The sequence below is a fragment of the Halomonas sp. 111 genome (assembly GCF_052379685.1).
GTDB lineage: Bacteria > Pseudomonadota > Gammaproteobacteria > Pseudomonadales > Halomonadaceae > Vreelandella > Vreelandella citrativorans.
In genome coordinates, this window is sequence record NZ_JBQSYV010000016.1 from 1 (window position 1) to 114,271 (window position 114,271).

Below are 114,271 nucleotides of genomic sequence, written 5' to 3' on the forward strand. Positions count from 1 at the left end.
TTGAAAAACGTCAGCAGCCTCTTTTATAAGGCCGTGAAAGCACTTCGGCGAACCACGTATTGGCGGTTACACTACACCCAGCCACTTCATCTACCCACTTCGCCTTCTACTTCAACATGAGGTCCATGATGAGCCCCCATCTGCTATCCGTTGACTCCTTAAACCGTGACAGCGTTAACCACCTTCTACGCGTTGCGGCCCAAATGGAGCCCATTGCCCAGCGCCGTCAGGTTACCCGTGTTCTTGAAGGCGCCGTTTTGGGCAACTTGTTCTTCGAAGCCAGTACGCGCACCCGGGTAAGTTTTCATACGGCGTTTTGTCGGTTGGGCGGCAGCGTATGTGATACCACAGGCTTTACGTTCTCATCCATGGCCAAAGGCGAGTCGCTTTACGATACCAGTCGGGTAATGAGTGGCTACTGCGATGCGATTGTCATGCGCCACCCGGACCAGGGCTCTGTTGCCGAGTTTGCGGCGGCGACGAATGTACCGGTGATTAACGGCGGCGACGGCCCAGGTGAACACCCAAGCCAAGCCCTGTTGGATATCTATACGATCGATAAGGAGTTTCAGCGATTAGGCAAATCGTTTGGCGGAGCACATATTCTGCTGACCGGCGATCTCAAGTATGGGCGTACGGTGCACTCTCTGATCAAGCTGCTTTCTTTATACGATCCGTTACGTATCACACTGGTATCGCCGCCCGGGCTTGAAATGCCTACTGCACTGATTGACCTGGTCACATCACGCGGGCACCAGGTAGAGGTACGCGATCATTTAGCCACTGACTTCAGTGATCTGGATGTTGTGTACACCACACGAATTCAGAAAGAGCGCTTTACCGAAGAAATGAACGAGAACTTCCAGGGCATCTCGGATGATTTTATAGTCAACAAGGCGTTTCTGGATCAACGCTGCAGTGAGTCGACCATTGTTATGCACCCGCTGCCCCGCGATAGCCGCCCCGGCGCGAATGACTTGAACGTGGATCTTAACGGCGACCCGCGCTTGGCGATCTTTCGTCAGACAGATAACGGCATCGCCATGCGGATGGCTATCTTTGCAACGCTGCTGCACGTCGATTCACTGATTGAGAAAGACCTTCGCCCGGTGCGCTGGTTTGTACCCAGCCAGATCGGGACACTGGATCGCTAACGCTACTTATATACGCTAGAGAGCAGAACGCCCATCGGGAAGACCTTCCTGATGGGCAAACCAGCCTTCCAAAATCAACACCGCCGCAATGCCATCGACGCTCTCTTCACGGTAGTTGCCTCGGTGACCCGCTTCGCGGGCAATTAGCTTGGCTTCGCGGGTAGAGCCACGTTCGTCTACCATCACGCAGGGTTTGCCGTAGCGCCCATGTAAACGGTTGCCAAACTTGCGGGCACGCTTACTCATGTCCGATTCGCTGCCATCCATATTGAGCGGTAAGCCAACGACCAGCAGGTCCGGCTGCCACTCTTTCAGCAGCTGCTCTACTTTATTCCAGTCGGGGATGCCGTCACGTGCAGTAAGTGGGGAAAGCTCGCGGGCGCTTTTTAAAAGCTCATTGCCCACGGCTACCCCAATACGCCGCGTCCCATAATCAAAGGCAAGAATTAAGCGCTGGCCAACCTCTGCCATTACGCGTGCCCTGCATCACGAGTCATCAGGTATAGATCCACTCCTAACAATCCTGCGGCAGCCGTTAAGCGCTCAGCAGGTGGTGTGTTGAACAGTACTTCCGTCTGGCCCTCAACCGTCAGCCAGCTATTGTCCTTTAGCTCATCTTCAAGCTGACCGACTTCCCAGCCCGCGCAGCCCAGACAAATCAGAAAGTGCTCAGGACCTTCACCGTTAGCTAGCGCCTGAAGAATGTCCATAGAGGTCGTCAGCGCCACACCATCCTCTACCTGAACGCTGGAGTCCCACTCCTGGCTATCGCCAAGATGGAGGATAAAGCCGCGATCCTTGTGCGTAGGGCCACCGTAATAGACCGGAGCATTGCGGTGGGGGCTGTCTTCCCCCCCCAGCTCCAACTGATCAAACAGTGCATCCAGCGTCATATCCAACGGGCGGTTGGTGATAACCCCCATGCAGCCATTATGGTCATGATCACAGAGGTAGATCAGGCTGCCCACAAAGTCAGGATCATCCAGATGCGGCATCGCCATTAAAAAATGGTGTTTCAAACTTTGCATGCGTCTCCTACGACCTGCTGACATAGCCAGCAGACCTTTCTTATCATCAAGTGTGAATCAGGCGTATCAAGCAGCGCTCAAGCGACGTTCGATGGCATCCAACAACAGGCCCGCGATATTCGTGCCGCGCTGGTCATCAATTTCACGCACGCAGGTGGGGCTGGTAACGTTAATTTCAGTGATGTAGTCGCCAATCACGTCCAGCCCTACAAACATCAGGCCTTTTTCACGAATCATTGGCTGTACTTGCTCAATCAACCAGTAATCACGCTCAGTGAGATCACGTGCGACACCACGGCCACCGGCTGCCAGGTTGCCGCGCGTTTCACCTGCCGATGGGATGCGCGCCAGCCCAAAGGGTACCGGCTCACCGTCCACCAGCAGGATACGCGTGTCGCCGTCTTTAATGTCAGGCAGGTAGCGCTGAACCATAATCTGGCGCTGACCACGCAGCGTTAGCTGCTCAATGACCGCGCCAATATTGCGGCCATCAGGGCCGATATGGAAAATCCCGGTGCCGCCCATCCCGTCCAGCGGTTTGAAAATCACATCGCCGTGCTCGGCATGAAAGGCCCGCAGCACATCATCGCGGCTGGCCACCATGGTGGGCGTACAGCACTGAGGAAACTGCTGGGCAAACAACTTCTCATTACACTGTAAAAGTGCTGAGGTTGGATTAACAATAAGCACGCCGTCACGCTCAGCAAAACCCAAGAGGTGGACCGCATTGGTGAAGTCAGCATCCACCGGCGGGTCTTTACGCATTAACACCACATCAAGCTCAGCCAGTGGCCGGGCAGCCGCTTCACCCAGGTCGTACCAATGGTTAGGGTCGCGATGCACGGTTAGTGGTCGCATGCGTGCGTAGGCTTGCCCCGCCTGTAAGAAAAGATCTTCCTGCTCCATATAGTGCAGGATATAGCCGCGTTCCTGGGCCGCCCACAGCATGGCTATGGTGGTATCTTTCTTGTAAGCGATGTCGCTGATGGGGTCCATCACGACGCCGAGATGCAGATTTGATTGACTCATCGGGGCACAATCCATACGTAAACAATAGGTAGGCAGTATGCCGTACTGCCTGTCAAGCTCCAACCATTGGCGCCGTTACGGAGCAAGCGCGCCCGGCACCAGCCGTATCGCGTCAGGCTCCAAGGTAATCAGTTGCTGCTTATAAAGCCGCCCAATGGCTTGTTTAAACGCACTTTTGCTCACTCCCAACCGCGCTTTAATCGCGTGGGCGTCACTTTTATCGCCCAGCGGTAGATAGCCGCCGCTTTCACGCAGTGCTTTGAGTATTTTATCGCCGACGACGTCTAGCCGCGCCGCGCCTGGCGGCAACAGAGAAATATCCAACCGGCCATCCTCACGGCACTGCTTGACGTAGCCTTTTAGCGCCTGCCCGCGGCGCAGCGGCTGAGAAATATCATCCTGATAAATGAGCCCCCAATAGCGGTGATCAACCGCTACTTTCATACCGAGGTCGGTGCGGTCAGCGACCACGACGCTCACCTCATTCCCCTTTTCAAGCGCCCAGGCATCATCGGTTAAAAAGCGATCAAGGCGCATGGAGGCCACAGGCCGCCCCTGGTCATCTTCATACAGCATGACCAGCACCCGCTTGCCAGGATCCGGCCGGAAGATTTGCTCACTGTACGGCAAGAGAACGTCCTTGGGCTGTCCCCAACGCAAAAACGCGCCCGTGTTATTAACGGTCACAACAGTTAAATACGCCACTTCGCCTAACTGGGCAGAGGCGTCGCTTGTAGCGCGAGGAGGAGTCGTTGATTCACGGACCATGGGTGCCGTCCTTAAAAAGTGAGTCTATAGTATGGCGCCTGAGGATCACCGAGCAAAGCAGCTGGCCCGCTACATAGTGATGGCCGCTGCTTAACGCAGGCCAGGCTAATGGCTACTCATTCACACTTGTAAAGCCTATAGCGAAGGCTAACGCTAAACAGCAGGCCACTGAGGAAGGGGATCAATGAAGGTGTTAGTAGACGCTTACAAATCACCAAAGTAGTGCTGTAGAAGGGTCAAGGCAACCACCGGGGCTGTTTCCGTACGCAGAACACGTGGCCCTAGCGTTAATGGCGTAAAGCCAGCTGCCTGAGCGGCTGCAATATCCGCCTCCGTTAAGCCACCTTCAGGGCCAATTAAAAGTGCGGCAGCCTCAGGGCGTTCCGGCTGATCAAACGCATTGCCCGTTGCCAAGTGCAGCATCAGGCGAAGCGGCTCCTGGCGGGCACTTAGCCACTCAACAAGGCTTAGCGGCGAGTGAACAACAGGCACGACCGCCCGGCCACTTTGTTCGCAAGCGCTTGCCGCAACAGCCTGCCAATGGGCCAGCTTTTTGGCTTCACGATCCCCCTTTAAACGTACATCACCACGCTCTGTATACAGTGGCGTGATAGTAGCGACACCTAATTCAACCGCCTTCTGGATCGCGTAATCCATCCGGTCGCCTTTGGAAATCGCCTGGCCAAGGTGCACAGCAAAGGGTGACTCCCCCTCACCGACCCAAACGGCGTCGATAACCGCCGTCGTATGCTTACGCCCTACCTCGGCCAAGCGGACGCCCGCTTCATTGCCTTGGCCATCGAACAGCACCAAAGGCGCGCCCTCACCCATGCGTAGCACGCGGGTGACATGGCGCGCCGGGCCTTCCGGCAGCACTACCTCTTGGCCTACTGCAAAAACAGCCGGTACATGGAGGCGCGGCATTTTGCCATGCACGGCATACCAGTCGGCAGCCTGCATGCTTAGTGAGTACTCACTTCGGCCTGGTTTGCCTGTTGCGCTTCGCGCTGCTTACGCTGGGCGTACATGGCTTCAAAGTTCACCGGTGCCAACATCAGTGGCGGGAAGCCACCACGGTTGACCAGGTTATCGACACACTCACGCGCGTAAGGGAACAGCAGGTTGGGGCAGAACGCACCCAGTGTCTGTTCCAACTGAGCGCCTTCGATGCCCGAAATACGGAATAAACCCGCTTGTTCAACCTCTGCAAGAAACGAGGTGGTGCCGGTTTCTGAATCGTTGACCTGAGCGGTGACTTTCACAACCACTTCATACTGGTCGTCATCGATTTTAGTGCTGGTGGTATTAAGATCCAGATTCACCTTCGGCTTAAACGCCTGCTTGAAAACAGACGGTGAGTTAGGTGCTTCAAAGGAGATATCTTTCACGTAAATACGCTGCATAGAGAACTTCAGCTGCGGCTTGTCGCCGGACGCTGCTGCACCAGCCTGCGGGGTGTTGTTATCTTCCGCCATGGGGAAACTCCTCGTTGTTCATTGAATCAATAGTAAAAGGTGAGCACGCTTACTTCTTAACGACGGGAAGGCTATCGGCCTGCCACTGCGCCATGCCACCTTTCAATTTAGTCACACGCTCGAAGCCGGCCTTGGCAAGCTTGGCTTGAACCGCGCCTGCACTTTGCCCATGCTTGCATACGACGATGATCGGCTGGTTTTTCACTTTATCCAGCTCGTTCATACGGTTATCAAGCTTGTTATGGGGAATGTTACGTGCGCCAGCAATATGCCCGGCTTTGAAGTCTTTGCTTTCACGAATGTCCAGCACAACCGCATCTTCTCGGTTGATGAGCTGGGTGGCCTGGGTTGAGGTCACCGCATTGGTTGAAGCACTACGCGTTTCATAAATAAGCCACGCTACTAGCACCAGCAAAAACGCCCCAACGAGCAGGGGGTGGTTCTGTACGAATTCGAACAACTGATCGATCATCGCGAACACAATCTCTTGGTCTATGCAGAAAAAAGCGGCAACGCCGCCGTCAAAACGCGATAAGTATACACGTCACAGGGCACCCCGCGCAGGCCTTGCTCATGACGCCCGGCGGTCGCCTACGTTATGATGCCCCAAGCGTGCATCAGTCGCGACCCTGATCACAAGGAGTTGTTTGAAAATAACGTGAGTTGACTCACCTTTTTAAACCTCTTTACTTTCAAACAGCGCTTTCGTTGCTGATTGCTTTACGCCGCTTGGATTACTCAACCGAACGAGGTTCTTATGGCTACGTCTACTCCGCGTCCCGTCGCGCTGATCATTCTTGACGGTTATGGACACAACCCCGATAGCGCTAATAACGCGGTGGCATCGGCCAACACGCCCGTAATGGATGCGCTTTGGGCGAATCGACCACACGCGTTTGTGCATACTGACGGCCACCACGTAGGCCTGCCCGATGGGCAAATGGGCAACTCAGAAGTGGGCCATATGAATCTGGGTGCCGGACGCATCGTTTATCAGGACTTCACACGGATCACCAAAGCCATTAAAGAGGGCGATCTGGACGTTAACGAAAACCTGACACAGCCGATTGATGATGCCGTGGCCAATGACCGCGCCGTTCATCTGCTGGGCCTGCTCTCGCCTGGCGGCGTACATAGCCATGAAGATCATTTCATCGCGATGGCCGAACTGGCGGCTCGCCGCGGCGCGCAACGTATCTTTATTCATGCATTTTTGGATGGCCGAGACATGCCGCCTCAAAGCGCGCTGGCTTCTATCGAACGCGCTAATGCCCGCCTGGCCGAGCTGGTAGGCGCTGAAAATGGTTTTGTGGCCTCCATTATTGGCCGCTTTTACGCCATGGACCGCGATAACCGCTGGGAGCGGGTAGAAAAAGCCTACCATCTGCTGACCGAAGGCCAGGCTGACATCTATGCTACCAGCGCCGAAACCGCGTTGCGCGACGCCTATGAGCGCGGCGAAACCGACGAATTTGTCCTGCCAAGCTGCGTATTGCTCAACGACAAGTGCGTTACCTTGCAAGACGGTGACGCCGCCCTGTTTCTTAACTTCCGCTCTGACCGCGCGCGCGAACTTACCCGTGCATTTGTAGAGCCTGACTTCAGCGGCTTTTCGCGCAGGGCCTGCCCATCGCTGGCGGGCAAGGGCTTGGTCATGTTGACCCAGTACGCAGCGGACATTCCTGCGCCGGCCGCGTTTCCGCCATTTGATCTCAACGATACCCTGGGCGAAGTCGTCGCCAAGCGCGGCTTAACGCAGCTACGTATCGCCGAAACAGAGAAGTACCCCCACGTTACCTTTTTCTTCTCGGGTGGCAACGAAGCCGAGTATGAGGGCGAAGAGCGCATTCTGGTGCCCTCCCCTCGGGACGTGAAGACCTACGACGAAAAACCCGAGATGAGCGCTTACGAGATCACCGACAACCTCGTTGAGGCTATCGACAGCGGCCGCTTTGACTTCATCGTATGTAACTATGCCAACGGCGATATGGTGGGCCATACCGGCGACTTCAACGCGGCGGTAAAAGCCATTGAAACGGTCGATATCTGCGTTGGCCGCGTTATTGACGCGATTGAGCGCGCTGGCGGTGCTTGCCTGGTAACCGCCGACCACGGCAATGCCGAACAAATGGTGCATCCGGTCACAGGCGCCCCCCAAACAGCCCACACCACCTTTGTGGTACCGCTGGTTTACGTGGGTGAGCGAGCCGGCACGTTAAGCGATGGCCGCCTGTGCGACCTGGCCCCCACACTCTTGACCATGATGAATCAACCCGTTCCCGAGGCCATGACCGGGAACCCGCTGATTGATTTCACTTGATCATACCGTTGCGACGTCCTGTGCGAACCGCGTTAGTACTGGGTGCGCTACTGGTCATTGTGTACTCACCGGCGGGTTTGGCCCAGTCGGATGAGCAGGCAACGCGCCAGCAGCTGGATGCGCTTGGCCAGGAAATTGAGTCGCTTACGCAGCGGCTGAGTACAACAGGAGAAGCACGGGACAGCGCCGAACGTGAACTACGCGAGGTTGAAACGGAGCTGGCCGACACTCACCAGCGGCTGGATGCCTTACAGGCCGAGCGGCGCCAGTTGGACGATGAAATGACCCAGCTGCGCCAGCATCGCGACCGCCTGGAGGACGAGCAAGCCAGCCAGTACGCCGCTCTTAGCCAACAACTCGCGGCGCTTTACCGGCTAGGGCCGACGCCACAGCTCAAGCTACTGCTGAACCAGGGCGACCCGGCCGAGCTTGACCGTATGCAGGCTTACCTGAACCGCTTTACTCAAGCACGCAACGAACGTCTTGCCGAGATTGCCCGGCTGAATACCGCGCTTGCCGATACGGAGCAGGCCCTTAACGAGCGCCAAACGCGCCTGGCAAGTGTCGCCGCCGAGCTGGATGCGCAGCGGGTGCGGCTTGCCGAGCGCACCACCGACCGGCGCAACGTCGTGGCCACGCTGGATGATCGCTATGGTAGCGAAGCCGATCGCCTGGCGGATCTTAACGATAACCGGGAGCAGGCCGAGCGTAAGCTGCGTGAAATTCAAGAGGAACTAGCCCGCCTGGATGCCCCCACGCCCAGCACTCAGATTACCCGTACTCAAGGGGATTTGCCGTGGCCCGTGCAAGGTGCCATCACCACAACATTTAATCGTCGTGATGGCGTTCACTATAACGGCATTGTCATCCAGGCAAGCGCCGGCACGCAGGTAAACGCCGTGCACACCGGGCGGGTAGTATTTGCCGACTGGATGCGCGGCTTCGGCAACCTGCTGATTATTGACCATGGCGACCAGATCATGACGCTCTATGCTCACTTACAGCAGTTTAGCGTACGCCCTGGTCAGCAGGTCAGTCGTGGCGACGAAATTGGCCGCGTAGGCGACAGTGGTGGACAATCGAGTAATGCGCTCTACTTTGAAGTACGTCAGAGTGGCAAACCAATTAACCCACAGCGTTGGATTGCGCGCCGCTGACGGGATAAGCTGAACCGTATTAGGTTCTGTCTGAAACGTTGCCGAACGCAGACACTTTTCAGACAGAACGGTAATGTCAACCTGGGGCAGCTTTAAACACTGCCTAACGCCTTGCGGAGTCTGCATGACGCTATTTGTTAACGAAGTACCGGCCTCTGCCAAGCGCCTTCTGGTGACTCTGCTTCCTGTTGCGCTATTGTCGGCACCGCTACCGCTGTTTGCCCAGCCCGCCAACCAAGCGGCAGCTGATGAATTACCCCTTGAAGAGATCCAGACCTTTGCCGAGGTGTTCGAGCGCATCAAGCGTGGCTATGTTGAAGAGGTCGATGACCGCACGCTGCTGCGTAACGCCATGCGCGGTATGCTCAGCGAACTCGACCCTCACTCCGCCTATCTTGATGCGGAAGAGTATCAAAGCCTGAGAGAAACCACTCAAGGAGAGTTTGGCGGCATTGGTATAGAAGTTGGCATGGAAAACGGCCAACTCCTGGTGATCACCCCGATTGATGATACGCCCGCCTCACGGGCTGGCCTGCTTCCTCGGGATGTTATCGTTGCCATTGACGGTACGCCGACTGAAAGCATGTCGCTTCAAGAAGCCGTTACGCTAATGCGCGGCGAACCAGGCAGCCAGTTGCGCATGATGATTCTACGCACGGGAGAGGACACCCCGCGTGAGTTCAACCTTACCCGTGAGGCCATCCGCAGCGAAAGCGTTAAGCATGAGCTTCTTGAGCCCGGCTATGGCTACCTGCGAATTAGTCAGTTTCAGTCGCGTACGCCAGAACAGGCACGCCAGGCAATAGAGCGCATGACGCGCGAACAGCCGCTGGAAGGGTTGATTCTTGACCTCCGCAATAATCCCGGCGGTGTACTCCAAGCGGCGGCCGGTGTGGCAGACCTGTTTCTGGATAACGGCCTGATTGTGTATACCGAAGGCCGGCTTTCCGATACCGCCATGTCATTTTCAGCCTCATCCGCCACGCCCGCCAGTGATATTCCGCTGGTCGTGCTGATTAACAGCGGCAGCGCTTCGGCCGCAGAAATTGTGGCGGGTGCGCTTCAAGACCAACGCCGCGGCGTCATTATGGGCACAGACAGTTTCGGAAAGGGTTCCGTTCAGCAGGTCATGCCGCTGGGTAATGGTGAAGGTTTGAAACTCACCACCGCGCTTTACTACACGCCAAACGGACGCTCCATTCAGGCGCAGGGCATCGTGCCCGATGTAGAAGTAGTGCGGGGCCGCCTGGAAGTCGCCGAAAACCGCCAGGAGCTTCGCGAGGCGGACCTGGGCGGCCACCTGGATGCACAACAGCCCGCCACTCAGACACGTTCGTCCGCGACCGAGCGGCTACGTGATGACTACCAAATGAGCGAAGCGCTCAATCTTCTCAAAGCGCTTAATGTGGTCGACCGCCGCCGTTAGCGGCAGCTATGCGGCAAGCGCCCCCGTTCTCCGGTGGCCTGCCGCATGACGCTGCGTTTAACAGGACTTAACTGATTCATACCGCTCATGCCGAGATTACGGGCCAGTGTAAAGAGCGGCATTTGGGTACCAAACAGCTCCCTGAACCCTTTCATCAGCCCTAACATGGCACTGTTATCCAAGCGCCGCCTGCGCTCATAGCGTTTCAATGTGGTTAACTCACCCCACGGGGCGCCGCGCCTCCAGGCGCTAACCACTTCTTCAGCCAATACCGCGGCATCCATCAAACCGAGGTTAACGCCCTGCCCTGCCAGCGGATGAATGCTGTGCGCCGCGTCGCCGGTCAGCGCGAAGTGCGGCAATACATACTGCCTTGCATGACGCTGTACCAGCGGGAAACGATACACACGATCACACACCTCCACCTCGCCCATGCGATAACCAAACGCCTCGCCCAGCGCTTTCCCTAACTCATCAGGCGTAAAATGGCTGAGCGTCAGCGCGTGCTCGGGCGTGGTCGACCAAACAATCGAGCAGTAGCGTGCATCCTCCTCTAGCGTGATCGGCAAGAAGGCCAGCGGGCCGCTCTGGGTAAACGCTTGCCGCGCGGTGCTGCCGTGTACATGAGCACACTTGACGGTAGTGACCACAGCCTCTTGGCCCATATCGTCGCTGGTGATCTCTATGTCGGCCAGCTCCCGCAGGGTTGAGCGCGCACCATCCGCCGCTACCAGCAGCGGTGCATGCAGCTTGCGCGCATCGTCCAGCACTAACCTACGGCCTGTCGCTGAGGTTTGTAGCGCCTGAACCCGGCAACCAAAAAAACACTCTACTCTGGGATGATCCAGTACCGCATCATTGAGCGCCGCCTGAGTAATCGCATTCTCTACTATATGCCCAAGTACGGGCACCCCGGCTTCATCGGCCGAAAATTTGATTTCACCACTACCTTCCGCATCCCATACCTGCATATAGCGATACGGCGTTACGCGACATTCGGCCATGGCAGGCCAAACGTCCAGATGGGTTAACAGGCGCTGAGATACAGGCGTTAATGCACTGACCCGTGGCGTGGGAAGCGTCTTGTTAACGGCCTCCCAGCGCTGGGGTTCATGGCGCGCCTCCACCAGTGCCACATGCATACCTGCTTGTGCCAGCAAGGCTGTTAGCGCTGTCCCCACCATGCCTGCGCCCACGACAATAACGTCAAAATTTTCTGTCGGTGCAGTGTCTGTCGCGTGCGTATCCATAACGCTCCTATCCGAGCCCAGCTCTTAGAGCTTTGTTCCTGTTGAGCCAAATAGCCGGCTAAGCGTTTGGCATCTTTAATCTTAAACAGCGGGGCATACCTAACGCTCCAGCCCCATCGCGCGGCGCGCCAGGCTGCGTCGCAACGGCCCTACAAGGTTAAGGCCGATAAGCCCGGCTGCCCGAGCGTGGGGCAGAAGCGGTAACGAGTGTCCGAACAGGCGCACCAACCCGTCGCTAAAGCGAATGACATTGCGGCGATCACGCGCACGCTTCTGCTCAAAGGCCTGCAGCGTCGTCATATCACCCAGTGGCAGCCCGGTCTGTTCGCCCTGCTCAAGCGCTTCAACGAGGTCCATAATACCGCGTAACGCCAGGTTAAAGCCTTGACCGGCAACAGGGTGCAGCGCATGAGCTGCATTTCCCAGGACCGCCAGCCCCGGACGAACCGGCTCTTCTGCCGTTACCAACGAAAGCGGGTAGCTGTAGCGTTTTCCTACGCGAGTGAAACGTCCCACCCGGTCACCAAAGGCGCTCTGCAGTTGGGCAAGAAACTCACGGTCCGGGAGTGCCATTCGAGCATGTTCCTGACCGCTGGGGTGTGTCCATATCAGCTCCATTGCCTGGCCTGGCAAAGGCAACAAGGCAACCGGCCCCTCCTGAGTGAAGCGCTCATAGGCAATACCCTCGTGTGGCTGGCTGATGCCCACATGGGTAATGAGTGCTGTCTGCTCATAGGAATTATGGCGACTGTTGATACCCAACTGCTCTTTAAGCCCCGAACGTCCCCCATCGGCCAGCACGGTTAAGGCGGCGCGCAGCTCGCTGCCGTCAGAAAGGCGCAGATAGTGCCCGCCACCTTCTGGGGCAAGCTTTTCTACCTTGGCCGGGCAGTACCAATCGACCGGCAGCGTTTTAAGATGGTGGTGAAGGACACGGCCCATCCAGGCATTGGGGATAACATGGCCTAGCGCATCGACGCCTAACTCCTGAGCACTGAGCCGCGTCGCTCCCAAGCGGCCACGCTCACTGATATGAATATACCGAATAGGCGTTGCTTCGCCCTGCATCGCATCCCAAATGCCCAACTGTTGAAAACGCTGCGCTGAGCCTTCAGCAATGGCGCTTGCACGCGCATCAAAGCTCGGCTGCCAACTCTCTTCAAGCGGCGCTTCATTAATCGGCGTCGCTTCGATAATGGCAACTTTCCAGCCATAACGCTTGATAAGCGGGGCCAGTGCACAGCCCAGGCTGGCGCCCACTAATCCGCCCCCCACAATCACGATATCGTGTGTGGTCGTCTTTACTGGCGTATCCGTCGACGACGGCATTAGCATCTCCTGTCACCTGGCGCACCGCCATATCGTAATGGCGTAACGTAAATTACATAATAGATATTCAGGCAATCAATATACGCTTATTATTTAACCATTAGCGCTTCAATGTCAGCCATGCCTTTAGGTACTCCCGCCGTCAGGTTTTCATACCCTTCGTCGGTCACTACGACGTTATCCTCAATCCTGATACCGATTCCACGATACGCAGGTGGGATATCCTCTGCGTCGGGAATGTAGAGTCCTGGCTCAATGGTTAACACCATACCCGCAACTAAAGGTCGTGGCGTTTTTTCATCCAGCCGGTAGCTACCAACATCGTGGACATCCAGCCCCAGCCAGTGGGACGTAGAGTGCAGGTAAAAGCGCCGGTAGCTTTCATCATCAATCCGGGCTTGAACATCGCCTTCAAGTAACCCCAACGCAATCAACCCAGCCGTTAAATCCTTAACGACGTTCTGGTGAACATCAACGAGCGTTGCCCCGGGTTTTATCGCGGCGACTGCGCGCTCCTGGGCGCTCAGTACGACTTGATAAAGGGCCCGCTGAGCCTCGCTAAACCGGCCATTTACCGGAAAGGTACGGGTAATATCGCCAGCGTAGAGTTCAAACTCGGCCCCGGCATCAATTAACACCAGGCTATCGTTGGTTAGCGCTGCACGATTCTCGATATAGTGTAATACGCATGCGTTCACACCGCCGCCCACTATCGTACTGTAAGCAGGCCCGCTGCCGCCCTGCCAAACAAACTCATGTTCAAGCTCGGCCTGCAGCTGATACTCGTAAAGCCCGGGGCGCGATGCCTGCATGGCACGCACATGGGCCTGCGCTGAAATCGCCGCGGCATGGCGCAGCAGGGCAATCTCGGCCTCACTTTTTATTAGCCGCATCGCATGAATCAGCGCGCTGACATCCAGCCAGCCTTTGAGCGGGGCCCGCCCACGGCGCAGCCCCACTTGGGCGAAGGAGAAAGCCTCTTCGGCAATACCCAGCGCGTCGGGATTATCCAGGGGCACGTAAAGCAGTTCGCGGCCCTCCAGCAGCGCTGGCAGCTGTGCCTCGCGGTCAGCATTTTCAAACGCCTGGTCGATGCCATGCTCCGCTTCAACGCCCCGGGCGCCCAAACGGCGGCCTGTCCAGGCCTCCATCGTTGGGTCGCGGTCCTGGCAAAACACAATGCTCTGCCCGGCGTCATGACCGGGAAGCAGCACCAGTAGCGCATCAGGCTCAGTGATTCCGGTCAGATAGTAAAAATCACTGTTTTGACGAAACGTGTACTCACTGTCGTGTGAACGGGTAACCAGTGAAGCACCAGGCAGCACGACAGCGGCGTTTGCGGGCAACTGCGCAATCATGGCGTCACGGCGAGCGCGATACTCTTCGTTGCCAATCGCAGGCGGCCGGGGAAGTAACTCAGGCAACATACAACCTCCGAAGAATTAGTGAACGGGCGCGTCGGCTTGCTCAACCTGGGGCTTGCCCGGGTGCTGCTCGGTATACAGCAGCATGGCAGCCATCCGCACGTGCTCTGTCAGGGCAAACAGGTCATTCTCATTTTCAGGGCTGTCGTCAATATCTGTTTCGATGTGGCCAATGCCTGCCAAATCGTCAATCGCCTCACTCAGCGTTTGTGACCAGCGCTCGCGAAGCTCGCCATCCACCACTTCCTCGACGACTTCCATAAAGCCCAGCGTCCACTCTTTTAGCCCCTGGGCTTGCTCGCCCAGCGAGAACAGCTCATCGGGGAGTAGCGGCGCATAGTTCAGGTCGCTGGCGCTAAGCGCCTCCAGCGTTTGGCGCCGCCAACCCAGCAGGCGTTCTGCACTGGGCTGGTCACGCGGTTGCTCAACGCCCAGGCTTATGCAGACCTCTTCAAGCCATGCCTCGGCACTTACATCGCGCAGCGCTAAAAGGGCGCTTAAACGTCCGTCTAAAAAGGCCGGTGACTGCATACTTCCATGCAGCAAAAAAACATCGGCTACGTCAGAAAAATCCTGGCGCTCATCAATCAATGACATAGTAATAACTCGCTGTGTAATAATGATTCATACGTTAATGCGCCCTGGACACTTGCGCGTTGACCCCGTACAAGCGCCTCTCTTATAGTGAGCGACGACTGTTTTCCTATGCCATGATGTTAACGCATTGGGCCCCTCGCTGGCCCGCGCTGGAGCTTTAAATGAGTAACGCCAAGCGGCCAACGAAAGAAATTACCCTTCTCGGGCGCAGCTATGTGATTGCCTGCGATACCGGGGAAGAAGCCAAGCTTGATCGTGCCGCTCGCTATCTGGACCGCGCCATGAACGGTATCCAAGCGCAAAGCGGCACCTTGGGCAGTGAGCGTGTCACGTTGATCGCGGCGCTTAATATCACTCATGAACTGCTTGAAGCGCTGGATGAGCACCGGGCAAGCGAAGCCAACTTGAACAAGCTAAATGACCGTCTTGAGCGGGCGTTAGAAAAAACCCGCCAGCCTTAGGCAACCTTTCACTCAATACTTTGGCATGGCCGCTGGCTCTGTTAGAATAGCGGGGTTCTCTGGGGTGTACGCCAGTCGTTATAGTCCCTCGAGCCTATGCGCAGTACCCAGGGGGCCAATTGCTAGCCAGACCCGTGTGCATGTCCGTGCGTCGGAAAGCCTGACGGTTTGGCTGCGGCCACCCACTCTGAACCAGTAGGTTCAGGGCCAGAATGACAGCGGCACTCTGGGGAACTCTTATTTATGGAAAGCCTGCATCATCCTGAGGCCAAGCGCACCCTGCGCCTTGCGTTACGCCGACGACGCCTCGCCCTTTCAAAACATGAGCAGCGCCAAGCCGCTCTACGCCTTTGCCAACAGCTCAAACGGTTGCCTGAAATTCAGCGCGCCAAGCGCATCAGCCTCTATTTACCGGTTAACGGCGAAATCGACCCTACGCTTTTACTACCCTGGCTCCGCCAGCGTAATGTCGACGTTTATCTCCCGGTTCTGCGCCCGCTAAGCGATAACTCACTGTGGTTCGTTAACTACCACGCGACGACGCCCATGGTAAAAAACCGCTTTGGGATTCTTGAACCGGATACCCGGTTTGGCGCTCACCGCCACAATCGGTTGCCCGCTTGGGCGCTGGATACGCTCATTGTGCCGCTGGTAGGGTTTGATGACGAGGCGAACCGCCTGGGGATGGGGGGCGGCTTCTACGACCGCAGTCTTGCGTTTATGCGCAGGCAAGGCCCGGCGCCTGCCTTAATTGGCGTTGCCCACGCCTGTCAGCGTGTCGAATCGCTCCCAGTTGAACCCTGGGATGTGCCGCTAACCGCCGTGGTTAGCGACGAAAGTATCGTGCGTGCTGGCAAAAAAAAGAGCTGACTCTCTTAAAGTCAGCTCACACTACCTTTTGGCAAATGGCTGCGATGCCTTAAGCGTTACGTTTAACTTCCCGATAACGCCTGTGCATAGCCAGTGGCGAGTACGCCTAACAAGAACACTACTGTTAATGCCATTACCATATCAGGCTTTTTCCGCCGCATGCCGATTCTCCAACACCTTTCGCCAATGCATTAATGCATCACCCACCTGCGTTTTAGAAAGGGCGACGCACCACATAAATATCGTTGACGACTATAGGGCCATAAGGGCATCAATGACAACGACAAAACAGGCTGTTTTTTTGCTTATTTAGACGTTTTGATAACTCATGAGCCCTTATTGGCCCTGAATTTTGCAGTTAGCGAGCACTTACCCACCTATCAAAACACCCTAGGCCATGAACAGCTGGTAAGCCGGGTTGTCGCTTTCTCGCCAGTAACGATAGCCAATCGCATCCAGATAATCTGCCACATGAGTTTGGTCACTGCCGGGAACCTGCATACCCACCAGGACGCGACCATAAGCCGCACCGTGATTACGATAATGGAACAGTGAAATATTCCAATCATGGGGCAGTTGAGTCAGGAAATTCATCAGTGCACCCGGGCGTTCAGGGAACTCGAAACGGTACACTTCTTCTTCAAAGCGCTCGCTGGGCCGGCCACCGCTTAGATGGCGAATATGCAGCTTGGCCAGTTCGTTATCGGTTAAATCTTCCACCTGATAACCACCATCGCGCAGCTTGGCGATCACGGCCTGACGATCTTCGCCGCCCGGCTTTACTTGAATCCCTACAAAAATATGCGCGTCGCTTTCGTCCGCATAGCGGTAGCTGAACTCGGTCACCATGCGCTTACCCAGCGCCCGGCAAAACTTTTTAAAGCTGCCGGGTTTTTCATCAATGGTCACCGCTAAAATAGCTTCGCGCTGTTCGCCAAGCTCGGTACGCTCGGCAATATGCTGTAGTCGATCGAAGTTGGTATTAGCGCCGGAGTTAATACATAACAGCGTTTCTCCCTCAGCGCCGGTTTGCTGTACATATTTTTTCAAGCCGGCAAGCGACAGCGCTCCGGAAGTTTCAGCAACGGCACGGGTATCGTCAAAGATGTCCTTGACGGCGGCACACATCTCATCGGTATTCACCGTAATGACATCATCAACCAGGTCCTTCACCAGCGAGAACGGTGCCTCGCCAATTTGAGCAACCGCGACACCTTCGGCAAATACACCAACCTGGTCGAGCACGACGCGCTCACCCGCCGCCAAAGCGGCTTTTAGACAGGCGCTGTCTTCCGCCTCTACACCGATAATCTTGATATCAGGGCGCAAGTACTTTACGTACGCCGCCACGCCTGCAATCAATCCGCCGCCCCCAACAGGCACAAAAATAGCGTCCAGACGCCCGCTGTGCTGGCGCAGAATCTCGACACCTATCGTGCCCTGGCCTGCAATCACATCAATGTCATCAAACGGCGGAATATAGGTGTAGCCGTGCTCTTTGATCAACTCTTGAGCATGCTCGGCAGCAGCGGCAAACGCATCGCCTTTCAGCACGACTTTTGCCCCTCGAGCACGTACCGCCTGCACCTTGATTTCCGGCGTAATACGCGGCATCACAATCACCGCTTTCACGCCCATCAGTTTTGCCGCCATGGCAAGACCTTGTGCATGATTACCCGCAGACGCCGCAATGACGCCTTTTTCCTTTTGCGCCTCGGTGAGCTGAGCCATTTTGTTATAGGCGCCACGAATCTTGAACGAGAACACCGGCTGTAGGTCCTCACGCTTAATCAAAATCTGGTTGTTAAAGCGACGCGACAAAAAGGGAGCGGGGGAGATCGGGGTCTCACAAGCGGCTTCGTAAACGTTGGCCTGGAGAATCTTTTTGACGGTAGCTTCAAGCATGCAGGTATCCAATGGAAAATCGTGAGTGAGAGTACGCGTTACGGCGAGGGGTTAAAACACTAACAAAGCCTGTATTGGTAGCAGATTACGCCTACCGACGTCTACTGTGTTTCCATCGGCAGCCAGCGCTTTGGTCGGTATACTAACGCAATAACCCTCCTCCTCTGACCTGGAAAAACACATGACTCAAGATGAACTCAAAGCCGCCGTCGCAGATGCGGCAATTAAAGAGATTGAATCAGGATTGGAAAAGGACACCGTGCTGGGCATTGGCACTGGCTCAACGGCTAATTTGTTTATTGATCGATTAGGGCCGTTTCGTGACCGTTTTAAAGGCGCGGTGGCAAGCTCAGAAGCCAGTGCCAAGCGTTTGGAAGGTTTAGGCATTGAAGTGTTTGAACTCAACAGCGTAGGCACCGTCCCCTTCTACATCGACGGCGCCGACGAAGTAAATGCTCACTTACACATGATTAAAGGAGGCGGTGCCGCACTTACTCGCGAGAAAATCGTGGCGGCCTGTGCCGAGCGTTTTATCTGCATCGCCGATGGTTCAAAGTACGTGGCAACGCTGGGCGATTTCCCTTTGCCGGTGGAAGTCATTCCCATGGCACGCTCTTACGTGGCCCGTGAGCTGGTGAAACTGGGTGTCGACCCGGTCTACCGTCAGGGCGTCGTCACGGATAACGGCAATCATATTATCGACTGTTTTGATTTTATGATTGAAGACCCGGTTGCCATGGAAGCACGCATTAACGCCATTGTCGGCGTTGTGACCAATGGCTTGTTTGCCGCGCGCGGGGCCGATGTATTGCTGCTGGGTAAAGCAGGTGGTGTTGAGCGTATCGTGCGTTAAGGGCTTATCGTTCAGCGCTTGAAAGCGCCTCAAGGCCCTCCAGGGTGCGTGCAAGCGCACCCTGCTGCGCTTTGATAGCTGATTGGCCAGCCAGGCCTTCTTGAAGGCAACGCTTGGGGTCGACGAAGCGGCATTGCAAGGCATCGACCAGCGCATCAACATCCGCCACCAGAGTAAGCGCGCCAGCCGCTTCCAGCGGCTCGACCACATCGGCAAAGTTTTCGATAAAAGGACCGCTGAGCACGGGTTTACCCAGCGCGGCGGGCTCGAGCACGTTGTGTCCGCCTAGCGGCACCAGGCTGCCGCCAACAAATGCCACCTGGCCTGCACCATAGAGAACAGCCAGCTCACCCAGCGTATCGCCTAGATACACTTGGGTAGCCGGGGTAACAGGCTCGCCCTGGCTGCGCCGACTTGTCTCCCATTTCTTTGCCTCACACAGTGCTGCGACCTCATCAAAGCGTTGAGGGTGGCGCGGTACAAGCACCAGCAGGGCGTCAGGAAATTGATGTAGCAATTGCCGGTGTGCTTCCAGCAGTAGCGCTTCTTCGCCATCACGGGTAGAACCGGCGACCCAGACAGGTCGCCCCTCCCACTCTAAAAGTAAGCGCTCACTTTCAACCAAACCCATTGGTGGCAGACCTACTTCAAACTTTAACGACCCTACCACAGCCGTTTTATCGGGCGCAGCGCCTAGCGCTTCAAACCGCTTGGCATCGTCAGCAGACTTGGCTGCCAGCCAATCGACATTGGCCAGTGTGCGGGCCATTAGCGGGGCAATTTTCTGATAGCGCTTGAACGCTCGAGGCGAGAGCCGTCCATTGACCACCGCAACCGGCGTGCCATGTTGCTGACAAGCGTGAAGCAGATTAGGCCAAAGCTCGGTTTCAAACATGATGGCAAGCTCAGGCGCTACGCGGTGCACAAACCGTTTGGCCGCACCGGGAAAATCCAGGGGTAGAAAGCAGTGCGCGAGTCGGGGGCGGTGATCAAGCTGCTGTTCAATCAATGCCTGCGCCTGCTGTGCGCCCGTAGCGGTCATGGTGGTTAACAGCAGGCTATGGCGAGGGTAGCGAACGAGCAGGCCCTCTATCAGCGGGCGGGCGGCACGGACCTCACCTACCGAGGCACAGTGCAACCAAATACGCGGCGGCGTAGGCAGCTTGCCAAGGCGCCTGCCCAGCCGCTGCCAACGTGAGTAAGTAGGTACTTGCTCACGCCAGATGCACCAGCCAATCAGTGGTGAAAGCGCATAGAGCGCCGCAGAATAGCCAAGACGCGGCCAGTTAATTCGCCCCATTATCCCTCGCGGTCCAAAATGGAGCTAATCATCGCCGAGGTGGATACGCCGTCCTCAAACCCGAGCACTTTAACGTCTCCTCCATTGGCTCGAACGGCGTCTCCACCGGCAATATCGTCTGGGTGGTAGTCACCGCCTTTTACCAGGATATCAGGCAGAACGGTTTCAATCAGCGCTTGCGGCGTATCGTTACTAAACGGCACAACCCAATCGACCGCGCCCAGGCCAGCCAGCACCTGCATGCGTCGATTAAGCGGATTGATCGGCCGCTTGGGCCCTTTAAGACGGCCAATGGAGGCATCGTCATTTACCGCCACAATCAGGCGATCACCGAGGCGTTTTGCCTGCTCCAGATAGGCCACATGCCCTGCATGCAGAATATCAAAGCAGCCATTGGTCATGACAACCCGTTCACCGCGTAGCTGTGCCGCACGCACAGCCTCAACGAGAGGCGCCGGCTCGATAACCCCAAACTCGGCGAGCCTATCGCCGTGTAACGCCGTATAAAGCTCAGCTATTGAGAGTGTCGCGGTACCTGGCTTGGCAACCACCAGACCCGCCCCCAGATTCGCCAGCATCATGGCTTCGGGCAAGGCATGGCCCGCGGCTAACGCGAGGCCCATTAAGCCAATGACCGTGTCACCAGCCCCGGTGACATCAAACACTTCCTGAGCGCGCGTAGGTAAATGAATAGGCGGCTGGCCTTCGCAGATCAACGTCATGCCTTTTTCGCTGCGGGTGACCAGCAGGGCTTCCAGCTCAAGCTCGGCGCGCAGCGCTTCGCCCCGCTTGGCAAGCTCAGCATCGCTTGCGCAGTGGCCTACCACGGCTTCAAATTCTGCAAGGTTAGGCGTGATCAAGCTCGCGCCGCGATACTTACTGAAGTCTTGCCCTTTGGGATCAATCAGAACGCGCTTGCCATGCGCACGCGCTTGGGCAATCAGCCGCTCCACCTGGTTGAGCGTGCCTTTACCGTAGTCTGAAAGGATCACAACATCGCAGTCCGGCAACGCCTGTTCCACCTGGGCCAATAAACCGCCGGTGTCGATGTTATCCAGGCGTTGCTCAAAATCCAGCCGCAGCAGCTGCTGGTTACGACTCATCACACGCAGCTTGGTAATCGTGGGCACGTCGGGGCTGCGCTGAAAGTGAGTATTTACATTGGCTGTATGCAGCCGGGTTTCCAATAACACCGCGTTGTCGTCATCCCCGACAACGCCTGCCAGGGCTGCATGGCCGCCTAAAGAGGCCACATTCAGCGCCACGTTGGCCGCACCACCGGGGCGGTCGTCGGCCTCTTCAACACGCACGACCGGTACGGGGGCTTCGGGAGAAATGCGCGACGTGCCACCATGCCAGTAACGGTCGAGCATGACATCGCCGACGACCAGTATATGGGCATGTTCTAACGCGGTTAAATCAACTTTCATGAGTAGATCCTGCAACTGTGTCTGACGCTGTATGCGCAAGGAGCGTATCCAGCTGGGCAATAACGGTCTCGGTTTTAATGAGCTGCATCGCATCCTGATGGCGCACCCGCTGCCCCCAGGCGACCTCGCCCACCGACTTATGTAGGTAGGCATGCACGGCATCCGGATACGCATTGACGGCGAAATCACGCCAGCAATAAGGCGCCGCCCGCTGCGGATTCGTGGTGGCGTACAGCCCCAAAGTGGGCGTTCCCATCGCATTGGCCATGTGGGCGGGGCCGGTATCCGGCGCGATCACCGCACGCGCCTGGCCAATCAGGGCCAACACGCCTTTCAATGACGTGCCGCCTATCGCATTAATCACGCTACCCGGCTGGCACAAGGCTTCAATCTGCTCGCCTATTTCGCGCTCAAGCGTACTGCTTCCCCCGGTCAGCACGCTTTTTAGACCATGGTGTCGCCAAGCGTGTTCGATAACGCTGGCGTAACCTTCCACCGACCAATTGCGAAAATTGCGCAAGCGGGCATTACTGCACGGGTTGATGACAAGATAAGGCGATTCACCACTGATGACCCGCGCCTCTTCATAGGCCATCGCGGGTACCGGCATGTTCCACTCCAGGTGGTCGTCCTTCACGCCCAGAAGGCGAGCAAAATCCATAAAGGATTCCAGCACATGCGCCTTAGGATGCGGCGCCAGTTGATGCTGGGTAAACCAGTGCTGGGCATCCTTGGCGCGAGCCTTGTCATACCCTACGCGTACATTGGCTTTTAGGCCTAGGGAGAGCACACTGGCGCGAATCGCCTGCTGCATATGCAGCAGTACATCAAAGCGTGTATCGGCAAGCTCGCGCCACAAGCGGCGCATTCCAGCAAGGCCGGTCGACTTGTCATACACGACAAACTCGACCCCGGAAAGCCCCGCCAGTAGACTATGCTCCCCCTTACCGATAATCCAGGTAATACGCGCTCGTGGCCACTGGCGCTGCAATGCGCGTACCGTCGGCACGAGATTGCACACATCTCCCAAGGCGGAGAGGCGCAAAATGGCAATGTGGTTGGGTTCAGCAGGCAACGAGGGCTTCATGCGCTTAACGGCACTCCGGCAAAAAAATAGTCTGATGTTACATGATGCAGACAGTTTAAGTGACGCACCGGGATCACACCAACTATCACACCCGATTGGGCCTGAGCTGTTCAGCGCGAATTACTGGCGCGGCAAGGACCTTGTGGTAGGTGAAGCGCCCGGCCGGGGCAGCAGCCTTTTCCTACAGGCAACGCCGACCCAGCAGTGGGTGCTACGGCCCTATCGACGCGGCGGCATGGTTGCCAGGTTGAGTGAAAAGCGCTACCTATGGACAGGTGCCGAGCATACCCGCGCCTTTCGAGAACTGCGCTTAACCGCCACGCTGTTTGAACAGGGCCTGCCCGTTCCAGCCCCGGTTGCCTGCTGCGTCACCCGCTATGGCATCACTTATGAAGCGGCGCTATTAACGGTAAGGGTCCCCGGCGCTCAGGCGTTAGCCTCGCTGCTTACTGAAAACAGCGCCGATAATGCGCTGCTTGCAAGGGTAGGCGCGATGATCAAACGCTTTCATGATACAGGGCTTGATCATGTCGACCTTAACGCACGCAATATACTGGTCGATCCGGCAGGAGAACCGTGGTTGATTGATCTGGACCGCTGCCGCCTACGCCCTCCAGGCAAATGGCAAGCTGCTAATCTGGCGCGCCTTTCCCGCTCAGTGATGAAGTTTAACGCACCTCACGCCATAACCCCTATCCGACAAGGCTATGCTGAAAGGGCACTCACTGGCAGGGAAAGCTAAATATATCCGCCAAGCCTAATGACCTAAAGTATCTTCCTTACTAACGCCTTATTCTTATAAAATACTGATTATCGAATTATAATGAGCGCGCGTAAGGAAAATAATCGAATGCCAAGATGGAATAAGGCGCTTGGGCGCAGGCTGCTTGAACGCTGGTACGACTACACTCCCGACAGCTGGCAACCCGACACAGTCCGCAAGGCAGTCATTCTCTGCCCAAAATCGGTTGGCGACGGAATGGCTATTTACCCCATCATCAGGGCCTTACAGGCGCGCCATGTTGATTGGCTCTGTGTCGTAGCATCGCACAGAAACGCCCCGGTCTTCGAAACACTGAAAAGTGAGGGAGTTGAAGTTCAAACTGTACCCAGAGACAGGGACTATAAAGCGGTCAAAACGCTCGCGAGGAGCCTTCGAAAGCGCCATGGAAGTATTGATCTTTGCGTAGACGCAACGGGACACGCCACCTCTCCCGGCATCTATTTTGTGGGCAAACTGAAAGCCCGTATGAACCTCACTTATAGCGCTTACAACATGCAGGCATTCGCTGACTTTGATCAGCCAATCACGTATGACACATCGCTACCCACTCGCTGGTCCAAGCTGATTGAGAAAGTCGGGTTAGGTAGTGTCGAAGGGCGCTTTGAGCTGCCGATCCCTGCCAATATCGATCAGGAAGTCCATCAGTGGGCGAGCGAGCTTGGCCCCTATGTACTGTTTAATCTTGATGGCGGCGCTGACTATCGCTGTATTTCCATGGCTAAAGCCACGGCGCTTATGGATACTGTTCATAGAACTACAGGGTTACCGCTGGTTATTCCCTATGCCCCCAGTGGTGAACAAAAAGCCGTGCAGTTAGCCAAACAGTTTCCATTTGTTCACACGTTTTCTGGCCCGTGCTCACTGTTGGTGTCAGCCGCTCTCGTCAAATATGCCGCCGTCGTTTTCTCACCCGACACCTCTATTGTGCATATCGCCAGCGCCTATAATCGCCCCACGGTGGGCGTGTATACGGTTATCGACAGCGCATGGCAACCCCAGGCAACGCCCCATGAAATCATCCACTCAACGGATCATGTTGAGCAGGGGCTGACACCCGAGCGGCTGGCTGACGCATTCAAGCGGGTCTACCCTTCATCTGCCGAGATTTTGTAATACTCAATCAAGCGCTTTACATGCCGCTGGTTACTAAAATGCTGCTCAACGCGCGTGCGGGCTGCCTTGCCCATAGCATGACGCGTTGTTTCATCACGCACCATGGCCTCCATCGCCGTGGCCCACGCGTTAATATCGTGCGGGCCCACGAGCACGCCAGAGGCTTCATCGACCAGTTCGGGTAGCGACCCCGTGTTGGAGCCAATAATCGGCAATGCGCACGCCATCGACTCAATAATGGTCAAACCAAACGCTTCATTTTCCGAGGGGATACATACCAAATCCAGCGCGGGCAAGATCTCGGGTAGGTCACTGCGGTGGCCGAGAAAGCTGATTCTTTTCTCAAGCGGCGTGCCCGCAATCATCGCTTGTAGCTCGCTATAGAAACTTTCTTCCCCCCCGGACGCATAGTCAGTACCGCCTATCGATACGGCGTAAAAGGGCAACGCGGGATCAAGTTCCAGTAGTGCTTTAACCCAGACATCCTGGCCTTTACCAGGCGTCACGCGCCCAGGCAATCCGATAATAACGGCCTCTTCAGGCAGTCCTAACTCTGCACGTTTGGTGCGAATAAAACGCTCATCATTGCAAGGGCGATACGTATTGATATCGACACCGTGAGGCAAGCAGACAACCCTTTCGCTGGGCAACGGGAGATTGCGAATATTACGAAGGTGAGTCGCCTGGCTAATCGACAGGACGCGCTCTACATTGGCATAAGCGAAGCGGTGGTAGAGGCTTTTTTTGGGACGCTGCCCGCCCATGTGGTCGGTGTAGAACACTCGAATACTCGGCATAACCAGTTTTAAAAGTGCGGTTAAACGCAGGTCACTCGACTTATGGCAGTGGATAACGCGAACGTTCTCTTCAATCAACCATCGGCGGATGCGTAATACGTGCTTTAGCGCTTGAGTACTGCTTTTGAATGCCAAGTAAGGTATCTGATGACGCTGCATATAAGTATTAATCCGCGTGCCCTCAAGGCAGATGCCGATGACGTCAATCTGGGCCGCTTTTAAATCCTCGGTTATACGGTCAACATAAAACTCCATCCCGCCGTTACCCTTCGACAGACAAAGTTGCACCACCTTATTTACCATCGCATCCCTCACTTCGCCACGCACTGTTAAACAAGCTCTTCATTCTCTTGTAGTATACAGGCTGCAATTAACGGGGCACCCAAAATGGCGCAGAAAGTGCTGGTCGTACGTAATGATAAAATTGGTGATTTCATGCTGGCCTGGCCAGCGCTGGCCTGCCTAAAAAGCGCATCACCTACGCCGCATATTACGGTGCTGGTACCGGCTTACACTGCACCGCTAGCCAACGCGTGCCCTTGGGTGGATGAGGTCATTACCGACCCTGGTAGCCATGCTGACAAACACGCCCAGAAAGCGCTGCTTAAGCGCGTAAAATCCGCCCAGTTTGATGCGCTACTGACCCTGTTTTCAACGCCACGCATTGGCTGGCTAGGCTGGCGGGCAGGTATACCGCTTCGTGTTGCTCCTGCGACCAAGTGGGCTCAACTGTTTTACAACGTGCGCATTCGCCAGCGCCGCTCTCAATCGGCAAAGCCTGAATATCAGTACAACGTGGACCTGGCGTGCGAGCTGTTAGCCAAACTTTCGCTTAAGCTGCCTGCACTGCCCGAACCGCCCTTTTGGCCACTGCCCAGAACACAAATGCAGGGCCAAACGCCGACAGAGGAGATGACAGCCGAAGTATCTATCGTTGTGCATCCAGGCAGCGGTGGCTCGGCGGTTAATCTTTCAATTGATCAGTACGCGGGGCTTATTGCTCAAATAGACCAGCAGGTGAAAGAAGTGCCGCCTATTAATTGGTTGATCAGCGCCGGCCCCGGAGAAGAGGCACCTGCCCAAGCGTTAATCGACCGGCTTGCCAGCGCTGGCATCACGGCCAGGCATCTACCCGAGAGCAGCAACGTTGCTGAGTTTGCCCACCGGCTTGCCGAGGCCGATATGCTGATTGCGGGCTCAACTGGCCCGCTGCATATTGCTGGATGCCTGGACATCGCCACCGCAGGATTCTACCCGGCTAAACGCTCGGCCACCCCACTGCGCTGGCAAACGTGCAACAGCGCTGAAAAGCGGCTGGCCTTTAGCCCTCCGGCCACTGCTGACCAGCAGGACATGTCGGCGATTGATATTGACGCTGCCGCTCAGCAAATTTCAACGTTTCTCCTTTCAGCGTTTATGCGGGGGTGATGTTCGGGTGCGGATCCATAAGTCAGCGTACTTATTAAACGTAGAGTGCGCTGACAAAAGCGCTAGCAAGAACCCCTGCTTGCCATCCTTAAAGCCCGCTTTTAGCAGATACATCTTCACAAAGCAGGCAAGCCCATGAGTGAAACCACTCGCCAGCGTGGCCGTTTTACCCTGAGCGGCCCGTTGCTCCGACCACGCCTGCGCATAGTGGGCAGATTTTTCCAGATAATGGCGCAAATCACGGTAGGTGTAGTGCAGCAAATCACCTGATAGGCGTTTGACCGCTAGACCATCGGGCACCACCAGTTTTTCATGTACCAGCGCTGCATTATAGGATGCTTGCCCTTTGGGATAGAGACGCGCGACCCAGTCCGGATACCAGCCGGAATGACGAATAAACCGCCCGAAACACCAGGAAAGCCGCCCGAGACTAAAAACGGCTGGCCCCCCCTGCACAGCCTCCTGAATGCTTTTTTGCAGCGCTGGCGTAATGCGCTCATCGGCATCCACCATCAATATCCACTCGTGGCTGGCCAGCGCCTCGGCGCGCTGGCGCTGTACGCCAAAGCCCTGCCAATCCGTATTAACGCTTACGTTATCCGTATACTCGCGCGCAATCGCGCAGGTTTCATCCTGGCTCCCCGCATCCAGTACGACGATTTCGTCGGCCCAGGTGAGCGTATCAAGACATTCGCGCAGATGGTGCGCTTCATTTTTAACAATCAACACAGCAGAAATTGACAAGAGGATTTCTCAGCTTAAGAGTTTTTCAAGGTAACAGCATCATAGCTTTCACAAATCGCATGTGAAAATTAGCATCTTTTTAATTAGCATCTTGCTGTTTTCTAAACGACCTCTTCGTGGTGCTTCTTTATTTTTTGAGAGTATCTCAAGCTGTTTTTTTGCGGAAATCCACTTAGCATAGACAGGAACATTCTGACGCCCATTTTCTTCTTAAACATTCTAAAAAACAGCTTAAAGAATAATGCTATTTTAAGTAGAATCCGACCGGTGCGATTGTAGTGTTTATTTAGCAAGTGGTAATAGGAGATATAAAATTCTTGTTGCATCAGAAACCCTTGCTCTGTGCTACCACCCGCTTCATGAAATATCTGTGCTTCAGGAATAAAAAAAACTTTCCTATCAGATTCCCAAATTCTTTTAGCAATATCCTCTTCTTCACAGTAAAGAAAAAAGGCAGTATCAAAACCACCAATATCGCAAAAAGCATCTGCATTAAAAAACATGCAAGAGCCACTAACAACTTCAACCTGCGTGGGTTTATCTAGCTTCACACGATTGCTTGGAAATTTAACCTTTGAAAACTTTCTTTGCACGCTGTTACCAAACAGCTGCTTTAAAAGATGGGGAAACTGTTTATGCGAAGATGAATAATTGTTGTTGGCATCGACTATTTGAGCAGTTGCCAACGCCACCTCTGCGTTTGAATCCAGATATTTCTTTAATACACCTGCCGTATTATTTAAAAGCTTGCAATCATTGTTAACAAAAAAGTAATACTGTCCACTCGCATGATTTACCCCTAGCATATTGCCACTTGAGAACCCGCTGTTTATGGAGTTCCTAATTAATTTCACGTCATTTTTATCTTTCAAAAACTCTTTCAGACTTAAAAAATCTTTATCTTCAGAGGCATTATCAACAACGATAATTTCGTAAGATATGCTATCAGTATTCGATAAAATGCTATTAATTAACTCAGCTGTATGTTGTGAAGAATTATAATTTATCGTAATAAATGACACTTCTATTTTTTTCATAAGGAACCACTGTGGTTGAGTTCAATTTAAAGAATGCTTCATTACAATAAATGACGAATACTCCTGATAGCGGTTGCAGATAGATGTATATAGTCAACCATTTAAATTCTACCGTAAGCCGCCATACTATTAAACATCGCTGCCAACCCGCCCTGGATCGATAAAGACCAACAGCTCACTCAGATAGCCACAGTAGGCTGCCTCAATGTGCTGCTATACAGCAAGCCAAACTTTCCCCCTGCCGACCAAGGGCATAAGACGGCAGATGGTTTTTCGGCGGCGCTTTAGCGTAACATTGCACTAGCACCAACAACGTTATTTTACCAAAATTGCAATAGCATTAGGATATGGCATGCCCTCTTCAAGGATACTGAAACTTACTCCCTGGCTGCCACTAGCGACCATTGGCCTTAGCCTGGGCTATGCCGCAACCGTGTTAACTCGCCTGCCCTGGTGGGCTCTCTTTCTCATCGCAGCTGGTTGGGTCGGTACGGGGTTGAAGCTGAGCTGGGGTCGCCCAGCAAATGCTCGCTACCGCAAAGTATGGCCTTGGTCATTAGTGCCGCTAAGCTTGATGGGCGTGTACGTTTATTTAGCTGACAGCTTCGGCAATGTCGATTTAGGCGCTGTGTTTTTTCATTTACAGGCCGGTATCGCGGAGCACGGCGGCGCCAGCAAAATGGTGGTCGCGGTACTTTATACGCTGACTATGCTGGGCATTTTATGCTCCATTACGTGGCTTTCGCGCCATGACCAGCGCTGGCGACTAGCCGAGCGCTATTTTGCGATTATTTTGCTGGCGACCAACCCGTTACTTTATGGCTTGGGGCAACGCAGCGTTGCCGTCGTGGCTGATGATAGAGAGTGGTTAAATCGACGTTATATGCCGCCCATGACCGGCGAGCAGTCACACACGCCTAATCTGCTAATCATGTACCTGGAGAGCCTTGAGCGGACCTATAGCAACGAGGTTTTTGATGACGCTTATGCCGACTTGAACACGCTGGGCGAACAGGGTCTGGTTTTCGAAGGCATCCGACAAATGGAAAACACCGGCTGGACCATGGCGGGAATGATCGCCAGTCAGTGTGGTGTTCCGCTAATGCCTGCCGGGCTTTTACACGATACACAGTTTGAGCCATTGCAAAAGGTGGTGCCTGGCGTTGACTGCCTGGGTGATATTTTATCGGCTCAAGGATATCAATTAAGCTACCTGGGGGGCGCTAGTACACAGTTCGCGGGTAAAGGCCTTTTCTATCGCGGTCATCAGTTTAATAGCGTAAAGGGTAAAGAAGAGTTTTTACCCGACATGGAAGATCCAGAGTATTTAAATAGCTGGGGACTCCATGACGACACGCTTTATGATTTTACCGCTGATGAAATACGCCGGTTAAATGAAGAGGATAGCGGCCCCTGGGCAGTGGTGAATCTTAACCTGGCAGGCCATGCGCCGAGCGGGTTTCCGTCCCAAACCTGCCAGGACCGCCAGGGCACATTTGATGGCCAGGATATTCTGTATTCTGTGGAGTGCTCGGCTCATGAAGCACGGGTATTTATTGAGCAGTTACAGCGCGAAGGGCTTTTGGATAATACGTTGGTAGTTGTACTCAGCGATCACCTCACCATGCGAGTCTCCGTATGGGACCAACTGACAGCTCTGGACCGCGATAATACGCTGATTATGCTCGGCGACTATATTGAGCCCCAGCGTATTCGCCGCGATGCTACGATGCTGGATGTGTTTCCAACGATATTAGAAGCGCTCGGCTTTACCTTGAACGATCACCGAGCAGGGCTGGGTGCTTCACTACTCAGTGAAAAACCCACGCTGGTTGAGGTGCATGGTATCGAAACACTCAACGAGCGCTTGCGTGAGGAAACCGCCCTGCAGCACCGCTTATGGGAAGGACTAACGCCCCAACGCCGTGAAGCAGAAGATACCTCGACAGATCAAGTGACAGAAACGCCAGCGGATCAGGCCGACGAAGTAAACATCACCCATTAATGATCAAGCCGCTGGCACGCTGCTGGTCGGCTCGCATCGCCTGATAGACCTGCTCTACCGCTAACTGATTAAGGCAGTTGGTATGCCCCAACGGGCAAACACGCTTAAAGCAGGGCGAGCAGTAGAGCCCCAAATAATGAGCGACAGCGTTGTTGGTCAAGGGCGGCGTATAGGCCGGTGACGAAGAGCCGTAAAGCGCATGAATGCGCACGCCGACGGCAGCGGCCACATGCATGAGACCTGAGTCGTTGGTTACCACTTGCCGACAGTCGGCCAACAGGTCTACCGCATCGGCTAACTGCGTTTTGCCGCATAAATTATGCGCATGGGGCAGCCCTTTCACGATGCTCTCGCCTGCCGAATGATCTTTTGGCCCACCCAGTACCCGAATTTCAAAACCGTCGCTGATAAGTTGCGCGGCCAGGTTGTGAAAATAGGCCAGCGGCCACTGCTTGGCAGGCCCATATTCTGCGCCGGGCATCATGCCAATGGCAGGCCGCGATGACAGCGCATGAGCCAAGCGCAAATTAACCAGGTTATCCCGGTCGATCATTAAACGCGGCCTGGGGATCGGAAAATCCCCGTTTAGCGCTTCATCACGAGGCAAACCCAGCGATACAAACCGCTTTACGGTCTGGTCCAGAACCTGCTTATCTAGCTTGCGGCGCTCTTTTAAAAGCCCATAGCGATGCTCGCCCAAAAAGCCTACCCGCTCGGGAATGCGGGCCATGAAGGGAACGAGGGCGGCTTTCCAGGAGCGTGGCAGCACAATAGCACGGTCAAAGCGCCCTTTTAGCTGGCCGGCGAGTTCACGGCGATTAGCCAAACCAAACTCGCCGTGACCAACAGCCAAGGGGAGCACTTCGTCTACCTCCGGCATACGCTCTAAAATGGGCTGTGACCACGCGGGCGCAACCACCCCAATGGTCGCATCAGGCTGACGCGCTTTAAGCGTCATAAAGAGGCTTTGCGCCATGACCATATCGCCCACCCATGACGGGCCAACCACCAGCAGACGCTTGGCGGAATTAGCCATTTAGCCACTCCAGGTAAGCGCCAACCCCTTGGGCCACGGTTTTGAACTCAACATCGCAGCCGGCTTCACGCAAATGACTGATGTCAGCACGCGTGTAGCTTTGATAACGGCCTTTCAACTCCTCAGGAAAATCGATGTAATTGATCTCGCCTTTGCCATAGAAGTCGATGACTGCTTCGCCAATCGCTTTAAAGGGCTCTGCTCGGCCAGTTCCCAAGTTAAAAATGCCAGACGCTTGAGGGTTATCCAAAAACCATAGATTGACGTCGACGACATCGCCCACGTACACAAAATCCCGGCTCTGCATACCAGCCTCATAACCACCATAGCCGCCAAACAGTTTCAGGGTTTCGCCGTTACGGATTTGAAGATGGTTATGGTAGGCGACACTTGCCATCTTGCCTTTATGCTGTTCACGAGGGCCGTAGACGTTGAAATAACGGAAACCAACGACCTGGGTAGTCAGCGACTCCCAGCGTGAGCGCACATGTTGATCAAACAGCAGCTTGGAGTAACCGTAGACATTAAGCGGTTTTTCGTACTCGGGCGCCTCTTTAAAGACGTCACTGCCGCCATAGGTCGCTGCGGATGATGCGTAGAGGAAAGGGATACCGAATTTCTCACAATAATTCAGCAGTACCTTCGAGTACTCGAAGTTATTTTTCATCATGTACTGGCCGTCCCACTCAGTGGTATCGGAACACGCCCCTTCATGAAAAATCGCCTCGATGTTTGGCAAGTCGGTGATCTCACCGCGCAACGCGGCCTCTATCTTGGCAAGAAAGTCATCTTTATCCAGGTAATCGGCCAGCGTACAGTCGGCTAAATTGACAAATTTAGTGCCGTCGCGCAGGTCATCCACCACCATGACATCATTACGGCCGCGCGCATTCAGTGCTTTCACGATGTTTGCGCCAATAAAACCGGCACCGCCTGTTACAACGATCATTTTGCTCTCCTTAACCAAAAGCGGTTCTGTTGGCTTATGTGCCTATAACCCATCTGCCTAGGATTGTATACTTGACGGCTTATGAATTCATGGCCAACGGTGCTTTCTGCGATGAGTGTCTCGACAAACCAATCGACACCTGATGTGTCGACCTTCCAAGGCTTGATCCTTGCTCTGCAACAGTACTGGGCAGAACAGGGCTGCGTCATTCTCCAACCTCTTGATATGGAAGTTGGCGCGGGCACCTTTCATCCCGCTACTTTCCTGCGCTCAATCGGCCCGGAAAGCTGGAACGCGGCCTACGTTCAGCCTTCTCGCCGCCCAACCGATGGCCGCTATGGCGAAAACCCCAATCGCCTGCAGCACTACTACCAGTTTCAGGTCGTCATGAAGCCATCGCCAAGTAATCTGCAGGACCTTTATCTTGGCTCACTAAAGCGTTTAGGCCTGGACCCACTGATCCACGATGTGCGCTTTGTTGAGGATAACTGGGAATCGCCAACGCTGGGCGCTTGGGGCCTGGGTTGGGAAGTATGGCTCAATGGGATGGAAGTTACCCAGTTCACCTATTTCCAGCAAGCGGGCGGTATTGAGTGTTACCCCGTTACCGGTGAGCTGACCTATGGTCTTGAGCGGATTGCCATGTATCTGCAAAACGTTGACAGCGTTTACGACCTGGTATGGGCGATTGCCCCGGACGGTAGCCAAGTCACCTATGGCGATGTGTATCTGCAGAACGAGTGTGAGCAATCGACGTATAACTTCGAGCATGCCGACGTCGACCAGCTGTTTGCCTCCTTCGATCACCAGGAGCGTGAGTGCGCCAAGCTGCTGACCGCCAACCTGCCCTTACCTGCTTATGAGCAGGTACTCAAGGCATCACACACCTTTAACCTTCTGGATGCCCGTCACGCTATTTCGGTAACCGAGCGTCAGCGCTTTATTCTGCGCGTGCGCACCATGGCGCGGGATGTTGCCCATACCTACTTTGAGTCGCGTAAAGCAGCAGGTTTCCCCATGGCTCCAGAAGCGCTTCGCCGCGAACTACTTGCCGATCAGGGAGATGCATAATGGCTGTTGATACGCTTTTATTAGAACTGGGCGCCGAAGAGCTGCCACCCGCGGCGCTAGATGCACTCTCTGACGCATTTGCCGCGGGGATTGAAAAAGGCCTGCAAGAGGCCGAGATTCCTTTCCAGCACGTGACCGCTTACGCCACGCCTCGCCGTTTAGCCGTCAAGGTCAGCGAGCTTGCCGATAAACAGCCCGACCGCGAGGTAGAGCGTCGTGGTCCGGCGCTAGCCGCCGCCTTTAAAGACGGTGTTGCAAGCAAAGCAGCCGAAGGCTTCGCTCGTTCCTGTGGTGTTAGCGTCGATGAGCTAATTCACCTGGAAACAGACAAAGGCACCTGGCTTGGCTACCGCGAACAGCAGCAGGGTGAGAGCCTTCAAGCGCTTCTGCCCGAGATTCTGCGTAAAGCCATTCAGGGCCTGCCTGTACCTAAAAATATGCGCTGGGGGGCATCACGTATTGAGTTCTCCCGCCCGGTGCACTGGTTGGTCGCACTTTACGGCAGCGATGTCATTGCCGCAGAAGTGCTGGGATTACAGGCTAGCCGCACCACCTATGGCCACCGCTTCCACGCCCCCAATGCGATTCAGCTTGAGCACGCCGATGAGTATCTGGCCACGCTCGAAAACGCCTACGTATTGGCGGACCGTGAGCTGCGTCGCGAACGCATTCGCGAGCAAGTACTAGCCGAAGCGGAAGTACAGGACGCCAATGCCGTTATCGACGAAACCCTGCTCGTTGAGGTCAGTGGTTTGGTGGAGTGGCCGGTCGCGCTTACCGGCAGTTTCGATGAGCGCTTTTTGGAGGTCCCGGCGGAGTGTTTGATCTCCTCCATGAAGGCCAATCAAAAGTACTTCCACCTGCTGGATGACCAGGGCAAGCTCAAACCGCTGTTTATCACTATCTCCAATATCGATAGCGCGGACCCACAACAGGTAATTTCGGGTAACGAAAAAGTCATTCGTCCGCGCCTGGCGGATGCCGCCTTCTTCTACGATACCGACCGTAAGCAGAGCCTGGCTTCGCGCATTCCGCAACTTGAAAGCGTAGTGTTTCAGCAGCAGTTGGGAACACTGGCCGACAAAGCACGTCGTACCACCGCTATTGCCACCTTCATTGCTGAGAAGATCAACGGTGATATTGCCAATACACAGCGTGCTGTGGCACTTGCCAAGTGTGACCTGGTCACCGAAATGGTGCTCGAGTTCCCTGAGTTACAGGGCATTATGGGTCGCTACTACGCCGAGCAGGACGGCGAGCCTGCGGATGTTGCTCAAGCGATTGAAGAGCAGTACCTGCCACGCTTTGCCAGCGATGCTATTCCGCAAAGCCTGACCGGGCAAACGCTGGCCTTGGCGGATCGCCTGGACACCCTGGTAGGTATCTTTGGTATTGGTCAGCGTCCAACCGGCGCAAAAGATCCCTTCGCCCTGCGCCGCGCCTCAATTGGCGTGTTGAATATCCTGATCAAGGGCGAGCTGAATCTTGATCTGCGCGAGCTTTTAGATGCCGCCGCTCAGCAGCATCAGGGGCTGCCCAAGGCTGAGGGTCTGGTAGAGGACGTGCTGACCTATATGCTGGATCGCTTCCGCGCCTGGGGTCAGGAAGAAGGCATTAGCGCCGAGATGTACCTGGCGGTGCGTGCACGTCCGGTCACCAACCCGCTCGATTTCGCTCGCCGGCTGCGCGCGGTGAAAGCCTTTGCTCAACGTGAAGAGGCAGCTGCGTTAGCCGCCGCTAACAAGCGCGTGACCAATATTCTGAGCAAGCAGGATCACAACGGCAACCTTCAGGTTGACCCGAGCCTGCTGCAAGAGGAAGCCGAGCAGGTACTATTCAAGGCCGTTACCAGCCGCCAGGAGCAGGTAGCCCCGCTGTTTGGTACCGGTGATTATCAGCAAGCGCTGGATGTACTGGCGACGCTTCGTGAACCCGTCGATGCATTTTTTGATCAGGTGATGGTCATGGCGGATGATGAAGCCGTGCGCAATAATCGTCTTGCTCTTTTGGCGAGCCTTCAGGCACTGTTCCTGGAAGTTGCTGATATTTCGCTGCTCCCCCAATAACGCTCTCTCGACCGTCTGCCGGTGGCTTTTATGCCACCGGCAGCACGCTTATCACTCCCTCCCCTACCTGCCTTTTAGCGCGCTCATTTCTGGCTGTGACGTATAATCGTGACACTCCTCTTTGAAGGTCTCTTCACGCGCCGCTGGTTTGTTTCACGTGAAACACCGTGAAAAAATAATCGATTTTTACTAAAATAAAGTTTTCCTGATGCGTTAATTCCCCTTTATAGACGTAATGCGTGTTATTGCTTGGGTGCATAAGCACTCTGGAGTTGCCCTGTGTACGATCTCTTTCTACTGGACTCATTCCCCCAGCAACAGGCTAGCATGGCTTCCCATACGCTGAATGGCCAAAAGGTGTGGTTAAAACGTGCCGCCAAACGGAACTCGCAGCTTGCCTATGCGCCGCTCAAGTTATTGGCTGCATGGTTTAATATTGAAGCGTTAAAGCCGGTCCCCAACCTGGGCGGCGAGCAAAGTATTTTCACCGAGGCCCAACGGATTAGAGCCTTAAGTGAGGCAGGTATCTCAGTGCCCGTCATCCTGGCCGAAAATCCTCAAGCCCTTCTTTTAGCGGATGCAGGGTCGCCTGAACAACCCGCGGAGACACTGCTGGAAAAGCTCAAAAAGGCGAGCAGTGTTGAGGAAGTGGATAAAGCGCTTAGTCAAAGCATTCAGGCACTCAACGCGGTTCATGAGCGCAATTGCTACCTGAGCGAAGCGTTCGCACGCAATATCCTTATCACCCACGACCAAACTGTCTTTATCGATTTTGAAACGGATCCAGGTAAAGTACATACCCCAATCAACTGCATGGTGCGCGATTGGTACTGCTTTATCTTTTCACTCTATGGCAAACTCTCTAAATCACCGATGCAAATCGAACGTTTAACCCCTGCGCTGATTGATGGATTGCACAGCGCCCGGCAGGAAGTTCGAGAGCAGTTTAAAAAAACGCTGCCCAAACTACTCCGCTTGCAAAAAATCCCATTTAAATATCTGGGTAGTGATGGCCGCAAAATTAGCGTCACGTTGCAGGCGTTGGCGATGCTTAATCAGCGTCTTTAATGGAACGCGCAATGCCTATCTCCCCCGAGCAGCTGGTTATTCTTGATCGTGACGGCGTCATTAATCAGGATTCTGACGCCTATATAAAGTCACTCGAAGAGTGGCTGCCCTACCCTTCTTCCATCCATGCTATCGCTAAATTATCCCAAGCCGGTTACACCGTTGCGATAGCCACGAATCAGTCGGGCATTGGTCGCGGTTATTACGATGCAGGCGTTCTCGGTCAAATGCATGACCGTCTAAATGCGTTGGTCAATGCCGCAGGAGGAACCATTGCGCATATCGCTTATTGCCCGCATGGACCCGCCGATGATTGCGAGTGCCGCAAACCCTTACCGGGCTTGCTGCATGATATTCAGCGTGCGCTAAGTTTATCGAGCTTATCCGGCAGTTGGATGGTAGGTGATAGCCTACGCGACCTGCAAGCGGGCGAAGCATGTGGCTGTCAGTCGGTATTAGTAAAAACTGGCAAAGGCGAGAAAACACTGACCAAGGGCGTGGGCCTGGAAAATGCCCACGTTTATACAGATTTAGCCGAGTTTGTCGATTGGCTGTTATCCCGTTCATCCGGCTAAATTTTATAGCTCAAAAAAATGCCGCTGGCTTTATAAGCCAGCGGCATTTTTCATTTCAAACAATGTTTCACGTGAAACATGTTATGCAAGCTTTCGCTCGGTGCCTTATACGTCCAGATTAGCGACCAAGGCATTGCTTTCGATAAAGTTACGCCGTGGCTCTACATCATCACCCATCAAGGTGTTAAACATCATATCAGCGGCGACGGCGTCTTCAACCGTAACACGCAGCATACGGCGGCTATCCGGGTCCATGGTGGTTTCCCAAAGCTGGTCTGGGTTCATTTCACCCAGCCCTTTATAGCGCTGTACCGAAAGGCCTCGCTGGCCTTCCTGCATTAGCCACTGCAGCACCTCAGAGAAGTGACCCACAGGCTTCTGACGCTCGCCACGGGAAATAAAGGCGCCCTCTTCAAGCAGCCCATTAAGGGTATCACCCAGCGCTGAAATAGCCCGATAATCCGCACTTTCAAAGAAGTCCAAGCCCCAGTCGTACTCGGTAGTCACGCCATGCGCAATAAGCGACACGGTAGGCAGTAACAAGCCACGCTCCTCATCTTCTTTCAGATAGAAGGTGTAACGCGGCCCGCCTTCATAGGCCACCATGTCATCCATGACTTTTTGCAGTTCAGCAATCCAGTTTTCCATGGTGACACGATCTTTAAGACTCGCCTCGCCCTGCAATCCTGTGACATGGATGATCTGCTTCAATACTTCAATCGGGTAAACGCGCGCCAGGCGATCGATACGCTTCATCACGTTACGATACTGGTTTACCAGGGCTTCCAGCTGCGAACCGGAGATACCCGGCGCGTCCGCATTCACGTATAGACCTGCGCCATCCAGCGCTGTCGTGGTCAAGTAATCGACCATGGCCTGCTCATCTTTAAGGTAGAGCTCTTGCTTGCCTCGCTTGATTTTATAGAGCGGCGGCTGGGCAATAAAAATATGGCCGCGCTCAATCAGCTCCGGCATTTGGCGGAAGAAGAAGGTCAGTAGCAAGGTACGAATATGTGAACCGTCGACATCCGCATCGGTCATGATGATGATGGAGTGATAGCGGAGTTTATCGGGGTTAAACTCTTCGCGACCGATACCACAGCCCAGCGCGGTGATGAGCGTACCCACTTCAGCTGACGAAAGCATTTTGTCAAAACGTGCTTTTTCGACGTTCAGGATTTTACCTTTAAGCGGCAAAATGGCCTGCGTGCGGCGGTCACGCCCCTGCTTGGCACTGCCACCGGCCGAGTCGCCCTCCACCAGGTAGAGTTCTGACTGGCTGGGGTCTTTCTCCTGGCAATCAGCAAGTTTGCCCGGCAGACCTGCAATATCCAGCGCGCCTTTACGCCGCGTCATGTCCCGGGCCTTACGTGCCGCTTCACGCGCACGCGCCGCATCCAGCATTTTATTAACGATTGCTTTGGCTTCGTTAGGCTTTTCAATCAGGTAGTCAGAAAACAGGCGGCCCATTTCCTGCTCAACGGCTGTTTTCACTTCACTGGACACCAGCTTGTCCTTGGTTTGTGAAGAGAATTTCGGGTCAGGCACTTTGACAGAAACAATCGCCGTTAAGCCTTCACGAGCATCATCACCCGCCGTACTTACCTTGGCTTTTTTGAGCAGGCCTTCCGCTTCGATGTAGTTATTCATCGTGCGCGTCAGTGCTGCCCGGAAGCCGGCCAAGTGAGTGCCGCCATCACGCTGAGGGATATTATTGGTATAGCAGAAGATGCTTTCCGTAAAGACGTCGCTCCACTGCATTGCCACTTCGACTTCAACACCGTCCTCCCGCGAGGCGGTAAAGTGGAAAACAGGGTTCAGAACCGTTTTATTGGAGTTGAGGTGATCAACAAAGGCTTTCAAGCCGCCTTCGTAATGAAACAGCTCTTCCTTACCGCTGCGATCATCCATTAGCCGAATGGCAACGCCAGAGTTCAGAAACGACAGCTCACGCAGGCGTTTGGCCAAAATATCGTAATGGAATTCAATATTAGCAAAGGTGTTCTGGGAAGGGCGGAAATGAACACGTGATCCGGTTTTTTCCGTTTTACCCACCACGCTAAGCGGTGCCTGAGGCACGCCATGGTGATAAATCTGCTCAAACACTTCGCCCTGGCGCCAGATGGTTAAGCGTAGCTCTTCAGAAAGCGCATTAACCACGGAAACACCCACACCGTGAAGACCGCCAGATACTTTATAAGAGTTATCGTCAAACTTACCGCCCGCGTGCAACACGGTCATGATGACTTCTGCGGCAGAGACGCCCTCCTCTTCGTGCAGCTCGGTAGGAATACCGCGACCATTATCGCTAACGGTTACCGACTCATCGGCATGAATAACCACGCGAATTTCACTACAATGGCCCGCCAAAGCCTCATCGATGGAGTTATCCACCAACTCGAAGACCATGTGGTGCAACCCGGTGCCGTCGTCGGTATCACCGATGTACATACCAGGACGTTTGCGTACTGCATCCAGTCCTTTGAGCACCTTGATGCTTGATGAATCGTAAGCCTGTTCGCTCATTGACCACTCCGTCGTGAAGTCTGTCTTGTCCCGTATCGTCTACCCATCTTGTACCAACTGGCCAAGCCCTTGCGGGTCATGTTTCACGTGAAACATGCTAACCAGGGTTTTAGATTGCCACATAGGTTGTAATGCGGCGGGGTCGACGCTGGTAATAAATGCCTGACACTGCATCTCTTCAAGCAACTGACAGAAACGCTGTTGGTGTTGCACATCCAGCTCTGCTGGCAAATCATCAATTAAATAAATGCAGTGACGCTGTGCCGTTCTTTCCAGAAACCGCCCCTGGGCAAGCTTGAGTGCGCTTACCACTAGCTTTTGCTGGCCTCTGGAAAGTACTTCAACAGCAGGCTGTTTATTAAGCCTGATACGCAAATCGGCACGCTGAGGGCCTTGTTGGGTAAACCCCATTTGCTGATCGGTGACTCGGTTATCCTGAAGCACATCAGCAAGCGTTTTCTGTTTGTCCCATCCTCGAGCGTAGTTAAGTTTTAAGCCAGGTAACGGAAGAAGTACATTCAGAGTTTCTTCAAAGACAGGGAGAAACTCACTAAACCATTCAAACCGCAACCTATCGACTACCTCGCCCCATAGCGCCAATTCTTGCTCCCAGGCCGCCATTTCCTGTGGGTCTATTCTACCACGCCTGAGTAATGCGTTCCGATGTTTCACTGCTCGGCGTGTACGCTTCCATGCTTCCAGAAAGTGATGTTTCACGTGAAACACTCCCCAGTCAAGAAACTCGCGCCGTCCGGCTGGGGACCCTTCAAGAAGCCTAAAAGCGTCAGGATTGATTAGTTGCAAAGGCATCGCCTCGACCAGCTCGGCCAAGCGTACCCCCTTATCCCCACGCAAACGCAGCTCTAGTTCACGCTGAGCCCGTAACCGGCGCACCCCTATGGAAATCTCTGGTTCCCCTTCCAGGCGCCCGTAGAGCGTCATATGTGCCACATCAGATTGGATGGCATGCTTTAGCTGACGGGTACGAAACGAGCGCCCCATCCCCAAAACATGAATGCCTTCCAGCAGGCTGGTTTTGCCACTTCCGTTCAGCCCAGTGATGATATTGATCCCCCGAGAAGGATGCATATCCAGCGGCGCTAAATTCCGTAACCCTTGGAAGTTAAGCTGACTCAAGCTCATGTAAACACTCGGGTAAAAGGCGTAACCAACCCTCAAGAGAAAGCGGCGCCCCTGCTACCAGAAGCGCCGCCCCGTTTGGCATTTATGAAACGCTATATTACAACCGCATGGGCATAACAACATACAGCGCATCGCCACCACCCGGCTCTTCAAGCAGCGCACTGCTATTAGGGTCGGCCAGCGTTATTTGCACTCTGTCTTCATTTAGTACGCTAAGCACGTCAACCAAATAGCCCACGTTGAAGCCGACTTCCATCGCAGAGCCGTTATATTCGACGGCCACGTTCTCTTCGGCTTCTTCCTGTTCAGGGTTATTCGCCATGACCTTAAGGTTGCCCTCTTCCAGGTATAAGCGCACACCTCGATACTTCTCATTGGAGAGAATCGCCGTACGTGACAGCACCTGACGCAACTCGGCGCGTTCAGCAATGAGCACCTTATCGCCATTGCGTGGTACGACGCGCTCATAGTCAGGGAACTTCCCGTCAATCAGCTTGGACGTAAAGGTGAAGTCACCGGTATGAGCACGCACATGGGTTGAACCCAACGTCAGGCTTACCGGCTCATCGCTATCATCCAACAGGCGCGAAAGCTCAAGAATACCCTTACGAGGTACAATCAGCTTCTGCGGCTGGCTAACCGCGACATCAACAGGACGTGAACACATCGCCAAGCGGTGGCCGTCTGTCGCCACCGTGCGTAGCAAGTTACTTTGAATTTCCAACAGCATGCCATTGAGATAGTAGCGAACATCCTGCTGCGCCATGGCAAATGATGTGGTTTCAATAAGATGCTTTAACGTGCCCCGTGGAACGCTTAACTCCTGACTGCTATCGGCATCTTCAATATTGGGGAATTCAGCCACCGGTAATGTCGAGAGCGTAAAGCGTGAACGACCGCTGCGCAGCACCGCTCGGCCATCTTCAACGGTCAGTTGGATATCGGACTGATCAGGCAGCGATTTACAAATATCCATCAGCTTACGAGCAGGCACGGTTGCCGCCCCTGGCTGGTCAACCTGGCTTGCGACAGTACGCCCGATGAGTTCAACCTCAAGGTCCGTACCGGTTAGTGCGACCTGGTCACCTTCGACCTGAATCAGCACATTAGACAGTACAGGTAGCGTTTGGCGCCGTTCTACCACGCCTGCCACCAGAGTCAGCGGACGCAGCAATGCCTCTCGGGAAATGGAAAATTTCATCAACACTCCGGTTTATATCCTGAAAACCTGCAGACGGCAGGCCAATCCCATGGATGATTTAGCTGGTTAAAAGGCGCAACAGATTTTTGTAATCTTCGCGAATATCTGCGCTCTCCTCTTGCAAGGCTTTCACCTTGCGGCAAGCGTGAAGTACCGTTGTATGATCACGGCCACCAAACGCATCGCCAATTTCCGGCAAACTATGATTGGTCAATTCCTTGGCTAGCGCCATGGCCACCTGCCGGGGGCGAGCGACTGAGCGCGAGCGTCGCTTGGATAATAAATCTGCCACCTTGATTTTGTAATACTCGGCGACTGTGCGCTGGATATTATCTACACCCACCTGCTTATCTTGTAGCGCGAGTAAATCTTTTAGCGACTCACGAATAAAGTCCTGGGTAATCGGCTTACCCATAAAGTGTGAGTCAGCAATCACTTTTTTCAGTGCCCCTTCCAATTCACGTACGTTCGAGCGAATTTTTTGAGCAATAAAGAAGGCCGCATCATGAGGTAAATCAACTTTGGCCTGGTCGGCTTTTTTCATCAAGATGGCTACGCGGGTTTCAAGTTCGGGCGGCTCAATAGCCACCGTCAAGCCCCATCCAAAGCGCGATTTCAGGCGCTCCTCAACACCACTGATCTCCTTTGGATAACGATCAGAGGTGAGAATCATTTGCTGGCCGCCTTCCAAAAGCGCATTAAAGGTATGGAAAAACTCCTCTTGGGAGCGCTCCTTGCCAGCAAAAAATTGAATATCATCAATGAGTAACGCATCAACACTGCGATAAAAGCGTTTGAAGTCGTTGATCGCATTAAGCTGAAGTGCCTTGACCATATCGGCAACAAAACGCTCAGAATGCAGATACACCACCCGGGCATTTTCCCGGCGGCCAGCCAGCGCATTGCCTACGGCGTGCATCAAGTGCGTTTTACCCAGACCTACCCCACCGTATAGAAATAGTGGGTTATAGGCACCACCCGGATTTTCTGAAACCTGCCGAGACGCCGCACGCGCCAGTTGGTTGGATTTACCTTCCACGAAGGTATCAAACGTAAAATTGGGGTTCAGCCCACTGCCGTGCTTAAGACTACCTTCGACCTGGACCTGACGCTCGTTAGTCCGCCGGCGCGGCGTTTCTTCACGCTCACGCAGCTGATCAATTTCACGCTCATCGGCAATATCACCGCGCGGGGGCGTATGCACTGAAGGCGCCGAGGTTGAAGCGGAAACAGGATTACCCAAATCACGCGGCTGGGGGACTGCCGCTACTGGACGACGGCTACCTACGGTCAGGCTTACTTTGGGTGGTTTAGACGGCGCAAGCTCGCGGATCAGCTCACTGATTCGCTTGGCATACTTGTCACTCACCCAATCGCGCACAAAGCGATTAGGCGCCAGTAAGCGCAACTCATTGGACTCTCCTTCTTCTGCCTGCAAGGGACGTATCCAGGTATTGAATTGCTGAGAATTCAATTCGTCCTGCAGGTAGTCCAGGCACTGTTGCCAAAGCGCGAGTGACACTCATCTCACCATCAGTTGAAAACGGCCGACCATTGTAGCGCTCTAAAGCTTGGTTATCCACACGGGTTTGGCTAACAATTATGCCTGTGGACAACTTATCGTAAGCACGTGGGACAACCCGCTGATGGAGTGGGGACAGATCCGTTTTTAGCGTTTTCCCACATCTCTACACACATCAAAACAACAGTTTATAGACCGCTTATACGACACTTATGCACATTGTTTTTATGATTTTATCATATTGATTAACCTATTTATTATTCACTTATCCACAAATAGTATCCCCACTATTAATAACAACAAGATTTAAAAACCTTATTAGTAATAATAGCTGTTTTGATTTTCGCGTAAAAAAGCCGGCAGGCCCCATGCCCACTGCCTTTTTGTTGGTTTTTATGCAAGGAAAAATTGCACCCGGCGCGGGAAGCCTCTACAATTTCCGGTCTTGAATTGAAACTCCCCGGCTAGTTTCCTCACTGGGCCGGGTCTTTTGGATTCACATCCGTCCTAAACCACGTGGGAATTACGAGTTATGAAACGCACTTTTCAACCCAGCGTTCTCAAACGCAAGCGCATGCATGGCTTCCGTGCTCGCATGGCAACCAAAAACGGCCGTGCCGTTATCTCTCGCCGCCGTGCGAAAGGCCGCAAGCGTCTGAGCGCCTGATCTCGGATTGCGTGTGCCGCCTCAAGGCTTTCCCCGGCGTTTGCGTCTTTTAAACGCTGGGGATTTTAGTCACGTGTTTGAACAAGCTGACCTTAAAGTTCATGGCAAAGGTATGATGGCGTTAGCGCGCATGACTACCCGAGGGCATCCTCGCATTGGACTAATTGTCAGCAAGAAAAATGCAAAGCGCGCTGTAGATCGCAACCGCTTTAAGCGTCTAGTCCGAGAGTCCGCCAGGCTTCGCCAGGATCACCTTCCCTCCATGGATATTGTGATATTAGCCAAGCGCGGTGTGCAGGATATCGACAATGAAACGCTTAGTCGGCAGTTGCATGGTATGTGGAAACGCCTTCAGCGTGACGCGCAAACGCTATCAATTGCACCACCGCTTGATGGCGTAACACGTGACACTTGACGACACACCTCGCCGCTCGACCTCGGCCTGCCGCTTGGCAGGCTTTCGTGTGTCATGGGTCGAGTAAATGACACTGCGCCATTAGCATGTTCATCACCCAGCGGGCAGAACCCTCATGGACGTAAAACGACTTCTCTTACTGATTCCAATGGCAGTACTTGCCTATCTACTGGTGATCCAGTGGAATCAGGATTATGGGCCGACAGATTACGACTCGACGCCTGAAATTACGCAAAGCAGTAGTGACGCCCCCTCAGCCAATGCTGAAAGCAGTAACGACCTGACGGTTCCGTCAACGTCGGCACCCAACAGTGCGGTAGACGACGGGCTGGCAAGCAATACTGAAAGCGAAACATCTAGCCGTGACTTTATTGCAGTGGCTACCGATGTTCTCGACGTGCGCATTGACCCGCACGGCGGCGACATTATTTATGCTGCGTTACCTCAGCATAAAATGACGCTGGATACTGAACGCAACTATGTGTTGCTCTCGGATAATTCAACGCGTAGCTATGTTGCACGTTCCGGCCTACAGCTGGATGGGCAAGCAAGTCGTATTGAATTTACCCCGGAAAGCAATGCCTATCGTCTGGCAGATGATGATGACCAGCTGGTCGTTGATTTACGGGCAGACGTTAACGGCGTTGATATTATCAAGCGTCTTACATTCGAACGTGGAAATTACGCGGTCAATGTTGATTACTATATTGCCAATAATACCGATGCGCCGGTAAGTGCTCGTTTTATTGGCCAATTAGCGCGTGATAACAGCCCTGACCCGTCAAGCGGCGTTGCCATGGGTATGAACTCCTATATTGGGGCAGCGTACTCAACGCCAGACGAACGTTATGAAAAGATCGATTTTGAAGACATTCAAAACCGTAACTTTGAAAATCGTGAAGCCCAGGGCGGCTGGATTGCGCTTATCCAGCACTACTTTGTTTCTGCCTGGGCACCGCCCCAAGACCAACAAAACCTTTACTACGTCACCACTGACTCAAGTGACCGTAACGTGGTGGCGTTTGCAGGCCCCACCAGCAACATTGCGGCGGAAGGTGAAGCGACACTGGGCGCCACGCTCTACATGGGTCCCAAGGTTCAGGATCACCTTGAGCAAGTGGCACCCAACCTGCGCCTGACCGTTGACTATGGCTGGTTATGGTTTATTGCCAACCCGCTGTTCTGGTTGCTGGATAAGATCCACGACATCGTGGGCAACTGGGGCTGGTCAATTGTTCTGCTGACGGTTGTGGTTAAGCTGGTGCTCTTCCCGCTGTCTGCCAAGGCTTATAAGTCAATGGCACGCATGCGGAAACTGGGCCCGGAAATGCAGCGTCTTAAAGAGACCTATGGCGATGATCGTCAGAAAATGTCTCAAGAGATGATGAAATTCTACCAAAAGGAGAAGATCAATCCTTTAGGTGGCTGCTTACCCATCGTCATACAGATGCCGGTGTTTATCGCGCTTTACTGGATGTTGCTGGAGTCGGTAGAGCTGCGCCATGCGCCGTTTATCTTCTGGATTCACGATCTATCGGTGAAGGATCCTTACTTCATCCTGCCAATACTGATGGGTATATCCATGTATGTTCAGCAGCTGCTGAACCCAACACCTCCGGACCCCATGCAGGCGAAGATCATGAAGATGCTGCCGATTATCTTCACCTTCTTCTTCCTGTGGTTCCCGGCGGGTCTGGTCATCTACTGGGTAACCAACAACATCATTTCGGTCGCGCAACAGTACTTTATTACGCGTAGTATCGAAAAAGACCCCAGTGTGGGTAAAGGAATGCGAACCAAGTAATCCTTGTTAACCACGCTCCCAGACCCCCGCCCTCGTGCGGGGGTCTGGCGTTTTAGAGACGACAAATTCACAATGTACGCATCCATTAATGAGGCGCGCCATGGCTGAACGACTTTATACCCAGGATACGATTACTGCTCTGGCGACACCGCCTGGGCGTGGCGGCGTAGGGATTATTCGCGTCTCAGGGCCTGCCTGTCGCGATATTGCAGCGTCCATACTCGGCCACTGCCCGGCGCCTCGGCATGCCTATCACGGCCCCTTTAAGGGCGCTGATAGCATTATTGACGAAGGCATCGCCCTGCTGTTCAACGGCCCTCACTCCTTTACTGGCGAAGATGTGCTGGAGCTACAGGGGCACGGTGGCCCCATTATCATGGACATGCTGCTTGAGCGTTGTGTGGCCTTGGGCGCGCGGTTGGCGCGGCCTGGTGAGTTCTCCGAGCGGGCCTTTCTCAATGACAAGCTCGACCTTGCCCAAGCCGAAGCGATTGCCGACTTGATTGATGCCACCTCGCGTTCAGCGGCGGAAAATGCCGTGCGCTCACTGCAGGGCGAGTTTTCTACCCGCGTCTCCCATCTGGTTGAGCGGCTTATCGAGCTGCGTGTCTATGTAGAAGCCGCCATCGACTTCCCTGAAGAGGAGATCGACTTCCTGGCGGATGGTCATGTCGCCCAGCGTTTGGAAAGTGTTCAGCAAGCACTCAGCGACGTGCGCAAAGCCGCCGGCCAAGGGGCGCTGTTACGCGAAGGCATGAACGTGGTCATTGCCGGTCGCCCCAATGCGGGTAAGTCCAGCCTGCTTAACGCGTTGACCGAACAAGAGACCGCCATTGTGACCGATATTGCAGGCACCACGCGGGACGTGCTGCGTGAGCACATCCATATTGATGGCATGCCGCTGCACATTATTGATACAGCGGGCTTGCGTGATACCCCGGACGCCGTTGAAAAAATCGGTGTCGCCCGCGCCTGGGCCGAGATTGAGAAAGCCGACCGGGTACTGCTGTTGGTGGACGCCTCTACCACCGAGGCGACCGACCCCATGATGATCTGGCCCGAGTTTGTTGCCCGCCTTCCCGATCAAAGCCGTTTAACGTTGGTACGTAACAAAATCGATACCAGCGCTGAGCAGGCTGGAATTGATTTATCCACAGCCACGCCCACGCTTCGCCTTTCGGCCAAAACCGGTGCGGGTGTGGATAACCTAAAAAACCATTTGAAAACCGTGATGGGCTTTGCGGCGACCACCGAAGGACGCTTCTCCGCACGTCGGCGTCACCTGGATGCCCTCGACCGGGCAATGGCAGCGCTTGATACCGGCCGTGCCCAATTGGATGGCTACGGCGCTGGAGAACTGCTGGCCGAAGACCTGCGCGACGCGCAGCAAGCGCTGAGTGAAATTACCGGCGAGTTTAGCGCCGATGACTTGCTGGGCGAGATTTTTGGCAGTTTCTGCATCGGCAAGTAATACGCTCACTTTTTGGATCGGCGGGGGCGGCGCTGCAACCCCCGCACACCTTCCAACACAAGTACCAAAACGGCCAACCAGATGGCGATATACGTTGGCCACTCTTCAACGCTGATTGACTCACCGAGCAGTAACGAGACGCCCAGTAGCAGCACGGGTTCAACGTAAACCAGCAAGCCAAACAAGCTCAAATTGAGCAGCGGGGCAGAGAGTGCCTGAAACCCCAAGGCAAGGGTGCTAAGCGCCCCCAACCCCATGACGAGTCCGATCGTATCGGCATTGAGCGCTTCCAGCATGTGGCCGCCATCAAGAATAAAGTAAAGGCTGACCGGCAAGCTGAGCAGCATATCGAACCAGAGCCCGCCAATATGGTTAGTATCCGTTTTACGCCGCAGCCAGAAATAAGCCGGATAGCCCAGGCACACCGCCAGGGTCGGCCAGGCCAGCGTTTGCGCGATCGCCAGCTGATTGACGATACCCGCTATTGCAAACAGGCAAGCCATCTTCTGAAGGCGCGACAGGCGATCTCTGAAAGCGATTTGACCAATAATCACCATGGTCATCGGCATGATAAAATAGCCCAGAGAGACCGCTAACCCATGGCCGTTGCCTGGCGCCCACATAAAAAGCCACAGCTGAAAGCCCAACAAAAATGCCGATACTAGTCGTGAAGCCCAGAAGCAAGGTTCCGCCAGTAGTCGATGCCCGATGGCCACTAATTGCACCCCGTAACCTCGCCACAGCACAAACACGCTCAGACAAGGAAACGTCAGCAAGACTCGCCAACCGTAAATTTCCTCTCCTCCCATGGCCGAAAGCAAGGACGTATAGGCAAACAGTAACGCAAACAGCGCCGAGGCAATCACATTCAACGTGACGCCCAGTGTGGTGTGGTGATCCGTGCGCATAAATGACTTCTAGTCAGAAAATGTAGCGTTATTTTATTGCGGTATGCTTGATAAAGGCGCTTGTATTACCTACCGTCAGCGATAAATTTTCTCACTTGGCAGCGTAAATGATACTGGATAAATTTGATCAAACCCTGCTTGAGCTTCTGCAGAAAGATTGCCAGACGCCGCTTCGCGAGCTGGCTGAAACCGTCCACCTGTCAACGGCTTCTGTACAGCGGCGCATACAGAAGTTGAAAAGCAATGGGTTTATCCAAGCAAACGTAGCCGTGCTTGACCCAGACAAGCTGGGCCAGGTCATTACTCTTTTGGTGGAAGTACAAGCAGATAAAACCCACACCGCAGATCTAGAGCTCCTCAAGGCCCAATTTTCCGGGCCTGAAATTCAGCAGTGTTACTACGTGACCGGCGAGGCAGACTTCATGTTGGTACTACTGGTGCCCAGCATGCGTCGGTTTCAAGAGCTAAGCGACACGCTGTTTCACCATAACCCCAACGTTAAATGGTTCAGAACAATGGTGGTGCTGGAGCGTGTCAAAACGTCTCTAGAGGTGATCTAGCGGCAGCTACTCCTCAATCCACCACTGCGCCTCAAAGCGGCTTTCACTTCCAAGGCAACGGGTTACCTCTGCCATTGCGGTCTTCAGGCGCTCATCAAGCCCCCAGGGCGGGTTAACGACCAACATACCGCTACCGTACATACCGTGCGTTTGCTCACCTGGCGCGCGCAGCAAAAGCTCGCTGCGCCATATTTTGCGAATACCGCTTGCCTCTAACCCGTCCAATAACGCGTGATGATGCCCAGCGGGTAGCAGGGGATACCACATCAGTAGTATGGCGTGGCGCGCCTTTTCAAGCGTGTATATCGCCGTATCAACCACTTCCTGGTACTCCGCTTTACGCTCAAAACTAGGGTCAATCAATACGCAAAGCCGCGGGGTAGGCACCGGCAGCATGGCTGTTAAACCCGCTAAACCGTCGCCATAAATACGTTTTGCCTGAGGAGGAAGAGACTGCGTGTTCAAGTGCTCATGCTCACCCGGATGAAGCTCAAAAAGGCGCAGCTTATCGTGCTCGCGCAATGATTGGCTTAGCCACCATGGGGAGCCGGGATAGTGCGTTAACGCACTGGTACTGGGCTGAACGCTGGTGACAGCATTTAACCAATCACAGAGTAATGGGTCGGTGAGTACCTCGCGTTCGTGCCATAGCGGCCAAATACCCTCACGATACTCCTGAAGCCGCTGCGTCTCTTTGGTGGCGAGTGGGTAAAGCCCTCTTCCCGCATGCGTATCTATATATGTAATGGGTGTTTTTTTACGTAATAAATAATCAACGACGGCGTAAAGCGTCAAGTGTTTGTGTACATCGGCAAAATTACCGGCGTGATAGGCGTGTTGATAAGACAGCATGGTAACTCGCAGATAAGTGAACGAAAAAAGCCCGCTATGGGATCATAGCGGGCTTTAAACGGTAATGCGCGGGGGAGTTATGTCTTACTTAGCCCTGGCCGTTACCGATTGGCGTCAGGGTGATTTCAACCCGACGGTTTTGTGCCCGGCCCTGCTCGGTATCGTTGCTGGCAACCGGCTGGTTAGCGCCGTATCCCATGGTGTTAAGACGCGAGGAGGACACCCCGTTTTGACTTAAGTAGTTGCCCACTGACTGAGCTCGGCGCTCAGAGAGACGCTGGTTGTAGCTGGCATCCCCGGTGCTGTCGGTGAAGCCGGCAATATTAACCCGCGTATCGGTATACTGCTTGAGCACGTTAGCCACTTCATTAAGCGCACTGCGCGCATCGCCGGTTAGATCAGAAGAGTCAAAACCGAACGTCACGCTGCTGGGCATATTCAGCACGATATCGTCGCCGCGACGGTCGATTTCAATGCGCGAGCCCTCCAGGTTCTGGCGAAGCTGCTGTTCCTGACGGTCCATATAAGCGCCAATACCGGCACCCGCAGCAGCGCCCACGGCAGCACCAATCAAGGCACGATCACGACGGCTGGTACTTCCGCTACCCGAAAGTGCACCCGCAGCAGCGCCTACCGCCGCGCCAATCCCTGTTCCCATGCCGGTCGATGAACGTTGCGTCTGGCCACCATAAGGGTCAGAGGTGGCACAGCCCGCCACTAAGATCGCAGCAGCCAACGGGGTCAGTAGTCGAGAAATACGCATCACTCACTCCTTGTATATTTTTGCGCTTGAATTATTCGTCGCTGATAAAGGCCAGCAACTCATTCAAGAATAATAGACCTTGAGGCGATGCACGCAGCTTTTCGGGCATTTCCATCAAAAGTCCTTTTTTGGCGGCGGTGTGTAAACGTGCCAGCAGTGCTTCCTGCGGCTGGCCGGTATGCGCCGACCAGGCATGCATGGCAACCCCTTCGGTTAAGCGAAGCGCATTCATGGAAAATTCAAGCGGCAGCTCGTCCGCCGCGATAGGCTGCTTGCCCGCCACGAAACCGCGTGGGTCATTATCACGCCGTAAGTAAGCATCCGGCTGGCGCGTTTTCCAGCGCCGCTCACTATGCCACTGCCCTTGCGGGTCAATCGTCGTCAGCTTACCGTGTGCCCCGGCGCCAATGCCCAGATAGTCGCCAAACTGCCAATAGTTGAGGTTGTGCTGGCTCTGCTTGCCAGGTTTTGCGTAGGCTGAAATTTCGTAGCGCTCAAAGCCTGCCTGCTCCAATCGCTGATGGCCAAGCTCCTGAATATCCCAAAGCGACTCCTCTTCCGGCAGAACAGGTGGCTGTGAATGAAACGCGGTATTGGGCTCAAGGGTTAGTTGATACCAGGAGAGATGGTCCGGTGACAGCGCAAGCGCCTGGTCAATATCATCAAGCGCCAGGGAGGGCGTCTGGCCAGGCAAGCCATGCATCAGGTCGATATTAATATTATCAAACCCCGCCGCACGCGCCTGGCCTACCGCAGTAATAGCCTCTTCACCGCCGTGAATACGCCCCAAGGCCTTCAACTGAGCGGGCTGAAAGCTTTGAATACCCAACGAGAGACGATTGATGCCCGCCTCACGGTAGCCCGTAAAGCGTGCCTGCTCGGTGGTACCAGGATTCGCCTCCATGGTGATTTCTATATTGGGCGCGAAGGGTAAGCGTCGGCGTATTCCATTAAACAGCCGTTCAAAGAACGCGGGTGACATCAGGCTTGGCGTACCGCCACCAATAAAGATGGTCTGAATCTGACGCTCAGCAGCTAACGCCAGATCGCCATCCAGATCATGAAGTAGTGCCTTTAAATAAGCTGCTTCGGGTAAATCACCGTTAGGTTCATGAGAGTTGAAGTCACAATAAGGGCACTTGCGTACGCACCAGGGCGTATGAATATAGAGCGATAACGGAGGTAATGGCTTAGCCATGTGCCACCTTAAGTATATCAACCAACCCTTGAAGCGCCCGGCCACGGTGGCTTAGCCGATTTTTTAAGTCACTGGGTAATTCCGCCACGCTCATTCCCTGGTCGGGTAGCCAGAACAGCGAGTCATAGCCAAAGCCACCCTCTCCGCGTGGATGAGCAAGTAACTCCCCTTCCCAGCTGTGCTGAACAATAACCGGTACCGGATCAGCAGGATGGCGCAAATACACCAGCACGCACCAGTAGCGCCCGGTGCGCTGACCTTCTGCACAGTCACTAAGCGCTGCCAATAGTTTTTCATTGTTACGTTGATCGCTTTTCGGCTCACCAGCGTAGCGTGCGGAGTAAATCCCCGGCGCCCCTGAAAGCGCATCGACCTCAAGGCCGGAGTCATCAGCAAGCGCCGGTAAGCCGCTAACCCGGCTCGCCTCACGCGCTTTTAAAAGGGCATTTTCAACAAAGGTTAACCCCGTTTCTTCGACATCATGGACGCCAAAATCTGCCTGTGGGCGAACATCCAACCCCAATGGGGCCAGCAGTTGATTGAACTCTTTAAGTTTTCCCGCATTGCCGCTTGCTAGAACAAGGGTATTTACCGTGGCCATCACATTTTCTCCAAACGTCAGTCTGTAAGTGTACGCCTAACAAAATCATACTATGGCTAGCAAAATGTTACCAAATGCATATAAGGACTTGGTTAAAAAATAACGTCTGTTTATTTATTAGATCATTAAAAACATATATTTATATTAAATTCACCGTTTTACATCTTAAAGGTAGCGAATTGTTTTAAAAAATACTAGTAACAAAACTTTACGAAACTACACTTATAGACAACACTTGTTTCGTCGTCAGCTCACTCCTCCTTACCAAAGGCCTTAACATGAAAAGGGAACCGTCCTCCGACTTGGTGTATATCCTGACCGAGCAGAGTCCTCAATCTCAGCTTTTTGCTGAATACTTAAATAAACGCACCGGCTATCAGGTGAGCATTTACTCGCGTCATTCGGCCCTGTCTGCAGATACATCAGGAAAGCTGCTGCTTCTCATCGATAGCGATCACATCACTAGTGATGCACTGCCTGAATGGCAGGACCAGTTACCTGAAGCGCTATCAAAAGCAACGCTTGCCGCGTTCAATATTCGCAACATGAACCATGCGTTAGAGGCACTTTCCTGTGCTCATTTAAAAGGCGTTTTTTATCGTGAACAGAGCCTGGAGATTATTTGCAAAGGCGTTCACGCCTTGCTCGATGGTGAGTTATGGATGTCGCGTGAATTAATGGCTCGGCTGATTCTTTTTTATCGTAAATCACAGAACAATGCGTTTAGACCTACTTGCGGACTAACAAACCGAGAAATTGAAATTATTTCGTTACTAAAAGCAGGCTCTTCCAATCAACAAATTGCTGATCGACTATTTGTTAGCGAGCATACGGTTAAGTCACATCTTTATAACATCTTTCGCAAGATAAATGTGCATAACCGTATACAGGCTTTGAACTGGATTCATCAAAATCTGGGCCCTATTCTTCCGGCTATTGATAAACCCCGTGGGCTAAAAAACTAATAGTACAACTAGTTTGAGGTTATATCATGATGTCATTTCGTCGTTGTTTAACATCACTCTGCGTACTTCTACTGTTTTCTTTATCGCCACTAATGGCCAGTGAAACACTCTCCCAGGAAGAGGTTGAGCGATTAAACGAACAAAAAGAAATTGATTCTATTAATCAATTATCGAGTCCCGATGGTCCTGAAATAGAAAGTGTTAAAAGCGCCAGCAGCGAGCTGACCGGGGTGATGGTAGACCGCACGATTACCATGGCTGGGAAGACATTTTACCGAGCCTTTAGCCAGCGCGCTATGGACAACCTGATTATTGGCAATGCCACCATCACAATCCAGGAACGACCTGATGCTCGCTGGGGCAGCCAAATATGGGTGATGGATGGAAATCGCATGTATTTTCGCACACAGCTTTCTCCAAGGATCAATGAAGCGGATCGCGCCGCAGGAGAAGCCGTACAAATCGTCGAAGAAGCGCTGCTACGCCAACAAATAGCGTCAGCGTTAACCTCCGACAAAGACCTGGGAAGAGAGGAGATACGTTAATGAACACTATAAAAACCACCCAACACACGTTGCTAGCCATAGTGCTGGGCACGCTGATAGCGTCAGCGGCCTCTGCCGGTGAATTGATTTATCGCCCCCTGAACCCCTCTTTTGGTGGTGACCCCTTTATGGGCAGTTATCTATTGAGTAAAGCTCAATCGCAAGATACCAATAAAGACCCGGATTCAAGAAGCATAGAACCCATTTCCTCCACCGAACGGCTTATTCAAAACTTGGAGAGCCGTTTGATTTCTCAACTTATTTCAGATGTTGGTTCCGGCGATGTCGGTGAAGGGTCTTTTGACAGCGGTGAATTTAGTGTGGTTGTGCGCGATGAAGGCGGGCAATTGATTGTACGTGTGATTGATAAAGTGACCGGTGATGTGACGAATATCAGCGTTGGTGGCTTGTTTAACCCTTAACCATTGAGCCTGCCCCCGTCACGAAACTTAATAACCAAAAACCAATAAGGCCTTAAAAGCCTCTCCCATATCCTAGATGCTGTCAGGGGAACATCATGAAATTCATTGCTTCACTTATAATGCTTGCGCTGCTCAGCGGATGTGCGGGCATGGTCGCAAACTCTGAAAATTTAGAAGGCGCTGAGGCTACGCTTACGCCCCGAGGGGTAACCTATCAGGATCTCATTTCCTTACCACCACCTGCCGGCAAAATTTTTGTATCGGTGTATGATTTTAGAGATCAAACCGGGCAATATCGGCCTGCCCCAGCCAGCACGTTTTCAACAGCGGTTACCCAAGGTGCAGCGGCAATGCTAACCGGTGCGCTGGCCGACTCGGGCTGGTTTATTCCCCTTGAGCGGGTGGGGTTACAAAACCTGCTCACTGAGCGGCGCATCATTCGTGCAGAATTTGAGCGCTTTGGCCAACCCGATTCGCTTCCTTCACTACGCGCGGCCTCGGTAATGCTGGAAGGCGGCATTATTGCGTATGAATCCAACGTGCGAACAGGGGGAGCTGGCGCAGAGTACTTTGGTATTGGCGCCTCAGGACAGTATCAGGTTGACCAGGTAACGGTTAACTTGCGAGCCGTCGAGATATCGACAGGTGAAGTACTCGCTAACGTCACTACAACAAAAACCATCTACTCCAAAGAGTTAAGAGCGGGTATCTATCGATTTATTGATTTCCGACGCTTATTAGAAGCTGAAGCAGGCATTACCACGAATGAACCTGTTCAATTAGCGGTCATGTCAGCCATTGAATCTGCCGTTATTCATTTAGTAGCTCGTGGCGTTGAGAATAACCTTTGGAACCTCTCAAATGGCGTAAACTTTCGGGAAACTATTTTATCTGACTACTTAACAGCACCAACTCCCATGCTATAAAAACGTTCTCCATAAAGACTATCCCCGTAAAAACTGTCTCCTATGACTGGAAGGTTCATCGCAATCGGCTTAGCTTACGCTAAGCCGATTTCTTTATAGCTAAAACAACCTGCTATTTAAGCGTATGAGAAAGATCATCAATAATGCATAGAAAAGCACTAACAAACACATCGCTTAAATAACAAAAAGATGGATGGCAGAAAATTTAAAAAAGCCCAAACTCAATGTACCAGGATAAAATCATACCAACATTGAGAGCTTAAAAAAATGATCCGCACACTAACTAGCATTCATTACCTCTCAGCGTTACTTCAAAAAGTAAACGTTAATACTGTTTTGTTAATGACGGTACTTTTATTCGTTACAGGGCATGCTAGTGCGGAAACAAACCGTATTGAGCAATATTTTAATCAGGCTGACCCACACGCCTACCAAGGTAACTACAGCATTATTTCTCAGATAGGTAATAACAACAGGGCAACGGTTAAACAATCTTACTCTGCTGCTTACCAGGCCGGTAACTTCTCGCATATCAGCCAATACGGTAATAAGAACACGGCCTCAATCACTCAAATTGGTGCTAGAAATTACGGCGTTATTCTTCAAGACGGTAATTATCACAACACCCAAATAAGCCAGTCCGGGAGCCAGCAAGAACAGGCAACGTATGTTTCCCAGACAGGATTAAGAAGCGACATACACGTTTCACAATCGGGGAGTGGCTATCGCAGCATAGGCATAGAACAGCAAGCATTCTCTGGCTATACACGACCAGTCACCGTCGAAACCTACTGAGCAATACTTCTGTTGTCTCAGTAACAACCAAAGCAAGCATAACAGGATGGGGAAACATCATGAAAATCCAAATCACAACGATCGCTGCCGCCGTTGCCTTTGCTATGAGCACGGCTGCTTTCGCACAGTTTGCAGGCAGTGACTCAACTATTTACCAGGATGGTGATCGCAATACCAACGCTATCACCCAGTGGGGCACGCAAACCTCACGTGTGTATCAAGAAGGTCGTGGTAACGCCACTACCGTTTCACAAGATGATATTTCAGGAGTGGCAACAACGCTGCCTGGCCAGAACAACTCGGATATTGACCAGGTTGGTGGCGGAAACTCGGCAGGCGTTACTCAATTAGGTGCGAGGAACAGCTCAACCGTATACCAGGAGGGCATTAGTAACGATGCAGCCGTTGACCAGGACGGTTCTAAAAACGTTTCTGTGACAACGCAAACTGGTATTTCCAATAACGTCAGTGCGACTCAGAATGGCCGTCTTAACGATAGCTATGCTTACCAGCAAGGTTCCAACAATGAAGCGACCGTTGATCAGGAAGGTTTTGCAAATATTTCTGTGACAACGCAAACTGGCCTTTCCAATGACGTCAGTGTGGCTCAGGATGGCCTATTTAACGATAGCTATGCCTACCAGCAGGGGTACGGCAATGAAGCGACCATTACTCAGGAAGGTTTTGAGAACAAGTCCGTCGTTGAAGAAATCGGCAGCTTCAATGAAGCAACCATTACTCAGATTGGCAACGATAACGATAGCTACGCTCACCTAAACGGTCATCATAATGTGGCCAACGTTAGCCAGAATGGTAACTCACTTGAAAGCACCATTTTAGCCAGTGGCAACCATAATACTCATGACGTCATGCAGTCTGGCCGTGGACATGACTCCTATATCAATACCCAAGGCAACGGTAACGTGCATAACGTTACCCAAAGCGGTGCTTTCTGGGGCGGTGCTCATACCTCCAGCATCGTGACTTATGGCCATGGCAACCTTAATACAGTAAGCCAAGGCCATTAAGCATAGGGCGTACGCATCCAAACCGTCCCACCCGGGGCGGTTTTTTAATGTTTACAGAAAATACCTTAAAAACGGGTTAACGAACCCCGACCGTTACCGTTGACCCTAGCCCTTGGGTAGATGAGCGCGAGCGGTTGCCGCCTTTCTGAATATCCACATCCAGGCGCTGGCTATCACTTAATAATGTCACCGTACCCTCAAGCGACGACCCGATAAACGTATACTCTTTGGGCACCGTAGCGTGCTCTTCAATATGCTCGATAGTTTGACCATCGTGAGTGATGCGCCAATGTGCGGAGAACTCAGCACCAGGCGTTCCTCCCATCGCAATATGGATCTGGCTCATGCTCTGCTCCTCAGAGGCAAAGGTACTAACGGAGAGTCCCATAGCAAACACCGCTATAAAAACCTTTGGAAGAGTCGATAATTGTTGTTGCATGATAGCGACCTCACTAACGATAAAGCCGCTCGGCATGAGCGGCTTTATAGTTTAGCAGAGCAACGTCTTTCCGTTACATTGAGTTACATAATACTAAAGGCTTTTTCTGCAGCATCCAACGTAAATTGGATATCCTCGGGCGTATGAGCGCTCGACATAAAGCCTGCTTCAAACGCCGAAGGGGCCAGATAAACGCCGTGATCCAGCATCGCGCCAAAGAAGCGGCGGAACGCCTCGGGGTCACACGCGGTTGCCTGGGCAAAGTTATCCACACGGCGTTGAGAGGTGAAAAACAGCCCAAACATGCCCCCCGCTGACTGTGTCATCATGGAGACACCGGCTGCATTAGCACGCTCTTTCAGGCCACTGCAAAGTGTTTCAACCCGCTGAGAAAGCGCGTCATGAAAGCCGGGGACCTGGAGCTTGGTTAATAACGCAATACCTGCCGCCATCGCCAAGGGGTTACCCGACAGCGTACCTGCCTGGTAAATCGGCCCCATGGGGGAGATGTTTTGCATAATCTCGCGCTTGCCACCAAACGCGCCTACTGGCATACCGCCACCAACAATCTTACCCAGGCACGTTAAATCGGGGATAATGCCGTAATGCGCCTGAGCACCACCCAGCGCAACGCGGAACCCGGTCATGACTTCATCGAAAATCAGAATGCTTTCATGCTCGTTACACACCCGGCGCAGTGTTTCCAAAAAGCCCGGCTGGGGAGGAATACAGTTCATGTTACCTGCAACAGGTTCAACAATAATGCAGGCAATCTGGTCGCCGATTTCAGCAAAGCATTCTTCAACACCTTCAATATCGTTATAGGAGAGCGTAATGGTGTGCTCGGCAAGAGACGCGGGAACACCTGGCGAGCTGGGTTCGCCATGGGTGAGCGCGCCAGAGCCCGCTTTTACCAGCAACGAATCTGAATGGCCGTGATAGTTACCTTCAAACTTAACGATCTTATCGCGCCCGGTGGTGCCGCGTGCCAAGCGGATCGCCGACATGGTGGCTTCCGTACCAGAACTGGTCATGCGCACCATTTCCATGGTGGGGATCATTTCGCAGATCAGGTCTGCCATGGTGGTTTCCACCGCGGTCGGGGTACCAAACGAGAGACCGTTGTCCAAACGAGCACGTACCGCTGCCAACACATCCTGGTCCGCATGACCGGTAATCATCGGGCCCCAGGAACCTACATAGTCCACGTAGCGGTTGCCTTCCACATCAAACAGATAAGCGCCCTGGGCGCGCTCCATAAATACCGGCGGACGGTGCAGGCCTTTAAACGCACGTACCGGCGAATTTACGCCACCTGGAATATGGCGGCTAGCAAGCTCAAACAGTTCAGCAGATGTGGTCATGGCGTCCTCAATATCAATGGCGTAGCGCGAATAAAATCAAAAGCGAACCGGCCGTGGCAAGCGATTAGGTAAACACTGCCCGCTAGGCGGCTGATATCCATGAGACAAACTCTCCCAGGTAAAGTGCTGGGCCTGTTCACAGGCCGTCGACAAACGCTCACCGGCGGCCAGGCGTGCAGCAATGGCAGATGCCAAGGTGCAGCCTGAGCCGTGAAACCGTTCCGGCAGGCGTGGCCACTGCCATTGGCGCGTGGTATCCGGCGAGTGCAGTGTATTAACAACCTGCTGCTCGTTACCTGGAACAGGCTCATCAGTCGCGGTTACTAAAATAGCCTGGCAACCCTGGGATAAAAGCGCGACGGCGCGCGCCGTATCATCCAGGGGGCCGTCAATCTCTGGGGTGAGCTGCTTAAGCTCATAGCGGTTGGGAGTTAAGATATCCACAAGCGGTAGCAGGCGGGTCGCATAGAGGCGTTGCAATTGGGGTGTGGATAACTCAGTACCGCCACCGGCTTTAAGTACCGGGTCGGCCACAACCGGGATGCCTGGAAAACGGCGAATAATCTGCTCGGCTGCTCTTAGCGTTGCCTCATCTGCCAACAGGCCCAGCTTGATCGCAGCAACCTGCATCCCGCTAAGCGCCTCTGCCATTTGGCGCATCAACGCGGGGTCTGCCGGAACGACATGGCTCACGTTATGGCAGTTTTGCACCGTTAACGCGGTGGGAATCGTCACTGCCCAACCGCCGCAGGCGGCAATGGCTTCGCTATCTGCCACTAAACCCGCTCCGCCCGTCGGGTCATGGCCCGCCAGTACTAAAACAACCGGTGAAAGAGGTTGGCGCATCAAAAAGGTTTCACAACGGCAAGTAGAATAATCGCCACTAGCGCAATCACCGGCGCTTCATTGAACCAGCGAAAGAACGTGTGGCTTTTCGTGCAGCGATCCTGGGCAAACTGTTTTAAGTAAATCAGACAGACGTGATGATAGGCGATCAGCAGTACCACAAAGGTGAGTTTAACGTGCATCCAGCCTTGGCTGAACCAGCCGGGCACCAGATACAGCATCGCCCCGCCAAAGATAAGCACCAGTATCATGGAAGGCGTCATGATGCCGCGATAAAGCTTACGCTCCATGGTTTTGAAATAGGCGATAGCTTTATCGTCGCCTTTATCTCGTGCCATGGCGTGATACACATACAGCCGCGGCAAATAAAACAGGGCGGCAAACCAGGTCACCATGGTCATTAAATGCAGGGCCTTCAACCATAGATACATTGTCTCTCCTTATACGGGCGAATCATTCGCTTTCGGGTCAGTACGGGTATTTGGGTCAGCGTCAGTATTGGGGTCAGAATAGTAATAATAACGCTCAATGGCACCACGGGTGATGATACCTGAAATTCGCTGCCGCTTTGGCCGATAACCGTGCACTACATAAAGCGCGCCTAAGGCATCGTCTTGAAGCTTTACAAACGCCTCTGACAGGGTGGCCTGTAGGCCAATCGGCGCAAGTTCCAGGCGCTGGCCCGGAATTTCCAGTAAATCGACGGATTCATTATCGGGAGGAGCATCGCCATCAAGCGCTTCATCGTGCTCCAAAAGCCACCGCGCCAGCGCCGACGCTTTTAACGCCAGTACCGATTTTTCTTCATTTGAACGCTCAATAATCAGCCAGACAGGATTGGTTTCCAGTAGTTTACGTGCCTGCTCAAACGTCACCTTGCGCTCAGTACGTACCAGGCTTCGCTCCATCACCGCAGGCACCGACACGCGGGAAAGCGCCTGCATTAACGGCTGTTGAAGCGGGTGCAGCCCATAACGTACGGAACTAATAAAAAATCCTTCGCAGCCGGTAAGCTGGCGAGACGTCAGGCAGGCAACCACCACCACCAACATACCCGGCAACATGACATGCGGCGTATGAGTAAGCTCCAACAGCGCCATTAACGCCGCAAGCGGCGCTTGCAGCACCGCCCCCATCATGGCCGCCATGCCTAACATGGCGTAAATGCCTGGGTCTGACGCTTTATCAGGCCATAGCCAGCCACCCAAAATACCGCCCAGCGCGCCTGTCGCAGCACCAATCACCAGCGTGGGGCCAATAATCCCGATGGGTACGCTACCTGATACGGTCAGGGCGGTAATCAAAAGCTTGGCAATCATCAGCGCCAGCAACACGTTAATGTCCAATTGATTATTAAGCGCCGCCGCCACACTATCGTAGCCAATTCCCTGAACCTGCGGAAACCACCATGCCACCACCCCGGTCGCCACCCCCACACAAGCCAAACGAAGCCACAACGGCCATGCCTGCATACGTTTGTTACGTGAAATATGAATAAATAGCCCCGCCAATAGCCCGACCACAAAGCCGAGTACGATGACCCACGGTAAATTCATGAGCGAGCCCAGCACGACCTCGGGGATACGAAAAGCCGGCTCATTGCCATACACCATCTGCGCAATGAGCGCCGCCATCGTAGAGGCTAAAATCACCGGCATAAAGCTCATCAGGGTATACTCCATCATGACGACTTCCATGGCGAAGATAACCCCGGCAACCGGTGTATTGAACGACGCAGAAATCCCCGCCGCCGTCCCACAGGCAACCAAAACGCGCAGGCTGTTATTGGGTAACCGAAGCTTGACTCCCAACCCGCTTGACGCGGCAGCGCCTAAATGAATAGCCGGGCCTTCCCGTCCAGCAGAGAGCCCACCAAGAACCGACACCACCCCCACCCACCATTGATTCAGCCAGTTTCGCATTGGGAAGCGGCCCTGGTGATAAGAGAGGCGCTCAATAACGTGCCCTACTCCCATCTTTTGGGCAGCGGCTTTTTGCCGATAAAGCAGCAGCCCCAGCACGCTAACGGCAATAATAGGCAGCAGTGAGCGCAGCCACGGAGGCAGTCCTTCAAATCCTTCCGGGTTTCCATCCGGCATATAAAACACCGCCCCCGCTTCGAGCAGTAGCCGGAAGGCGACCATCGCCGCCCCCGTAATGATCCCCGACACTAACCCCAATACGCACAGCTGAGGCAGCGCATCAACATGGGCCAACTGGCGTCGAAACCCCTCGAGGGTGAAATCTGATCGGGAAAAACGCGCCACGACGACCTTCCTTTACGCATGTAGTGTAGTTCTCTTGTGTATCATAGCCCGATACGCTTCGACAGCCTGCGCCAATCTGTTTAGGCTGTTAATTATTACCCTGTCTCGAATGTGCAACGTGTAAGGAGTCGTTTGTGATTAAGGTCGGCATTGTCGGCGGTACCGGTTATACCGGCGTTGAGCTACTGCGGTTACTCGCCCAGCATCCCCATGTCAGCGTTGAAGCCATTACCTCGCGCTCGGAAGCCGGCGTAAAGGTATGCGATATGTATCCCAATCTGCGCGGCCACTACGACACATTGACGTTCAGTGAGCCCGATGCAAAGCAGTTGGGCGATATGGATGCGGTATTTTTCGCCACTCCCCACGGTGTTGCCCACGCCTTGGCAGGTGAGCTTTTGGACAAAGGCACACGCATTATCGACCTGTCGGCTGACTTCCGCCTGCGTGATGCCAAGGTATGGAGCGAGTGGTACGGCCAACCTCACGGTGCGCCTTCGCTGCTTGAAGAAGCGGTCTATGGCCTGCCCGAGATGCACCGCGAAAAAATCAAAACGGCGCGCCTAGTGGCCGTGCCTGGCTGCTACCCAACCGCTGTACAGCTAGGCTACCTGCCGCTACTGGAAGCCGGACTGATTGATCCTCAACAGCTGATTGCCGACTGTAAATCGGGCGTGACGGGGGCAGGCCGAGGGGCCAAGGTGCCTTCACTACTGGCGGAAGCCAGTGAGTCCTTCAAAGCTTACGGCGCCTCAGGGCATCGTCATTTGCCCGAAATCCGCCAGGGCCTTGGCGATATGCAGGCGCACCCGGTGGGGCTGACCTTCGTTCCTCATTTAACGCCGATGATTCGGGGCATTCACGCCACGCTCTATAGTCAGCTCACCACCTCGGTGGACGACCTTCAGGCGCTGTTTGAAAATCGTTATGCAAGCGAGCCCTTTGTTGATGTGATGCCTGCGGGCAGCCATCCTGAAACGCGCAGCGTTAAAGGCATCAACACCTGCCGCCTGGCCGTACATCGCCCGGAGAACAGCAACACGGTCGTGGTGTTATCGGTCATTGATAACCTGGTGAAAGGCGCCTCGGGCCAAGCCATCCAAAACCTCAACCTAATGTTTGGATTCGAGGAGAACATGGGCCTCACCGCCCCTGCCTTGATGCCATAAGCCACGTACAAAATCCCGGCAATAGTTGACCCTTTTGCTGGGAATTATCCATAATCATCTTCCAATGCTGATTATTCGTTCTTAAAGCTCGCGGGAGGTACCCATGAGCGGTGCAGAAGCCTTTGTTCCAACCCCATTAATGATGTCCGATAGCGCACGTAAACGTATCCGTGCCCTAATGGATGAAGAAAATAACCCTGCGCTAAAACTGCGCGTCTACGTCACCGGCGGTGGCTGTTCAGGTTTTCAGTACGGCTTCGATTTTGCCGATACGGTCGCCGAAGACGATACGCTCATTGAATTTGGCACGGCGACCCTGGTGGTCGACCCTCTCTCCTACCAGTATCTGGTTGGATCGACGGTGGATTACGAAGAGGGCCTCGCTGGCGCACGCTTTCGCATTCAAAACCCCAATGCCACCACCACCTGCGGCTGCGGCGCCTCTTTTATGGTGTAGGCGCGTTATAACGCTAGCAAAGCGTTGGTACCCATGACTTGACGCCTTGGTGGTTTCTCGCCAAGGTTAAAAGGTCAACAATTGCTCTAACGCGGTGTGAAGAGAACGTCGTCTCTTCTTTTCACCGCTTCAGGGCTATAAAACATGGGGAAACCAATGAAAACCATACTAACGACAACTGCTATCGCTTCCTCCATCGCTCTGGGTTTAAGCGGCGCCTCTGTCGCCATGGCCCAAATGCCATCTGTTAATGTCGCAACCGACCCAAGCTTTGTTCCTTTTGAAATGATGGATCCAGAAACCGGCGAGATGATCGGTTTCGATATGGATATCATTAACGAAGTTGCCGAGCGGGTAGGCTTTAACGTTAACCTCACTACCATGGAATTTGCGGGCATTATTCCTGCCGTACAAACCGGTAGCCAAGAGATCGCCATCGCCGGAACGACGATTACCGAAGAGCGCGCTCAAGTTGTCGACTTCTCCGACCCCTATTACGATTCCGGCCTGCAAATTATCGTTCGTGCTGATAACGATGAAGTTGAATCTATTGAAGACCTCGCCGGGCTCTCTATTGCCACGCGTATTGGCTCAACCAGCTACGATTTTCTACAGCAAGAGTTAGGTGATGATGCGGACATCACCCCCTACCCAGCCATGAGCGATATGTACATGGCATTACTAGGCCGCAATGTTGATGCCGTTTTCTATGACGCTCCTAATGTGGCTTACTTCTCCCAAACCCGCGGCGAAGGGCGTACCAAAGTGGTGGGGCCGCTTTATGAAGGTCAGCAGTATGGCATCGTGTTCCATAAGGGCAGCGAATGGGTAGAACCCACCAATGAAGCCTTGGCCGCCATGCGTGAAGACGGCACTTACGACGAAATCTACGAAAAATGGTTCGGTGAAGCCTCCGGCGAATAATCAGGCAGCGAAATATCTACCCAAGCATTTCGTCACAGGGTCGGGCGGCCACTCTCCCGGCCCTTTGACGTTATACGTCGCGTGTTTTTTTGGAGATAAGGCGTGGATTTCGACTTTCATTTTGACTGGGCAGCCGCGTTTGCGTCGATCCCATACCTGCTGCCGGGTATTCCCTGGACGCTGCTGATTTCATTTGGCGGTCTGGCGATCGGCTTTTTCATCGGTATTTTCTTTGGCCTGCTGCGTATTAGCCCGATCCGCTGGCTACGCTGGGTGGCCCTTTGCTACATAGAAGTGTTTCGTGGTACGCCTATCCTCGTGCAGGTACTGTTTATTTTCTACGGCCTGCCCCAGCTACTGGGCAGTCCTATCAATGCGCTGGTCGCAGGCATTGCCGCTATTGCGGTTAACTCGGGTGCGTATATTTCTGAAATTGTGCGAGGCGGCGTGCAGTCCATTGAGCGCGGCCAGCGTGAAGCATCCCTCTCGTTAGGGCTTTCGCGCGCTCAGGCCTTTCGCTATGTGATTTGGCCCCAAGCGCTGCGTCGTATGATTCCTCCGCTTGGCAATCAGGCCATTATCAGCATTAAAGATACCTCACTATTTTCAGTCATTGGGGTCAGCGAGCTGGTACGCCAGGGACAAATCTATATCGCGACGACCTTCACCGCCCTGGAGGTCTACTTTATGGTTGCGGTGATGTATTTAGCGATTACCTGGACCCTCTCTATTCTTCTGCGCCTGCTGGAGCGTAGAGGCATCGCAGGCTGATAAGGAAACGTACAATGACCGATACCGTGTCACCCACAACGCCCTCCATTGTGCGTATGCAAAAGCTGAATAAACATTTTGGCAACCTGCACGTACTCAATGATATCAATCTTGAAATTATCCCCGGTGAAGTCGTCGTCATTATTGGCGCAAGCGGGTCAGGTAAATCCACGCTGATTCGCTGCATCAATGGGCTGGAAGAGTTTCAGTCGGGCATGCTGGAAGTAGATGGCAATACGCTAACGCCTAACGGCAAGAGCAGTAAGGCACTACAAACCATCCGTACGGAAGTCGGTATGGTGTTTCAGCAGTTCAATCTATTTCCCCACCTTAGCGTGATCGATAACATCACCCTGGCACCCATGAAGGTGCGTGGCTGGAACCGCGACGATGCAGTGACAACCGCAAAACGCCTGCTGGATAGGGTCGGTATTGCCGACCAGGCCGATAAGTACCCCAGCCAGCTCTCAGGAGGTCAGCAGCAGCGTGTTGCCCTCGCCCGTGCCTTGGCCATGGAGCCTCGGCTTATGCTGTTTGATGAGCCTACCTCAGCGCTTGATCCCGAAATGATTGGTGAAGTGCTGGATGCCATGCGTGAGCTGGCGAAAGAGGGCATGACCATGGTGATTGTCACTCATGAAATGGGATTTGCCCGTGAAGTAGCCGACCGCGTGATTTTTATCCATAAAGGGGTTATTGCTGAGCAAGGAGCGCCACAACAGCTCTTCGATTCGCCTCAGCATGAACGCACTCAATCGTTTCTTGCCCGGGTGCTTAAACACTAATCTTTAGCACTCACCTTAAGCACGAATACCGGCAAAAAATACCCGCTTTAACGCATTTTTTATGGCCTGTCCTTGCGACAGGCCATTTTTTTTCCCTGTGGATAGTTTTTTTATTTTAAAACGCTACAACATGCCACAGCGCCCATGAGGAGCGCCTTTAAGGTGGACATGCAATGCTTTTTAGATGTGTTCACAGCTGCGGTAACAACGTCGGTATGAGTAGGTGGATAAGCCGTGTTTTTATGGCGCTGTGGGTAAGTAGCGGTTCCATCCACAGGGCCTACACCGTTTCTACGCAGCTAATACGCTGCTTAACCACGTAAAGGTCAACATTTTAAGCATTTGAATTTTATAAACTTAATAGAGTTATACACAAAAACTGTCCACACTAATAATTACAGCATTAACAGAACTTCTCTTATTTTATTTATATATTGTTATTAATAGAGAGTAACTGAGCAGACGAGGTGTGGAAAAACCTGACGGTTACCCACAGGGGGTTTATACTGGCGGGCTTGTTTAACTACGCCGACACGTCTGAAACTGACGAAACGGCCACATCATTCGTGCCAACTGGCGCAAGACGAGGTGTCTCTTGAATTACCCCGACCGCTTTGACGTGATTGTCATCGGCGGTGGCCATGCGGGAACTGAAGCCGCACTGGCCTCTGCTCGTATGGGCTGTCAGACCCTACTGCTCACACACAACATCGAGACCTTGGGTCAGATGTCGTGTAACCCTGCCATTGGCGGCATTGGCAAAAGCCATCTGGTGAAAGAGATCGATGCGCTAGGCGGGGCGATGGGGCTTGCCACGGATTTAGGCGGCATTCAGTTCCGGGTGTTAAACGCTCGAAAAGGGCCGGCAGTACGTGCCACACGTGCTCAAGCAGACCGCGTTCGCTACAAAGCAGCGATCCGCGGCATGCTGGAAAACCAGCCAAATTTAACGATTTTCCAGCAGGCAGCTGGTGATCTGATTGTGGATAACGATACAGTTCGTGGCGTCGTAACGGAGACCGGTATTCGTTTTTATGCCGAGTCCGTTGTGCTGTCGACGGGTACGTTTTTAGGTGGTGTTATTCACATCGGCCTGGACCAAAGTCGCGGCGGTCGAGCTGGTGATCCACCCTCGAATGCCTTGGCTGAGCGTCTGCGTGCCTTGCCGTTTCGGGTTGACCGGCTCAAAACCGGCACGCCACCGCGCATTGATGCCAAAAGCGTGGATTTCTCCCAGCTTGAAGAACAGCCTGGCGATACGCCAACACCGGTCATGTCCTACCTTGGTTCGCGGGATATGCACCCTCAGCAAGTCAGCTGTCATATTGCGCACACCAATGAGCGCACGCATGAGCTGATTTTGGCGAATCTTGATCGCTCACCGATGTACTCCGGCGTGATCGAAGGCGTGGGTCCGCGCTACTGCCCATCAATTGAAGACAAGGTTCATCGCTTTGCCGATAAATCGAGCCATCAGGTCTTTATTGAACCTGAAGGCCTGGATACCCATGAGCTATATCCCAACGGTATCTCGACCTCGCTGCCCTTTGATGTGCAACTGCAGGTAGTGCGCTCGATTAAAGGGCTGGAGAACGCGCATATCACACGGCCAGGCTATGCCATTGAGTATGATTTCTTCGATCCGCGGGATTTAAAACACTCACTGGAAACCAAATTTATCCACAACCTGTTTTTTGCCGGGCAGATCAATGGCACAACAGGCTATGAGGAAGCCGGGGCTCAAGGTCTGCTGGCTGGGCTCAACGCCGCGCGGCGTGCCATGCAGCAGGATGTCTGGTACCCACGTCGTGATGAGGCCTATCTTGGCGTGCTGGTGGACGACCTGATCACGATGGGTACCAAAGAGCCTTACCGTATGTTTACCTCCCGGGCGGAATACCGGTTATTGCTGCGTGAAGATAACGCCGACTTGCGACTGACTGAAAAAGGCCGCGAGTTAGGCTTGGTGAATGACCAGCGCTGGGAAGCATTTAGTAAAAAACGCGAAGCCATTACGTTGGAGACCGCACGCTTAGCCAGTATCTGGATTCAGCCAAGTAGCCCGGCTGCGGCAAAAATTGCTGAAAAAACCGGCAAACCACTCGCCCGCGAGTATCGGTTGAGCGATCTGCTCAAGCGCCCGGAACTAAATTATGCGGACCTTGCTGAACTGCCGGGGCTGGAAAGCGGCGTTATCAATGACGAAGCCGTTGCCGAACAGGTACAGATCCAGTCGAAGTACCAAGGCTATATCGAACGCCAGCAGGATGAAATTGATAAGCTTAAGCGCCATGAAGCAATGCCACTTCCCGCTGATCTGGATTACCAGCGAGTGGAAGGGCTCTCCAATGAGATCCGCCAGAAGCTGACCAACGTACGGCCTGAAACACTGGCCCAAGCGGCGCGTATTTCAGGCGTAACGCCGGCCGCAGTGTCTATTTTGCTGGTGCATCTTAAAAAGCGTCGTCTGATCGCCTCGCCCGAGGTGGCTAACGGATGAGCGGATTAACAGCGTTGGTAAGTAGCTTGCCTGCGAGCGTCGCTGCTCGACTGGATAATGGATTAGCGCAGCTCGGTTTAACGGTAACGGCAAGCCAGCGTGAACAGCTGCTTGGGTTTGTTGCCCTATTGCACAAGTGGAACAAGGCTTATAACCTCACGGCTGTTCGCGATATTGATGATATGGTGGCACGTCACATACTGGATAGTGCGGCTGTCGCGCCTTATGTGCATGGCCCCAGATTGCTGGATGTGGGTGCGGGGCCAGGTCTGCCGGGTATCGTGCTGGCCATCCTTGATCCGGCGCTGTCCGTTACGCTTTTGGATAGTAATGGTAAAAAAGTCCGTTTTCAGCGCCAGGCTATCATGGAGCTTGGGCTAAAAAACGTGACTGCAAGCCAGGCGCGGGTGGAAACGTTTAGTGACCAGCCGTTTGATCAGGTAATTTCACGCGCGTTCGCAAGCCTGGTGGACTTTGTCACCCTAACGCGTGAACTACCCACGGAGAACGGACAGTGGTTGGCCATGAAAGGCCCTGGCGCTGACGATGAGTTGCGTGAACTGCCCAGCGGCATTCGACTGCAAACACGTCACCTGCTAAACGTGCCCTTCGATACGGCCGAGCGACAGCTATTGATTCTGAACGTTGATTCTGAACCCCAGGAAGGAGTTGAGTAAGTGAGCCAGATCATTGCCCTGACCAATCAAAAAGGCGGCGTGGGCAAGACCACCTCAGCCGTTAACCTGGCGGCTAGCCTTGCTGCTCTTGATCGTCGAGTGCTGTTGGTGGACCTTGATCCTCAAGGGCACGCCAGCATGGGCAGTGGTATTGATAAACACGAACTCGATAAAAGCGTCCTGGATGTACTGCTCGGCGATGCTACGGCCGCCGATACCATCGTGCGCGACCTGCCGGTCAACTATGATGTTCTCCCGGGTAACGGTGACTTGACCGCTGCGGAAGTCGAATTGCTGGATCTTGATAAGCGCGAAAGCTGCCTGACTACGGCGCTTGGCTCGGTTGCGGAGAAGTACGATGTGGTGCTGATTGACTGCCCACCTTCGCTCAATATGCTGACCGTTAATGCGCTGACCGCAGCGGATAGCGTGCTTATTCCGCTGCAGTGCGAGTTTTACGCGCTGGAAGGACTGTCGGCGCTGTTGGATACTGTTGAACAGATCAAGCAAAGCGTTAATCCTGATTTGGCGATTGCGGGTATTCTGCGCACCATGTACGACAAGCGCACCAGCCTAACGCGGGAAGTGGACAAGCAATTGCGAGACTTCTTTGGCGATGCGCTGATCAAGACGACGATCCCGCGCAACGTCAAAGTGGCTGAAGCGCCAAGCCACGGAATACCCGTGACGCAATATGCCCGCTTCTCACGCGGCAGCCAGGCGTACCGCGTACTGGCAAAAGAGATGATTCGTCGGTTATCGCTATAACGTATTGATTAGTACGAGGGAAAGCGAATGACGCGTAAACGCGCGCTAGGACGTGGCCTGGATGCCCTAATTGGTGCGGGCGCTCGTCGCCGTGACAGCCTGGAACTTACTGGTAGCTCTCCATTGGAAGCTCATGATGAGGCGTCATCCGTGATGGTGACCTCGGATGCGGCTTCTGAGCGTTTGGAGCGCCTTCCGCTTGGTCAGTTAACCCGTGGCAAGTATCAGCCGCGGCGTGATATTCAGCCAGAAGCGCTTGAAGAGCTTGCCGATTCTATCCGTGCCCAAGGCGTAATGCAGCCTATTGTGGTACGTCCTATTGGCGAAGATCGCTATGAAATTATTGCTGGTGAGCGGCGCTGGCGTGCAGCGCAGTTGGCCGAGCTCGACGTTATCCCCGCGGTTATTCGTGAGGTAAGTGACGAAGTTGCCTTGGCACTGGCGCTGATTGAAAATATTCAGCGTGAAAACCTCAACGCCATCGAAGAAGCGATAGCGCTTAAACGGTTGGGTGATGAGTTTGAATTAACCCAGCAGCAGATTGCTGACGCGGTCGGTAAATCCCGCACACAGGTCGCCAACTTACTGCGCTTGCTGGCACTGGACCCTGAAGTCCAAACGCTGCTAGAGCGAGGTGACCTGGATATGGGCCATGCGCGTGCGTTGCTATCACTTAACAGCGTTCAGCAGCGCCAAGTGGCTCATGAAGTGGTGAATAACGATCTCACCGTGCGGTCCACCGAAGCGTTGGTCAAAAAGGTACAGGCCAGCCAAAGCGTTGAAAAAACGCCGAGCCAGCCAAGTAAAACAGCGGATGTCTCGCGTCTGGAGACGCAGCTAGGCGAACTGCTTGGTGCCCCCGTTTCAATTGACCATGGCAACCGGGGGAAAGGCAAAGTGACCATCCGCTATACAAGCCTTGATGAACTCGACGGAATACTGGCGCATATTAAATAGGCTGCTTATTAATTAAATAGCAGGCTTATTAAGAAAACGTTAAAAAGTAGCTAATTTTCACCCTTTGGTCGCAAGTTGTCTCCTAAACACGTTAAATACGAGCAACTTTGGTTGAAGGTGTGATAGCGCTTCCCTATAATCCGGCGGTGCTTGTTAAAAGGTTAGGTGGGAAGGGTGGTATTAAGCAATAACGCTCGTATGGACAATGGCGGTATGGAGTAGTGAAAAAAGATGCAAACCGTATCCACTGCTCAGCGCCGTTCATTAGATTTTAAAAGGCTATTTGAAGCTCAACTTGCTGCAACGATTATTATCATGATGCTTGCTGGTGGTGTGTCAGGTATCTATGCAGCACTATCAGCATTCATGGGTGGGCTAGCAAGTGTTTTACCCGCTTTTTATTTTGTTTGGCGCGGCACTCGACGCAGCGCCAAACACTCCCAACGTAACGTACTTAACTTATATCAAGCAGCAATGGGTAAGTTTGGTTTGACGGTGGCATTATTTGCGCTGATTTTTGCGCTAGTACCTCCCTCAAACCCAGCTTTTTTCTTTATCGCCTACGTGGCGGCCCAACTCATGTACTGGCTAGCACCTTGGCTTGTACGTGAGAGGTCGACCCCCTAAACCTGAGGAAGCAGTATGGCAGCGGATAATGACGTATCGGCCATCTATTACATACAGCACCACCTCCAGAACCTTACGTTTGGTAAGCACCCAGTCAATGGCTGGTCAATTGCTTCCAATTCGGCTGAAGCAGTCGATATGGGGTTTTGGGCTATTCATTTGGACACCATGGGCTGGTCAATTGCTATGGGACTTCTGTTTATTTGGGTGTTCCGTAAGGCAGGCAAAATGGCGACAACCGGCGTACCCGGTGGTTTGCAGAACGCAGTCGAAATGGTTGTTGAGTTTATTGAGAACCTGACGCGTTCCACCTTCCATGGCCGCAACCCGCATATCGCCCCGCTGGCGCTAACGTTGTTTATCTGGATTCTGCTGATGAACAGCCTCAAGATCATTCCTGTTGACTACTTTCCGGTGCTCTTTAGCAAGCTTGGTGTGGAGTACATGAAAATCGTACCGACCACCGATGTGAATGCAACGCTAGGTATGGCGCTGGGTGTTTTCCTGATGATTCTCTACTACAGCGTCAAGGTGAAAGGCGTTGGTGGCTTTGCCAAAGAGCTATCGCTTACCCCGTTTAACCACTGGCTACTGATCCCATTCAATCTCATTCTTGAAATCGTTGGCCTCATTGTAAAACCGATCAGCCTTGCCCTGCGTCTATTCGGTAACATGTTTGCCGGTGAAGTTATCTTTATCCTGATTGCCCTGCTTCCCTTCTGGGCTATCTGGTTGTTGGATGTGCCGTGGGCCATCTTCCATATTTTGGTGGTTTCGTTACAGGCCTTCATTTTCACGACACTGTCGATCGTGTATTTGAGTGCCGCACATGAACATCACTAATCAAGAGCAAATTTTTGCACTATACCCTTAACCTAACCCCCTTGAAATTAACGCACTATCAGGAGCTTTATTATGGAAACTATCTACATCGCTGCCGCCATCATTATCAGTGTTAGTGCCTTGGCTACCGGTATTGGCTTCGCTATCCTGGGCGGCAAACTGCTTGAGTCTACTGCACGTCAGCCCGAGCTGGGTGACCAGCTGCAGACCAAAACCTTCATCATGGCAGGTCTGTTGGACGCTGTGCCGATGATCGGTGTTGGTATTGCGATGTACCTGATCTTCGTTGTTGCCGGTTAATGATTGCTTTACCGGGCGGTTAACCGCTCGGTTTTGTTTCACTCCGGTCGCCACGAACTTGTCAGAGGTACATCCCTGTGAATATCAACATGACGCTTATCGGGCAGACGATCGCCTTCGCGATCTTTGTCTGGTTTTGCATAAAGTACGTGTGGCCTCCGATCAGCAACGCGCTTAACGAGCGTCAGAAAAAAATTGCTGATGGCTTGGATGCAGCCAGCCGTGCTACTCGTGATCTTGAGCTAGCTCAAGAGCGGGCAGAACAGACGCTGCGTGAGAGCAAGGAACAAGCTTCACAGATCCTTGAGCAAGCTAATAAGCGCTCTGCTCAGATGATCGAAGAAGCTCGCGAGCAGGCCCGCGCAGAAGGTGAACGTCTCATGACGGGCGCACGCTCTGAAATCGAGCTTGAAGTAAATCGCGCGAAAGAAGAGTTACGTGCCCAGGTGTCTCATCTGGCCATCATCGGCGCTGAGCGTGTATTGGAAGCTTCTGTCGATGAAAATGCGCATCGCGAGCTGCTTGATAAGCTGGCTGCCGAACTGTAAGGAGGTGAATTATGGCGGAATTACTTACCGTCGCTCGTCCTTACGCAAAGGCGGCGTTTGAACACGCGCGTGATAATGATGTGCTTGATAGCTGGTCACAGGCGCTGGGTTTTTTAGGCACTGTTGTGGCCGATAGCGACGCTCGACGTCTGCTGGATAGCCCCAAAATCGAGAATGCAAAGAAAGTTGCCCTTCTGGTTGAAATGCTTCCAGAAACGCTGGGTGATGCACTGTCTCGCTTTTTGGAGGCTGTGGCTGACCATGACCGTTTAATGGTGCTGCCTTTTATCGCTGAACAGTTTGAGCGCCTGCGCGCTGAACACGAGCAGCGTATAGAGGTAATGGTAACGTCAGCGTATAAGCTGACAGCCGCACAAAAGACCAAGCTATCCAACGCGCTCAAGAAACGTCTGAATCGCGAAATCTCCATTACTACTCAGGTAGATAAGTCGCTCATCGGTGGTGTCATCCTGCGTGCTGGCGATACCGTCATTGACGGGTCGGTACGTGGTCGACTGAACCGCCTTTCCGAAGCGCTAACCGCTTGAGTCTGAGGGACATGGCATGCAGCAATTGAATCCTTCCGAGATCAGCGACATCATCAAGCAGCGAATTGAGAAGCTTGACGTCGCATCTGAAGCTCGTAATCAGGGCACCATCGTAGGTGTTTCCGACGGTATCGTGAAAATTCACGGCCTCGAAGACGCCATGTTTGGTGAAATGATTGAATTTCCTAACAGCGTTTTTGGCATGGTACTTAACCTGGAGCGCGACTCCGTAGGTGCCGTTGTCCTGGGCGACTACCTGCTGCTTGAAGAAGGCATGACCGCGAAATGCACCGGTCGTATTCTTGAAGTACCGGTAGGCCCTGAGCTGATTGGCCGTGTTGTTGATGCGTTGGGTAACCCCATCGACGGCAAAGGCGATATCAACGCTAAAATGACCGACGCGGTAGAAAAAGTAGCGCCTGGCGTTATTACCCGTCAGTCGGTTGATGAGCCGATTCAAACCGGCTTGAAATCCATTGATGCCATGGTACCGATCGGTCGTGGTCAGCGTGAGCTGATTATCGGCGACCGTCAGATCGGTAAATCTGCCATTGCCATTGATGCGATCATCAACCAGAAAGGCAAAGGCGTTACCTGTGTCTACGTTGCCATTGGTCAGAAACAGTCGACCATCGCCAACGTTGTGCGCAAACTCGAAGAGCATGGCGCGATGGAACATACCATCGTCGTCGCTGCGGGCGCTGCCGATCCGGCTCCGATGCAGTTCCTCTCCGCGTATTCCGGTTGCACCATGGGTGAGTACTTCCGTGACCGTGGCGAAGACGCGATGATCGTTTATGACGATCTTTCCAAGCAGGCAGTGGCGTACCGTCAAGTATCCCTGCTGCTGCGTCGTCCGCCAGGCCGTGAAGCCTACCCCGGTGACGTGTTCTATCTCCACTCGCGTCTGCTTGAGCGTGCGGCACGTGTCAACGTCGACTACGTTGAGAAGTTCACCAACGGTGAAGTGAAGGGCAAAACCGGTTCCTTAACCGCGCTGCCGATCATCGAAACCCAGGGTGGCGACGTTTCTGCGTTCGTTCCGACCAACGTGATCTCGATCACCGACGGTCAGATCTTCCTGGAAACCAACCTGTTTAACTCCGGTATTCGTCCGTCGATTAACGCAGGTTTGTCCGTATCGCGCGTGGGCGGTGCTGCCCAGACCAAGATCATCAAAAAGTTAGGTGGTGGTGTTCGTCTGGCCTTGGCTCAGTACCGTGAACTGGCTGCGTTCTCGCAGTTCGCTTCTGACCTTGACGAAGCGACCCGCAAGCAGCTTGAGCACGGTCAGCGCGTTACCGAACTGATGAAGCAGAAACAGTATTCGCCGATGTCGGTTGCAGAAATGGCGCTGTCTCTCTACGCCGCTAACGAAGGTCACATGGATGATGTGAGCGTCGATAAAGTGTTGGACTTCGAACGTGCGCTGCACGATTACATGAAGTCTGAGCACGGCGACCTGCTCGACAAAATCAACCAGACCGGCGACTACAACGGCGAGATTCAAGACGGCTTGAAGTCGGGTCTCGAGAAGTTCAAGGCGACTCAGAGCTGGTAATGTCCGGCCCGCCTGCGGGCGGGCTTGCCTACTTTCTGAGAGTCACGAACGAAAGGTAGATCGCTATGGCAGCTGCAAAAGAGATACGCACCCAGATCGGGAGCATCAAAAATACGCAGAAGATCACCAGTGCCATGGAAATGGTAGCTGCGTCGAAAATGCGTAAAGCACAAGATCTGATGAAGGCTGGCCAGCCGTATGCCAAGCAGATTCGCAACGTCGTAGGCCACATTGCTGACGCTAACCCCGAATATCGCCACGATTACATGATCGAGCGTAACGAGGTGAATCGCGTAGGCTACATTGTGGTGTCTACCGACCGCGGTTTGTGCGGCGGCTTAAACGTCAACCTGTTCAAGGCCGTGGTGAAAGATGCCCGCGTCTGGAGCCAGGAAGGCGCTGAGCTGGACTTCTGTGCCCTTGGCGCGAAAGGCAGTGCTTTCTTCCGTAACTATGGCGGCAACTTGATTGCCGCCAAGAGCGGATTAGGCGAAGCACCCACGGTCGAGGGTCTGATCGGTAGTATCAAGGTCATGCTCGAAGCGTACGATGAAGGACGGCTTGACCGCCTGTACGTGGTGTATAACGAATTCGTTAACACCATGACGCAACGGCCGGTTGTGCGTCAGCTTCTTCCTCTGTCGCCTGATATGGGCGAAGACGCTAAGCATGACGAAGAAAACGCCCGTCCCGAAAGCTGGGACTACCTGTATGAACCGGATGCCAAGGCGTTGCTAGACAGCCTGTTGGTTCGATTCATCGAATCGCAGGTGTATCAGGCGGTAGTCGAAAACGGTGCGTGCGAACAGGCCGCCCGAATGATCGCTATGAAGAGTGCCACTGATAACGCGGGCAACCTGATCGACGATCTGGAGATGGTTTACAACAAGGCCCGTCAGGCCGCCATCACCCAGGAAATTTCTGAGATCGTCGGCGGCGCTTCAGCCGTATAACGCCTAGGGAGCTGCTCAATAAAGCGGCTCCCGGCAGACAGGTTTCATTTGCAGGTTTTTGAGAGGAACCAAGATGAGCGGACGTATCGTACAAATCATCGGCGCGGTGATTGACGTAGAGTTTCCGCGGGACTCTGTGCCCAAGGTCTACGACGCGCTGAAGGTCTCTGGACAAGAGACTGTCCTCGAAGTCCAGCAGCAGCTGGGCGACGGCGTGGTACGCACCATTGCCATGGGCTCCACTGAGGGCTTAAAGCGTGGCTTGGACGTAGCCAACACAGGTGCCGCGATTTCCGTACCGGTAGGTAAGGAAACGCTGGGTCGTATCATGAACGTACTCGGCGAACCGATTGATGAAGCGGGTGAGATCGGTGAGCAAGAGCGTATGCCGATCCACCGTAAAGCACCCAGCTATGCCGACCAGGCAGCCTCTAACGAGCTGCTGGAAACCGGTATCAAGGTTATCGATCTGGTCTGCCCGTTTGCCAAGGGTGGTAAGGTTGGCTTGTTCGGCGGTGCGGGTGTTGGTAAAACCGTTAACATGATGGAGCTTATCCGCAACATCGCCACCGAGCACAGCGGCTACTCTGTATTCGCTGGTGTGGGTGAGCGTACGCGTGAGGGTAACGACTTCTATCACGAAATGACCGAATCCAACGTTATCGATAAGGTATCGCTGGTTTACGGCCAGATGAACGAGCCGCCCGGTAACCGTTTGCGCGTCGCGCTGACCGGTCTGACCATCGCTGAAAAATTCCGTGATGAAGGCCGCGACGTTCTACTGTTCGTCGATAACATTTACCGTTACACCCTGGCCGGTACAGAAGTATCTGCACTGCTTGGCCGTATGCCGTCTGCGGTAGGTTATCAGCCGACGCTAGCCGAAGAGATGGGCGTTCTGCAGGAACGTATCACCTCGACGAAATCGGGCTCAATCACCTCCGTACAAGCGGTATACGTACCGGCGGATGACTTGACCGATCCGTCTCCGGCAACCACCTTCTCACACTTGGACGCGACCGTTGTACTGGCCCGCTCCATTGCTGAGCTAGGTATCTACCCGGCCATTGATCCGTTGGACTCTACGTCGCGTCAGTTGGATCCGCTGGTGGTAGGTGATGAGCATTATGCGGTTGCTCGTGGCGTGCAGAACGTTCTGCAGCGTTACAAGGAACTGAAGGATATTATCGCCATTCTGGGTATGGATGAGCTGTCTGATGAAGACAAGCTGGCCGTTTCTCGGGCGCGTAAAATTCAGCGTTTCTTGTCGCAGCCGTTCTTCGTTGCTGAGGTATTCACTGGCTCACCCGGTAAGTATGTTTCTCTGAAAGATACTATCCGTGGCTTCCAGGGCATCCTCGATGGCGAGTATGACGATATGCCGGAACAGGCCTTCTACATGGTTGGCTCCATCGACGAAGCGGTCGAAAAAGCTAACCAGATGAAGAAGTAATCCCGTCCATTAGGGGGATTCGCTATGGCGAATAGCTTCATTTGCAATATCGTCAGCGCAGAAGCATCTATCTTCTCAGGCAGTGTTGAGCAGGTAGTCGCTTCCGGGATGATGGGTGACCTGGGTATTTTGCCAGGTCACGCCCCGTTACTGACAGAGCTTCAGCCGGGCCCGATTCGTGTCATTCACGACAATGGCAAGGAAGAGAACTTCTTTGTCTCGGGTGGCTTTATGGAAGTTCAGCCGGATGTCGTTACGATTCTGGCAGACGCCGCAGCACGTGCCAGCGACCTCAATGAGGCCGCTGCCGAAGAAGCGCGTCAGGAAGCGCTGAAAGCCTTTAATGAGAAGTCATCGGAGCTGGATTATACCCGTGCCTCCGCTGAACTTGCCGAAGCCGTTGCACAGCTGCGTACGATCCAGCAGCTGCGCAAAAAGGCGGGTAAAGGCTAACACTACGCGGTAAGCGTGAATAAAACGCCCCTTGAACCCGTTAGGGTTTAAGGGGCGTTTTTTTTGTCTGGTACACTTGTCATAAGCATTTAGTAGCATAATGCTTGTCAGCACTGACTCGTCTGCAGAGAAGGAGAACGCGATGTCATTGAACGATGAAATCTTGCAGGAATTAAAAACCGAGCTGCTGGACGAGCTGGTCAAAGAGGAACCGAAAAAAGAGCTATTATCCGAACGCTTGGCCGAAATTCGTTCGGCAGATATTGGTGAGGTGCTTGAAGAGCTTATCGAGGAGGACGAAGAGCTGTCTGCAGCGCTTTCAGTGCTCGATATACTTTCTACAGAACGCGCCGCTAATGTGCTTGGCTACCTGCCAGGTGAAAGCCAGCTGGAAGTCGTGGGTGAGCTAAAGGACACCCAGGTACTTAAGCTGTTGGAAGAGATGGGCTCTGACGAGCGGGTGGACCTGTTCAATCTTCTGGATGAAGATCGCCGAGAAGCGCTGTTACGGCGCATGGCACATCAGGAGCGGGAAGATCTCAAGCGGCTGGCAGGCTACGAAGAAGGTACTGCAGGCGCCATTATGACCTCTGACTATGTAGCGATAGCCAGTGGCATGACGGTGTCTCAGGCAATGATGCGCGTACGCCAGACCGCTCCAGATGCCGAGACGGTCTATCAGCTCTATATCCTGGACAACGATGGCAGGCTGATTGGTACGATGTCCCTGCGTCAGTTGATGATTGCCAGGCCCGGCGCGCTGGTTGATGACATCATGATCAAGGATGTGATCAGCACCGCTGTGGACGAAGCGCAGGAAGAAGTGGCTCGTATCGTGGCTCGTTATGATCTTCTGGCACTGCCGGTGATTGATGCCGACAATCGTATGGTGGGTATCGTTACTCACGATGATGCGATGGACGTGGCGGAGTCGGAAGCCACTGAAGATATCCACAAGGGGATGTCGATTGGCCAGTTGGAAGATGGCGTTAGCCGCGTATCGCTATGGAGCCTGTACCGTAAACGGGTGACGTGGCTAGTAGTACTGGTCTTTGCCAACCTGTTTTCCGGCGCGGGCATTGCTCACTTTGAAGGTATTATTGCCGCCCAAGTGGCGTTGGTATTCTTTCTGCCCTTGTTGATTGGTAGTGGCGGTAACGCAGGCGCTCAGGCGGCAACGCTGATGGTTCGCGGTATGGCAACCGGTGATGTAGGCGTTAAGGACTGGAGTAAAATGCTCGGCCGTGAGCTGTTGGTAGCTGGCTCCCTGGGGCTTACCATGGCCATCGCCGTCGCCCCTATCGGGATACTGCGTGCAGGCAACGAAGTCGCTATTATCGTCTCCCTCAGTATGGTCACTATCGTACTGTTTGGCAGTCTGTTGGGCATGTGCCTGCCGTTTGTACTGGAGCGCTTCAAGGTCGACCCGGCAGCTGCCTCTGCGCCGCTGGTCACCACCTTGATTGATGCCACCGGGGTATTGATTTACTTCTCTATTGCAACAGCAATTCTTACTAGCTTATAGAGAACAGCCGGTTAGCGCTTCACCCAGCCACGGCGGATAAGCGGCGCGAACAGCCAGTGATAAAGGCGCTTGGCGACGTGCTCATAAACCGGTAGCACTAGCCAGGCGCGGTTGAAACCCACCAGCACAGCCATAACGGCTGACAAAAGGGCAGCGCCTGCCATGTCCTGGGGAAAGTGGACGCCCAAAAAAATCCTTGCCCAGCCGACGGGAATAGCCAAGAGCAGAAGAAGGCCGCCGATACGTCGGGTGTAGCGGTGCAGCATCAAGCTAAAGGCCATGGTCAGAATGATCGTTAGATGATTACTGGGGAAGGCTGGGGTTGGCGCATGGGCCATCAACGTGGTGCCTGCCGGTACCGCAAAGGGCCGGGGCATCGGCCATAGCATCCCGATGATGCCACTTATCGCTAAGGCCAGCAGCGTCGCTATCAGCGCCTCCAGCAGTGGCTGCTTGAGCTGTTCACCGCCGCGCAGCCAACCGACTACCAGCAGCGCAGGTAGTAGCCACATCAATTCAACGGCGCACCCATGAGCAAACATGACCAGCCACTCAGGGGTGCCAGCGGCGGCGTTGAGCCTTTCAAACAAGGTAAGGTTAAGCGTATTCATTACGTACTGAAACCATAAGACCCGTCAGGTAGTTGAGTATTTGGCGTTTATCGAACGGCTAGCGCATCGCGCTACTGGCCGCTCGGGTGATAAACATGACTTCCACATGACCGAGCCACTCGATATCACTGGCGAGCGCTTTGAGCTGGCTAGCCAAACATTGCGGGGGCTGATGTACCGCATCGCCGATAATTAAAGATACGGATACCTTGTCATCCAGATAGTGCAGTTGAAGCTCGTTTAACGTGCGCCACACCGGATGCGCGTACCAGCGTTGATCAAGCGCGGCCTCAACCTCCGGACGTAGTGGCAGGCCGGGCATTCGGCTGGGGTCTCCTTCTCCAGCGTCATCTTCAGGGTCAACATGGAAAATAACGTCGGTGAGTAGCGGAAACTCATGACGTAAACGGCGGCTGACCTCATTACCTATCTCATGGGCTTCTGAAACGGTGATTTTAGGCCCGACCACGACATGCAAATCCACCATTACCCAACCTGCTGATTGGCGAGTGCGAAGGTCATGCACGCTATCCACGCCTGGTACGCTACAAGCTACGTCGTGCATTTGGCGTTGGGTGTCTTCAGGCAGTGCGGTATCGACTAATTCCCGCGCAGATTCCCACAGTAAATCCCAGCCAACCTTGCCTACGAGCAGGCCAACCACAATGGCAGCGACGGCATCCAGCCAACCCAAGCCAAATTGAGCACCAATCAGTGCGACCAGCACCACCGCGGTAGAAAGGGCATCGCTACGAGAGTGCCAGGCATTAGCCTCCAACAGCTTGGATTTTACCCGCTTGGCGACGCGCATGGTGTAGCGAAAAATCCACTCTTTACTGATCAGCGCAATAAACGTAATCACAATCGCCACGATGCCAGGCGCGGTGACTTCTGTGCCGCTAAACAAGCGCTCCAGGCTTGACCAGGCAATACCGCCTGCCACAAAGATCAGTACGCTACCCAACAGCAGCGTGGTGAGTGTTTCGATGCGCCCGTGACCATAGTGATGGTCGTTGTCGGGCTCCTGACGCCCGTAATGAATGGCGGCCAGTACAAAACCATCGGTGATTAAGTCGGAGAGCGAGTGGATGCCATCGGCAATCAGTGCGGCAGAACCCACCCAAAAACCGACCACCACTTTGACAATACTAAGCACACCATCCAACCAGGCACCGATATAGGTGACGCGCTTGGCTTCCTGATTATCTAGCTCGTGGTTGGGAACCACTGGCGTTTCAACGGTCTGAGTCATGGAATACCTGACAAGGGAGCGCTTTCAATAAAGCATTATTGTAGCGCACTGCAATATGATCTCTTAAGCCCTTTGTTCTAAGCAGGCTAATACGCAATACAAAACGATGGCAGCCATGGCGGACAATCCCCTAATGGAGGTGTATCCTTATGCGCCATTGTCATTCAACCACCCTTTTGATGTATAGGATGACCCATGGAGTGGCTCCAAATAGTGGTACTTGCTGCTGTGCAAGGGATAACGGAATTCTTGCCTGTCTCAAGCTCGGCGCACTTGATTTTAGTACCCGTATTAACCTCTTGGGAGGACCAAGGGCTTGCTTTTGATGTCGCGCTCCACTTGGGCAGTTTAAGCGCGGTAGTGGTCTATTTCCGGCATGAAATTTGGCAAATGATAGCGAGCAGCCTGGCAGCGCTGCGTGGCCGGGGGATCAATAAAGATGCCAGGCTCGCGATCTGGGTCACGCTTGCCACGCTGCCTGTGTGTATCATCGGTTTTCTGCTTCGTGATGTTATCTCGGTGTATATGCGCTCCACGGTTATCATCGCGCTCAGCCTGATTGGCTTTGGCCTGTTACTGGGGTACGCCGACTGGAAAAAACGCGGTACCCGCAGTGAATACCAAATGCAGCTAAAAGATGTGCTGATCATTGGCGGCGCCCAAGCGTTGGCGCTCATTCCGGGCACATCACGTTCAGGGATTACCATCACCGCCGCCCTTCTGGTAGGTATGAGTCGTGAAGGGGCTGCGCGGTTCTCCTTTTTACTTTCCATCCCGGTAATCGTATTAGCCGGTGGGTTAGAAGCCGTTGAACTTTTACATCAGCCCCAGTCAGTCGATTGGCTATCCATGGCGGCCGGAACGCTATTGTCCGGTGTTATTGCGTACCTGTGTATTCACTATTTCCTCGTTATTATTAAAAAAATGGGGATGCAGCCTTTTGTTGTTTATCGCGTACTGTTTGGTGCGTGGCTCCTCTGGTTTTTTTACATGTAGAGTAAGCTCATGACCCTATTTATGCCTGAATCAACACGGTTAACAGTAAAAGCGGTATGCATTATGTCGCTGTTACTGTTGGTTGGCTGTTCGGAAAAAGATCGTCCTTTGGAGTCGCCTGTCCGTTTAGAGGGCGGCATCTTTGGCACGTTTTATCAGGTAACCATTAGTGACCCGCTAACCCAGGAGCAAGCCAGCGATCTGGAAGCCGGTTTTTTGGAAGAGCTTGAACGTGTCGATGTGTCCATGTCGACGTATAAAGATGACTCTGAACTAAGCCTGTTTAACCAGGCGCCGCTTAATGAGTGGCAGCCACTTTCCAACGAGCTAATTGAAGTACTGGCGATAAGCCGCTCGGTGTCTGAACAAAGTAACGGCGCGTTTGATATGACCGTTGGTGGTCTGGTCAATTTATGGAGTTTTGGTCCTGAGGCTCGCCCGCAAGAAGCCCCTTCGGAGCACCAGTTGGCCGAGCGCTTGGCCGAAGTGGGCTTTGATGCTGTAGCGATCGATACTCAGGCCATGCAGGCGCGCCGTGAGCGTGATGTTTATGTGGATCTTTCCGGTGTCGCCAAGGGGCATGCAACCGACCGCGTGGCAGCGTACCTAAATCAGCAAGGGATAGAGGGTTATTTAATTAACCTGGGGGGAGATATGCTGGCGCACGGCTATCGTGATGACCAAAAGACGCCTTGGCGCGTAGGCATTGAAACGCCGCAAAGCGGCGCGCCACAAGCACAGCATATTGTGCCTCTTCACGATATGTCGGTAGCGACCTCTGGGGATTATCGCAATTACTTTGAGGCTGATGGGCAGCGCTTTTCACATACCATTGATCCACGTACCGGGCGGCCTGTCTCGCATAATCTTGCATCGGTATCGGTTTTCCATCCATCCAACGCCTGGGCCGACGCCTGGGCCACCGCGCTATTGGTAGAAGACAGCGATACCGGTATGGAAGTGGCCGTTGCGCAGAATCTGAGTGTATTAATGCTGATCCGCGATGGCGACCAGTGGCAGAGTATTGCAAGCCCTGCTTTTGTTGATGAGTTTGGCGAAGAACTCATCAATGAAAGCGGTATTGGTCAGTGGGCGTCTCCTAACGTGCGTCACGCAGAAGAAGGGTAATGAGAATGCAAAAAGCGCTAGATGTAGTGATTCTCGCAGCGGGTAAAGGCACGCGGATGCGCTCACACATGCCGAAGGTGCTTCACTCCTTGGCGGGAAAACCCATGGTGTCGCACGTGCTGGAAACCGCGGCGAGCCTAAGCCCTGCACGCACGCAGGTCGTCATTGGTCACGGCGCTGAGCAGCTGCGTCACGCATTGGCGGATGAAAACGTCACGTTTGCCGTGCAAGAAGAGCAGAAAGGCACGGGGCACGCCGCTGCTCAAGCATTGAATGAACTGGGTGACGGCATTGTTTTGATACTGTATGGCGATGTACCGCTCATTCAAAGTGAAACGCTGACAGCGCTGTTGGCCCATGTGAACGAACAACAGATGGGGCTGCTGACGGTTACGCTGGACGATCCAACGGGGTACGGCCGTATTGTGCGCAATGCGGCGGGCGATGCGGTGGCGATTGTAGAGCAAAAAGATGCCAACGACGCCGAGCGTGCTATCACCGAATGCAACACCGGCATCATGGCGATGACCAGTGCCCAACTGGCGCGTTGGTTGCCTAAGCTTTCCGCTGACAATGCTCAGGGTGAATACTACCTGACCGATGTGATCGAAATGGCGGCTAAAGAGGGGGTTAAAGTTTGCACCGAGCAGCCAGCTCACGCCGTTGAAGTAGAAGGGGTTAATAATCGTGCCCAAATGGCGCGGTTAGAACGCGTTTACCAAGCGCGCCAAGCGGACCTGTTAATGGAGCAGGGCGTGGCACTGGCTGATCCTGCAAGGATCGACGTGCGCGGAAGCCTCACCTGTGGTCACGACGTGTTTATTGACGTGGGCTGCATTTTTGAAGGTGACGTGACGCTGGGTGATAGCGTTAGTGTAGGACCTTACTGCGTGATCAAAAACAGTGCCATCGGTGCTGAAAGTAGCATTGATAGCCACAGTGTTATTGACCAAACGAAGATGGCTGGCCATAACCAGGTGGGGCCTTATGCGCGTCTGCGCCCCGGTACGCGCCTAGCGGTTAATGCCAAGGTGGGCAATTTTGTAGAAACCAAAAACGCCGAGGTAGGCGAGGGTAGCAAAATTAACCACTTAAGCTATGTTGGCGATGCCCGCTTGGGGCGTGACGTTAATATTGGTGCGGGCACGATTACGTGCAACTATGACGGCGTTAACAAGCATCACACTGAGATCGGCGATCATGCCTTTATTGGCTCTAACAGCGCACTGGTAGCCCCGGTTAGAGTGGGGGCAGGCGCAACCATAGGCGCTGGATCCACCATAGCAAAAGATGTCCGTGAGCGGGCCTTAGCGGTGACGCGAGGCAAGCAGCTGGAAAAGGCCGATTGGGTGCGTCCTACTAAAGCTGACAAGTAAACGCGTGGTACATCGCTACTTTAATTTATTCTGGGAGAACGGTTTATGTGTGGCATCGTCGCTGCTGTAGCGCAACGTAACGTGCAAGACATACTGTTGGAAGGGCTTAAGCGCCTGGAGTATCGCGGTTACGACTCAGCGGGCATGACTGTGTTGAACGATCATAACCAGCTTACTCGTCATCGCGCAGTGGGTAAGGTCGCAGCCCTTGAGAACGAGCTGAATAGTGCACCGCTGCCGGGAGCATCAGGGATTGCTCACACGCGCTGGGCAACTCACGGAAAGCCTTCAAAAGCCAATGCCCACCCGCACCATAGCGGTGACTACGTCAGCGTGGTGCATAACGGCATTATTGAAAACTACGAATATATAAAAGAGACGCTGCAGGCAAGTGGCTATACGTTTAGCTCGGAAACCGACACCGAAGTCATTACGCATTTGCTAGCGGACAAGTTGCAGAGTGGTCTCAGTTTGTTTGAGGCAACCCAGCAAATTGTGAATGGTCTGGGCGGGGCGTATGCGCTGGGCGTTATGAGTGTCAAGGAGCCGGGCATAGTAGTAGGTGCACGTCAGGGAAGCCCGCTGGTGGTAGGTGTGGGTATGGGGGAAGCGTTTTTAGCCTCAGACCCGCTTGCCTTGCTACAAGTAACGGATCGCTTTATTTATCTGGAAGAAGGCGATGTGGTCGAGTTAAGCGAAAAGGGTGCTATCCGGATCGTCGATAAAGATGGCAGCTCAGTAACACGGTCGGTACATGTTTTTGAGCATGGTGATGGTGTTGCCAGCAAAGGTAATTATCGCCACTACATGCTTAAAGAAATTTTCGAGCAGCCAGCGGTGATCGAGGCGGCCCTGGAAGGGCGTTTGAGCGCGGACAGTGTGTTGGTCGAGAGCTTTGGCCCCGATGCTCAAGCGCTTTTCCAGAAAACCCGCCAGGTCCATATCATTGCCTGTGGCACCAGTTATCACGCAGCGATGGTGGCCCGCTACTGGCTTGAACGTTATGCAGGCGTGCCGGTACAGGTTGAGGTGGCCTCCGAGTATCGTTACCGCCACCCGGTCGTACCTTCCGATACGCTATTCGTAACGCTCTCCCAGTCGGGTGAAACCGCTGACACGCTGGCGGCACTACGTTTTGCCAAGACCTTGAACTATGTCGGTTCGCTAGCTATTTGCAACGTACCGGGAAGCTCTCTGGTGCGTGAATCAGATATGACCCTGATGACCCGTGCAGGCCCGGAAATTGGCGTTGCCTCCACAAAAGCATTTACCACTCAGTTGGTGGCACTATTGCTTCTGACGCTTGCGATGAGCAAAGCGAAGGGGCAGGAAGAGCATGCAGGTATTGTGAAGGCGCTGCATTCGCTTGCTGATATTTGCCAACAAGTACTGGCCCTGGACAGCCAGATTGAGCAGCTCTCCCAGGCGTTTGCTGAAAAGCACCATGCGCTGTTCCTGGGCCGTGGTGCGCACTACCCAATTGCACTGGAAGGCGCGCTTAAGCTTAAGGAAATCTCCTATATTCACGCAGAAGCGTACCCAGCCGGTGAGCTTAAGCACGGCCCGCTGGCGCTGGTAGATAGCGAGATGCCGGTGATATCCGTCGCACCCAATGACGACCTGTTGGAAAAGCTAAAATCCAACCTGCAGGAAGTCCGTGCCAGGGGCGGCCAGCTGTTTGTATTTGCCGATGAGAACGTGGGTATCAAGCCGCATGACAATATCCGAGTCATTGAGCTGCCGCATATTCACGAAGCCTTGGCACCGCTTTTATATACGCTTCCTCTCCAGCTTTTGAGCTACCACGTCGCAGTGCTTAAAGGTACCGATGTCGATCAGCCGCGTAACCTGGCGAAAAGCGTGACGGTCGAGTAAACCACTGCCGGCTGGTATCAAACGGTTCGTTGAATGCTCTTACGGCAATACCCTAAAGGTTGGATGAAGTGTCCAACCTTTAGGGGCGAGAATGGTTTGCTGGTTAGCATGATGTTCAGTGTTACCCGCCTATTGCTCTACGTTTTCGTTCGCTTCGAGCCTCGCAAGTGGCGAGAGTACCGTGTGCCACACTTTTTCTTCCAAATGCGGCAACTGGCTTTTCTCCAGCTCAGTTAGGCCGTACTCATCCGGGTTTTTCAAAACGTCATGGAATTTGACGATACGGCAGTCGTAGCGATCACTTCATCTTCATTCCCCTCCAGATAATCCTTAAGTTTTTGCAAGATGTCATGGATATTGTCTAAATATGCATCCATCAGCGGGCTCCTTTTTTGTTTGATGGTCTTTTACAGGAGGGTATTTGCTCTTTGTGTACATGGGGGGACTTATCCAGCGTGCTATCGCGTTAGTGAGAGCGTGTTTATTAACGATGCTAACGATTGATACAACAAGAAATAAAAATACGATGGCGTTACGCACACTGGCATCTTGTTTTAAGTAATACCCGCGTTGTTATAGCGGCTGAACGACGATCTGATTTTTTAACAGCCATTATTCCTGTGATCTGCTGTCCTGAAAAAAAGAAGCTCATGGCCCATTGAATGAGCAAACGTAATAAGTTGTTCGGACACTATAAAACAGCGTTACAAGGTGCGACAATTAGGCGCACCTTGCGAGTCAGCGCTGCGTTGCAGCAGTTTATTAGCGTGCTTATCATGGTGGCACGCTCTCTCCCCACATCTGTCAGGATCACGCTGTCATGAAACCACAAAACGTCCTTGCACCTCGGCTCTCAGCTCGCCGGGTCGCTTGGTTGTTGATTGCTCTCTGTGCTGTTGTCTTTCCTTCCCTCTCTTATGCCGCTGCTGGCCCACTGAATTTAACGCTCTCTCTTGCCGGTATTACGTGTGTGGGTATCTTTGTACTTGCCTATGCTCTGGTAATGTCTGAAGAGCTTCTCCACATGCGTAAATCCAAGCCTGTTCTGGTAGCGGCGGGGCTTATTTGGGCCATTGTGGCATGGGTGTATGTGCAGGCCGGTATGCCTGAAGAGGCAGAAATCGCCTTTCGGGAAACGTTGCTCGAATACACCGAACTATTGCTGTTTTTGCTGGTGGCGATGACCTATATCAACGCCATGGAAGAGCGGCGTATATTTGACGCATTACGTGCCTGGTTGGTGCGTAAAGGGTTTAGCTACCGCAGCCTTTTTTGGATTACCGGTTTTCTCGCATTTGGTATTTCTGCGATAGCCAATAACATGACCACGGCTATGCTGATGTGCGCGGTAATCCTGAAAGTGGCTGAAGGTGATAACAAGTTTATTAGCCTGTGCTGCGTTAACGTGGTGGTGGCCTCCAATGCTGGCGGCGCATTTAGCCCATTTGGGGATATCACTACGCTGATGGTTTGGCAGGCAGGACAAGTGCCGTTTAGCGGCTTCTTTGTACTGTTATTACCCGCTATCGTTAACTTTATGGTGCCTGCGGTCATCATGAACTTCTTTATTGTTAACCGCCAACCGGCAGCGCTTACTGAAAACGTCTGGCTCAAGCGGGGCGCACGCCGGATCATTGCGCTGTTTTTGCTGACCGTTGCCATCTCCGTACTCTGCCACTCGGTTCTACACCTGCCGCCTGCAATGGGCATGATGTTTGGTTTAGGACTACTGCAGTTTTTTGGATACTACCTGCGGCGCAGCCTGCCGCGCTCGTTAGAGCGTAAACGGGTACGTTATTCACGCCGCGGCGACTGGAAGAAGCTGGAGCAGTTAGGCAGCGTGGTGCCGTTTGATATCTTTAGCCGTATCGCACGTTCTGAGTGGGATACGCTGCTGTTCTTCTACGGCGTCGTACTGTGTGTGGGCGGGCTTGGCTTTATGGGGTATTTAAGCCTGCTGTCTGAAACGCTCTACGGCAGTTGGAATCCCATCTGGGCTAACGTTGTGTTAGGGCTGATTTCAGCCGTGGTGGATAACATTCCGGTAATGTTTGCCGTGCTTTCCATGGCGCCCGATATGTCTGAAGGCAACTGGCTACTGATTACGCTTACCGCTGGTGTTGGGGGAAGCCTGCTTGCCATGGGGTCAGCGGCTGGTGTTGCCTTGATGGGCCAGGCACGGGGTATTTATACCTTTATGGTTCACTTGCGCTGGGTGCCGGCTATTTTGCTGGGTTATGCCGCGAGTGTAGCGACACACTTATTTATCAACGCCTCCATGTTCTAGCGGTTGGGTGTTAATCTTTAGGGATTAACACGGTATTGATAGAACACTAAAAAACGCCCCTTACCATTTTTGGTAAGGGGCGTTTTAGATGATAAATACGTTTAACAACAGCTAACGGATACTTTTAAACTTACAGGTCGTGACCGGTAATCACTTGGCAAATATCGGCAAAGCTGCTCGCGACGGGAACCACCGTACTAACTTGCTTACCCACGGTGTTTTGAATATCGGTGGCTGATATTAAGCCACGAATGGTCAGTGCGTTATGGTCGTCGTACTGAGTGATCAACAGGTGCTGTTCAGTTACGTCTTCCATGACCAAGACAAGGTCTTCAATCGTCAGCGCCGAGAGCTGTTCCAGCGTCATCGCACTGAGTTTATCCCAAGAGGTCATGATCATATCCGCGGTTATTTCGTCGCGGTCAAGATTGCGCTGCTGCATGGCCAGGTTAATACGGCGTGTGCCGATCAACTCTTTGGCGGTAAGAATACCGATGCAGTGCTCATTTTTGTCGGTTACAAACAGAAGCCGCACACCGCTATAACGCATTTTGAGATGCGCCTCGTCAACAGGCGTATCAGCGGCGACCGAATGAGGTTTCAGCGTTTGAAAGTCGGTAAGTACATCCAGCGCTGAACTTTCAGTCGTTAACTGCTTGGCACTCGGCGACTTAAGGCGGGGAGCGGCGCTGAATTTAATTAACGTTTTAGGTGCAAAAGCCACTTGATTCATCAGGGAACCTCCATTTTATTTGGCCAACTGCTTACTGCCAATCAGCCTGGTACCCTCAGAGTCACAGTTAATTCTTATCGGAACCTTAAGGCTTGAAAACTAGCCTTGGCCGCTGTGGCGATTAAGCGTGACCTGTACGCGCAAACCGCCCCCTGGCGCATCATCAAATACCAGGCTGCCCGCATGCTGCGCCACTATCCGTTCCACAATGGATAATCCCAACCCTGACCCAGCGCCGGGGCCTGCGCGGTGAAAGCGCTCTGTAACGGCCTTGCGAGCTGATAAAGGAATCCCCGGGCCCTGGTCATCCACTACTAAAATAATGGCGCTCAATTCCGCCTTAAGCTGCACGTGGATAGTTCCTTGAGGGGGAGAGTGCTGAATGGCGTTGCCCACCAGGTTTTGTACGAGTGCTCCCAAGGTGCCAGGGACTTCGTTTAACGCCCACTGGCCTTGTTCATCGGCCTCTAGCTGCAGCGTTTGCTGCTGTTGCTGGGCGAGGGGAAGTAGCTTGGCCAGCGCGTCACGTACCTCAAACAGCGCATCAACAGGGCGTAATGGCAGGCTTGTTTCATCCGGGTCAAGCCTTGCCAGCGTTAACAGCTGGCTGACCAAATGTGTCGAACGGGCAACGCCTTGGCGCAAATAATGAAGCGACTCCTCACGGTCCTGTGGGCTTTCTGCGGCCAAGGCGTTTTGGGCATGAAGGTCGAGTACGGCAAGCGGCGTACGCAGTTCATGGGCGGCATCGGCGATAAAACGTTTTTCGCGCTCGCGTAAACGCTGGATGCGCATCAACAGGCGATTGAGTGCACCGGAAATAGTCGCCAGCTCGTACGGCAGAGGCGCAAGCTTAAGGGGTTGAAGATTATGTGGGTCTCGGTTGCGGATTTGCTCTGCCATTCTCGACAGCGGTGAAAGCCCCCAACCGATGCTCCACCACAATAAAGACGTTAAGACGATTAACCCCATAAATTCGGGCAGCAGCGTACGCAGCGCTACCCGCCTGACCAAACGTAAGCGGATATCGTCACGCTCACCCACAATGACCCTGCGCCCCTCAGCAAGCGAAAGCGTATAGGTTTGCCACGTTTGCCCCTGGTACTGTTGCCGGGTGTAGCCACTTTGCGATACGGCAAGCGGCGCTAATGGTGCATCGGTTGAGCGCAGCAGTAGTTCATCGCCTTCCCACAGTTGAAAGACGAGCGCCTCAGGATTGCGCTGCTTGGTTTGCAGCGTATTTTCTACGCTTTGCAGAAGTGCCTGCTGATACGCGGGCGGAATAGGCGCTTGCATGAGCTCACCCAAAAGGTGAGCGTGACGGGCAAGGCTTGCATCGTGCAACTGCTGAATTTCGTGCGTGGCGTAACGGTAGCTAACCACGCTAATAACCATAATACTGAGCAGAAATAGCAGCAGTGTGAGCCCTAAGGTTCGCCGGCGGATAGAGTTCACTGTTCGCCTCCCGGCGGCGCTTTATCCATCACATAGCCAATGCCGCGTACGGTGCGAATCACCTCAGGAAACAGCTTGCGTCGTAAATGGTGAATATGAACTTCAATGGCGTTGCTTTCGACATCCTCATCCCAGCCATAAATCAGGCTGGTCAGTGTATCGCGGGTAAAGACCCGCCCCGGGTGGCCCATAAATTCCTGTAACAGGGTAAATTCGCGCCGTGAAAGGGTAATGACTTTACCCTGATAGCTGACGCTTAGGGTAAGCGGTTCCAAGCGGATGCCGCGACACTCCAGGTAATTATCCAATTGCCCCTGGCTGCGCCTTAGCAGTGCCCGTAAGCGGGCCTTGAGCTCTTCCACTTCAAAAGGCTTGACCAGGTAATCATCGGCCCCAGCATCCAGCCCCGCTATGCGGTCATTGATACCGTCGCGGGCGGTGAGTACCAATATCGGAATTTGGCTGCCTTGGCGGCGTACCGCCTTGATAATGTGGAGGCCATCCAAACCCGGCAAGCCCAAATCGAGAATGACAGCATCAAACGGCTCAGCCTCTTTTAGTGCCATAAGGGCACTATTGCCGTTATCCAGGTGATCAACCGTATAGTGTTCCGGCTTGAGCGCCAGGCGAATGCCCGAAGACAAGCTGGCGTCGTCCTCAACCAGCAGTATGCGCATGGTGTTAGTCACTCCTGTAGCAACGGCCCGGTAAGAAGTAACAAAAGGTAGCATCGTTAGGGGGAGTCAGTCAGGATTAACATCAACGAAAGCAGCACAGTGGCGCCCAGATTACTAATGAAGCCGACGGTCGATAGTGCATTTGTGAGTATTTGCCCTTCAACGCAGCGTAGGGAAGCCCTGCTTCACTTAGCGGCGGTGCATGAACCGTCCTTGCAATCGGCGCTGCACACCGCTCTAACGTCAGCCCCGCAGGCAGCCTGGGACGGGCTATGGGTCTATCAGCAGCACGGCCGTATTAGCGGTGCGCTGTGGGTGCAGCCGCTCGCTCACGCCACCGCACAGCTATGGCTTCCTTGCCAGGATGATCCAACAAGCCAAGCCTTACTAAGCGCTGCTCATGATTGGGTAACCACGCAGGGAATAACGCTTTGCCACGTGGTCTTGCCGCCCAGCCACTATGCGTGGGAGGCAACGCTGCTTGCGCATAATATGGTGCGCTTGGCCAAACTACACTATTTGTCCATTACGCTGGCGGCCACGGAGGCGGTACCTTCAACGGATTCGCCAATTTGGCTAGCACCTTTTAGTGAGCTAAGCACCGCCGTGCAAACCGACCTGATCGACTCCATTAGCCAAGGCTCGCTGGACTGCCCAGCACTGCGAGAATCGCTTTCCAGCGAAGCGCTGCTGGCCGGTTTTTATGATCAGGCACCTACGGCGCCGAACCATTGGTACAGCGTTAACCTGGGCGATGAGCGGGTGGGCGTGTTGCTGTTAGCGCCACGGTCGGCTCACTGCTGGGAGCTTTTATTAATGGGCGTCACGGCGCAATGGCGCGGTAAGGGCATCGGTCGAAACGTGTTAACCGAGGCTTTTAACCTGGCAATTAACCAAGGGGCAAACGAGATGATATTGACCGTCGATACTCGCAATACGCCCGCTTGGCGCCTTTATCAACAGGCGGGGTTCATCGGTTATGCCGAGCAGCGCCTGCTTGCCTGGAAAAATGCCTAGCTTACCGCTTCAAGCCCATAATGAAGCACGAGAATTTCTCTATTCAAAAGGTAATATTAAGCCTGCTTTTTAATTTTTCTTCTATACTGTGAGCGCGGTATTGAGGAATGCTTCTTTTATTCATGGAGGAAACGTTATGAAAATTTTGCTGTGGATTATTATCTTTATTTTTGCCGTAGGCCTTCTTACCCTTACGGGCGTCTTTAAGCTGATCTTCTAAACGTAGGCCTTTAAATCACTGTTTAGACCCTTTTGTTATTATGTCACTCGATAGGTGGCTCTCACCTATCGCCCTCTGGCTATCTGTGAAAAAAAGATATTATCTCCCGGTATATTTTCCTGGAACACGGTTATCGATACAGGATTAAACGCCGCTATTATGGCGATAAACGCCAAGGGGGCAGGGTGAATTTCAAATGTATGCTGGGCGGGATAGTTGCGTTAGGAGTGCTATCGAGCGCCGCACTTGCTGATGCAGAGGCCGAGGATGCAGCGCTTGCCGAGCGCCTTGCGCCAGTTGGCAAGCTCTGCCTGCAAGGACAAACATGCCAACGTGCGGTGGCCCAGCCTGAACCTGATGCTTCCTTGCCAGAGGAGCCTGAACCGGAAGATATCGCCGCCCAATATGATGGTGAAGCGCTGTATGCCAGGGCAGGCTGTGGCGCCTGCCATGCGGCAGGCATTGCGGGCGCTCCGGCAACGGGCGATAACGCCGCCTGGACTGCACGGCTTGCTCAAGGCACTGACACGCTTTACGTCAACGCCATTAAGGGGATTGGTGCGATGCCGCCCAAGGGCGGTCGGTTTAATTTCAGCGATGATGAGATCAAGGCAGCGGTCGACTACATGATCGAAGAGGTCGAATAGCCTATCCACAAGCGGTTCCGGTGTTCCACCTGTGGATAGTTTGGTCTGGTCGTTACCCCAACAGAGAGCGCAGCCCGGCAATTGCATCCTTGCCGCGCGCCTGCTTCTTGTCCGGGTCCTCTTTATCCGCTCGACCTTCCCACTCCAGGTCTTCCCCGGGCAGTTCATCCAGAAAACGGCTGGGCTGGCAATCCATCAGCTCACCGTAGGCTTTGCGCTGGCGGGCAAGCGTGAGCGTGAGCGTGCGCCGCGCCCGGGTAATACCCACGTAGGCCAGGCGGCGCTCCTCTTCCACCGTGTCCATTTCAATAGCATTGCGGTGGGGCAGCAGGTCCTCTTCAAGGCCCAGCAGGTAGACATGCGGGAACTCAAGCCCTTTTGAAGCGTGCATGGTGAGCAGCTGTACGCGGTCCGAGTCATCCTCTTCGGCCTGCTGTTCCAGGATATCGCGCAGCACCAGCCGAGAAATTGCCGCCTCCACGCTATCGGTTTCAGTCGCCTCTGAGGCGGTATCCTCTTCCGGGTCACGGTTAAGTGACTTTTCCAACTGGTCGATCAGTATCCACACGTTGGCCATACGCCGTTCAGCAATAGTGGGCGCACTGGCGTTCTGATAAAGCCACGCCTCGTAATCCATATCACGCAACATGTCGCGGATAGCGGCAATTGCATCGCCCTGATCCATGCGTTTGCGCACACCGTCGATAAAGTGGGTGAACCGGCTTAACCGCTCGACAGCGCGGGTGGGTAGCGTCTGTTCCAGGCCCATTTCATGACACGCTGCAAACAGGGAAATCGTCCGTTCGGTGGCATAGTTAGCCAGTTTCTCAAGCGTGCCTGGCCCAATCTCACGGCGCGGTACGTTTACTATCCGCAAAAAAGCGTTATCGTCGGCAGGATTGATGAGTAGGCGCAGATAGGCCATGGCGTCCTTGATCTCATTACGCGAGAAAAACGACGTGCCGCCGGACAGCTTGTAGGGAATTTGGTAATGCTGAAGCTTGAGCTCTAAAAGCCGTGCCTGAAAGTTGCCGCGATAAAGGACGGCAAAGTCGCGCCATTCAGCCTTTTCCTTGATACGCCGAGTCAGCATTTCGCTAGCCACCCGCTCAGACTCCGCCTCTTCATGGCGATTCACGATCACTCGAATCGGGGCGCCGTCGCCCATATCCGACCACAAGGTTTTATCGTAGACGTGCGGGTTATTGGCAATCAGCGTGTTGGCCGCGCGTAGAATTGTCCCGGTTGAGCGGTAGTTCTGCTCCAGCTTGATCACCTTCAGGCGCGGGAAGTCCTCGCCCAGCGTGATCAGGTTCTCGGGGCGCGCACCACGCCAGGCGTAGATTGACTGATCGTCGTCGCCCACCACGGTAAAGGTCGAGCGCTCGGCCATTAAAAGCTTCACCAGCAAATACTGGGACACGTTGGTGTCCTGGTACTCATCCACCAGCATGTAGTGAATCTTGCGCCGCCAACGCGCCAGTGCCTCAGCGTCGTTTTTCAAGAGCACGACGGGCAGCAGGATCAGGTCATCAAAATCTACCGCGTTGTAGGCTTTTAGATGACGGTTATAGGCTTCATAGACCCGAGCGGCAAAGTGGTCATCGTCATCGGCGGCAAAGGAAAGTGCGTCGCTGGGCAGCACCAGGTCGTTTTTCCAGGTGGATATTTTGCTCTGCACGGCATTGATCTGCTCGGCGTCGACCTGGGCGTCCTTGTTCATCAGGTCACGCAGCAGCGCCTTGGCATCTTCCGGGTCGAACAGCGAAAACCCCGGCTTGTACCCCAGCGTCTTCAGCTCGCCACGAATAATATTAAGCCCCAGGGTGTGAAAGGTGGAGACGGTAAGGCCATGACCCTCCTTGCCTTTCAACATTTGCCCTACGCGCTCTTTCATCTCGCGGGCGGCTTTGTTGGTGAACGTGACCGCCGCAATCCGGCGCGCACTCATTCCGCATTCCTGAACCAGATACGCAATCTTGGTGGTGATAACGCTGGTTTTGCCGGAACCCGCGCCCGCTAAGACCAGGCAGGGGCCATCAATGTAGCGCACGGCTTCCTGCTGGCGCGGGTTAAGGCCTTTAATGCGGCTAAGAATGGATTGCGGGGGCGAGGGCGTCATTAGGCACGTTATCCTTGGCGGTTTTTCATCTACAATCAGGCGTTTCTACGCGCATAACATGGATAGGCAGGTGGTGATGTTTGAAGTAGCGCTGTTTGAGCCGCGTATGGCACCCAATACGGGTAATATCATGCGCCTGGTAGCCAACAATGGCTGTCGTTTACATTTAATCGAGCCGCTGGGCTTTGATCTTGAAGAAAAAAAGCTGCGCCGTGCTGGGCTTGATTACCGCGACCTGGCTAATGTGACGCGTCATGCTGATTTTGCTGCGTTTCAAAACGCCATGCCGGGGCGACGTATCTGGGCGATTACCACCAAGGGTACACGGCCCCACAGCGAGGCAGATTTTGCGGCTGGCGATGTACTGCTGTTTGGCTCTGAAACGGCTGGTCTCTCTGCCGAGGTGCATCAGGCGCTGCCAGACGCCCAAAAGCTACGCATTCCCATGCAGCCCAATAATCGCAGCCTAAACCTTTCCAACGCGGTGGCTATTGTGAGCTATGAAGCGTGGCGCCAGCAAGGTTTTGCTGGCGCACTTGCTACTTAGCTAGGCGGCAATACCATAGCGGTCACGATAAGCACGCACGGCTTCTGCATAGGCGAGCATTTCGCTACCAGCATGCTCTTCAAGGTAAGTAAGTACTTGCTCAAGCGTAACGATGCTCACCACCGGCATGCCATACTCGGCCTGGACTTCCTGGATGGCGCTCTGCTCGCCCTGGCCGCGCTCCTGGCGATCCAGGGCAATGATTACGCCGCCTGCCCGGGAACCGCTTTGCTCAATCAGGCTCATGACTTCGCGGATGGCCGTACCGGCGGTAATCACATCATCAATGATCAGGATATCGCCCGCCAGTGGCGCACCCACAATGTTGCCGCCTTCGCCGTGGGTTTTGGCTTCCTTACGATTAAACGCGTAGGGCATGTCCTGGTCGTGATGATCCGCCAGTGCCGCAGCGGTCACTGCCGCCAGCGGAATGCCTTTGTACGCTGGGCCAAACAGCACATCGGCTTTCAAGTCGCTGTCGACAATGGCCTGGGCATAAAAACGGCCTAACTTGGCCAGCGCGCGGCCGGTCTGGAATAGCCCAGCGTTAAAGAAGTAAGGGCTTACTCGCCCAGATTTAAGCGTAAACTCACCAAACTTGAGAACGCCCTGCTCAATGGCAAAGGCGATGAATTCGCGCTGATAGGGTTGTAGAGTGGTAGCCACGGCGTTCCTCATTAGGCGGTGGGTGCATGTCAGCCTGAAGGCAACAATAAAACGCAGGTAAATAGCAAGAAATGGTTGGTCTCTTTACCCAAACGTCTAAACGTCGGGTATCATACAGCAGCGACGCAAAAGGGACGATTTATGAAAATTGCCAGCATCAATGTTAATGGTATACGTGATGCCGTCGACCGTGGCTTCCTGGACTGGCTGGCTCAGCAGGACGCCGATGTGGTCTGCGTGCAGAACATCAAGGCAAAAAGTTTTGAATTAGGTGACCATATTCTTTATCCGGAAGGCTATGAAGGCTATTTCCTGGATGCAGAAGAAGATGGGTTCTCCGGTGTTGGGCTTTACTGCCGCAAAATCCCCAAGGCGATCATGTATGGCCTGGGTTTTCCGCAGTGCGATCATGAAGGGCGCTTTCTGCAGGCGGATTATGACCGCTTCAGCATTGCTACCTTTTTGATGCCCGATGGCAGCGACCAGAAAGCCAAACAGGCGTTTATGGAACAGTATCAGGAGTACTTGACGAAGATGTCGCGCAAACGTCGCGAATACATCATCTGTGGTACCTGGAACGTGGCCCATAAAACGGTCGATTTGGCCAATTGGTCGGATAACCAGCTCACCTCTGGCTTCCGCCCTGAGGAGCGCGCCTGGATGGATCAGGTGCTTGGCCCAACAGGGTTTATCGACACCTTCCGCGAAATCAATCGCGATGCTGGCGAATACACCTGGTGGCCGAAGCTTGACCAGGAAGTGCCACGCAGCCGTCAGGAAGGGTGGCGGATCGACTATCAGTTAGTCGGCCCCAACTTCCGTCGTCACGTGGTCGACGCATGGATCGATAAAGAGGCAACTTTCTCCGAGTACGCCCCGCTAATTGTCGAGTACGATCTCGCCCTTTAAGCATCTTTCCCGCGTCGTCGTTAACCAATGAGCCGGCCATGGACCATGGTCGGCTCATTGCGTTGGCGATTAAACGGCCTAACCGCGAATACCCAGCGCCTCACGCTGATGCTCAAGTAGCTCAGAGCCCGCCTTTTCGGCCAAGTCCAGCATGGCGTTTAGCTCCGTGCGGTTAAACGCGCCTGCCTCGGCCGTGCCCTGTACTTCAATCAGCTCGCCGCTTTCGGTCATCACCACGTTCAAATCGGTATCGGCCTTGCTGTCCTCGGGGTAGTCAAGGTCCAGCACCGGCGTGCCTTTATAGATACCCACTGAAATCGCGCTGACCAACTGTTTAAAAGGATCGCTTTTAATCTTCTTCTCACGCTGCAGATAACGAATGGCATCCACTAGCGCGACACAGCCACCCGTAATTGACGCCGTACGCGTGCCGCCGTCTGCCTGAATGACATCGCAGTCCACGGTGATCGTGAATTCGCCCATCTTTTTCAGGTCGACCGCTGCCCGCAGGCTCCGGCCAATCAAGCGCTGAATTTCCAGCGTGCGGCCACCCTGTTTGCCACGTGTCGCCTCACGCCCACTGCGTGAGTGGGTCGCACGGGGCAGCATGCCATATTCCGCGGTGATCCAGCCCTGGTTTTTGCCGCGCAGCCAGCGCGGTACGCCCATTTCTACGCTGGCATTACACAGCACTTTGGTATCGCCAAACTCAACCAGTACAGAGCCTTCCGCATGACGGGTATAGTCGCGGGTCAGGCGGATCTCACGCAACTGGTTGGCCTCGCGACCACTGGGGCGAACAACTTCAGGACGCATAGCACCTCACAAAAAGCACTTCACAATAAGCGCGTAACTAGGAAAAGCCTCCTATTGTACACGTCTTCACGTTTAAGCCTGCCCTTATCGGGTAGACTGAGGAAAACGCGTTCTCAAAGGATAATCACCATGGCCACTTTACGTCGCGTACACAGCATGACCGCCTTTGCCCGTATTGAGGAGGCTGCTTCCTGGGGCACGCTGCACGTCGAAATTCGCTCGGTGAACCAGCGTTACCTGGAACCGCATTTTCGCCTACACGAAAGCCTGCGCGATCTCGAACCGCTACTCCGAGAAACCCTGCGAACCCGCCTGGTACGAGGCAAAGTAGAGTGCAGCATACGCTTTGAAAGCTCAGAAACCGTACAGGCCCCTACGGTAAATACCGCACGCCTGGCCGCGATTTCTGATGCGCTTACGACGATCCAGCAGCACGTGCCCAGCGCCGTACCGCCCACCACGCTTGAGCTTTTAAACCAGCCTGGTGTGATGGAAACCCAACACCTGGATCAGTCCGCCATCAAAGCCGCTGCCAAAACGTTGTTTGAGAAAGCGCTGGAAGAACTCATCGATGCCCGTGCCCGTGAAGGCGACAAACTCGCCGAAATGATCAGCACACGCCTTACCGCGGTAAGCGAACAGGTCGCAACCGTCAAAGGCCTGTTACCCCAGCTATTAGAGCGCCAACGTGCCCAACTGCTGGAGCGTCTGGAGATAGCCAAAACGGAACTCGACCCCCAGCGCCTGGAGGCCGAGCTGGTACTGGTGGCCCAAAAAGCAGATGTAGACGAAGAGCTCGACCGCCTCACGGCCCATGTTGAAGAAGTCAGCCGCCAGCTTACTCAAACAGGCCCTAAAGGCCGCCGCCTTGATTTTCTGATGCAGGAGCTAAATCGCGAAGCCAACACGCTTTCATCCAAATCCATCGTGGCCGAAAGCACTCGCTGCGCGGTAGAACTTAAAGTGCTGATTGAGCAGATGCGTGAGCAGATTCAGAATATTGAGTAAGGCCCAAGGTTGTTCGCTGAAATATACAAGATATTATTTTAATTGAATTTTTATTTAGGCGTTGTCTACGCTTGTCTACTGAGTTCCAGCTTAAGCCGCTGACAAGTGGGTAGTAAAGTGGGTAGTAAAATGTCATGCTTATCCATCAAGGAAGCACTGTTTGTGGAAGTACTACCCACTTTGAACGCAGCTGCTCTACGCCCGCCGTGAAACACGGCAAAAATCTTGAAGCGTTAGCGGAGGGGAGGGATGGGAAGCTTTACTGCCAAGAAGGCCCAGTCACTGATCAGGGAAGCCAAGCCGGGGCGCTATGGTGATGGCAACGGCTTGTACTTGATGATTCCTAAGGCAGGTACTGCCTACTGGATGTGCCGCTATACGTTCGCGGGCAAGCGTCGTGGCATGACACTGGGTAAATGTTCTCACCTGTCCCTCGCTGAAGCTCGTGAACAAGTGGTTGAAACCCAGAAGGCGGTTCGTAGCGGCACCGACCCTCTTACAGAGCGCAAACGTGAAGAAAAGATAACGATCAGCACGGTTCAGGATCTGTTTGACGATTGGTATCAGGAGCTAGAGAAGCGCCTTAAACACCCTAATATCCCAAAACGCGTATTTGAAAGAGATATTGCTCCCGCCATTGGCGCGATGACATTGGCTAGTGTTACCCCGATGGATATCCGAACCATCGTCAGAAAAGTGACAAGTAGCGGCCGGCCAACCATTGCAAACGATGCGTTGATGTATTTGAAACAGCTCTTTAATCACGGCATCAAGCTGGGTCTTCTTACCTATAACCCGGCTTCTGCTTTCAATGTCAATGATGCGGGTGGGGTCGAAAAAAGCCGCGATAGAGCACTGAGCATAGATGAACTCAGCTTTGCCTTTGCTGTGTTCAGGGAGAATCGCATTAGCTTTACGCGTGATAACTATCTCGCTTGCGCGTTGCTTGTTGTATTAGGAGTACGCAAAACAGAGCTTACAGAAGCTAAATGGTCTGAATTTGACCTGACCAATGCGAAATGGATTTTACCCGGAGAGCGTAGTAAATCAGGAGTTGGGATTGCGATTCCTCTTCCTCTACAGGCTATCGCCTGGCTAGATGAGCTTCAGGTTCGTGCTTGTGGTTCGCCGTATGTGTTTCCCAGTCGTCGCATCAGCAAGCAGCCTCATATGGGTAAGGACACACTGAACCGAGCCATTGCCAAGCTATTTGGTAAGGAGCCTGGAAAGAAGCAACAGTCCGAGAACAAAATGGGCGAGCTTACCGAATTTACCGTGCATGACTTAAGACGTACCTGCCGCAGCCTGTTGGCCGCTGCAGGTGTACCGGGCCACGTTGCCGAGCGCTGCTTGAATCACAAGCTTAAGGGTGTCGAAGGTATTTATGACCGGTATGACTATTACGAAGAACGGAAACAGGCACTGATCAAGGTTGCAGGGCTGGTTGAGCCATCTATCAACGATAAAGAAAATCTAATAAGCCCACTTGGTTTTAGCTAAAGGCCTAAGCTTATAACAATCCTTGATATCGCATTACATATTCTTATAACTTACACCGCCTATTGGTGCTTGAGCTATCCAGGTGCCTGAAGCGGGTATACATCGTGTGGTTGAGTTAGCTGAACGCAACCTGAATAAGGGTCAGTAAATTAACTGACCCATATTTTGCCTTGGTGTATGAATGGGGGTCTTATCCCATCAACATCCTTAGCGGCATCCACACCCCCATGGCGATCATTACCAGATTCTCGGTTAACGACACAAAGCCCAGCGGAACGTTGCTGTTACCGCCCACGCAGGCGCATTTAAGCTCACGCTTGTCGATATACACGGCTTTAAACACGGAGGCCGCCCCTACCGTACCGACAAATAGCGCCAGTGGTGCTGCAAGCCAAATTAACGCACCAGCCAGCATTAAAATGCCTGCAAGCGTCTCGGCGTAGGGGTAAAAATAGCTGTAGGGAACGTAGCGCTGTGCCAGCAGGTCGTAATTCAAAAACATACTGCTGAAACTTTCTACATCCTGCAGTTTCTGCAAGCCCAGCAGCACCATCGCTGAAGCAACTGCGAGCTCCGGCATTCGCACCGTAAATAGTGTGCCCTCGGTGACCCAGCTAATCGCCAAGCCGATCAGCAGTGCGGTGGTGAAAATAGCAATAACCGGCCGGTAAGTAGTTTCTTTTGCGTTGGGCAGGCCCATTCCAAGATGCTCACGCAGCTCTTCGTAGCCGCCGATGCGCTGGTCACCAATGTACACCTGGGGCGTCGTGGCGACGTTTTCCTGCTCCTTGAATGCGTCAATCTCGTCGCGGGACGTTAAGGTGTGGTCTTCGACCTTAAAGCCTTTGCGCTTAAGTAAATCCACGGTCTTCAAACCGAACGGGCACATATGCTCGGCGGTTTTCATCCGGTATACCCGCGCGCTTTGCTGTGATGATGCCATGGCAATCTCCCTCTTTTTGCCTTATCAAAGCTATAAATGTAGTGCCTGGGGTTGCCTATAGGTCAAGCATTGCTGTAAGGCTGTGTTTCCTCGTGTTATGTGTGCAACGAATCAAACTGTTGTTGAATACGCTACTTGTAGATACGGACAATTCGAGTGTATGGGCGACCAGTGAGACAATGACCAGGGATGTTGGGGCCAAACGAACTTATAGAAGGCTTGCCCCTTCGCAGGCTGCAAAAGGGCAATAACACCTATCATTTTCAAAACATTAACTTAACACCGGCAACGACCCCAGTGTCTTCTGTGTTATCGCCGCTGGCGCGGGAGAGATCCGCAGTGTCGCCGTACTCTTTTTCCCAATAAGCACCGATGTAGGGGGCAAAGCGACGGGACACTTCATAGCCAAGCCGCAGGCCTGCACGAACCGAGTTTAACCCTTTACCCACACCGAACTCTTCTACCTCACTGGCAGCCACGGCAATTTCGGTGCGCGGCTGTAGGTAGAGCCGCTGTGTGAGGCGCAGGTCGTATTCGCCTTCAAAACTTGCGGCCACGTCGCCATCTTCACTCACTCGCATAGCAACATCGGTTTCAATGCCGTAGGGCATCACACCTTGTAGGCCGACAACCCCATAGGTGCGTTCGGCGTGATCATCGGAGAACACACCGCCTTGGTAACCGATACCCCCCTGTAGCTCCCAAAAATCTGCCACTAGGCGGCTATAGAGTAGTTCCAGGGATTCAAACTCAGCATCTTCGCCGTCGCCCTGGACATTTTCGCCCTCTGACTTCAGGTAAACACGGTTGATATCACCGCCATACCAGCCTTGAAAGTCCCATACCACGGCGTCTTGGCCTTTGTCGGGAACGGTGTATTCAAGCCGGTCGAACAGCCCCATGCCCATGTTGTGTTCCATCGTGGGCGCTGGCCAGTGGTCCGGAGCCGCATAGCCATCTTCGGCAAAAGCGGTAGTGGCTGCGGCCATGCCGAGGGCGGCGCTGGCGAGGGTTACATAGTACTTGGTTTTCATACTGCCTCCTTAAGAAACCTGAACAACGCGGAACATGCCGGCATCCATGTGATAGAGAAGGTGGCAGTGGAACGCCCAGCTGCCCTCGGCGTCCGCGGTGATTAGCGCAGACACACGCTCGCCGGGCTTCACGTTCAGGGTATGTTTGCGCGGAATCAATTCACCCTGGCCGTTTTCAAGCTCCATCCACATACCGTGGAGGTGAATGGGGTGTTCCATCATGGTGTCGTTGACAAGGATGAGGCGCAGCCGCTCATTTTTCACAAAATGAATTGGGCCGGTCACTTCGCTAAACTTCTTGCCATCAAACGACCACATGTAGCGTTCCATGTTGCCGGTCAGGTGCAGTTCAAGCTCACGGCCTGGTTCACGGCGGTCAGGCCATGGCGTGAAGGCTTTTAAATCGCGGTAGACTAAAACACGACGTTCATCGGGGTCGATGCCGATGCCCGCCTGGTCGTAGCGAGAGCCGGGCTGGGCTTCACCGGCAACGAGCAAGCCATTTTCGCCGATTTTCGCCTGTTCACCCGCCATGCCACCCATATTAGAGTGATCCATGCCTTGCATATTCGACATGCCTGAGTGGTCCATCCCCGGCATGTTTGAATGATCCATTCCCTCCATACCAGCATCGTCACCGCTCATTCCCGGCATATTGGAGTGATCCATACCTTCCATATTTGACATGCCAGAATGATCCATACCGCCCATGCCGTGGGCAGCCATGGCTTCCATGCCGCGGTCGGCAATTTGGCGTCGTTCAGGGATGTCGGCCTGCATGCCTTCACGCGGTGCCAGGGTAGCGCGGGCGTAGCCGCTGCGATCCATGGATTCGGCGAAGATGGTGTATGCTCGGTCGTCTTCAGGTGAAACAAGCACATCGTAGGTTTCCGCCACGCCAATGCGGAACTCATCAACGGGAACGGGTTGGACCGGTTGGCCATCGGCGGCCACCACGGTCATCTTCAAGCCAGGTATACGGACATCGAAGTATGACATGGCCGAACCGTTAATCACGCGTAGCCGTACCCGCTCACCGGCCTTGAACAGCGCATTCCAGTTTTCCTGGGGGGAGTGGCCGTTGAGCAGGTAGGTATAAGTGCTGCCGGTGACATCGGCGATATCCCGCGAACTCATGCGCATTTGGGCCCACATACCGCGCATCTCGGCGGTTTGTGCGAAACCCTTTTCGCGAACATCGGCGAAAAAATCAGCAATCGTGCGCTCTTGGAAGTTGTAATAGCCTTCCATAGTTTTCAGATTACGGAACACCGACATGGGGTCTTCAAAGGTCCAGTCGGTGAGCAGTAACACATGCTCACGGTCGTAACGGATAGGCTCGCGCTCGGCGGCGTCGATAATCAGCGGCCCGGCATGGCCTAGCTGTTCCTGCATACCGGAGTGGCTGTGGTACCAGTAGGTGCCGTTTTGGCGTACGGGGAAGCGGTAGGTAAAGGTTTCGCTAGGGGCTATACCGGCAAAGCTAACCCCAGGGACGCCATCCATTTCCGGCGGTAGGATGAGGCCATGCCAATGGATAGAAGTAGGTTCATCAAGCAGGTTAGTGACGCGAAGCACCGCGTCCTGCCCCTCTTGTAAGCGAATCATCGGGCCAGGGCTGGTGCCATTGATGGTAATGGGGGTCGCCTCCTGACCATCAATCGGGTGTGATTCGCGACGAATGGCCAGTGATACCACGGGGCCTTCTTCAACACCCTGCGCGTAGACATTGCTGCGGCCCCAGGGGGTTGCCCAGGCGGGGGTTAGTCCCATTGTGGCAGCGGAACCTATTCCTAGGGCAGCGCCGCCTTTTAGGACCTGCCGACGAGAAAGCGGGTGAGAAATGATGCTTGAGCGTGCCATGTGTAACTCCCATCAATGATGAATGGCACCATCTTGATGGAAAAAGCTGAATCAAAGCTGAATAGCGATTAATTAGTCACTTCAATCGCTAGAGGCAATGTAATCGTAACGCGCAGTCCACCCAGTGGACTATGCTCAAAACGCGAGTGCCCTGAGTAGCGGGCAATTAACTGCGCAAGGATCGACAGTCCTAAGCCGTAGCCGGGACGGCGTTCATCCAGTCGTGTGCCACGCTCTCCCAAGCGCGAAAGATCCTCTTCTGCAACGCCGAGTCCGTCATCATCAATGGTGAGCGTGAGTGTGGTAGCGGAGACGGCAATATCGCAATTAACGCACCTATTCGACCATTTGCCAGCGTTATCGAGCACGATGCCTAATATTTCAGAAAAGTCGTGAGCCTCAATAGGTACTTGGTCTTTCTCGCCTGCCGAGTGGGTGAGGTTGAAGATACGCACAGGGTAAAGGCTGCGGAACATCTCTATGAGCCGTGAACTATCACGCGTGACGTTGGCCGTTCGCCCCGCGTTAGGGCCTGCAATACGTGATCGACGCAACTCAGCATCCAACTGGGCGTTAATATCCTCGATACGACTGAGCAGTTTATGGCGGCGGTTTTCATCAATAGGTCGGTTGCCGCGTAGTACTTGGGTAACCGCGGCCAGCGGGGTTTTTAAAGCATGAGAAAGATTAGTGACTGATTCCCGCGAGCGTTGTAAACGAAGATCAATATCATCCATAAACCAGTTCAATTGGTTGACTAACTCATCTAACTCAGAAGGGGCTACTAATGACAAGCGATCACGTTTACCTGATCGCAAAGCTTCAAGTTGTTGACGCAGTTGCCAAAGTGGCGTGAGGCCACGGTTAACCGCCAGCATATTGAGTATGATGAGCATCCCTAAAAGCACGGCGGCAATCCCACCGACCCACCAGTGCAAGGTAGCAAGTCCCGCTTCTACCTGAGAAAAATTCTCCCCCACCAGTAATACGCCGCTAGAACCCTGCCACTCAAAATGGCGACGGTAGACGAGCATGTGCTGATCGTTATCTCTAACGTCCACAAGAGCATCGCCGTTCTCGTCCAGGAGAGGCGCCAGCTGTTGCTGCCATTGCGGGTCGGAAGCGCTGACCGAACCGTTAAAGCGGAGTACGTAGAGATGATGAAAGACTTGATAGCCTTGGCTAACCAAGTCTAGCGCAGCCGGGACAGCCGTTTGGTCCTGCTCTAGCTGTGCGACCGCATGATTGGCTTCACGTTGTAAGCGCTCGCCTAAAAAATCTCGTGCCAGGCTCTGTAAAAAAAAACCGTGCAGTAGCCAAGTTGCGAGCACAACCAGTAGCGCCACGCCACCTAGCCATGCGAGTAGCCGAAAACGTAAACTGCGCCGATCAATGTGAAGCAAAGAAATACCCCTGGCCGCGGCGAGTTTGAATAATTGATTTGCCTAGATAACGGCGCAGACGAGCGACATAGACTTCGACCAAGTTAGGCGCGGCGGCATCCTGATCCAAGGCATAGAGCTGCTCTAGTAGCTGCTCTTTAGAGTGAATGCGATCAGGATGCAGCATTAAGTAGCGCAGTAACCGAAACTCTGTTGCCGTTAGCGAACGCCACGTTTCCCCTTCTAAGCACACTCGTTGACCTGCTTCATCCAACGAGACGCCGTTTAGCGTAATCACCTGCGATAATTGACCAGACTGCCTACGCAGTAAGGCCTTCAGACGAGCCATGAGTTCGGCCTCGTGGAAGGGTTTGGTGAGGTAGTCGTCAGCACCCGTCTCAAGACCGATGACTTTATCTTCCCAAGTATCACGCGCCGTCAAAATTAAAATAGGCGTACTGCGTTTCTGCTTGCGCCACTGGACGAGCAAATCCAGCCCCGATCCATCGGGCAAACCGACATCTAAAATAGCCAGCTCGTAATGCTCGGTTGCCATCAGCGATTTGGCCGCTTTTAATGAAGCGGCCAAATCAACCAGGTAACCGTTGTCCTTAAGACTTTCTGCCAAGCTTTCCGCTAGCAAATCATCATCTTCGAGTAGCAACAGTTTCATGGGTAAGCGTCAGATTAGAAAGTAAAATTGCCGTACATGCCGGATTCGTAATGGCCGGGAATGTTACATGCATACTCAAGCTCGTTAACATTATCAGGGACACTCCATAATAGAGTCCCGGTCTCGTCAGGCGCAATGGTGATGCCTGCCATGTTCATGCTGGCCATATCGTGACCGTCGCCGTGTGACATATTCGACATGTCATGACCTCCGCCATTGGCCATGTTTAGCAACATTTGACGATGCTCTTCTTGGGCTTCTTTGCTACCAATCACAAATTCGTGTTCTAAATTACCGGTGTTGGTGACTTCAAATTTAACCACCTCCCCAGCCGCCATTTCTAGCGCTTCAGGGTCGAACCACATATCGCCAGCTTCAAGGCTGATCGTGCGGTCAACGTCAGCCTCGGTTAGGCCATTGTCACCACTGCCTTGGCCGGGCGCAGCCCACGCGAAGCTGGTTAACAGGCTTAGTGAAAGGGCAAACAAAGACGTAGTGAAAGTGATTTTGCGCATGGTCATTACCTCGGAGGTTATTGTCACCCTTTCTTTATACGGCGTTAACCTGAAACGAGGCTGAACCCACGGGTAAAAATGATCTGGAGCAACCTTTCGTTGTCCGCAAGGTTGCAAGACTTGACCTTGGGGTAGCCCCAAGGTTGTAAGCTTAAAGCGTTATTGCTAGCTGATTTGGTAGGAGACTTAACATGATGAATGCGGATTGTTTTGCTTTTATGAACTCCATGGGTTGGTTAGGTTGGCTAATGCCGTTAACTTTTTTACTGTTGATAGGATTAGGTATTGCCTCGCTGACCAAATATTTGTTTAGTCACATACCTCAGGGAGACCGCTCATGAAACGTTATACCACTATAGTGTTATCTAGTGCCTTACTCTTAGGAGCGGCCTCGGCTCAGGCCGCGTTGCCGGATGAAGCCACACTTTACAAAAATCCGCAGTGCGGTTGCTGTGACGAGTATGCTCGCCACCTGGAAGCGCTGGGGGTCGATGTGACAATCGTCGATAACATAGAGCTCGGCGATATTAAACAGAAGGCGGGCGTGCCTTATGGTTTGGGGTCGTGCCATACCATCGAAATAGGCGACTACTGGATTGAAGGCCATGTACCGATGGAAGCTGTCACCAAACTTTTCGAAGAGCAGCCTGACGTAGATGGCATTGGCCTGGCGGGCATGCCGATTGGTACGCCAGGCATGCCAGGGCCTCAGGAAGAGCCATATGAGGTGTATACGTTTACCGACCATGAAAATGAGCAGTATATGACGCTTTAAAGTAAGCCGGGCTGACACTATGAATTCAAAACATCACTGGGAATTGGTGTATTAACGCAATACTGCTGAGCAAGTGAGCTGATTTCGTCCTCATTTAGATGCCTCTTTTGAGGTGAATCGCCCCGGATATTCTAGACACCCGTTAGGCTCTTAAAGTAACGCCTTTCATACTCAACCGGTGACAAGTTATCACTTGTGCCGTGTCGGCGCTTTGGGTTGTAAAACATTTCGATATAATTGAACACGTCGCGTCTAGCCGCTTCCCGTGTCGAATAAATCTGTCGCTTGATCCGCTCTCGCTTGAGGAGTTGAAAAAAGCTCTCAGCAACGGCGTTATCATGACAGTTACCACGCCGACTCATGCTGCCCACCAAGTGATTGGCTTTCAGAAAGCTTTGCCAATCTCCGCTGCTGAATTGGCTTCCTTGATCTGAATGCACCATCACAGTTTCTTGTGGCTTGCGTCGCCAGACTGCCGATAACAAAGCATCCAGCACTAACTCCGTCGTCATACGAGACTTCATCGACCAGCCAACCACTTGACGGGAAAACAGGTCGATCACCACCGCTAAGTAAAGCCAGCCTTCGTACGTTCGGATGTACGTAATATCTGTCACCCAAGCAACATTGGGCGCTGTTACTTCAAACTGACGGTCTAAATGGTTGGGTGATACAACAGCCGGTTTTCCGCCGCCATAGCAGCCAGGGCGTCGTCGATAGCCCGTCTGAGAGCGTAAACCTTCCCTACGCATCAGGCGGGCCACTCGGTGCTTACCGCAGGCTTCGCCAGCCTCACGCAAATCCTGATAGACCTTGCGATAGCCATATACACCGCCACTTTCAAGCCACGCATGCTTGATCAATCCCAATAGACGCTGATCATCCCGGTCTCGATTAGACAGTGCTTTTTTACACCATGCATAGTAGCCACTAGGATGCACGGCCATCATGCGGCACAAGCGCCGTACCGGATATTGACTCGCATGCTTTTGAATAAACGCGTACCTCAGTCGGACTCTCTGGCGAAGTACGCGGTGGCCTTTTTTAATATATCTCGCTCTTCTGACACGCGTTTTAATTCAGCCTTTAAACGACGGTTTTCAGCTTGGAGATCATCGTCTTCTTGCCGTTGTTCTACCGGCTTATCGTAGCGCTTGATCCAGTGGTACAAGCTGTGGCCTGACACGCCCAAACGCTCAGCGACCTCGGCAACTCGATGGCCACGCTCTACCACCTGTTTAACGGCTTCGATTTTGAATTCTTCAGTGTAACGGGGACGGCTCATGGATCCTCCTAGGTACCTTTAGTATAAGGCCTAGAGGTGTCTACGAAACCCGGGGCGATTCAAAAGCAAAAAAATTACAGACCTATATCACTCCTATGAATCCTACACACGGGATCACTTTGACGCCTATAGGAGTGTTATTTATGTCCTCGCCTTGCCTACGCTGTGCAGCCGCTTGCACTCTTAACCTTGAAATCGCCCAACGCATCGGCACGGTGAGCAGTAGTCTCGTCGGCGGTGCCATTGGCGCATGGCGTGCGTCCTATACTCCAACGTCCCCTTTGTCGATGGCCTCCTCCCGCTTCCCGTTAGCCAAACTGCCCGCTGCTGTGATGGGGGCTGTTTCCGGCAGTCAAGCAGGCTCGCGTGCCGCAGAATTGTTTTTCACGCAGAAACTACCGCCCGGTGTAGGTACGCCCTGGCTGTGCGTATCGTGCGGTCATACCTTCCGGCAATTACCCCGTCCCTTCACCGCACCCCAATAATGCGTTCCCACTAAGCGATATACCCCTTACTTTCCAACCATAAAGCGCTGGCGATTAACGTCAGCGCTTTTTTATTGCTAGGAGTTTTCATCATGGCTCATCTCGTTGAACAAATGGCTTACGCCGGCGCTACCCCTTGGCACGGCCTGGGACAGCAGCTATCCCGTCAACAACCGTTAGAGGTTTGGCAACAACAGGCCGGTATGAACTGGCATATCGAAGAAGCGCCGGTGCGTTTTATTGCCGAAGGGGCTAGCCACTTGGGCAGCATTCACTCGTTCCCTGAACAAAAAGTGCTTTACCGCTCGGATACCAAGGCGCCGCTATCGGTCGTGTCTCAGCGCTATAAAGTGGTGCAGCCCGAAGAGATTCTGGAGTTCTACCGTGACCTGACGGAGTACGCCGGGTATGAGCTGGAAACTGCGGGTGTGCTTAAAGGAGGTCGTAAGTTCTGGGCGTTGGCACGTAGTGGCTTAAGCACATCGCTGAAAGGCCAGGATGAAGTCAACGACTACCTACTGTTGGCAACATCCTGTGATGGCACGCTGGCCACAATGGCGACACCCACCACGGTACGGGTGGTGTGCAACAACACGCTACAGATTGCGGTGGATGGCACGTCGCAGGCAGTGAAGGTACCCCACCGTTCAGAGTTCGATCCTCGTGCGGTAAAAAGCCAGCTGGGTATTTCCGTTTCCCAGTGGAATGACTTCATGTACCGCATGAAGGCCTTGGCGGAACGTAAGATCGACCATCGTGAGGCACAGCAGTATTTTCAGTCGGTGCTCTGCGGTATCGATAAGCCGATAGATGACCCTTCCAAACTGCCCAACTACCGGGCACTCAACAAAGTGCAGAAGCTCTACCACGGCGAAGGCCGCGGTTCCCACCTCGACACGGCCAAAGATACTGCGTGGGGATTGCTCAATGCCGTTACCGAGTACGTGGATCACGACAAGCGGGCGCGTAGCAACGATACCCGATTGGATTCAGCGTGGTTTGGCCAAGGGGCGCAGCTGAAGCAGGAGGCATTGCAAACGGCTCTTGCCCTGGTGAGCTGACATGCTGTTTCTCATTATTTTACTGCTAATTTTCTTAGTTTTTGTCTTACCCCTCATTGGATAACGCAATAAGCCCAGCCCCTAACAGGCTGGGCTTATTGTTTTTAACGTGGAGCACATCATGGCCTCTCTTAGCCCCGATTTAGATATCGCTTTAACCCAGTTGACGGAACGACTGCTCACCCAGGATCAAACCTTTGCACAGACCTACGTCATGGCAAAGGGCCAGTTGTATCGCACCGAACTGCGCCTATGCCCCGTTCCTCCGCATGAACTTCCCGACGATCTTTAACCCCTATTGAAGGAGCCTTGTCATGGCCACCAAAACTAATGTGGTAAATCACGAGCCATCTGCATCCTCTTTACAAGCTGTTCCTGCAGCACCCACACCCCATCTTGCGGAGAGCACGGCCATTATTCAGGTGATTGAGCGTGCTGCGCTCAACCCGGACGTCGATATCGACAAAATGGAGCGCTTGTTACAAATGCAGGAACGGGTCATGGATCGCCAGGCCATGATGGCCTATAGCGCAGCCATGGCGGCCATGCAGACCGAACTCCCCAGCATTGAAGAACGCGGGCAAACCAATAACGGCTGTTACGCCACCTTGGAAGATATCGTCGATACCGTACGTCCCATCATGCAGAAACACGGCTTTGCTGTGAGCTTTCGTATTCAGACGCAGGAGCGCGGTATTGAGGTGACCGGTGTGCTGATGCATAAGGATGGTCACCGCGAAGAGACCAGTATGCTGCTGCCCGCTGATATCAGCGGTAACAAGAACGCGGTGCAAGCGTTTGGCTCATCCACCAGCTATGGCAAGCGCTACGTACTCTGCGCCCTACTCAACATCACCACACGGGGCCAGGACGACAACGGTAAATCCAGTACCAAAGTGGGTATCAAGCTAGTTACGCTCTTTCAGGCGGGACAGATCCAGCGGTTGATTGGCCAGTGCCCCGCCACGACCCAGGAATGGTTCAGCGGTAAGTACGGTTCAGCCGTGCAAGTGCCTCAGACTGACTTCGACAAGCTGCGCGCTTCACTTTCTAAGCGATCGGTTAAGTAACCCACCAGCTACCCCTTATGACAGGAGGCTTCCATGCAAGTGCTTAGTATGGAGCAAGGCACCCCAGAGTGGCTGGCGGCGCGGCTAGGTCGCGTCACCATGTCGGAGCTCAAAGCCTTGCTGGTTAAGGGTAAAGGCCCATGTGGGTTGGGTACCGGGGCGATTACCTACATGCACCAGTTAATCGGTGAGCGAATTACCGGGGAGCTGGCCGAGCCGTTTCAGGGCAACGCGCATACCCGGCGTGGGCATACGCTGGAAGGCGTAGCCCGTGCGCTCTACTGTGATACCACAGGAGAACCCAAGCCACACGAAGTAGGCATCATCCTTAATCACAATGTGGGTTACTCCCCCGACAGCTTGGTAGGCGCTAACGGCCTGCTTGAGATCAAAACCAAGCTGCCCAAGTTCCAAATAGAAGTGCTGCTCAACGGAGAGATACCCGATGAGCATGTGCCTCAATGCCAGGGTGGACTATGGGTCAGTGAACGAGAGTGGATCGATTTTGTGAGCTACTGGCCCGGTATGCCGCTGTTCATCAAGCGCGCCTACCGTGACGACTTCATGATTCGCATGATTGCTGAGCGAGTTGCGGCTTTTCATGAAGAGATGGAGCGGCGTATCAGCCAAGTGATGGCTGCGTGACGGAACTCATACCTCAAAACTCAACACGCTATCTAATGACATAGATGCCGGGGCCAACACCCCGGCATTTTTTTTCTGGAATCAACTATGACGTACTCAAAACTAAAAGCGGGCG

The 114,271-nt window shown here is 53.6% G+C and carries 113 protein-coding genes, 1 other RNA gene and 1 pseudogene (1 of these 115 cut by a window edge); 65 read left to right on the forward strand and 50 right to left on the reverse strand.

What is annotated here, in order from left to right:
• Positions 1-128 precede the first annotated feature (128 nt).
• Positions 129-1,154, forward strand: a complete 1,026-nt coding sequence (gene pyrB / locus ACT3T7_RS12640; RefSeq protein ID WP_172118936.1) for an aspartate carbamoyltransferase — start codon at positions 129-131, stop codon at positions 1,152-1,154.
• Positions 1,155-1,169: 15 nt separating this feature from the next.
• Here the strand turns inward: pyrB and ruvX are convergent, their stop codons facing one another.
• The 7 genes from ruvX to ACT3T7_RS12675 all read right to left on the reverse strand — a co-directional run bounded on the left by ruvX (position 1,170) and on the right by ACT3T7_RS12675 (position 5,926).
• On the reverse strand, positions 1,170-1,625 hold the full coding sequence (gene ruvX / locus ACT3T7_RS12645) for a Holliday junction resolvase RuvX (RefSeq protein WP_172118912.1): 456 nt from the start codon (positions 1,623-1,625) through the stop codon (positions 1,170-1,172).
• Positions 1,625-2,182 (reverse strand): YqgE/AlgH family protein, encoded by a 558-nt coding sequence (locus tag ACT3T7_RS12650; RefSeq protein WP_444627770.1) that lies wholly within the window; start codon positions 2,180-2,182, stop codon positions 1,625-1,627. Before ACT3T7_RS12650 ends, ruvX begins: the two co-directional genes overlap by 1 nt.
• A 66-nt stretch (positions 2,183-2,248) precedes the next feature.
• Positions 2,249-3,211 (reverse strand): glutathione synthase, encoded by a 963-nt coding sequence (gene gshB, locus ACT3T7_RS12655; protein ID WP_193053408.1) that lies wholly within the window; start codon positions 3,209-3,211, stop codon positions 2,249-2,251.
• Between the two features lie 75 nt (positions 3,212-3,286).
• On the reverse strand, positions 3,287-3,979 hold the full coding sequence (locus ACT3T7_RS12660; protein WP_444631213.1) for a CvfB family protein: 693 nt from the start codon (positions 3,977-3,979) through the stop codon (positions 3,287-3,289).
• 204 nt (positions 3,980-4,183) lie between these two features.
• Complete coding sequence (locus ACT3T7_RS12665; RefSeq protein WP_444631214.1) at positions 4,184-4,939, reverse strand: 16S rRNA (uracil(1498)-N(3))-methyltransferase; 756 nt, start codon at positions 4,937-4,939, stop codon at positions 4,184-4,186.
• 2 nt (positions 4,940-4,941) lie between these two features.
• Positions 4,942-5,454, reverse strand: coding sequence for a protein-export chaperone SecB (gene secB, locus ACT3T7_RS12670; protein WP_172118917.1), 513 nt, complete (start codon positions 5,452-5,454; stop codon positions 4,942-4,944).
• A 49-nt stretch (positions 5,455-5,503) separates the two neighbouring features.
• Positions 5,504-5,926: a rhodanese-like domain-containing protein gene (locus ACT3T7_RS12675; RefSeq protein WP_193053411.1), complete on the reverse strand. Its 423-nt coding sequence runs from the start codon at positions 5,924-5,926 to the stop codon at positions 5,504-5,506.
• Positions 5,927-6,211: 285 nt separating this feature from the next.
• Here ACT3T7_RS12675 and gpmI point away from each other — a divergent pair, with 285 nt between their 5' ends.
• The 3 genes from gpmI to ACT3T7_RS12690 all read left to right on the forward strand — a co-directional run bounded on the left by gpmI (position 6,212) and on the right by ACT3T7_RS12690 (position 10,357).
• Positions 6,212-7,774 (forward strand): 2,3-bisphosphoglycerate-independent phosphoglycerate mutase, encoded by a 1,563-nt coding sequence (gene gpmI, locus ACT3T7_RS12680; protein WP_444631215.1) that lies wholly within the window; start codon positions 6,212-6,214, stop codon positions 7,772-7,774.
• Between the two features lie 20 nt (positions 7,775-7,794).
• Positions 7,795-8,931 (forward strand): murein hydrolase activator EnvC family protein, encoded by a 1,137-nt coding sequence (locus ACT3T7_RS12685; protein WP_444631216.1) that lies wholly within the window; start codon positions 7,795-7,797, stop codon positions 8,929-8,931.
• 124 nt (positions 8,932-9,055) lie between these two features.
• A complete protein-coding gene (locus ACT3T7_RS12690; RefSeq protein ID WP_444631217.1) occupies positions 9,056-10,357 on the forward strand; it encodes a S41 family peptidase in 1,302 nt (433 codons plus the stop codon).
• Here ACT3T7_RS12690 and ACT3T7_RS12695 read toward each other — a convergent pair.
• The 4 genes from ACT3T7_RS12695 to ACT3T7_RS12710 form a co-directional block, all read right to left on the reverse strand.
• Positions 10,354-11,607: a UbiH/UbiF/VisC/COQ6 family ubiquinone biosynthesis hydroxylase gene (locus ACT3T7_RS12695; RefSeq protein WP_444631219.1), complete on the reverse strand. Its 1,254-nt coding sequence runs from the start codon at positions 11,605-11,607 to the stop codon at positions 10,354-10,356. The genes ACT3T7_RS12690 and ACT3T7_RS12695 overlap by 4 nt on opposite strands.
• Positions 11,608-11,706: 99 nt before the next feature.
• A complete protein-coding gene (gene ubiH / locus ACT3T7_RS12700; protein ID WP_444631220.1) occupies positions 11,707-12,936 on the reverse strand; it encodes a 2-octaprenyl-6-methoxyphenyl hydroxylase in 1,230 nt (409 codons plus the stop codon).
• 89 nt (positions 12,937-13,025) lie between these two features.
• Complete coding sequence (pepP, locus tag ACT3T7_RS12705) at positions 13,026-14,363, reverse strand: Xaa-Pro aminopeptidase (protein WP_444631221.1); 1,338 nt, start codon at positions 14,361-14,363, stop codon at positions 13,026-13,028.
• A gap of 15 nt (positions 14,364-14,378) precedes the next feature.
• Positions 14,379-14,957 (reverse strand): UPF0149 family protein, encoded by a 579-nt coding sequence (locus tag ACT3T7_RS12710; protein WP_087106933.1) that lies wholly within the window; start codon positions 14,955-14,957, stop codon positions 14,379-14,381.
• Positions 14,958-15,118: 161 nt separating this feature from the next.
• Here ACT3T7_RS12710 and ACT3T7_RS12715 point away from each other — a divergent pair, with 161 nt between their 5' ends.
• From ACT3T7_RS12715 to ACT3T7_RS12725, 3 genes are all read left to right on the forward strand, one after another.
• On the forward strand, positions 15,119-15,418 hold the full coding sequence (locus ACT3T7_RS12715) for a cell division protein ZapA (protein ID WP_172118924.1): 300 nt from the start codon (positions 15,119-15,121) through the stop codon (positions 15,416-15,418).
• Positions 15,419-15,471: 53 nt separating this feature from the next.
• Positions 15,472-15,655, forward strand: a non-coding RNA gene (gene ssrS, locus ACT3T7_RS12720) — 6S RNA.
• Between the two features lie 6 nt (positions 15,656-15,661).
• Positions 15,662-16,288 (forward strand): 5-formyltetrahydrofolate cyclo-ligase, encoded by a 627-nt coding sequence (locus ACT3T7_RS12725; protein ID WP_444631223.1) that lies wholly within the window; start codon positions 15,662-15,664, stop codon positions 16,286-16,288.
• Between the two features lie 390 nt (positions 16,289-16,678).
• On the opposite strand, the gene ilvA is transcribed toward ACT3T7_RS12725, so the two are convergent.
• A complete protein-coding gene (gene ilvA, locus ACT3T7_RS12730; protein ID WP_441678701.1) occupies positions 16,679-18,193 on the reverse strand; it encodes a threonine ammonia-lyase, biosynthetic in 1,515 nt (504 codons plus the stop codon).
• Between the two features lie 181 nt (positions 18,194-18,374).
• Here ilvA and rpiA point away from each other — a divergent pair, with 181 nt between their 5' ends.
• Positions 18,375-19,046: a ribose-5-phosphate isomerase RpiA gene (gene rpiA / locus ACT3T7_RS12735; RefSeq protein WP_193053417.1), complete on the forward strand. Its 672-nt coding sequence runs from the start codon at positions 18,375-18,377 to the stop codon at positions 19,044-19,046.
• A gap of 4 nt (positions 19,047-19,050) precedes the next feature.
• Here rpiA and waaA read toward each other — a convergent pair whose 3' ends face one another.
• The 3 genes from waaA to ACT3T7_RS12750 are packed head-to-tail and all read right to left on the reverse strand — an operon-like array spanning position 19,051 to position 22,863.
• Entirely contained in the window at positions 19,051-20,346 is a 1,296-nt protein-coding gene (gene waaA, locus ACT3T7_RS12740) for a lipid IV(A) 3-deoxy-D-manno-octulosonic acid transferase (RefSeq protein ID WP_444631224.1), read from the reverse strand.
• On the reverse strand, positions 20,346-21,776 hold the full coding sequence (hldE, locus tag ACT3T7_RS12745; protein ID WP_444631225.1) for a bifunctional D-glycero-beta-D-manno-heptose-7-phosphate kinase/D-glycero-beta-D-manno-heptose 1-phosphate adenylyltransferase HldE: 1,431 nt from the start codon (positions 21,774-21,776) through the stop codon (positions 20,346-20,348). Before hldE ends, waaA begins: the two co-directional genes overlap by 1 nt.
• Positions 21,766-22,863: a glycosyltransferase family 9 protein gene (locus tag ACT3T7_RS12750; RefSeq protein ID WP_192526746.1), complete on the reverse strand. Its 1,098-nt coding sequence runs from the start codon at positions 22,861-22,863 to the stop codon at positions 21,766-21,768. Before ACT3T7_RS12750 ends, hldE begins: the two co-directional genes overlap by 11 nt.
• On the opposite strand from ACT3T7_RS12750, the gene ACT3T7_RS12755 reads away from it, so the two are divergent.
• Both ACT3T7_RS12755 and ACT3T7_RS12760 read left to right on the forward strand, forming a co-directional pair.
• Positions 22,862-23,605 carry a 3-deoxy-D-manno-octulosonic acid kinase gene (locus ACT3T7_RS12755; protein WP_444631226.1) on the forward strand — a complete coding sequence of 248 codons (744 nt, stop codon included), beginning with the start codon at positions 22,862-22,864 and terminating at the stop codon, positions 23,603-23,605. The genes ACT3T7_RS12750 and ACT3T7_RS12755 overlap by 2 nt on opposite strands.
• 108 nt (positions 23,606-23,713) lie before the next feature.
• Complete coding sequence (locus tag ACT3T7_RS12760) at positions 23,714-24,760, forward strand: glycosyltransferase family 9 protein (RefSeq protein WP_441678691.1); 1,047 nt, start codon at positions 23,714-23,716, stop codon at positions 24,758-24,760.
• Here ACT3T7_RS12760 and ACT3T7_RS12765 read toward each other — a convergent pair.
• Entirely contained in the window at positions 24,733-25,860 is a 1,128-nt protein-coding gene (locus ACT3T7_RS12765; protein WP_441678689.1) for a glycosyltransferase family 4 protein, read from the reverse strand. The genes ACT3T7_RS12760 and ACT3T7_RS12765 overlap by 28 nt on opposite strands.
• A gap of 84 nt (positions 25,861-25,944) precedes the next feature.
• Here ACT3T7_RS12765 and ACT3T7_RS12770 point away from each other — a divergent pair, with 84 nt between their 5' ends.
• The gene (locus ACT3T7_RS12770) at positions 25,945-26,985 is read left to right on the forward strand and encodes a glycosyltransferase family 9 protein (RefSeq protein WP_441678687.1); all 1,041 of its coding nucleotides are present in this window, start codon (positions 25,945-25,947) and stop codon (positions 26,983-26,985) included.
• On the opposite strand, the gene ACT3T7_RS12775 is transcribed toward ACT3T7_RS12770, so the two are convergent.
• Both ACT3T7_RS12775 and ACT3T7_RS12780 read right to left on the reverse strand, forming a co-directional pair.
• On the reverse strand, positions 26,965-27,729 hold the full coding sequence (locus tag ACT3T7_RS12775; protein ID WP_172118935.1) for a glycosyltransferase family 2 protein: 765 nt from the start codon (positions 27,727-27,729) through the stop codon (positions 26,965-26,967). The two genes, ACT3T7_RS12770 and ACT3T7_RS12775, sit on opposite strands and share 21 nt — an antisense overlap.
• A gap of 101 nt (positions 27,730-27,830) precedes the next feature.
• On the reverse strand, positions 27,831-28,766 hold the full coding sequence (locus tag ACT3T7_RS12780) for a glycosyltransferase family 2 protein (RefSeq protein ID WP_172119104.1): 936 nt from the start codon (positions 28,764-28,766) through the stop codon (positions 27,831-27,833).
• 352 nt (positions 28,767-29,118) lie between these two features.
• On the opposite strand from ACT3T7_RS12780, the gene ACT3T7_RS12785 reads away from it, so the two are divergent.
• Positions 29,119-30,771 (forward strand): sulfatase-like hydrolase/transferase, encoded by a 1,653-nt coding sequence (locus tag ACT3T7_RS12785; RefSeq protein ID WP_441678684.1) that lies wholly within the window; start codon positions 29,119-29,121, stop codon positions 30,769-30,771.
• Here ACT3T7_RS12785 and waaF read toward each other — a convergent pair.
• Both waaF and rfaD read right to left on the reverse strand, forming a co-directional pair.
• Positions 30,761-31,807, reverse strand: coding sequence for a lipopolysaccharide heptosyltransferase II (gene waaF, locus ACT3T7_RS12790; protein ID WP_441678682.1), 1,047 nt, complete (start codon positions 31,805-31,807; stop codon positions 30,761-30,763). The two genes, ACT3T7_RS12785 and waaF, sit on opposite strands and share 11 nt — an antisense overlap.
• On the reverse strand, positions 31,800-32,756 hold the full coding sequence (gene rfaD, locus ACT3T7_RS12795) for an ADP-glyceromanno-heptose 6-epimerase (protein WP_441678680.1): 957 nt from the start codon (positions 32,754-32,756) through the stop codon (positions 31,800-31,802). The genes waaF and rfaD overlap by 8 nt, the downstream gene beginning before the upstream one ends.
• Positions 32,757-32,867: 111 nt before the next feature.
• On the opposite strand from rfaD, the gene glyQ reads away from it, so the two are divergent.
• The 4 genes from glyQ to gmhB all read left to right on the forward strand — a co-directional run bounded on the left by glyQ (position 32,868) and on the right by gmhB (position 37,536).
• Positions 32,868-33,827 (forward strand): glycine--tRNA ligase subunit alpha, encoded by a 960-nt coding sequence (glyQ, locus tag ACT3T7_RS12800; RefSeq protein ID WP_444631227.1) that lies wholly within the window; start codon positions 32,868-32,870, stop codon positions 33,825-33,827.
• Positions 33,827-35,893 (forward strand): glycine--tRNA ligase subunit beta, encoded by a 2,067-nt coding sequence (gene glyS, locus ACT3T7_RS12805; protein ID WP_444631228.1) that lies wholly within the window; start codon positions 33,827-33,829, stop codon positions 35,891-35,893. Before glyQ ends, glyS begins: the two co-directional genes overlap by 1 nt.
• Positions 35,894-36,172: 279 nt before the next feature.
• Positions 36,173-36,961, forward strand: coding sequence for a hypothetical protein (locus tag ACT3T7_RS12810; protein WP_444631229.1), 789 nt, complete (start codon positions 36,173-36,175; stop codon positions 36,959-36,961).
• A gap of 11 nt (positions 36,962-36,972) precedes the next feature.
• On the forward strand, positions 36,973-37,536 hold the full coding sequence (gmhB, locus tag ACT3T7_RS12815; RefSeq protein WP_192526758.1) for a D-glycero-beta-D-manno-heptose 1,7-bisphosphate 7-phosphatase: 564 nt from the start codon (positions 36,973-36,975) through the stop codon (positions 37,534-37,536).
• Positions 37,537-37,641: 105 nt separating this feature from the next.
• On the opposite strand, the gene gyrB is transcribed toward gmhB, so the two are convergent.
• The 4 genes from gyrB to dnaA all read right to left on the reverse strand — a co-directional run bounded on the left by gyrB (position 37,642) and on the right by dnaA (position 43,928).
• Positions 37,642-40,062, reverse strand: a complete 2,421-nt coding sequence (gene gyrB, locus ACT3T7_RS12820) for a DNA topoisomerase (ATP-hydrolyzing) subunit B (protein WP_172118748.1) — start codon at positions 40,060-40,062, stop codon at positions 37,642-37,644.
• A 39-nt stretch (positions 40,063-40,101) separates the two neighbouring features.
• The gene (gene recF, locus ACT3T7_RS12825) at positions 40,102-41,205 is read right to left on the reverse strand and encodes a DNA replication/repair protein RecF (RefSeq protein WP_192526759.1); all 1,104 of its coding nucleotides are present in this window, start codon (positions 41,203-41,205) and stop codon (positions 40,102-40,104) included.
• A 97-nt stretch (positions 41,206-41,302) separates the two neighbouring features.
• A complete protein-coding gene (gene dnaN / locus ACT3T7_RS12830) occupies positions 41,303-42,406 on the reverse strand; it encodes a DNA polymerase III subunit beta (RefSeq protein ID WP_087106978.1) in 1,104 nt (367 codons plus the stop codon).
• A 58-nt stretch (positions 42,407-42,464) separates the two neighbouring features.
• Entirely contained in the window at positions 42,465-43,928 is a 1,464-nt protein-coding gene (dnaA, locus tag ACT3T7_RS12835) for a chromosomal replication initiator protein DnaA (protein ID WP_192526760.1), read from the reverse strand.
• Between the two features lie 532 nt (positions 43,929-44,460).
• Between dnaA and rpmH the strand changes: the two genes are divergently transcribed.
• From rpmH to mnmE, 4 genes are all read left to right on the forward strand, one after another.
• Positions 44,461-44,595: a 50S ribosomal protein L34 gene (gene rpmH, locus ACT3T7_RS12840; RefSeq protein WP_172118745.1), complete on the forward strand. Its 135-nt coding sequence runs from the start codon at positions 44,461-44,463 to the stop codon at positions 44,593-44,595.
• Between the two features lie 13 nt (positions 44,596-44,608).
• Positions 44,609-45,010: a ribonuclease P protein component gene (gene rnpA, locus ACT3T7_RS12845; protein WP_193056894.1), complete on the forward strand. Its 402-nt coding sequence runs from the start codon at positions 44,609-44,611 to the stop codon at positions 45,008-45,010.
• 115 nt (positions 45,011-45,125) lie between these two features.
• Positions 45,126-46,814: a membrane protein insertase YidC gene (gene yidC, locus ACT3T7_RS12850; protein WP_172118743.1), complete on the forward strand. Its 1,689-nt coding sequence runs from the start codon at positions 45,126-45,128 to the stop codon at positions 46,812-46,814.
• A gap of 100 nt (positions 46,815-46,914) precedes the next feature.
• Complete coding sequence (mnmE, locus tag ACT3T7_RS12855; protein WP_172118742.1) at positions 46,915-48,285, forward strand: tRNA uridine-5-carboxymethylaminomethyl(34) synthesis GTPase MnmE; 1,371 nt, start codon at positions 46,915-46,917, stop codon at positions 48,283-48,285.
• 5 nt (positions 48,286-48,290) lie between these two features.
• Here the strand turns inward: mnmE and rarD are convergent, their stop codons facing one another.
• On the reverse strand, positions 48,291-49,193 hold the full coding sequence (rarD, locus tag ACT3T7_RS12860) for an EamA family transporter RarD (RefSeq protein ID WP_444631230.1): 903 nt from the start codon (positions 49,191-49,193) through the stop codon (positions 48,291-48,293).
• 107 nt (positions 49,194-49,300) lie between these two features.
• Between rarD and ACT3T7_RS12865 the strand changes: the two genes are divergently transcribed.
• A complete protein-coding gene (locus ACT3T7_RS12865) occupies positions 49,301-49,753 on the forward strand; it encodes an Lrp/AsnC family transcriptional regulator (RefSeq protein ID WP_444631231.1) in 453 nt (150 codons plus the stop codon).
• A 6-nt stretch (positions 49,754-49,759) separates the two neighbouring features.
• Here the strand turns inward: ACT3T7_RS12865 and ACT3T7_RS12870 are convergent, their stop codons facing one another.
• The 4 genes from ACT3T7_RS12870 to rdgB form a co-directional block, all read right to left on the reverse strand.
• The gene (locus ACT3T7_RS12870; RefSeq protein WP_444631232.1) at positions 49,760-50,605 is read right to left on the reverse strand and encodes a 23S rRNA (adenine(2030)-N(6))-methyltransferase RlmJ; all 846 of its coding nucleotides are present in this window, start codon (positions 50,603-50,605) and stop codon (positions 49,760-49,762) included.
• Positions 50,606-50,693: 88 nt separating this feature from the next.
• On the reverse strand, positions 50,694-51,368 hold the full coding sequence (locus ACT3T7_RS12875; RefSeq protein ID WP_192526767.1) for an OmpA family protein: 675 nt from the start codon (positions 51,366-51,368) through the stop codon (positions 50,694-50,696).
• Positions 51,369-51,399: 31 nt separating this feature from the next.
• Complete coding sequence (gene hemW, locus ACT3T7_RS12880; RefSeq protein ID WP_444631233.1) at positions 51,400-52,566, reverse strand: radical SAM family heme chaperone HemW; 1,167 nt, start codon at positions 52,564-52,566, stop codon at positions 51,400-51,402.
• On the reverse strand, positions 52,559-53,167 hold the full coding sequence (gene rdgB, locus ACT3T7_RS12885; protein WP_444631234.1) for an RdgB/HAM1 family non-canonical purine NTP pyrophosphatase: 609 nt from the start codon (positions 53,165-53,167) through the stop codon (positions 52,559-52,561). Before rdgB ends, hemW begins: the two co-directional genes overlap by 8 nt.
• A gap of 278 nt (positions 53,168-53,445) precedes the next feature.
• Here rdgB and ACT3T7_RS12890 point away from each other — a divergent pair, with 278 nt between their 5' ends.
• From ACT3T7_RS12890 to ACT3T7_RS12915, 6 genes are all read left to right on the forward strand, one after another.
• Entirely contained in the window at positions 53,446-54,132 is a 687-nt protein-coding gene (locus ACT3T7_RS12890; RefSeq protein ID WP_193056899.1) for a LuxR C-terminal-related transcriptional regulator, read from the forward strand.
• A gap of 26 nt (positions 54,133-54,158) precedes the next feature.
• The gene (locus ACT3T7_RS12895; RefSeq protein ID WP_444631235.1) at positions 54,159-54,677 is read left to right on the forward strand and encodes a CsgE family curli-type amyloid fiber assembly protein; all 519 of its coding nucleotides are present in this window, start codon (positions 54,159-54,161) and stop codon (positions 54,675-54,677) included.
• Positions 54,677-55,099: a curli assembly protein CsgF gene (locus ACT3T7_RS12900; protein WP_444631236.1), complete on the forward strand. Its 423-nt coding sequence runs from the start codon at positions 54,677-54,679 to the stop codon at positions 55,097-55,099. The genes ACT3T7_RS12895 and ACT3T7_RS12900 overlap by 1 nt, the downstream gene beginning before the upstream one ends.
• Positions 55,100-55,194: 95 nt before the next feature.
• A complete protein-coding gene (locus ACT3T7_RS12905) occupies positions 55,195-56,025 on the forward strand; it encodes a CsgG/HfaB family protein (RefSeq protein ID WP_444631237.1) in 831 nt (276 codons plus the stop codon).
• Positions 56,026-56,292: 267 nt separating this feature from the next.
• Complete coding sequence (locus tag ACT3T7_RS12910) at positions 56,293-56,820, forward strand: hypothetical protein (RefSeq protein ID WP_444631238.1); 528 nt, start codon at positions 56,293-56,295, stop codon at positions 56,818-56,820.
• Between the two features lie 59 nt (positions 56,821-56,879).
• Entirely contained in the window at positions 56,880-57,848 is a 969-nt protein-coding gene (locus tag ACT3T7_RS12915) for a curlin subunit CsgB (RefSeq protein ID WP_444631239.1), read from the forward strand.
• A 76-nt stretch (positions 57,849-57,924) separates the two neighbouring features.
• Here the strand turns inward: ACT3T7_RS12915 and ACT3T7_RS12920 are convergent, their stop codons facing one another.
• The 5 genes from ACT3T7_RS12920 to ACT3T7_RS12940 all read right to left on the reverse strand — a co-directional run bounded on the left by ACT3T7_RS12920 (position 57,925) and on the right by ACT3T7_RS12940 (position 62,764).
• Positions 57,925-58,194 carry a hypothetical protein gene (locus ACT3T7_RS12920; RefSeq protein WP_226912126.1) on the reverse strand — a complete coding sequence of 90 codons (270 nt, stop codon included), beginning with the start codon at positions 58,192-58,194 and terminating at the stop codon, positions 57,925-57,927.
• 176 nt (positions 58,195-58,370) lie between these two features.
• Positions 58,371-59,651, reverse strand: coding sequence for a glutamate-1-semialdehyde 2,1-aminomutase (gene hemL, locus ACT3T7_RS12925; RefSeq protein WP_444631240.1), 1,281 nt, complete (start codon positions 59,649-59,651; stop codon positions 58,371-58,373).
• A gap of 36 nt (positions 59,652-59,687) precedes the next feature.
• Positions 59,688-60,497: a bifunctional hydroxymethylpyrimidine kinase/phosphomethylpyrimidine kinase gene (gene thiD, locus ACT3T7_RS12930; protein ID WP_444631241.1), complete on the reverse strand. Its 810-nt coding sequence runs from the start codon at positions 60,495-60,497 to the stop codon at positions 59,688-59,690.
• The gene (gene hemJ / locus ACT3T7_RS12935; RefSeq protein ID WP_444631242.1) at positions 60,497-60,928 is read right to left on the reverse strand and encodes a protoporphyrinogen oxidase HemJ; all 432 of its coding nucleotides are present in this window, start codon (positions 60,926-60,928) and stop codon (positions 60,497-60,499) included. Before hemJ ends, thiD begins: the two co-directional genes overlap by 1 nt.
• A 9-nt stretch (positions 60,929-60,937) precedes the next feature.
• Entirely contained in the window at positions 60,938-62,764 is a 1,827-nt protein-coding gene (locus tag ACT3T7_RS12940) for a chloride channel protein (protein WP_172118733.1), read from the reverse strand.
• Between the two features lie 134 nt (positions 62,765-62,898).
• On the opposite strand from ACT3T7_RS12940, the gene argC reads away from it, so the two are divergent.
• The 19 genes from argC (at position 62,899) to mgtE (ending at position 80,583) form a co-directional block, all read left to right on the forward strand.
• Complete coding sequence (gene argC, locus ACT3T7_RS12945) at positions 62,899-63,933, forward strand: N-acetyl-gamma-glutamyl-phosphate reductase (protein WP_444631243.1); 1,035 nt, start codon at positions 62,899-62,901, stop codon at positions 63,931-63,933.
• Between the two features lie 103 nt (positions 63,934-64,036).
• The gene (gene erpA / locus ACT3T7_RS12950) at positions 64,037-64,390 is read left to right on the forward strand and encodes an iron-sulfur cluster insertion protein ErpA (RefSeq protein ID WP_444631244.1); all 354 of its coding nucleotides are present in this window, start codon (positions 64,037-64,039) and stop codon (positions 64,388-64,390) included.
• Positions 64,391-64,546: 156 nt separating this feature from the next.
• Positions 64,547-65,314, forward strand: a complete 768-nt coding sequence (locus ACT3T7_RS12955; protein ID WP_444631245.1) for a transporter substrate-binding domain-containing protein — start codon at positions 64,547-64,549, stop codon at positions 65,312-65,314.
• 102 nt (positions 65,315-65,416) lie between these two features.
• Entirely contained in the window at positions 65,417-66,085 is a 669-nt protein-coding gene (locus tag ACT3T7_RS12960) for an amino acid ABC transporter permease (RefSeq protein ID WP_172118729.1), read from the forward strand.
• Between the two features lie 14 nt (positions 66,086-66,099).
• The gene (locus ACT3T7_RS12965; protein WP_444631246.1) at positions 66,100-66,870 is read left to right on the forward strand and encodes an amino acid ABC transporter ATP-binding protein; all 771 of its coding nucleotides are present in this window, start codon (positions 66,100-66,102) and stop codon (positions 66,868-66,870) included.
• A 595-nt stretch (positions 66,871-67,465) separates the two neighbouring features.
• Positions 67,466-69,370 (forward strand): tRNA uridine-5-carboxymethylaminomethyl(34) synthesis enzyme MnmG, encoded by a 1,905-nt coding sequence (gene mnmG / locus ACT3T7_RS12970; protein WP_444631247.1) that lies wholly within the window; start codon positions 67,466-67,468, stop codon positions 69,368-69,370.
• Entirely contained in the window at positions 69,367-70,047 is a 681-nt protein-coding gene (rsmG, locus tag ACT3T7_RS12975; protein WP_444631248.1) for a 16S rRNA (guanine(527)-N(7))-methyltransferase RsmG, read from the forward strand. The genes mnmG and rsmG overlap by 4 nt, the downstream gene beginning before the upstream one ends.
• A complete protein-coding gene (locus ACT3T7_RS12980; protein WP_172118725.1) occupies positions 70,048-70,815 on the forward strand; it encodes a ParA family protein in 768 nt (255 codons plus the stop codon).
• 27 nt (positions 70,816-70,842) lie between these two features.
• The gene (locus ACT3T7_RS12985; RefSeq protein ID WP_444631249.1) at positions 70,843-71,772 is read left to right on the forward strand and encodes a ParB/RepB/Spo0J family partition protein; all 930 of its coding nucleotides are present in this window, start codon (positions 70,843-70,845) and stop codon (positions 71,770-71,772) included.
• A gap of 231 nt (positions 71,773-72,003) precedes the next feature.
• Positions 72,004-72,399, forward strand: a complete 396-nt coding sequence (locus tag ACT3T7_RS12990; protein WP_444631250.1) for an ATP synthase subunit I — start codon at positions 72,004-72,006, stop codon at positions 72,397-72,399.
• Positions 72,400-72,414: 15 nt separating this feature from the next.
• On the forward strand, positions 72,415-73,242 hold the full coding sequence (gene atpB / locus ACT3T7_RS12995) for a F0F1 ATP synthase subunit A (RefSeq protein WP_444631251.1): 828 nt from the start codon (positions 72,415-72,417) through the stop codon (positions 73,240-73,242).
• Between the two features lie 72 nt (positions 73,243-73,314).
• On the forward strand, positions 73,315-73,542 hold the full coding sequence (gene atpE, locus ACT3T7_RS13000) for a F0F1 ATP synthase subunit C (RefSeq protein WP_444631252.1): 228 nt from the start codon (positions 73,315-73,317) through the stop codon (positions 73,540-73,542).
• 77 nt (positions 73,543-73,619) lie between these two features.
• Positions 73,620-74,090 (forward strand): F0F1 ATP synthase subunit B, encoded by a 471-nt coding sequence (locus ACT3T7_RS13005; RefSeq protein ID WP_193056912.1) that lies wholly within the window; start codon positions 73,620-73,622, stop codon positions 74,088-74,090.
• An 11-nt stretch (positions 74,091-74,101) separates the two neighbouring features.
• Entirely contained in the window at positions 74,102-74,638 is a 537-nt protein-coding gene (locus ACT3T7_RS13010) for a F0F1 ATP synthase subunit delta (RefSeq protein WP_193056913.1), read from the forward strand.
• Between the two features lie 16 nt (positions 74,639-74,654).
• Positions 74,655-76,199: a F0F1 ATP synthase subunit alpha gene (gene atpA, locus ACT3T7_RS13015; protein WP_172118719.1), complete on the forward strand. Its 1,545-nt coding sequence runs from the start codon at positions 74,655-74,657 to the stop codon at positions 76,197-76,199.
• Positions 76,200-76,264: 65 nt separating this feature from the next.
• A complete protein-coding gene (gene atpG / locus ACT3T7_RS13020) occupies positions 76,265-77,152 on the forward strand; it encodes a F0F1 ATP synthase subunit gamma (RefSeq protein ID WP_172118718.1) in 888 nt (295 codons plus the stop codon).
• 73 nt (positions 77,153-77,225) lie between these two features.
• Positions 77,226-78,605: a F0F1 ATP synthase subunit beta gene (atpD, locus tag ACT3T7_RS13025; protein ID WP_444631253.1), complete on the forward strand. Its 1,380-nt coding sequence runs from the start codon at positions 77,226-77,228 to the stop codon at positions 78,603-78,605.
• Positions 78,606-78,629: 24 nt separating this feature from the next.
• The gene (locus tag ACT3T7_RS13030; RefSeq protein ID WP_193056915.1) at positions 78,630-79,058 is read left to right on the forward strand and encodes a F0F1 ATP synthase subunit epsilon; all 429 of its coding nucleotides are present in this window, start codon (positions 78,630-78,632) and stop codon (positions 79,056-79,058) included.
• 142 nt (positions 79,059-79,200) lie between these two features.
• Positions 79,201-80,583 (forward strand): magnesium transporter, encoded by a 1,383-nt coding sequence (mgtE, locus tag ACT3T7_RS13035; protein ID WP_193056916.1) that lies wholly within the window; start codon positions 79,201-79,203, stop codon positions 80,581-80,583.
• An 11-nt stretch (positions 80,584-80,594) separates the two neighbouring features.
• Here the strand turns inward: mgtE and ACT3T7_RS13040 are convergent, their stop codons facing one another.
• Both ACT3T7_RS13040 and ACT3T7_RS13045 read right to left on the reverse strand, forming a co-directional pair.
• Positions 80,595-81,194, reverse strand: a complete 600-nt coding sequence (locus ACT3T7_RS13040) for an undecaprenyl-diphosphatase (protein WP_444631254.1) — start codon at positions 81,192-81,194, stop codon at positions 80,595-80,597.
• Between the two features lie 58 nt (positions 81,195-81,252).
• Positions 81,253-82,446 carry a cation diffusion facilitator family transporter gene (locus tag ACT3T7_RS13045; protein WP_172118714.1) on the reverse strand — a complete coding sequence of 398 codons (1,194 nt, stop codon included), beginning with the start codon at positions 82,444-82,446 and terminating at the stop codon, positions 81,253-81,255.
• 195 nt (positions 82,447-82,641) lie between these two features.
• Between ACT3T7_RS13045 and ACT3T7_RS13050 the strand changes: the two genes are divergently transcribed.
• The 5 genes from ACT3T7_RS13050 to nhaD all read left to right on the forward strand — a co-directional run bounded on the left by ACT3T7_RS13050 (position 82,642) and on the right by nhaD (position 90,108).
• The gene (locus ACT3T7_RS13050; RefSeq protein WP_172118713.1) at positions 82,642-83,442 is read left to right on the forward strand and encodes an undecaprenyl-diphosphate phosphatase; all 801 of its coding nucleotides are present in this window, start codon (positions 82,642-82,644) and stop codon (positions 83,440-83,442) included.
• Between the two features lie 9 nt (positions 83,443-83,451).
• Complete coding sequence (locus ACT3T7_RS13055) at positions 83,452-84,570, forward strand: FAD:protein FMN transferase (protein ID WP_444631255.1); 1,119 nt, start codon at positions 83,452-83,454, stop codon at positions 84,568-84,570.
• Positions 84,571-84,575: 5 nt separating this feature from the next.
• Entirely contained in the window at positions 84,576-85,946 is a 1,371-nt protein-coding gene (glmU, locus tag ACT3T7_RS13060) for a bifunctional UDP-N-acetylglucosamine diphosphorylase/glucosamine-1-phosphate N-acetyltransferase GlmU (protein WP_444631256.1), read from the forward strand.
• Positions 85,947-85,991: 45 nt separating this feature from the next.
• The gene (gene glmS, locus ACT3T7_RS13065) at positions 85,992-87,821 is read left to right on the forward strand and encodes a glutamine--fructose-6-phosphate transaminase (isomerizing) (protein ID WP_444631257.1); all 1,830 of its coding nucleotides are present in this window, start codon (positions 85,992-85,994) and stop codon (positions 87,819-87,821) included.
• A gap of 820 nt (positions 87,822-88,641) precedes the next feature.
• A complete protein-coding gene (nhaD, locus tag ACT3T7_RS13070; protein ID WP_444631258.1) occupies positions 88,642-90,108 on the forward strand; it encodes a sodium:proton antiporter NhaD in 1,467 nt (488 codons plus the stop codon).
• A gap of 130 nt (positions 90,109-90,238) precedes the next feature.
• On the opposite strand, the gene ACT3T7_RS13075 is transcribed toward nhaD, so the two are convergent.
• The 4 genes and pseudogenes from ACT3T7_RS13075 to ACT3T7_RS13090 all read right to left on the reverse strand — a co-directional run bounded on the left by ACT3T7_RS13075 (position 90,239) and on the right by ACT3T7_RS13090 (position 92,973).
• On the reverse strand, positions 90,239-90,841 hold the full coding sequence (locus ACT3T7_RS13075; RefSeq protein ID WP_444631259.1) for a CBS domain-containing protein: 603 nt from the start codon (positions 90,839-90,841) through the stop codon (positions 90,239-90,241).
• 99 nt (positions 90,842-90,940) lie between these two features.
• Positions 90,941-91,456: a sensor histidine kinase gene (locus ACT3T7_RS13080; RefSeq protein WP_406565436.1), complete on the reverse strand. Its 516-nt coding sequence runs from the start codon at positions 91,454-91,456 to the stop codon at positions 90,941-90,943.
• 24 nt (positions 91,457-91,480) lie between these two features.
• A pseudogene (locus ACT3T7_RS13085) lies at positions 91,481-92,236 on the reverse strand (sensor histidine kinase N-terminal domain-containing protein); the annotation flags it as partial.
• 56 nt (positions 92,237-92,292) lie between these two features.
• Positions 92,293-92,973 (reverse strand): response regulator, encoded by a 681-nt coding sequence (locus tag ACT3T7_RS13090; protein WP_444631260.1) that lies wholly within the window; start codon positions 92,971-92,973, stop codon positions 92,293-92,295.
• A gap of 117 nt (positions 92,974-93,090) precedes the next feature.
• On the opposite strand from ACT3T7_RS13090, the gene ACT3T7_RS13095 reads away from it, so the two are divergent.
• Together ACT3T7_RS13095 and ACT3T7_RS13100 are read left to right on the forward strand one after the other, a co-directional pair.
• Complete coding sequence (locus tag ACT3T7_RS13095) at positions 93,091-93,990, forward strand: GNAT family N-acetyltransferase (protein ID WP_172118707.1); 900 nt, start codon at positions 93,091-93,093, stop codon at positions 93,988-93,990.
• A 405-nt stretch (positions 93,991-94,395) separates the two neighbouring features.
• Positions 94,396-94,857 (forward strand): c-type cytochrome, encoded by a 462-nt coding sequence (locus tag ACT3T7_RS13100; RefSeq protein ID WP_319941293.1) that lies wholly within the window; start codon positions 94,396-94,398, stop codon positions 94,855-94,857.
• 52 nt (positions 94,858-94,909) lie between these two features.
• On the opposite strand, the gene rep is transcribed toward ACT3T7_RS13100, so the two are convergent.
• Positions 94,910-96,979 (reverse strand): DNA helicase Rep, encoded by a 2,070-nt coding sequence (rep, locus tag ACT3T7_RS13105; RefSeq protein WP_444631261.1) that lies wholly within the window; start codon positions 96,977-96,979, stop codon positions 94,910-94,912.
• Positions 96,980-97,055: 76 nt separating this feature from the next.
• Between rep and ACT3T7_RS13110 the strand changes: the two genes are divergently transcribed.
• Complete coding sequence (locus tag ACT3T7_RS13110) at positions 97,056-97,526, forward strand: tRNA (cytidine(34)-2'-O)-methyltransferase (RefSeq protein WP_193056952.1); 471 nt, start codon at positions 97,056-97,058, stop codon at positions 97,524-97,526.
• Here the strand turns inward: ACT3T7_RS13110 and pyrE are convergent, their stop codons facing one another.
• Positions 97,527-98,192: an orotate phosphoribosyltransferase gene (gene pyrE / locus ACT3T7_RS13115; RefSeq protein WP_172118706.1), complete on the reverse strand. Its 666-nt coding sequence runs from the start codon at positions 98,190-98,192 to the stop codon at positions 97,527-97,529. It lies immediately after the preceding gene.
• A 141-nt stretch (positions 98,193-98,333) separates the two neighbouring features.
• On the opposite strand from pyrE, the gene ACT3T7_RS13120 reads away from it, so the two are divergent.
• Positions 98,334-99,101, forward strand: coding sequence for an exodeoxyribonuclease III (locus tag ACT3T7_RS13120; protein WP_172118705.1), 768 nt, complete (start codon positions 98,334-98,336; stop codon positions 99,099-99,101).
• A 78-nt stretch (positions 99,102-99,179) separates the two neighbouring features.
• Here the strand turns inward: ACT3T7_RS13120 and rph are convergent, their stop codons facing one another.
• Positions 99,180-99,917: a ribonuclease PH gene (rph, locus tag ACT3T7_RS13125; RefSeq protein WP_172118704.1), complete on the reverse strand. Its 738-nt coding sequence runs from the start codon at positions 99,915-99,917 to the stop codon at positions 99,180-99,182.
• Positions 99,918-100,046: 129 nt separating this feature from the next.
• Between rph and ACT3T7_RS13130 the strand changes: the two genes are divergently transcribed.
• Both ACT3T7_RS13130 and ACT3T7_RS13135 read left to right on the forward strand, forming a co-directional pair.
• Positions 100,047-100,925, forward strand: a complete 879-nt coding sequence (locus ACT3T7_RS13130) for a YicC/YloC family endoribonuclease (protein ID WP_444631262.1) — start codon at positions 100,047-100,049, stop codon at positions 100,923-100,925.
• 249 nt (positions 100,926-101,174) lie between these two features.
• Positions 101,175-102,425, forward strand: coding sequence for a tyrosine-type recombinase/integrase (locus tag ACT3T7_RS13135; protein ID WP_172118702.1), 1,251 nt, complete (start codon positions 101,175-101,177; stop codon positions 102,423-102,425).
• A gap of 190 nt (positions 102,426-102,615) precedes the next feature.
• On the opposite strand, the gene ACT3T7_RS13140 is transcribed toward ACT3T7_RS13135, so the two are convergent.
• From ACT3T7_RS13140 to ACT3T7_RS13165, 6 genes are all read right to left on the reverse strand, one after another.
• Entirely contained in the window at positions 102,616-103,368 is a 753-nt protein-coding gene (locus ACT3T7_RS13140; protein ID WP_216658117.1) for a glutaredoxin family protein, read from the reverse strand.
• 263 nt (positions 103,369-103,631) lie between these two features.
• Complete coding sequence (locus ACT3T7_RS13145) at positions 103,632-104,402, reverse strand: copper resistance protein B (protein ID WP_172118701.1); 771 nt, start codon at positions 104,400-104,402, stop codon at positions 103,632-103,634.
• Between the two features lie 9 nt (positions 104,403-104,411).
• Positions 104,412-106,265 (reverse strand): copper resistance system multicopper oxidase, encoded by a 1,854-nt coding sequence (locus ACT3T7_RS13150; RefSeq protein WP_444631263.1) that lies wholly within the window; start codon positions 106,263-106,265, stop codon positions 104,412-104,414.
• A 68-nt stretch (positions 106,266-106,333) separates the two neighbouring features.
• Complete coding sequence (locus tag ACT3T7_RS13155) at positions 106,334-107,668, reverse strand: ATP-binding protein (RefSeq protein WP_444631264.1); 1,335 nt, start codon at positions 107,666-107,668, stop codon at positions 106,334-106,336.
• A complete protein-coding gene (locus ACT3T7_RS13160; protein ID WP_172118698.1) occupies positions 107,655-108,320 on the reverse strand; it encodes a response regulator transcription factor in 666 nt (221 codons plus the stop codon). The genes ACT3T7_RS13155 and ACT3T7_RS13160 overlap by 14 nt, the downstream gene beginning before the upstream one ends.
• Before the next feature lie 14 nt (positions 108,321-108,334).
• The gene (locus tag ACT3T7_RS13165; RefSeq protein ID WP_253927063.1) at positions 108,335-108,835 is read right to left on the reverse strand and encodes a cupredoxin domain-containing protein; all 501 of its coding nucleotides are present in this window, start codon (positions 108,833-108,835) and stop codon (positions 108,335-108,337) included.
• Positions 108,836-109,026: 191 nt separating this feature from the next.
• On the opposite strand from ACT3T7_RS13165, the gene ACT3T7_RS13170 reads away from it, so the two are divergent.
• Entirely contained in the window at positions 109,027-109,176 is a 150-nt protein-coding gene (locus tag ACT3T7_RS13170) for a hypothetical protein (RefSeq protein ID WP_172118697.1), read from the forward strand.
• Positions 109,173-109,610: a DUF411 domain-containing protein gene (locus ACT3T7_RS13175; RefSeq protein ID WP_172118696.1), complete on the forward strand. Its 438-nt coding sequence runs from the start codon at positions 109,173-109,175 to the stop codon at positions 109,608-109,610. The genes ACT3T7_RS13170 and ACT3T7_RS13175 overlap by 4 nt, the downstream gene beginning before the upstream one ends.
• 131 nt (positions 109,611-109,741) lie before the next feature.
• Here the strand turns inward: ACT3T7_RS13175 and ACT3T7_RS13180 are convergent.
• A protein-coding gene (locus tag ACT3T7_RS13180; protein ID WP_193092940.1) for an IS3 family transposase occupies positions 109,742-110,895 on the reverse strand; the annotation gives its coding sequence in 2 pieces (ribosomal slippage) (positions 109,742-110,658 and positions 110,658-110,895; 1,155 coding nt in all).
• 143 nt (positions 110,896-111,038) lie between these two features.
• Here ACT3T7_RS13180 and ACT3T7_RS13185 point away from each other — a divergent pair.
• From ACT3T7_RS13185 to radC, 6 genes are all read left to right on the forward strand, one after another.
• Positions 111,039-111,380 carry a hypothetical protein gene (locus ACT3T7_RS13185; RefSeq protein WP_444631265.1) on the forward strand — a complete coding sequence of 114 codons (342 nt, stop codon included), beginning with the start codon at positions 111,039-111,041 and terminating at the stop codon, positions 111,378-111,380.
• Positions 111,381-111,472: 92 nt separating this feature from the next.
• Positions 111,473-112,441: a DUF932 domain-containing protein gene (locus tag ACT3T7_RS13190; RefSeq protein ID WP_444631266.1), complete on the forward strand. Its 969-nt coding sequence runs from the start codon at positions 111,473-111,475 to the stop codon at positions 112,439-112,441.
• Positions 112,442-112,562: 121 nt separating this feature from the next.
• On the forward strand, positions 112,563-112,733 hold the full coding sequence (locus tag ACT3T7_RS13195) for a hypothetical protein (protein WP_263065512.1): 171 nt from the start codon (positions 112,563-112,565) through the stop codon (positions 112,731-112,733).
• A gap of 22 nt (positions 112,734-112,755) precedes the next feature.
• Complete coding sequence (locus ACT3T7_RS13200) at positions 112,756-113,511, forward strand: ERF family protein (RefSeq protein ID WP_263065513.1); 756 nt, start codon at positions 112,756-112,758, stop codon at positions 113,509-113,511.
• Between the two features lie 33 nt (positions 113,512-113,544).
• The gene (locus tag ACT3T7_RS13205) at positions 113,545-114,156 is read left to right on the forward strand and encodes a lambda exonuclease family protein (RefSeq protein WP_263065514.1); all 612 of its coding nucleotides are present in this window, start codon (positions 113,545-113,547) and stop codon (positions 114,154-114,156) included.
• Between the two features lie 87 nt (positions 114,157-114,243).
• A protein-coding gene (gene radC, locus ACT3T7_RS13210; RefSeq protein ID WP_081137418.1) for a RadC family protein crosses the window boundary here: on the forward strand, positions 114,244-114,271 show its beginning. It continues 470 nt past the right edge of the window; 28 of the gene's 498 nt are visible here — the first part of the coding sequence; its start codon is at positions 114,244-114,246; its stop codon lies off the right edge, out of view.

Bases quoted from the DNA above. Each gene is read 5' to 3' on its own strand.
- ACT3T7_RS13090 (WP_444631260.1), bottom strand. From the start codon at position 92,973: ATGCGCATACTGCTGGTTGAGGACGACGCCAGCTTGTCTTCGGGCATT.
- atpB (WP_444631251.1), top strand. From the start codon at position 72,415: ATGGCAGCGGATAATGACGTATCGGCCATCTATTACATACAGCACCAC.
- dnaN (WP_087106978.1), bottom strand. From the start codon at position 42,406: ATGAAATTTTCCATTTCCCGAGAGGCATTGCTGCGTCCGCTGACTCTG.
- ACT3T7_RS12985 (WP_444631249.1), top strand. From the start codon at position 70,843: ATGACGCGTAAACGCGCGCTAGGACGTGGCCTGGATGCCCTAATTGGT.
- ACT3T7_RS12890 (WP_193056899.1), top strand. From the start codon at position 53,446: ATGAAAAGGGAACCGTCCTCCGACTTGGTGTATATCCTGACCGAGCAG.
- ACT3T7_RS13045 (WP_172118714.1), bottom strand. From the start codon at position 82,446: ATGACTCAGACCGTTGAAACGCCAGTGGTTCCCAACCACGAGCTAGAT.
- hemW (WP_444631233.1), bottom strand. From the start codon at position 52,566: ATGGCTAAGCCATTACCTCCGTTATCGCTCTATATTCATACGCCCTGG.
- ACT3T7_RS12920 (WP_226912126.1), bottom strand. From the start codon at position 58,194: ATGAGCCAGATCCATATTGCGATGGGAGGAACGCCTGGTGCTGAGTTC.
- waaF (WP_441678682.1), bottom strand. From the start codon at position 31,807: ATGGCTAATTCCGCCAAGCGTCTGCTGGTGGTTGGCCCGTCATGGGTG.
- pyrB (WP_172118936.1), top strand. From the start codon at position 129: ATGAGCCCCCATCTGCTATCCGTTGACTCCTTAAACCGTGACAGCGTT.
- ubiH (WP_444631220.1), bottom strand. From the start codon at position 12,936: ATGCCGTCGTCGACGGATACGCCAGTAAAGACGACCACACACGATATC.
- ACT3T7_RS13185 (WP_444631265.1), top strand. From the start codon at position 111,039: ATGTCCTCGCCTTGCCTACGCTGTGCAGCCGCTTGCACTCTTAACCTT.
- ACT3T7_RS12710 (WP_087106933.1), bottom strand. From the start codon at position 14,957: ATGTCATTGATTGATGAGCGCCAGGATTTTTCTGACGTAGCCGATGTT.
- ACT3T7_RS12785 (WP_441678684.1), top strand. From the start codon at position 29,119: ATGCCCTCTTCAAGGATACTGAAACTTACTCCCTGGCTGCCACTAGCG.
- ACT3T7_RS12675 (WP_193053411.1), bottom strand. From the start codon at position 5,926: ATGATCGATCAGTTGTTCGAATTCGTACAGAACCACCCCCTGCTCGTT.
- ilvA (WP_441678701.1), bottom strand. From the start codon at position 18,193: ATGCTTGAAGCTACCGTCAAAAAGATTCTCCAGGCCAACGTTTACGAA.
- thiD (WP_444631241.1), bottom strand. From the start codon at position 60,497: ATGCGCCAACCTCTTTCACCGGTTGTTTTAGTACTGGCGGGCCATGAC.
- secB (WP_172118917.1), bottom strand. From the start codon at position 5,454: ATGGCGGAAGATAACAACACCCCGCAGGCTGGTGCAGCAGCGTCCGGC.
- ACT3T7_RS12875 (WP_192526767.1), bottom strand. From the start codon at position 51,368: ATGCGTATTTCTCGACTACTGACCCCGTTGGCTGCTGCGATCTTAGTG.
- ACT3T7_RS12895 (WP_444631235.1), top strand. From the start codon at position 54,159: ATGATGTCATTTCGTCGTTGTTTAACATCACTCTGCGTACTTCTACTG.
- glmS (WP_444631257.1), top strand. From the start codon at position 85,992: ATGTGTGGCATCGTCGCTGCTGTAGCGCAACGTAACGTGCAAGACATA.
- rarD (WP_444631230.1), bottom strand. From the start codon at position 49,193: ATGCGCACGGATCACCACACCACACTGGGCGTCACGTTGAATGTGATT.
- ACT3T7_RS13140 (WP_216658117.1), bottom strand. From the start codon at position 103,368: ATGGCATCATCACAGCAAAGCGCGCGGGTATACCGGATGAAAACCGCC.
- gyrB (WP_172118748.1), bottom strand. From the start codon at position 40,062: ATGAGCGAACAGGCTTACGATTCATCAAGCATCAAGGTGCTCAAAGGA.
- ACT3T7_RS13095 (WP_172118707.1), top strand. From the start codon at position 93,091: ATGAAGCCGACGGTCGATAGTGCATTTGTGAGTATTTGCCCTTCAACG.
- rsmG (WP_444631248.1), top strand. From the start codon at position 69,367: ATGAGCGGATTAACAGCGTTGGTAAGTAGCTTGCCTGCGAGCGTCGCT.
- ACT3T7_RS12965 (WP_444631246.1), top strand. From the start codon at position 66,100: ATGACCGATACCGTGTCACCCACAACGCCCTCCATTGTGCGTATGCAA.
- ACT3T7_RS12725 (WP_444631223.1), top strand. From the start codon at position 15,662: ATGGAAAGCCTGCATCATCCTGAGGCCAAGCGCACCCTGCGCCTTGCG.
- ruvX (WP_172118912.1), bottom strand. From the start codon at position 1,625: ATGGCAGAGGTTGGCCAGCGCTTAATTCTTGCCTTTGATTATGGGACG.
- atpG (WP_172118718.1), top strand. From the start codon at position 76,265: ATGGCAGCTGCAAAAGAGATACGCACCCAGATCGGGAGCATCAAAAAT.
- ACT3T7_RS12915 (WP_444631239.1), top strand. From the start codon at position 56,880: ATGAAAATCCAAATCACAACGATCGCTGCCGCCGTTGCCTTTGCTATG.
- gpmI (WP_444631215.1), top strand. From the start codon at position 6,212: ATGGCTACGTCTACTCCGCGTCCCGTCGCGCTGATCATTCTTGACGGT.
- ACT3T7_RS13170 (WP_172118697.1), top strand. From the start codon at position 109,027: ATGATGAATGCGGATTGTTTTGCTTTTATGAACTCCATGGGTTGGTTA.
- atpD (WP_444631253.1), top strand. From the start codon at position 77,226: ATGAGCGGACGTATCGTACAAATCATCGGCGCGGTGATTGACGTAGAG.
- hldE (WP_444631225.1), bottom strand. From the start codon at position 21,776: ATGAAAGTTGATTTAACCGCGTTAGAACATGCCCATATACTGGTCGTC.
- atpE (WP_444631252.1), top strand. From the start codon at position 73,315: ATGGAAACTATCTACATCGCTGCCGCCATCATTATCAGTGTTAGTGCC.
- ACT3T7_RS13195 (WP_263065512.1), top strand. From the start codon at position 112,563: ATGGCCTCTCTTAGCCCCGATTTAGATATCGCTTTAACCCAGTTGACG.
- ACT3T7_RS12865 (WP_444631231.1), top strand. From the start codon at position 49,301: ATGATACTGGATAAATTTGATCAAACCCTGCTTGAGCTTCTGCAGAAA.
- ACT3T7_RS12755 (WP_444631226.1), top strand. From the start codon at position 22,862: ATGCGCTTAACGGCACTCCGGCAAAAAAATAGTCTGATGTTACATGAT.
- rep (WP_444631261.1), bottom strand. From the start codon at position 96,979: ATGACGCCCTCGCCCCCGCAATCCATTCTTAGCCGCATTAAAGGCCTT.
- ACT3T7_RS13075 (WP_444631259.1), bottom strand. From the start codon at position 90,841: ATGAATCAAGTGGCTTTTGCACCTAAAACGTTAATTAAATTCAGCGCC.
- ACT3T7_RS13120 (WP_172118705.1), top strand. From the start codon at position 98,334: ATGAAAATTGCCAGCATCAATGTTAATGGTATACGTGATGCCGTCGAC.
- waaA (WP_444631224.1), bottom strand. From the start codon at position 20,346: ATGGGGCGAATTAACTGGCCGCGTCTTGGCTATTCTGCGGCGCTCTAT.
- nhaD (WP_444631258.1), top strand. From the start codon at position 88,642: ATGAAACCACAAAACGTCCTTGCACCTCGGCTCTCAGCTCGCCGGGTC.
- ACT3T7_RS12870 (WP_444631232.1), bottom strand. From the start codon at position 50,605: ATGCTGTCTTATCAACACGCCTATCACGCCGGTAATTTTGCCGATGTA.
- ACT3T7_RS13010 (WP_193056913.1), top strand. From the start codon at position 74,102: ATGGCGGAATTACTTACCGTCGCTCGTCCTTACGCAAAGGCGGCGTTT.
- ACT3T7_RS12990 (WP_444631250.1), top strand. From the start codon at position 72,004: ATGCAAACCGTATCCACTGCTCAGCGCCGTTCATTAGATTTTAAAAGG.
- pepP (WP_444631221.1), bottom strand. From the start codon at position 14,363: ATGTTGCCTGAGTTACTTCCCCGGCCGCCTGCGATTGGCAACGAAGAG.
- atpA (WP_172118719.1), top strand. From the start codon at position 74,655: ATGCAGCAATTGAATCCTTCCGAGATCAGCGACATCATCAAGCAGCGA.
- glmU (WP_444631256.1), top strand. From the start codon at position 84,576: ATGCAAAAAGCGCTAGATGTAGTGATTCTCGCAGCGGGTAAAGGCACG.
- mgtE (WP_193056916.1), top strand. From the start codon at position 79,201: ATGTCATTGAACGATGAAATCTTGCAGGAATTAAAAACCGAGCTGCTG.
- hemL (WP_444631240.1), bottom strand. From the start codon at position 59,651: ATGACCACATCTGCTGAACTGTTTGAGCTTGCTAGCCGCCATATTCCA.
- glyS (WP_444631228.1), top strand. From the start codon at position 33,827: ATGGCTGTTGATACGCTTTTATTAGAACTGGGCGCCGAAGAGCTGCCA.
- ACT3T7_RS12770 (WP_441678687.1), top strand. From the start codon at position 25,945: ATGGCGCAGAAAGTGCTGGTCGTACGTAATGATAAAATTGGTGATTTC.
- ACT3T7_RS13050 (WP_172118713.1), top strand. From the start codon at position 82,642: ATGGAGTGGCTCCAAATAGTGGTACTTGCTGCTGTGCAAGGGATAACG.
- rdgB (WP_444631234.1), bottom strand. From the start codon at position 53,167: ATGGCCACGGTAAATACCCTTGTTCTAGCAAGCGGCAATGCGGGAAAA.
- ACT3T7_RS13130 (WP_444631262.1), top strand. From the start codon at position 100,047: ATGGCCACTTTACGTCGCGTACACAGCATGACCGCCTTTGCCCGTATT.
- rpiA (WP_193053417.1), top strand. From the start codon at position 18,375: ATGACTCAAGATGAACTCAAAGCCGCCGTCGCAGATGCGGCAATTAAA.
- ACT3T7_RS13200 (WP_263065513.1), top strand. From the start codon at position 112,756: ATGGCCACCAAAACTAATGTGGTAAATCACGAGCCATCTGCATCCTCT.
- ACT3T7_RS13150 (WP_444631263.1), bottom strand. From the start codon at position 106,265: ATGGCACGCTCAAGCATCATTTCTCACCCGCTTTCTCGTCGGCAGGTC.
- ACT3T7_RS12760 (WP_441678691.1), top strand. From the start codon at position 23,714: ATGCCAAGATGGAATAAGGCGCTTGGGCGCAGGCTGCTTGAACGCTGG.
- ACT3T7_RS12750 (WP_192526746.1), bottom strand. From the start codon at position 22,863: ATGAAGCCCTCGTTGCCTGCTGAACCCAACCACATTGCCATTTTGCGC.
- ACT3T7_RS12695 (WP_444631219.1), bottom strand. From the start codon at position 11,607: ATGGATACGCACGCGACAGACACTGCACCGACAGAAAATTTTGACGTT.
- ACT3T7_RS13175 (WP_172118696.1), top strand. From the start codon at position 109,173: ATGAAACGTTATACCACTATAGTGTTATCTAGTGCCTTACTCTTAGGA.
- hemJ (WP_444631242.1), bottom strand. From the start codon at position 60,928: ATGTATCTATGGTTGAAGGCCCTGCATTTAATGACCATGGTGACCTGG.
- erpA (WP_444631244.1), top strand. From the start codon at position 64,037: ATGAGCGGTGCAGAAGCCTTTGTTCCAACCCCATTAATGATGTCCGAT.
- ACT3T7_RS13040 (WP_444631254.1), bottom strand. From the start codon at position 81,194: ATGAATACGCTTAACCTTACCTTGTTTGAAAGGCTCAACGCCGCCGCT.
- ACT3T7_RS12955 (WP_444631245.1), top strand. From the start codon at position 64,547: ATGAAAACCATACTAACGACAACTGCTATCGCTTCCTCCATCGCTCTG.
- rpmH (WP_172118745.1), top strand. From the start codon at position 44,461: ATGAAACGCACTTTTCAACCCAGCGTTCTCAAACGCAAGCGCATGCAT.
- ACT3T7_RS13055 (WP_444631255.1), top strand. From the start codon at position 83,452: ATGACCCTATTTATGCCTGAATCAACACGGTTAACAGTAAAAGCGGTA.
- mnmE (WP_172118742.1), top strand. From the start codon at position 46,915: ATGGCTGAACGACTTTATACCCAGGATACGATTACTGCTCTGGCGACA.
- ACT3T7_RS13030 (WP_193056915.1), top strand. From the start codon at position 78,630: ATGGCGAATAGCTTCATTTGCAATATCGTCAGCGCAGAAGCATCTATC.
- ACT3T7_RS13135 (WP_172118702.1), top strand. From the start codon at position 101,175: ATGGGAAGCTTTACTGCCAAGAAGGCCCAGTCACTGATCAGGGAAGCC.
- ACT3T7_RS12780 (WP_172119104.1), bottom strand. From the start codon at position 28,766: ATGAAAAAAATAGAAGTGTCATTTATTACGATAAATTATAATTCTTCA.
- glyQ (WP_444631227.1), top strand. From the start codon at position 32,868: ATGAGTGTCTCGACAAACCAATCGACACCTGATGTGTCGACCTTCCAA.
- ACT3T7_RS12905 (WP_444631237.1), top strand. From the start codon at position 55,195: ATGAAATTCATTGCTTCACTTATAATGCTTGCGCTGCTCAGCGGATGT.
- ACT3T7_RS12690 (WP_444631217.1), top strand. From the start codon at position 9,056: ATGACGCTATTTGTTAACGAAGTACCGGCCTCTGCCAAGCGCCTTCTG.
- gshB (WP_193053408.1), bottom strand. From the start codon at position 3,211: ATGAGTCAATCAAATCTGCATCTCGGCGTCGTGATGGACCCCATCAGC.
- recF (WP_192526759.1), bottom strand. From the start codon at position 41,205: ATGAGCTTGAGTCAGCTTAACTTCCAAGGGTTACGGAATTTAGCGCCG.
- ACT3T7_RS12665 (WP_444631214.1), bottom strand. From the start codon at position 4,939: ATGCAGGCTGCCGACTGGTATGCCGTGCATGGCAAAATGCCGCGCCTC.
- ACT3T7_RS13110 (WP_193056952.1), top strand. From the start codon at position 97,056: ATGTTTGAAGTAGCGCTGTTTGAGCCGCGTATGGCACCCAATACGGGT.
- ACT3T7_RS13160 (WP_172118698.1), bottom strand. From the start codon at position 108,320: ATGAAACTGTTGCTACTCGAAGATGATGATTTGCTAGCGGAAAGCTTG.
- ACT3T7_RS12660 (WP_444631213.1), bottom strand. From the start codon at position 3,979: ATGGTCCGTGAATCAACGACTCCTCCTCGCGCTACAAGCGACGCCTCT.
- ACT3T7_RS13190 (WP_444631266.1), top strand. From the start codon at position 111,473: ATGGCTCATCTCGTTGAACAAATGGCTTACGCCGGCGCTACCCCTTGG.
- ACT3T7_RS12765 (WP_441678689.1), bottom strand. From the start codon at position 25,860: ATGGTAAATAAGGTGGTGCAACTTTGTCTGTCGAAGGGTAACGGCGGG.
- ACT3T7_RS12650 (WP_444627770.1), bottom strand. From the start codon at position 2,182: ATGCAAAGTTTGAAACACCATTTTTTAATGGCGATGCCGCATCTGGAT.
- ACT3T7_RS13165 (WP_253927063.1), bottom strand. From the start codon at position 108,835: ATGCGCAAAATCACTTTCACTACGTCTTTGTTTGCCCTTTCACTAAGC.
- yidC (WP_172118743.1), top strand. From the start codon at position 45,126: ATGGACGTAAAACGACTTCTCTTACTGATTCCAATGGCAGTACTTGCC.
- rfaD (WP_441678680.1), bottom strand. From the start codon at position 32,756: ATGATCGTTGTAACAGGCGGTGCCGGTTTTATTGGCGCAAACATCGTG.
- ACT3T7_RS12910 (WP_444631238.1), top strand. From the start codon at position 56,293: ATGATCCGCACACTAACTAGCATTCATTACCTCTCAGCGTTACTTCAA.
- ACT3T7_RS13205 (WP_263065514.1), top strand. From the start codon at position 113,545: ATGCAAGTGCTTAGTATGGAGCAAGGCACCCCAGAGTGGCTGGCGGCG.
- ACT3T7_RS12715 (WP_172118924.1), top strand. From the start codon at position 15,119: ATGAGTAACGCCAAGCGGCCAACGAAAGAAATTACCCTTCTCGGGCGC.
- ACT3T7_RS13145 (WP_172118701.1), bottom strand. From the start codon at position 104,402: ATGAAAACCAAGTACTATGTAACCCTCGCCAGCGCCGCCCTCGGCATG.
- rph (WP_172118704.1), bottom strand. From the start codon at position 99,917: ATGCGTCCTGAAGTTGTTCGCCCCAGTGGTCGCGAGGCCAACCAGTTG.
- ACT3T7_RS12900 (WP_444631236.1), top strand. From the start codon at position 54,677: ATGAACACTATAAAAACCACCCAACACACGTTGCTAGCCATAGTGCTG.
- gmhB (WP_192526758.1), top strand. From the start codon at position 36,973: ATGCCTATCTCCCCCGAGCAGCTGGTTATTCTTGATCGTGACGGCGTC.